Source organism: Modestobacter sp. DSM 44400 (assembly GCF_900107175.1).
Taxonomy (GTDB): domain Bacteria; phylum Actinomycetota; class Actinomycetes; order Mycobacteriales; family Geodermatophilaceae; genus Modestobacter.
Window position 1 is genome coordinate 111,194 of the sequence record NZ_FNOZ01000002.1, and the last position, 90,628, is coordinate 201,821.

The window sequence follows — 90,628 nt, forward strand, 5'->3', positions numbered from 1 at the left end:
ATCGGCCCGGAGCCGATCACCATCACGTGCTGGATGTCTGTCCGCTTCGGCATGTCAGCTCTTCTCCCCCGTCGTGTGCTCGACGACCGGCGGTGGGGAGACCGCGTGCTCGCCGGCAGGCTGGTCGTGCTCGGCGGCCATCAGGTCGACGAACCGGCCGAACAACGGGTTGGCGTCGTGCGGGCCGGCGGCGGCCTCGGGGTGGAACTGCACGCTGAACGCCGGGACGTCGAGGCAGCGCAGCCCCTCCACCACGTCGTCGTTGAGCCCGACGTGGCTGACCTCCACCCGCCCGTAGGGAGTGTCGACCGCCCGGCCCAGCGGGGCGTCGACGGCGAAGCCGTGGTTGTGGCTGGTCACCCGGACAGTGCCACTGACCCGGTCGAGCACGGGCTGGTTGAGCCCGCGGTGCCCGAAGCGCAGCTTGTAGGTGCCCAGGCCCAGCGCCCGGCCGAGGATCTGGTTGCCGAAGCAGATGCCGAACAGCGGACGGCGGGCGTCCAGCACCCCGCGGACCGCCTCGACCGCGTAGTCGGCCACCGCCGGGTCGCCGGGGCCGTTGGACAGGAAGACGCCGTCCGGGCCGTGCTCGAGCAGGTCCGCCGCGGTCGCGGTGGCCGGCAGCACGTGCGTCTCGACGCCGAGCTCGGCGAGGTACCGCGGAGTGGCGGTCTTGATGCCCAGGTCCAGGGCGGCGATGATGAACCGCTTCTGCCCCACCGCCGGCACCACGTAGGCCTCGCTGGTGCTGACCTCCGGCGCGAGGTCGGCACCGGTCATGCTCGCGCTGTCGGTCACCCGGGCCAGCAGCTCGTCGGGATCGGTCAGCTCGCTGCTGATGCCGACCCGCATCGAGCCGCGGTCGCGCAGGTGCCGGGTCAGCGCCCGGGTGTCGATGCCGCTGATGCCCACGACGCCCTGGGCGACCAGCTCGTCGTCCAGGGTGCCGGTGGCCCGCCAGTTCGCGGCGCGGCGGGCGGGGTCGCGGACGACGAAGCCGGCCACCCACATCCGGCGGCTCTCGTCGTCCTCGCCGTTGACGCCGGTGTTGCCGACGTGCGGGGCGGTCATGACGACGACCTGACGGTGGTAGCTGGGGTCGGTCAGCGTCTCCTGGTAGCCGGTCATACCGGTGGCGAACACCGCCTCGCCGACCGTCGTCCCGATCGCGCCGTAGGCCTCGCCGCGGAACGTGCGCCCGTCCTCGAGGACCAGGATCGCGGTCATCGGGTCGCCTTGCCGTCGAGCACAGTCGGTGCACCTCTCAGGAACGTGTGGACCACCCGGCCGGGCAGCTCCCGCCCGGCGTAGGGGCTGTTGCGGCTCCGGCTGGCCAGCGCGGCCGGGTCGACGGTGCCCCGGAACGCCGGGTCGACCAGCACGAGGTTGGCCGGCTCGCCGGGGGCCAGCGGCCGGCCCTGCGCATGGAGACCCAGGCCCTCCAGCCGGCCGATCGCGGCAGGCCGCACCGACATCCGGTCGGCCAGCCCACGCCAGTCGAGCAGGCCTGTCTCGACCATGGTGTCGACGACGACCGAGAGCGCCTGCTCCAGCCCGATCATCCCGGGCCGGGCCATTGCCCACTCGCACTCCTTGTCCTCCATCGCGTGCGGGGCGTGGTCGGTGGCGACGGCGTCGATCGTGCCGTCGGCCAGCCCGGCGCGGAGGGCCTGGACGTCGGCGTCCGTGCGCAGCGGCGGGTTGACCTTGAACACCGGGTCGTAGCCCTCGGCGCACTCGTCGGTGAGCAGCAGGTGGTGCGGGGTGACCTCGGCGGTGACCTGTACCCCGCGGAACTTGGCCCACCGCAGGATGTCCACGGAGCCGGCGGTGGAGACGTGGCAGACGTGCAGGCGGGCCCCGACGTGGCCGGCCAGCAGCACGTCGCGGGCGATGATGGCCTCCTCGGCGGCGGCCGGCCAGCCGGTCAGGCCCAGCCGGGCCGAGCGGTCGCCCTCGTGCATCTGGGCGCCGGCGGTCAGCCGTGGCTCCTCGGCGTGCTGGGCGACGACGCCGTCCAGCGCCTTGACGTACTCCAGGGCGCGACGCATCAGCGCGGGGTCGGCGACGCAGTGCCCGTCGTCGGAGAAGACCCGGACCCGGGCGGCGGAGTCGGCCATCGCGCCGAGCTCGGCCAGCTGGGTGCCGGCCAGCCCCACGGTGACGGCCCCGACCGGAACGACGTCGACCAATCCGGCCTCCTGGCCAAGCCGCCAGACCTGCTCGACGACGCCGGCGGTGTCGGCGACCGGGTCGGTGTTGGCCATCGCGTGCACCGCGGTGAAGCCGCCGAGCGCCGCTGCCCGGCTGCCGGTCTGCACGGTCTCGGCGTCCTCCCGGCCCGGCTCGCGCAGGTGGGTGTGCAGGTCGACCAGGCCGGGCAGGGCGACCAGGCCGGTCGCATCGACGACCTCGGCGCCGGGCACCGACAGGTCCTCGCCGATCGAGGCGATAATGCTGTCGCGCAGCACGATGTCGACGGTGTCCTCGCCGTAGGGACGCGCGCCCTTGATCAGGTATGTGGTCATTCGGGTGCGCCTCCGAGCAGCAGGTAGAGAACGGCCATCCGGACCGAGACGCCGTTGCCGACCTGCTCGACGATGGTGGAGCGCACCGAGTCGGCGACCTCGGCGGCGATCTCCATGCCGCGGTTCATCGGGCCGGGGTGCATGACGATCGCGTCGTCGGGCAGCAGCGCCATCCGGCGGGCGTCCAGGCCGTAGCGGCGGCTGTACTCGCGGGCGCTGGGGAAGAACGAGGCGTTCATCCGCTCGGCCTGGACCCGCAGCATCATGATCACGTCGGCGTTGGGCAGGACGGCGTCCAGGTCGTAGCTGACCGACACCGGCCAGCTGCCCACGCCCACCGGCAGCAGGGTCGGTGGGGCGACCACGGTGACCTCGGCACCGAGGGTGTGCAGCAGCCAGACGTTGGAGCGGGCCACCCGGCTGTGCAGCACGTCGCCGGTCAGCACCACCCGGACGCCGTCGAGCCGGCCCAGCCGCTGCCGGATCGTGTAGGCGTCCAGCAACGCCTGGGTGGGGTGCTCGTGGGTGCCGTCGCCGGCGTTGACGACCGAGCCGCGGACCCAGTGCGCCAGCCGGTGCGGCGCCCCGGAAGCGGGGTGCCGGACGACGATCGCGTCGCTGCCCATCGCCTCCAAGGTCAGCGCGGTGTCCTTGAGGCTCTCTCCCTTGGAGACGCTGCTGCCCTTGGCGGAGAAGTTGATGACGTCGGCGCTCAATCGCTTGGCGGCCAGCTCGAAGGAGATCCGGGTACGGGTGGAGTCCTCGTAGAAGAGGTTGACCACGGTGCGGCCGCGCAGCGTCGGCAGCTTCTTGACCTCGCGGCCGGCCAGCGCCGACTCGATCTGGGCGGCGGTGTCCAGCATCAGCGTGGCGTCGGCGCGGTCGAGGTCGGCGGCCTCCAGCAGGTGGCGCTTCACGCGGCCACCCCCTCGGAGACGACGACCTCGTCGACCCCGTCGACCTCCGAGAGCCGCACCTTCACCTGCTGCGTGCGGGACGTCGGGACGTTCTTGCCGACGTAGTCGGCGCGGATCGGCAGCTCCCGATGGCCACGGTCGACCAGCACCGCCAGCTGCACCGCCCGCGGGCGGCCCAGGTCGCGCAGCGCGTCCAGCGCGGCCCGCACGGAGCGGCCGGAGAAGAGCACGTCGTCGACGAGCACCACCAGCCGGCCGTCCAGGCCGGCGGCCGGCAGCCAGGTGTCCTCCAGCGCGCGGACGCCGCGCAGTCGCAGGTCGTCGCGGTAGAGGGTGATGTCCACGGTGCCGACGTCCACGGCGGTGCCGGTGAAGGCCTCGATGCGGGCGGCGAGCCGGCGGGCCAGCGGGGCGCCGCGGGTGGGGATGCCGATCAGGACCAGGTCGCGCAGGGCGCCGTCGGCGGCGCCCGGCGAAGCGGCGGCTGCCCGCTCGATGAGCTGATGGGCGACGCGGTCGACCACTCGGGCGACGTCGTCGGCGGTCATCAGCACGCCGGGGGCGGCCTCGGACGTTGGCGAGGGCACGGCCATTCAGGCCTCCTTCCCCGCCTCACGGGACGGGTCGTTAAAGGAGAGGGAGCGCTGACGACCGTACTGCACGGCCTCCGGGGGGCCCGGCGCAGCCGGGTAATGGGGGGGCCGACAGTGACCTCTGACCCGATCGGATGCCCCGGCTGTCGCTCGGGGCCGTCTCCGCGTACTCTCTGTCACCAGCGAGTCCCCCTTCCGACGACAGTCAGTGAGCAGAGGTCATGAGCACCGACTACTCCCGGGCGCTGGGCGCCCGACTCCGGGCCATCCGCAACCAGCAGGGGCTGTCCCTCCAGGGGGTCGAGGACAAGTCCCACGGCCGCTGGAAGGCCGTCGTCGTGGGCTCCTACGAGCGTGGCGACCGCGCGGTGACCGTGCAGCGGCTGTCCGAGCTCGCAGTGTTCTACGGCGTACCGGTGTCCGAGCTGCTGCCCGACCCGCGGCCGAGTTCCGCGGTCACCAAGAGCACGAAGATCGTGCTGAACCTGGAGTCGCTGGGCTCGCTGCCCGCCGACGAGGCCGGCCCGCTGGCCCGCTACGCCTCGACGATCCAGGCGCAGCGCCACGACTACAACGGCAAGGTGCTGTCCATCCGCGCCGAGGACCTCAAGTCGCTGGCGATCATCTACGACATGAGCCCCGACGAGCTGACCACCCGGCTGATCGAGTGGGGTGTGCTCTCCCCCGGCGCCGACGGCGTGGGATACGCCACCGAGGACGACGAGCCGCTCGACTGGGAGCGCCGCCGCAACTCGCGCTGAAGCTGACTGCTGAACGCCTGCAGCCCACTCCGATGATCGGAGTGGGCCGTGGGCGTTCAGCGGTGCATGGCGCCGGCTACGTGGGGATCTCGGCCTTGACGATCCCGCCGAGCACGCCGTTGACGTAGGCCGGCGAGTCGTCGGTGGACAGGCTCTTGGCCAGCTCCACCGCCTCGTCGATCACCACCGCGTCGGGGACGTCATCGACCCAGAGCAGCTCGAACACCGCCATCCGAAGCACGGCGCGGTCGACGTCGGGCAGCCGGTCCAGCGACCAGCCGGAGGCATGCTTCTCGATCAGCTCGTCGATCCGGGCGGCGTGCTCGACGACGCCCTCGACCAGCCGGACGGCGTGCTCGGGGACAGGCGGGTTGCCGTCGGCGATCCGGTCGCGCAGAACGGCGAGCGGGTCGCTGCCGCGCAGGTCGGCCTCGTAGAGGACGTCGACCGCACGCTTGCGGGCCTTGGTACGGGCGGCCACGGCTGAGTCAGCTGACCCGGCCGAGATAGCGGCCGTCGCGGGTGTCGACCTTGAGCTTCTCGCCGGTGGTGATGAACAGCGGGACCTGGATCTCCGCCCCGGTCTCCAGCGTCGCGGGCTTCGTGCCACCGGTGGAGCGGTCGCCCTGCAGGCCCGGGTCGGTGTGCTGCACCAGCAGCTCCATGGTCACCGGGAGCTCCACGTACAGCGGCGTGCTCTCGTGCACGGCCACGATGACCTCGGTGTTCTCCAGCAGATAGTCCGCCCCGCCGCCGAGGGTCGCCGCGGTCACCGGGATCTGGTCGAAGGTGTCGCCGTCCATGAAGACGTAGTCGGCGCCGTCCTGGTACAGGTAGGTCATCGAGCGCTTGTCCACGTTGGCCGTCTCGACCTTGAGGCCGGCGTTGAACGTCCGGTCGACGACCTTGCCGGAAAGCACGTTCTTGAGCGTGGTGCGCACGAACGCGCCGCCCTTGCCCGGCTTCACGTGCTGGAAGTCGGTCACGGTCCACAGCTGGCCGTCCAGGTTCAGGACGGTGCCGTTCTTGAGGTCGTTGGTGGTAGCCATCTAGAGGACCAGCAGTTCCTTGCTCGTGAGGGTCAACAACTCGGGCTCGCCGTCCGTGATGATCAGGGTGTCCTCGATCCGAACACCGCCGTGGCCGGGCAGGTAGACGCCCGGCTCCACGGTGACGGCCATGCCGGCAGCCAGCCTACCTGCGCCCAGCGCCGAGATGCCCGGAGCCTCGTGGATCTCCAGGCCAACGCCGTGCCCGAGACCGTGGGGAAAGTGGTCGCCGTGGCCGGCGGCGACGATGACGTCGCGGGAGGCGGCGTCCACCGCGGTGACCTCGGCACCCACCGCCAGCGCCGCCCGGCCGGCCGCCTGCGAGGCAGCGACCAGCGCGTAGACCTCGTGCTGCCACTCCGCGGCGTGCCCGAGCACCACGGTGCGGGTCATGTCGGAGTGGTAGCCCTCGACGGTGGCGCCGAAGTCGAGCTTGAGGAAGTCGCCGTCGCGCAGCACCGTGGCATCGGGGCGGTGGTGTGGGATCGCCGAGTTGGCGCCGGTGGCCACGATGGTCTCGAAGGACGGCGCCTCGGCGCCCAGGGTGAGCATCCGGGCGTCCAGCTCGCGACCGACCTCGAGCTCGGTGCGGCCCGGGCGCAGCGCCCCGTCGGCGGCCAGCTCGGCCAGCGCCCGGTCGGCGACCGCGCAGGCCCGGCGGAGCGCCTCGACCTCACCGTCGTCCTTGACGGCGCGCAGCGCCTCGACGGCCCGGCGGATGCTCGCAAGCTCCGGCACGCTGCCGCCGTCAGCGGCGTCGGCGAGCACCCGCTCCAGGCCGTGCAGCCCGTCGACGGTGACGTCGTGGGACTCGAAGCCGAGCCGGCCGGTGCTGAGGTGGGCCGCCCGGGCGGCCAGCGCGGACACCGTCGCCCGGTCCACCAGCAGTTCGAGGTCCGGCACCTGGACGCCGGCCTGGGTCGTGTAGCGGCCGTCGAGGCCGAAGACGTCGTCGCCGTCGGCGCGCAGTAGCAGGGCGCCGTTGGAGCCGGTGAACCCGGTCAGGTACCGCACGTTGAGCAGGTTGGTGACCAGGACGGCGTCCAGCCCGGCCTCGGCGGTGGTCGCGCGCAGCCGGTCGCGTCGTTCAGCCGTGCGGGTCATCGCTTCTGCGCCAGCCACTGCAGCGCCAGCACGTAGCCCTGCACCCCGAGCCCGGCGATCACCCCGTCGGCGACCCGCGAGACGTAGGAGAAGTGCCGGAACTCCTCGCGGGCGTGGATGTTGGTGAGGTGCACCTCCACCAGCGGTGCGGTCAGCCCGGCCAGCGCGTCGTGCAGCACCACGGAGGTGTGCGACCAGCCGCCCGGGTTGATCACCACCGGGTCGCCGGCGTCGGCAGCGTCGAACACCCAACCGAGCAGCTCGGCCTCCGAGTCGGTCTGCCGCACCTGCACCGCGACATCCAGCTCCGCGGCCGCGGCCTCGATGAGCTGCACCAGCTCGGCGTAGGTCGTCCTCCCGTACTTCTCCGGCTCGCGCTTGCCGAGGCGGCCGAGGTTTGCGCCGTTGAGCACCTGGATCGTCATGCGGACTCCGGTTCAGAGACGGCCGCCCAGGCGGCATCGAGCCAGGCCTGGTCGGGGTCGGTCAGGATGCCGGGCCGGCCCAGCCCGTCGAGGACGACGAAGCGGAGTGACGCACCGCGGGCCTTCTTGTCCATCCGCATCACCGACTGCAACCGGTGCCAGTCGCCGCGGTAGCTGGTCGGCAGCCCCATCGCGGCGATCAGCCGGCGGTGCCGGTCTGCGTCGGTGCTGGACAGCCGGCCGGCCTGCACGGCGAGCTCGGCGGCGAAAACCAGCCCGACGGCGACCGCCTCCCCGTGCCGCCAGCCGAAGTCCTCGACCCGCTCGACGGCGTGGGCGAGGGTGTGGCCGTAGTTCAGGAACTCCCGCCGTCCGGTGTCGTAGAGGTCGTCGGCGACCGCGTCGGCCTTGACCTGCACCGCCCGGCCGATCAGCTCCGCGGTGTCCCGGCGGCCGGTGGGGTCTGCCTCCAGCAGGTCCAGGACCTGCGCGTCGGCGATGAACCCGCACTTGACCACCTCGGCCAGCCCGGAGCGGAACTCCGCCTCGGGCAGCGCGTCCAACGCGTCGGTGTCGGCGAGCACGGCGGCCGGCGGGTGGAAGGCCCCGACCAGGTTCTTGCCGGCGGCGGTGTTGATGCCGGTCTTCCCGCCGACGGCGGCGTCGACCATGCCGAGCAGGCTGGTCGGCACCTGGACGACGCGGACGCCGCGCAGCCAGGTGGCGGCGAGGAAGCCGGCCAGGTCGGTGACCGCTCCCCCGCCGAGCCCGACGACGGCGTCGGAGCGGGTCAGCCCGAGCCGGCCGAACTCCTCCCAGGCGCCGATCGCCACCTCGGCGGACTTGGCTGCCTCCCCGTCGGGCACGACGACGGCCTCGGCGGCCACCCCGGCCTGCTGCAGCGTCTCCACCGCGGCGCCGGCCGCGGCAGCCAGTGGCGGCGCGTGCACCACGACCGCGCGGGGGGTGCCGGCGAGGACGAGCCCGAGCTCGACCTGCACACCGGGGCCGATGACGACCTCGTAGGGCTGGTTTCCGGCGACGGTCACCCGCTGCACGCCGGGGGTCACGAGCCGGCTCCGCGCCCGGCCGAGGCCTGCAGGGCGGCGAGCACCTCGGCGACGACGTCCTCGGCCGGCCGGTTGCCGGTGGCCACGGTCAGCGTGGCCACCTCGCCGTACAGCGGGGCGCGGGTCTCCAGCATGATGCGCAGCATCGCCCGCGGGTTGAGGCCGAGGATCGGGCGGTCCCGGGACAGACCCACCCGGTGCGCGGCCGAGGGCAGGTCGACGTCCAGCCACACGACCGTCCCGCCGGCCCGACCGTGGGCCACCAGCAGCCTCCGGGTGTCCTCGTTGCTGACGGCACCGCCCCCGAGGGCCAGGACACCGTCGTGCTCGGCCATCGCCCGGGCCACGGCCGCCGCCTCCAGGGCGCGGAAGTGCGGTTCGCCGCGCTGGACGAACAGGTCGGCGACGCTGCTGCCGGCGGTGGCCTCGACGTCGTGGTCGGTGTCCCGGAAGGGCACGCCGAGGGCATCGGCGACCGCCGTCCCGACCGTCGTCTTGCCCGACGCCGGCGGCCCGACCAAGACCAGCACGGGGCCGTAGCCGGCGTTCACCGGTACGTCAGCCCGTCGAGGTAGCTGGCCACGTTGCGGCGGGTCTCGGCCACCGAGTCACCGCCGAACTTCTCCAGCACCGCGTCTGCCAGCACCAGGGCGACCATCGCCTCCATCACCACGCTGCCGCGCGGCACGGCGCAGGCGTCGCTGCGCTGGTTGATCGCCACGGCGGCCTCACCCGTGGCGGTGTCGATGGTGGCCAGGGCCCGCGGCACGGTGCTGATCGGCTTCATCGCCGCCCGTACGCGCAACACCTCACCGTTGGTCATCCCACCCTCGATGCCGCCGGCCCGGTCGGTCAGCCGCTGGACGCGCCCGTCAGCCAGCCGGATCTCGTCGTGGGCCACCGAGCCCCGCCGGCGGGAGGTCTCCAGCCCGTCACCGACCTCGACGGCCTTGACCGACTGGACACCCATCAGCGCACCGGCCAGCCGCGAGTCCAGCCGGCGGTCCCAGTGCACATGGCTGCCCAGACCCGGCGGCAGGCCGTGCACGACGACCTCGATGACGCCACCGAGGGTGTCGCCGGACTTCCGGGCGTCATCGATCTCGGCGACCATCCGACCGCTGGCGCCCGGATCGGCGCAGCGCACCGGGTCCCCGTCGATGAGCGGGTTGTCCTCCGGGCCGGGCAGCACGCCGTCGGGGACGGTCACCGGGCCGATGGCCACGACGTGGCTGACGACCCGCGCGCCGAGCACCTGGTGCAGGAAGGCCTGCGCCACGGTGCCCAGCGCCACGCGGGCGGCGGTCTCCCGGGCGCTGGCGCGCTCGAGCACCGGCCGGGCGTCGTCGAAGCCGTACTTCTGCATCCCCGCCAGGTCGGCGTGCCCCGGGCGCGGCCGGGTCAACGGGACGTTGCGGGCCTGGCCGGCGAGCACCTCGGCATCCACCGGATCGGCCGACATCACCGTCGACCACTTGGGCCACTCGGTGTTGCCGATCCCGATGGCGATGGGGCCGCCCTGGGTGCGCCCGTGCCGGACGCCGCCGCTGACGGTCACCGCGTCGGTCTCGAAGCTCATCCGGGCGCCCCGGCCGTGGCCCAGCCGCCGCCGGGCGAGCTGGACGTCGAGGTCGGCGGTCTGCACTTCCACGCCGGCGGGCAGGCCCTCCAGGATTGCGGTGAGCTGCTGGCCGTGCGACTCGCCTGCGGTCAGCCAGCGCAACATGCCGGTGATTCTGCCAGTAGCAGAACCCCCTTCCTCCCCACCCCTCGCAAGTTCGGGGCGGGCCCCGGGAACCGGGCCGCTCGGTCAGGCACCCGGGAGCGGCCCGGCCAACGCGAGCGCGACGTACGCCCCGGCCAGTAGCGGGGGTCCGAACGGGACGGCGGTCCGCCAGCCGGCCCGGCCGACCGTCATCAGCAGCACCGAGCCGAGGGCGCCGAGCAGGAAGCCGACGAAGACCCCGGCCATAAGCACGCCCCACCCGGCCCAGCCCAGGACCAGGCCGAGCAGGCCGAGCAGTTTCACGTCCCCGAGGCCGAAGCCGCCCGGGCTTCCCAGCCGGGCGCCCGCGGCGGCGGCGAGGGCGACCAGGGCGGCGACGACGGCCCGCAGCAGGGCCGGCCCCGAGTCGGTGACTACGGCGTCGACAAGCAGCACGGCGGCGCAGACGGCGACCGCCGGGTAGGTGACCCGGTCGGGCAGCCGATGCACCGCTCCGTCGACGCCGGTCAGGACCACCGCCGCACCGCCGAACCAGGCCAGGGCGATGGCGGCCGGTCGGGGTCCGGCGAGCGCCGGACCGGCACCCAGCGCCGCGGCCGAGGCGAGGGAGGTGAGGACCGCCCGGGCTGCCGAGGGTCGGGCGGCGGGCTGTCGGGTCGCCAGCCGGACGGTCGTGGCCGCCAGCCAGGGGCCGAGCAGCAGACCCGCCAGTGCGGCCGGCAGCACCCAGCCCAGCCAGCTCCCGGGCACGTCGCGGCCGGGTCAGCCGTCGAGGGCGGCCCGCATCGCCGCGATCGGCGCGGGGTGCCCGGTGATCAGCTCTACCTGGAGCGTCGCCTGCCAGAACAGCACCTCGAGGCCGCTGATCGCCGTCCCGCCCGCGGCCTCCACCTGCTGCGCCAGCGGGGTGGGCCATCCGGCGTAGAGGACGTCGAGCACGGTCTGCCCGGGCCGCCAGTCCAGCGCGGCCACGGCCGGCTGTCCCTGGACCGGGACGGTGCTGACGACCACCGGCGCGTCCACGGGGCCGGCGTCGTCGAGTCGACGGACGGTCGCCGGCACGTCCAGGACGTCCAGCACCCGCATCAGGTCCGCGGCGCGGGCCGGTTCGCGGACGTGCACGTCGACGTGCCGAGCACCCAGCGACGCCAGCGCGGCGACCGCGGCGGCCGCCGTGCCACCGGCGCCCAGGACGGCGGCGTACTCGACCCGCTCGACGCCCCCCAGCTGCAGCGCCATGCCCACGCCGGTGACGTCGGTGTTCTCCGCCCGCCAGCCGGTCGACGTGCGTACCAGTGTGTTGGCCGCGCCCAGCAGGAGCGGCAGCGGGTCGACCTCGTCGGCGACCCGGACCGCAGCCTGCTTGCACGGCATCGTCACCGAGAAGCCGCGCCACTCCGGGCCGAGCCCGGCCAGGAGGTCCGGCAGGTCCGCAGGCCCGACGTCGAGCGCGTCATAGGTCCAGTCCTGCAGACCCAGCGCGGCGTAGGCCGCCCGGTGCATCAGCGGCGACAGGGAGTGGCTGACCGGGCGGCCGAGGACCGCGGCCCTCATCCGTTGGGGTGGTCGCGCAACCACTGCTGGAAGAGCGCCACGTTCTGGGCGTGCTCGTCGGCGGTCACCGAGAACCGGGTGTCGCCCGTGTCCGGGTCGACGACGACGAAGAACAACCAGTCGCCCGGGGTCGGCGAGAGCACCGCCTCCAGCGCCTGCTCCCCCGGGCTGCTGATCGCACCCGGCGGCAGTCCGTCGTTGGCGTAGGTGTTGTACGGCGAGGGATTGGCCCGGTCCTCGATGCTGGTGGTGACCCCGGCCTTGCCGTTGGCGTAGTTCACCGTGGTGTCCAGCTGCAGCCGCATGCCGTCTGCCAGCCGGTTCTCCAGCACCCGGGCGACCTTGCCCATGTCCTCGACCGACCCGGACTCGGCCTGCACGATGCTGGCCTTGGTGAGCACGGTCAGCCGCTGATCGACCGGGATCTGCAGCTCGTCCAGCGCCTGGACGGCGCGTGCGACCATCGGCTTGAGGACGTCGATCGCCGCGGTGCCGGGCTCGACGTCGTAGGTGGCTGGGAACAGGAAGCCCTCGATCAAGCCGTTGGCGTAGGGGGGCAGGCCCAGGTCGGCGGTGTCCATGGCGGCCGCCTGAAGTTCGGGCAGCGGGATGCCGGTGGTGTCGGCCAGCCGCTGGAGCGTCTGGGCGACCGTCAGCCCCTCGGGCACGGTCACCCGGGACAGCTGGCGGGTGGCGGGGTCCAACAGCAGGTCGAGCGCCGAGGCGCCGGACATCTGCTCGGCCATCCGGTAGACGCCCGGCTGGATGCCCGTCGCCTGCGGGTGGGCCTTGGCGGCGTCGAGGAACGGCTCGCTGGAGGCGATGACATCGGCCTCGACCAGGGTGCCGGCAATGGCGCGCAGGCTGTCGCCGTCGCTGATCAGGATGTCCACGCTGCCCGAGCCTGCGCCGCTGTAGTCCTCGGCGGCGGGGTTGATCGCCCGCAGCAGCGCCTGGCCGCCGAAGACGACCCCGGCCACGACCGCGGCCAGCACCAGCAGCGACAGCACCGCGGCCACCGGACGGCTCCGCTTGCGTCCCCGGCCGTCGCGGCCCCCACGGCCACCACCACCGCGGCCCCGGCCGCCGCCGGACCCGCCGTCGTGGTGGTCGTCGAAGTGGTCGTCGTCGAGGTAGTCGTCGGCGGCGATGACCTCGAGCCCCCCGGTCTCGTCGAAGACAGGGTGGCCGTCGTCGTGCAGGTCGGCAGCGTGCTCGTCGTCGTGGACCGGATGCCCGTCGGGCTCGTCGGCCGGCAGGTGGTGCCGGGAGTACACCGCGGTGACCAGCCCGTGGGCGGCCGCCAGCTCGTCGTTCCGGTGACCGACGAGGAGGTCGCCGGAGGGCAGCTCGGCCTCGCGCAGGTCATCGTCCCGGCCGGCCGACGCACGGTCTGCGGCGCGGCGTCCACCCAGCCGGGGGCGGGAGGCGCCGGAGGAGCGGCCGGGCTGGGTCTCGGCGTCGGCGTGCCCGTCGAGGTGCGCCGGCGCGGCAGCCGGCTCATCGAGGAGGGGCCGGCCGGAAGGCACGCGCGGGAAGATCGCCGGCATGGCGGCGGTGCGGGGTGCGGGGGCGACGGAGCGCCGGGCCGGAACGGCCGGGACGCCGGCGTCGGTCTCCAGGGCGGAGCGCCGGCCGCGGAGGGTGCCGCCCTTCAGCCCCTCGTCGGGGCGCTGGCCGGCGCGCGGCTCGGCGACCACGGTCGTGCCGGCGCCGGCCCACGCGGCCAGCAGCTCGGCGGCCGACCGGCCCGCGCCCGTGCCGGACTCGGGGCTGGCGTGCCGGCCGGAGCGCGGCTCGATGGGGCGGCTCACAAGTGGCGCCCACCGGAGGCGCGAACTGTGTCGAGGTGCGTCTGCAGGATGACCACGGCAGCCGCCTGGTCGATCACCGACCGCTGCCGACGACTGGGAATGCCGCCTGCGCGCAGGTGACTGGCTGCGGTCACGGTGGAGAGCCTTTCGTCGACGAGGTGCACCGGGACGTCCCCGATGCGGCTGGTCAGTGACAAAGCGTAGGTGCTGGCATCTTGTGCCGACGCGCCCGACGCACCGGACAGGTGCCTTGGCAACCCCACAACAACCCCGACCACATCATGTGTCACAACCAGCTCAGCCAGCCGGTCGAGATCGCTCTCGTCCTTGGCCCGGCGAAGGGTCTCCAGCGGGCTGGCGAGCATGCCCGTGGGGTCGGACATGGCGACGCCGACGCGCACCGTGCCCACGTCGATCCCCAGCCAGCGTCCCCGGCGGGGACCTTCGCCGGGACCATCGTGCCCCGGGCCGGCGTATTGTGCACCCCCAGCGATGGGCCCTGCTGCCCGGGTGGGGCCGCCCGGCACCACCGGCGGATGACCGCTGAGGTCCAGCCGGCCGGCCTCGTCCCGCGCCGGCGCGGACGGTGCCGGCAGCGGGACGGGCACCCGCTCGGTGTGGTGCTTGCCCCCGCCGGCGTCCGCCCCGCCGAGCCGCTCGCTCACAGCCAGGTCACGGCCTCTCGTCGCTGACGCTCGTCGGACCGGGGTGCGCCGTCCATGCGTGACCTCGCACGCTCGGTCACGTCCTCGCCGCGACGACGGCCTGCTCGGCGGCCGCCAACGCCGCGGGGATCCCCTCGGAATCCGTGCCACCGCCCTGTGCTACGTCGGGCTTGCCGCCACCGCGACCGCCCACCGGGACCGCCGCGGCACGCAGCAGGTCGTTGGCCGACAGCCCGGCCTGCTGGGCCGCGGGGTTGACCGTGGCGACCAGCGCCACCTTGCCCTCGGCCGCCGACGCCAACACGACCGCGGCCGGGCGCTCGCCGAGCCGCCCCCGGACGTCGAGGGCGAGACCGCGCAGGTCGCCGCCGGTCAGCCCGTCCGGCGACCCGGTGACCAGCGCGATGCCGCCGACGTCGCGGGCCGCGCCGGCCAGGTCCCCGGCCGCGGCCAGGGTCTGCTGGCCGCGCAGGTCGGCCAGCTCACGATCGGCGTCGCGCAGCCGGCCGAGGATGCCGGCGACCCGCTCGACGATCCCGTCCTGCGGGGTCTTGAGCAGGTCGGCGAGCTGGCGGACCAGGTCGCGCTCGCGCGCCAGGTAGCGGAAACCCTCCAGGCCGACGGCGGCCTCGACCCGGCGCGAGCCGGAACCGACCGAGCTCTCCGCGGTCAGCGCCAGGGTGCCGATCTGCGCGCTGCCGCGCACGTGGGTGCCACCGCAGAGCTCGCGCGACCACTCGCCGCCGATCTCGACGACGCGGACCTGCTCGCCGTAGGTCTCGCCGAACAGCGCGATGGCGCCGAACTCGCGGGCCTCGGGCAGCGTCATGGTCAGCGCCCGCACCCCGTGGTCGGCGCGGACTGCGGCGTTGGCGACGTCCTCGATGTCGGTGCGCTGCTGCTGCGACAGCGCCCCCTGCCAGGCGAAGTCCAGCCGCAGGTACCCGGGCCGGTTGTAGGAGCCGGACTGCAGCGCCTGCGGGCCGAGGACCTGGCGCAGTGCGGCGTGCACGACGTGCGTGCCCGAGTGCGCCTGGCAGGCGGACAGCCGCCACTCGTGGTCGACCTGGGCGACCAGTTCGGTGCCGGCCCGCAGCTCTCCTTCCAGCACCCGCACCTGGTGGGCGACCAGGCCCTTGACCGGGCGCTGCACGTCGAGAACCTCGGCGCGGCCGCCGTCCCAGGTCAGCTCGCCGGCGTCGGCGACCTGACCGCCGGACTCGGCGTAGAACGGCGTGCGGTCCAGCACCAGCCGGGTGATCTCCCCCGGGCCGACCACCGGCTCGCCGTCCCCGTCCTCGCCCTCGTCGACGACGCCGAGGACCCGGGAGTCGGTGCGCAGGGTGTCGTAGGCCCGCCAGTCGGTCGGCCCGAACTCCGACAGCAGCCGGCGATAGGCCAGCACGTCGACCGAGCCGGTGCGCTTGGCGCGGGCGTCGGCCCGGGCCCGTTCCCGCTGCTCGGTCATCAGCGCGCGGAAGCCCGCCTCGTCGACGCTGACGCCCTGCTCGGCGGCCATCTCGAGGGTGACGTCGATCGGGAAGCCGTAGGTGTCGTGCAGCGAGAAGGCCTGCGCACCCGACAGCGCCGGGGCGGCGCCGGGTTCGCTGGCCGCCACCGCGCCGACCGCGGACTCCGCCTGCGCCACCGCGGTGTCGAACAGCGCCGTCCCGGCGGTGAGGGTGCGCCGGAACGCCTCCTCCTCGGCGTAGGCGATCCCGGAAATCCGGGCGAAGTCGGTGGCCAGCTCCGGATAACTGCCGCTCATCGCGTCCCGGGAGACCGGCAACAGCTCGGGGAGGCTGGCGTCCTCCACGCCCAGGAGCTTCATCGACCGCACGGCGCGGCGCAGCAGCCGGCGCAGCACGTAACCGGCGCCCTCGTTGCCCGGGGTGACCTCGTCGCCGATCAGCATCAGGCCGCTGCGCACGTGGTCGGCGACCACCCGCAGCCGGACGTCGGCCTCGTGGTCGGCGCCGTAGCGGATGCCGGCCAGCTCCGCCGCGCGGTGCAGCACCGGGGCGACCTGATCGATCTCGTACAGGTTGTCGACGCCCTGCAGCAGGTAGGCCACCCGCTCCAGGCCCATGCCGGTGTCGATGTTCTTCTTCGGCAGGTCGCCGAGGATCGGGTAGTCCTTGCCCTCCCCCGGGCCCCGCTCGTACTGCATGAAGACCAGGTTCCAGATCTCCAGGAACCGGTCGCCCCCCTCGTCGACGGCCGGGCCGCCGTCCGGGCCGAACTCCCGGCCCCGGTCGAAGAAGATCTCCGAGCACGGGCCGGCCGGGCCGGGCGCGCCGGTGTCCCAATAGTTCGAGCCCTTGCCCAGCCGCTGGATGCGCTCCTTCGGCAGCCCGGCGATCCGGTGCCAGGCGTCGGCGGCCTCCTCGTCATCGAGGTAGACGGTGACCCAGATCCGGTCGGGGTCGAAGCCCAGCCCACCGTCGGCGACCGGGTTGGTGATCAGCTCCCAGGCGTACTGGACGGCCTCGGCTTTGAAGTAGTCGCCGAAGGAGAAGTTGCCGTTCATCTGGAAGAACGTGCCGTGCCGGGTCGTCTTGCCCACCTCCTCGATGTCGAGGGTGCGCACACACTTCTGCACGCTGGTGGCCCGCGGGTAGGGGGCGGGCTCCCGACCGGTCAGGTACGGGATGAACGGCACCATCCCGGCGACGGTGAACAGCAGCGACGGGTCCGGGGACACCAGCGAGGCGCTGGGGACGACGGTGTGGCCACGGGACTCGAAGTGGTCCAGGAAACGGCGGCGGATCTCAGCGGTCTGCATCAGGCTCGGTCTCGACTCAGGCGGGCGCTGCGGCAGGCTGGCGGGTGTCGGGTCCTGCCCGCGGCGCGGGGTGGGTGGTCGGGCTCAGCTGTCCGCTGCGTGGGCACCGCGGCGGCCGGGCAGGGCGGCTGCCTCCGAGCGGGTGGGCAGGGGGGCATCCAGGCCGGTGCCGGCGCGCAGCTCGCCCTCCCGCGCGGACGCGGCAGCGCGGACGTCGGCTCCGAAGTCGCCGATCGCGTCGGCCAGGTCGCGCAGGCCGTCGGCCAGCTGGCCGGCGATCCCCTGCGGGGTGAGCTTCTCGACGGCACGGCTCAGCTTGCGGACGACGAGCACCCCGATGGTGATGCCCATGGCCAGCCAGAACAGGCGGCGCATCAGCGGGCCCGCCGGTTCTCGCGACGGGCCCGGCGATCGGCGTTGGCGTTGGCGTTGGCGTCGGCCACGGCCTGACCCTCCCGCTTCTTCTTCGCGGCGCTGCGCACGCCGTAGCTGAAGGCGGCGACCTTGATCAGCGGGCTGCCCACGGTGGCGGCGACCACGGAGGTCAGCGCGGCGACGTTGCTGGAGACGTTGGCGGCGTTGCCGGTGATGTCGTCGACGCGCTCCAGGTTGGAGTTCACGTGGGTGACCGTTGTAGACGCCTGGGACAGGATCGGCTGGGTCTGCTCACGCACCTGACGGACGGTCAGGGTCGTCTCGTCGAGGGTGCGCCCCAGCTTGAGCAGCGGAACGGCGAGCAGCACCACCAGTACCGCCAAGGCGATGGCTGCGATCAGCCCGGCCCACTCTCCTGCGGACACGCGTGTGCTCCTCTGCTTCGACTTGCGGCGTTCGACTGCTCCGGCAGGGGCCCCGCCGGTGAGGCAACACTAGCGGCGGGGGCCGACGGTCGTCGTCCGCGATGCCCGCCGCGCTGCCCCCGGGTCAGCGACGGCGGCGCACGATCGCCCGCAGCTTGACCAGCCGCGCGGCGAGCTGGCCCTCGACGCCGCGGTTGGTGGGCCGGTAGTAGTCCCGGCCGACGAGGGCGTCCGGGGGGTACTGCTGGGGCAGCACCCCGTCCGGATGGTCGTGCGGATAGGCATACGTGGTGCCGTGGCCCAGCTTCTTGGACCCGGCGTAGTGGGCGTCGCGCAGCCCCGGCGGAACGGGGCCGGCCAGACCGGCGTGCACGTCGGCGATCGCCTCGTTGATGCCGGTGTAGGCGGCGTTCGACTTCGGCGCCGTGGCCAGGTGGACGACGGCCTGGGCCAGCGGAATGCGGCCCTCGGGCATGCCGATGAAGGCGACGGCGTCGGCGGCGGCGACCGCGGTGAGCAGCGCCGTCGGGTCGGCCATGCCGATGTCCTCGCTGGCCGAGATGACCAGCCGGCGGGCGATGAACCGGGCATCCTCCCCCGCCTCCACCATCCGGGCCAGGTAGTGCAGCGCCGCGTCGACGTCGCTGCCGCGGATGGACTTGATCAGCGCGCTGGCCACGTCGTAGTGCTGGTCGCCCTGCCGGTCGTAGCGGACCGCGGCCTGGGCCACCGCCGTCTCCAGGGTGGCCAGGTCCAGCACCGTGCTCCCCGCAGCCCGGGCGGCCCCGGCGCCGGACTCGAGCGCGGTCAAGGCCTTACGGGCGTCGCCGCCGGCCACCCGGAGCAGGTGCTCCTCGGCCTCTCCGGTGAGCGTCACGGCGCCGTCCAGGCCCCGGTCGCTGGTCAGTGCGCGGCGCAGCACCGCCCGCACGTCGTCGTCGCTCAGTGGTTGCAGCGCCAGTACCAGGCTCCGCGACAGCAGCGGGCTGACGACGGAGAAGAACGGGTTCTCGGTGGTGGCGGCGATGAGGCTGACGATCCGGTCCTCGACCGCGGACAGCAGCGAGTCCTGCTGGGTCTTGGAGAACCGGTGCACCTCGTCGATGAACAGCACGGTGCGGCGGCCGGCGGAGGTGAGCTCGCGCTTGGCGGTGGCGATGACCGCGCGCACCTCCTTGACCCCGGCATCGAGCGCGGAGAGCTGCACGAAGGACCGCTTGGTGGCCAGCGAGATGACGTGGGCGAGGGTCGTCTTCCCGGTGCCGGGCGGGCCGTAGAGCACCAGCGACATCGGCTCGTCGGCCTCGACCAGCCGGCGCAGCGGGGCGCGGGGACCGAGCAGGTGCTGCTGGCCGACGACCTCGTCGAGGGACCGGGGGCGCATGCGTACCGCCAGCGGCGCGCCCGGGTCGACCGACGGCGCCGCCGGGTCGCCCTCCGGGGACCCGTCGAACAGGGTGGTCCCTTCCGCCGTCACGGTTGCGACGCTACCCGCGGGGCACGACGGTCCCGTCATCGTCCGACCACCCGGAGGTACCCCGTGCAGCAGCGCACCATCGGCAACGACACCGTCGGCCGGATCGAGGTGGGCGCGGTCGGGCTCGGCGCCATGCCGCTGTCGTCGAAGGAGGACCGACCCTCCCCCGACGACGCGGTCGCCGTCGTGCACGCCGCGCTGGACGCCGGGGTCACCCTGATCGACACCGCCGACGCCTACGCCCACTCGGAGGTCGAGTTCGGGCACAACGAGTCGATCGTCGCCCGGGCGCTGGCGTCCTACGGCGGGAACACCTCCGGCGTGCTGGTGGCCACCAAGGGCGGGCACACCCGCTCCGGGAAGGACTGGGGCCTCGACGGGACGGCGGACTACCTGCGCCGGGCCTGCGAGGGGTCGCTGCGCCGGCTCGGGGTACAGGCGATCGGGCTCTACCAGTTCCACCGCCCCGACCCGGCGACGCCGTGGGACGAGTCGATGGGCGCGCTGCGGTCGCTGGTCGACGCCGGCCTCATCCGGATGGCCGGCATCTCCAACGCCGACGTCGGCCAAATCGACGCGGCCCGGGCCATCGTGGGCGACGCGCTGGTGAGCGTGCAGAACGAGTTCTCGCCCAGCTTCCGGTCCTCGGCCGGGGAGTTGGCGCACTGTGCGCAGCACGGGCTGGCGTTCCTGCCGTGGAGCCCGTTCGGCGGCATCCCGGCCGCCAAGTCGCTGGACGCCACCGCTGCCGGGTTCGCCGCCGTGGCCGCGGAGCTGGGGGTGTCGGTGTACCGGGTGACGGTCGCCTGGCACCTGGCCCAGGCCGACGTCGTCCTGCCCATCCCGGGAGCCTCGCGGCCGCAGTCGATCGAGGACTCCGCGCGCGGGGCCGACCTGCAGCTCACGCCAGACCAGCTGAGCCGGCTGAACGCCGCCTGAGACGCCCTTCTGGCGTTGATCATCGGCGGGTGGCTGCCCTCGCCGGCGTGTCCGGGAGCCAGCCGCCGATGATCAACTCGGGTGAGGGTGGGCTGGCGCGTCGTCCACAGTCACCGCCCTGTCCACAGATGTGCCGGAGCCGTCGTCCCGGGCCCCGGCTGGCCACACCGTGGCGAGATGGCACCACCCCAGCTGTTCACTACAGCCACTGCACGATCGGTCGGCCTGAGCCGGGGTCAACTCCGCGGGCCCGGCTTCCTCCGGCTGGCCCACGACCTCGTCGTCCGGCTGGACGACGCGATCGACACCACCGAGCGCCTGCGACTGCTCGCCACCGTCCTGCCTGTCGATGCGGCGTTCAGCCACGCCACTGCGGCGTCGCTGCTCGGCGCGCCGGTCGACGCGCCTCCTCGTGCGCACGTCGTCCTGACCCCACGACGGGTGCTGCCCCAGCGGGGCGAGCTGGTCGTCCACGAGCGTCAGCTGGCTACCGCGGACATCGTCGGCCACCGAGGGCTGCAGGTGACCTCCGGGCCGCAGACATTCCTGGACGTCTCGTCGACGGTGCCACCCGAGGAGTTGGTCGCCATCGGGGACGCCCTGATGCGGGGCGGCCACCTGGACTGCGAGCGGCTTGCCGAGCGGCTGGGACGAGCTGACAGGGTTCGCGGTGTGGTGCGTGCACGCGCTTGCGCGCCGCTGCTGAGCCCGCTGGCGCAGTCGCGCCCGGAGAGCCTCCTGCGCTACTGGCTGACCGCGAGCGACCTGCCCGTACCCGAGCTCCAGGTGCCCGTCACGGACAGACGGGGCCGGATCGTGGCCCACGGCGATCTCGGATACAGCCGCTGGAATGTCTTGCTCGAGTACGAGGGGCGGCAGCACGCCGACCCCGAGCAGTTCGACCGGGACGTCGACCGCTACTCGCTGATGGCTGCCGGCGGCTGGTTGGTGCTGCGCTTCGCCCGGCGCCACCTGGGTGGGCCGTCGCCGGTGGTCGACCGGACGCTCGCGGCGCTGATCAGCCGAGGGTGGCGCCCCGGCCAGGGTTGATCATCGGCGACTGGCGGCCCGACACGCCGTCAGGCGCAGCCACCCGCCGATGATCAACTGCAGGGAGCGCGGTCAGGCGATGGGATCCGTCGGCCCCGGGGCCCCCGGCTCGCCGGGCAGCGGCTTGGCCTCGGGCACGACGTCGATGCCGGCCTCCTTGCGCTGCGCCGCGGAGATCGGCGTCGGCGCACCGGTCAGCGGGTCGTAGCCCGCCCCGGTCTTGGGGAAGGCGATGACCTCGCGGATCGACTCCACCCCGGCGAGCAGCGCGGTGAGCCGATCCCAGCCGATCGCGGCACCGGCGTGCGGCGGCGGGCCGTAGGCGAAGGCCTCCAGGAAGAACCCGAACCGCTCCCGGGCCTCCTCCCGCGACATGCCCAGCGTCTCGAACACCCGCTCCTGCAGGTCCGCGTCGTGGATGCGGACCGAGCCGCTCATCAGCTCGTTGCCGTTGACGACGAGGTCGTAGGCGTCCGACAGCGCCGCGCCCCTGTCCTCGGTGAACGTCTCCCGCCACTCCGGGGTCGGCGAGGTGAAGGGGTGGTGCATGAAGGTCCAGTCGCCGTCCTCGGTCTCCTCGAACATCGGGAAGTCCACGACGAACAGGAACGACCAGGAGCCGGCGGGGATCAACTCCAGCCGCTTGGCCACCTCGTTGCGCGCGGCGCCCAGCAGTTCCTGCGAGGGACGGCGGGCGCCCGCGGCGAAGAACACGCAGTCCCCCGGCTGCGCACCGACGGCCTCGACCAGGCCGGCCCGCTCGGACTCGGAGATGTTCTTGGCCACCGGGCCGCCGAGGGTGCCGTCTTCGGCAATGGTCACGTAGGCCAGGCCCTTGGCCCCGCGCGAGCGCGCCCAGTCCTGCCAGGCATCGAAGGCCCGCCGCGGCTGCGACCCGCCGTCGGGCATCACGATCGCGCCGACGTAGGGCGACTGGAACACCCGGAAAGGCGTCTCGACGAAGTAGGACGTCAGCTCGGTCAGCTCGAGGCCGAACCGCAGGTCGGGCTTGTCAGAGCCGAACCGGTCCATCGCCTCGCGGTAGGTCATCCGCGGGACCTTCGGCACGTCGTAGGAGGCCAGCTCCCGCCACAGCTCCCGGACGACGTCCTCGGCGACGGCGAGCACGTCATCCCGGTCGACGAAGCTCATCTCGAAGTCCAGCTGGGTGAACTCCGGCTGCCGGTCGGCGCGGAAGTCCTCGTCCCGGAAGCAGCGGGCGATCTGGTAATACCGCTCCAGCCCGCCGATCATCAGCAGCTGCTTGAACAGCTGCGGCGACTGCGGCAGGGCGTACCAGTGCCCGGGCTGCAGACGCACCGGGACGACGAAGTCCCGGGCGCCCTCGGGCGTTGAGCGGGTCAGGTTCGGGGTCTCCACCTCGGTGAACCCGTGCCGGGCCATCACCCCGCGGGCCACCCGGTTGATCTCCGAGCGCACCCGCAGCACCGACGCCGGGCCCTGGCGGCGCAGGTCGAGGTAGCGGTAGGTGTACCGGACGTCGTCCCCGGCGGCCTGGGCCGTCTCGATCGGGAAGGGCAGCGGCGCCGAGGCCGACAACACCTGCAGCGTCGAGGCCACGACCTCGATCTCCCCGGTCGGCAGCTCCGGGTTCTCGTTGCCGGCCGGACGGCGCTGCACCTCGCCGGTCACGAGCACGCAGTACTCGTTGCGCAGTGCGTGCGCCTCCTCCTCCCGGACGACGACCTGGGCGTAGCCGGAGGCGTCGCGCAGGTCGAGGAAGACGACCCCGCCGTGGTCGCGCCGGCGGGCGACCCAGCCGGCGAGGGTGACCGTGGAACCGGCGTCGGTCGCGCGCAGCGTGCCGGCGTCGTGGGTGCGGAGCAAGGGAGTGCCTTTCGGAGAGGGGCAGCGGAGGAGGTCACCAGCGGTCGTGCACGTGGGCGCGGATGCGCTCGTCGTACACCCGCTCGAGGTCGGCGAGCTGGCCGGCGGTGAGGGACGGGATGCTGGCGGCGGCCACGTTGCCCAGCGCCTGCTCGACGTTCCGCGCGCCGGGGATGACCGTGGTGACGCCGGGCTGGTCGATCACCCAGCGGAGCGCGAAGGCCGCCGTGGTCACGTCGGGGCCGGCGATCTCGGCCACCTCCTGGGCTGCGGCGACGCCGACCTCGAACGGCACCCCGGCGAAGGTCTCGCCCACGTCGAACGCCTCGCCGTTGCGGTTGAAGCTGCGGTGATCGTCGGCGGCGAAGGTGGTGTCGGTGGAGTACTTCCCCGACAGCAGGCCACTGGCCAGCGGCACCCGGGCCAGGATGCCGACCTCGGCCCGCTGAGCGGCTGGCAGAAGTTCTTCCAGCGGCTTGCGCCGGAAGACGTTGAGGATCACCTGGATGGACTGCACGCCAGGGTGCTGCAGCGCGGTCAGGCCCTCGGCGACGGTCTCCACCGAGACGCCGTAGGCCGCGATCGCGTGCTCCTCGACGAGCGCGTCGAGGGTCTCGTAGACCCGCTCGTCGGAGTAGACGGCCGGCGGCGGGCAGTGCAGCTGCACCAGGTCCAGGGTGCCGACGCCGAGGTTGCGGCGGGACCGGTCGATCCAGGCCCGCAGGTTCTCGGGGGTGTACTGCTCGGCGGTGAACGGGTCGGCGCGGCGGCCGGCCTTGGTGGCCACGAAGGGGCGCTCCCCGCGGGCGGCCAGCGCCTTGCGGATCCGCTCCTCGGAGCGGCCGTCGCCGTAGACATCGGCGGTGTCCAGCAGGGTGACACCGGCGTCCAGGGCGGCGTCGAGCACGGCGCCGGCGGTGTCCTCGGACACGTCGCCCCAGTCGCCGCCCAGCTGCCAGGTGCCCAGGCCGACCACCGATACGTCGGCACCGGTCCGGCCCAGCGGCCGGGTCTCCAGGGTGGTGCTCGAGTCCACGCCATCGCTCATGCTCACGGTGCAGCCGTCCGTTCGACTCCGTACTCGTTCCGCTCCTCGGTCGCTGTCGCTCCCTGCGATGCTCGCTCGCACGTCATCTTCACCGAGTCACCGTCGCACGTACCTGGTCGAACAGCTCGCCCAGGGGGACGGCGGTCTGCTCCTGCGTGCGCAGGTCCTTGAGCTGGGCCACGCCCTCGGCGAGGTCCCGGTCCCCCAGGACGACGGCGTGCGTCGCGCCGGAGCGGTCGGCGGCCTTCATCGCGCCTTTGAGCCCGCGGTCGCCGTAAACGGTGTCGGCCGAAATGCCGGCCTGCCGCAGCTGCCCGACCAGCCGGACGGCGAGCTTCTTGGCCTCGGCACCCAGCGGGACGACGAACGCCTGCACCCCCGCGTAGGCCGCCACATCGAGCCCCTCGGCCTGCACGGCGAGCAGCGTGCGGTCCACGCCGACCGCGTATCCGATGCCGGACACGTCAGGGCCGCCGAGCGCCGCGGACAGCCCGTCGTAGCGCCCGCCGCCACCGATCGCGGACTGCGCGCCGAGACCGGAGTGGACGACCTCGAACGTCGTCTTCGTGTAGTAGTCCAGGCCGCGCACCAGCTTGGGTGCCTCGGTCCACGTCACGCCCAGGTCGCTCAGGTGCTCCCGCACGGCGTCGTAGTGGGCCTGGGTGGAGTCCGAGAGGTGGTCGACCATCAGCGGGGCGTCGTCCAGTTGCGCCTGCACCTCGGGCCGCTTGTCGTCCAGCACGCGCAGCGGGTTGATCTCCGCCCGGCGCCGGGTGTCCTCGTCCAGGTCCAGCTTCGCCAGGAAGTCGACCAACAGCTCCCGGTACTGCGGGCGGCAGGTCGCGTCGCCGAGCGAGGTCAGCAGCAGCTCGAAGTCGGTGAGCCCGAGGTCGCGGAACCCCTGCACCGCCAGCGCCACCACCTCGGCGTCCAGCGCCGGGTCGTCGATGCCGAAGGCCTCGCAGTCGACCTGGGTGAAGTGCCGGTACCGGCCGGCCTGCGGACGTTCGTAGCGGAACGCCGACCCGACGCTCCACAGCTTCACCGGCAGCGCGCCACCGTAGAGGCGGTGCTCGATGAAAGCCCGCATCAGCCCGGCAGTGAGCTCCGGGCGCAGCGTGAGCGACCGGCCACCACGGTCGTCGAACGTGTACATCTCCTTGGAGACGACGTCGGTGGACTCCCCCACCCCGCGGGCGAACACGGCGGTGTCCTCGAACACCGGCGTCTCCACGTAGCCGTACCCGGCCCGGCGCAGCGGCGCGGTCAGCGTGTCGCGGACGGCGAGGAACTGCGCCGACGCGGGCGGCAGCGTGTCGAAGGTGCCCTTGGGTGCCTGCAGGTCAGCACTCACAGCCCGCGCCCCTTCGGCGCGGCGGCCGCCTCGGCCAGATAGGGGTTGGTCGCCCGCTCGCGGCCGATGGTGGTCGCTGCGCCGTGGCCGGGCAACACCACCGTCTCGTCGGCCATCGGCAGGACGACGTCGCGCAGCGAGGCGAGCATCGACTCCCAGGACCCGCCGGGCAGGTCGACCCGGCCCACGGACCCGGCGAACAGCACGTCGCCGGCCAGCAGTGCGGGCGCCTCACCGGCGTCGAAGGAGAACACGACCGAGCCCTCCGTGTGCCCTGGGGCGTGCCGGACGGTCAGGTCGACGCCGGCCAGCGAGAGGGTCGCCCCGTCGGCCAGCGGCAGCACGTCGGCCGGGTCGGGCAGCGCCACCTGGCCGACCAGCGGCGCGAGGGCCGGACCGTGCCAGCGCATCGGGTCCGACAGCATGCCGCCGTCGGCGGGGTGCAGGTAGGCGGGGATGTCGTAGCCGTCGCAGACCGGCAGCACGGAGAACGTGTGGTCGAGGTGCCCGTGGGTGAGCACGACGGCGACCGGCTTGAGCTTCGCGTCGGCCAGCATCCGGGCGAGCGGTTCGACGGCGTCCATGCCAGGGTCGACCACGACGCACTCGGCGTTCGGCCCGGAGGCGACGGCGTAGCAGTTGGTGCCGAACGCGCCGGCGGGGAACGAGCGGATGAGCACCCGTGCAGGTTACGCGGGGACGATCACCAGCTGGCGTCGCTGCCAGGGAGCCGACAGGTGCCCCACCTAGACTCCCTCCTCGAGACCGCCGGGTGTGTGGCCAGAGCCGGGAGGTGCGGCCGCCCCCGAGAGAGCGCCAATGCCCGAGGAGCCGAGAAGAGTGCCGACCAACAAGCAGCGCCGTGAGGCGGCCCAGCGACGTCTGCAGCGCCAGCTCGAACGGCGTGGGGAGCTCGCCCGCAAGCGCCGGCGCAACCTGCTGGCCGGGGTGGCGGTGATCGCCGTCCTGGTCGTCGTGGGTGCGGCCTTCCTCATCACCAACGTGATCGGCGGCAACGACGACGCCGCGGCCAGCGGCTCGACCGCGGCCAGCAGTTCGACCGCGGCCAGCAACAGCGCCGCGGCCACCACCGCCGCCGCCGCGGCGACGAACGCCGACGGCACCGTGGCCTGCGACTACCAGCCGGACACCTCCGGCAACACCAACCTCAAGGACGTCGGCACGCCGCCGAACCCGGCAGCGACGCTGACCCAGGGCACCAGCACGCTGCTGATGAGCACCGGCCAGGGCGACCTGACCCTGACCCTGGACCGGGCGAAGGCCCCGTGCGCGGCGGCCAGCTTCACCTACCTGGCCCAACAGGGCTTCTTCGACGGCAGCCCCTGCCACCGCGAGGTCAACCAGGACACCTTCGGTGTGCTGCAGTGCGGTGACCCGAGCGGCACCGGCTCCGGCGGCCCGAGCTACAAGTACGCCGAGGAGGTCAGCGCCACCACGACCTACCCGCGCGGCACCATCGCCATGGCCAAGACCAACCAGCCGAACACCACCGGCAGCCAGTTCTTCCTCTGCTTCGTTGACACGAACCTGCCGCCGCAGTACACCGTCGTCGGGACCGTCGACGAGGCCGGCCTGGGCGTCCTGGACGAGATTGCCGCTGCGGGCAACAACGGGGTCAACGGCGCCGGCGACGGCGCGCCGAACGTGCCGGTGACGATCACGAAGATGACCGTCCTCCAGTGACCCCGCGCGGGGCGGTGGGTGGCCCTCGCGGCGCCCACCGCCCTGGCGCTCGCCGGTTGCACGTCGCTGGTCGAGGGGCAGGCGACGCCGGCTCCGGTGACGCTGGCCGGCACACTGGTGGCCGACCGGTGGGGCAGCTGTACAGCACAACCGCCGTCGACTACTCCGAGACCCCACCGGTCGGCGGGCAGCGCGACCCGGTGTGGGCCGACTGCACCGGCACCGTCTACGCCGCGCTCATCCGGCCGGAGAACGCCGTCCACTCGCTGGAGCACGGCGTCCGTGTGGATCACCTGCGACCCGGCGATGGCCATGGTCGCCGACGTCCGGGAGCTCACCGACTGGTCGCCGGCCGGCCCGGCCTGATGCTCTCGCCCTACCAGGGCCAGGGGGCGGCGATCTCGCTCCAGGCGTGGGACCACCAGCTCAGGGTGCGCAGCGCCGCCGACCCGAAGCTGGCGCAGTTCGCCTACCTGCTGGCCTTCAACCCCGACTCGACACCGGAGCCGGGCGCGACCTGCGAGAGCCCAGGCTTCCTGCTGGGCCCACCGCCAGTGGACTGAAGAAGAACTCCTCCCGGGTCCCTCGCAGCCCGGGGACGCCAAGGAGAAGCCGGTGAACTAGGCGGTGACCCGCTCGACGTCGAACACCCCGTCCACGTTCCGCACGGTCTGCAGCACCGCCCCCAGGTGCGCTGGGTCGGCGAGCTCGAAGGTGAAGCGGCTGATCGCCACCCGGTCGCGGCTGGTCTGCACCGACGCGGACAGGATGTTGACTCGCTCGTCGGCCAGCGCCTTGGTGACGTCGGACAGCAGCCGGTGCCGGTCCAGCGCCTCGACCTGGATGGCCACCAGGAACACCGCGCCCGGCTGCGATGCCCACTCGACCTCGACCAGCCGTTCGGGCGTGCGCTGCAGGTCCGCGGCGTTGGTGCAGTCGGTGCGGTGCACGCTGACCCCGCCGCCCCGGGTGACGAACCCCAGCACGTCGTCGCCGGGCACCGGGGTGCAGCACTTGGCGAGCTTGGCCCACACGTCGGTCATGCCGTGCACGACGATGCCCGGGTCGCCGCTGGCGCTGCGGACGACGGTGCGCTTGGTGGGGATCGCCGTCTCGGCGATGTCCTCGGCCGCACCCTCGGCGCCGCCCAGGGCGGTGAGCAGCTTCTCCACCAGCGAGGCGGCCGAGACCTGGTGCTCGCCCACCGCGGCGTACAGGGCGCTCACGTCCGGGTAGTGCAGGTCGGCGGCCAGCGTGGCCAGGGCCTCGCCGCCGAGCAGTCGCTGCAGCGGGAGCCCGGCCTTGCGCATCGCCTTGGTCAGCGCGTCCTTGCCGTCCTCGACGGCGTCCTCGCGGCGCTCCTTGGTGAACCACTGCCGGATCTTGGTGCGCGCCCGGGAGGACCCGACGAAGGACAGCCAGTCCTTGGAGGGCCCGGCCGTGGGCGAGCGGGAGGTGAATATCTCGACCACGTCGCCGTTGGACAGCTTGCTCTCCAGCGAGACCAGGCTGCCGTTGACGCGGGCGCCGATGCAGCGGTGGCCGACCTCGGTGTGCACTGCGTAGGCGAAGTCGACCGAGGTGGACTCTCCCGGCAGGCTGATCACGTCGCCCTTGGGCGTGAAGACGAAGACCTCCTGCGGACCGAGGTCGTAGCGCAACGTCTCCAGGAACTCGCCGGGCTCCTGCGCCTCGCGCTGCCAGTCCAGCAACTGCCGCAGCCACAGCATGTCGTCGCCGGCCGGGGACGGCGTCGGCGGAGCACCCGCTGCGCGTGCCTTCTCCTTGTACTTCCAGTGCGCCGCGATGCCGTACTCGGCGGTGCGGTGCATCTCGTGGGTACGGATCTGCAGCTCGACGGGCTTGCCCTGCGGGCCGATCACCGTGGTGTGCAGCGACTGGTACATGTTGAACTTCGGCATGGCCACGAAGTCCTTGAAGCGGCCGGGCACCGGCTGCCAGTGCGCGTGCATGATGCCCAGCGCCGCGTAGACGTCGCGCACCGACTCGACCAGCACGCGAATCCCGACCAGGTCCCAGATGTCGGTGAAGTCGCGGCCGCGGACGATCATCTTCTGGTAGATCGAGTAGTAGTGCTTGGGCCGGCCGGTGACGACGGCTTCGATCTTGGCCGCCTTGAGCTGCTCGGTGACCGCTGAGGCGACCTCGGTCAGGTAGGTGTCCCGCGAGGGGGCGCGCTCGGCGACCAGCCGGACGATCTCGTCGTAACGCTTGGGGTACAGCGTGGCGAACGCGAGGTCCTCAAGCTCCCATTTGATGGTGTTCATGCCCAGCCGGTGGGCCAGCGGGGCGAGGATCTCCAGCGTCTCGCGCGCCTTCTTCTCCTGCTTCTCCGGCGGGAGGAAGCGCAGCGTGCGCATGTTGTGCAGCCGGTCGGCCAGCTTGATGACCAGCACCCGGGGGTCGCGGGCCATCGCCACGATCATCTTGCGGATCGTCTCGGCCTGGGCCGCGTCGCCGTACTTGACCTTGTCGATCTTGGTGACGCCGTCGACCAGATAGGCGACCTCGGAACCGAAGTCGGCGGTGATCGACTCCAGCGTCGCGCCGGTGTCCTCCACCGTGTCGTGCAGCAGCGCCGCCACCAGCGTGGTGGTGTCCATGCCCAGCCCGGCCAGCACGGTGGCCACGGCCAGCGGGTGGGTGATGTAGGGGTCGCCGCTCTTGCGCTTCTGGTCGGCGTGCGCGGCCTCGGCGACGTCGTAGGCACGTTGCAGCAGGACCAGGTCGGCCTTGGGGTGACTCTGCCGATGCAGCGCCGCCAGCGGCTCGAGCACCGGCCGGATGTCGGTGGAGCGCTGCCCGGCCACGATGCGGCGGGCCAGCCGGTCGCGCACCCGGCGTCGGGGGGCGGCGTCCCGGTCGCCACTGCCGACGGGCTCGGGCGCTACGTCGTCGGGACGGCGGACGGCGGGCCGCTCGGGCAGTGCGGCCCGGGCTGCGACGGCGGCGTCCGCATCGACGGCGGGCGCGCCCGACGTGGACGGAACGGCGACGTCCGAGGCCACGGCTGCTCCTGCGCTGTTGAGGAGGATGGGACCCTCCCCATGCTAGCCGGGTCTCAGCGCAGCCCGCCGCAGGTGGTCACCAGGGGTGGTGGGTCGCTCAGGTGGCCCAGAGGGCGTGTACCGGGTGGGGCGCGATCCGTTGCCGGCCGCCGAGGGCGACCAGCTCGACGACCACGGAGAGGCCGGTGACGATCCCGCCCAGCTGTTCGACGAGCGCGATGGCGGCCTGCAGCGTGCCGCCGGTGGCCAGCACATCGTCGACCAGCAGCACCCGCTGCCCCGGCCGGATCGAGTCGGTGTGCAGCTCGAGTGTGGCGGTGCCGTACTCCAGCGCGTACTCCGCCGACACCCGCTCCCGGGGCAGTTTGCCGGCCTTGCGCACCGGGACGACGCCGGTGCCGGCGGCCAGCGCCACGGCGGCGGCCAGCAGGAAGCCCCGCGCCTCCACGCCGGCGACGACGTCGAAGCCCAGCCCGCCGGACCGACCGTCGGCGCCGCTGATCGCCGCTGCCCGCGGGTCGACGACGGCCGGCTCGGCCAGCCCGTCGACGACCCGGCGGAAGGCGTGACCGTCGGCGAACACCGGGGTCAGGTCACGGAAGACGACCCCGGCCTCGGGAAAGTCCGGAACGTCGACGGTGAGCGAGGCGATCAGCTCGTCGACCGGCATGCCCCCCGGTTCAGCGGCGGCGGAGGTCACCGGCGCTTCTTGCCCGGCCCACGCCCACCGGGCCGCTGCGGCCGCTGTCCCGGGCGCGGCGACGTCGTCCCGCCGGCCGTCGGACGGGTGGGCCGCACGGAATCCGGGGACTCGACCGGCACGTCCACGTCGGGACGCGACGGCAGGTCCGCCGGCCGCTCGACAACCGCGACGGCGGTGGCGCCGGTCGACCCGCCCGCGCCGCGGGCCCGACGGGCCGAGGCGACGGGTGCGTCGGCCCGCGCGGAGACGCCCTGGCGCGCCTCGGCCGACCGGCGGGCCAGCACGCGCTTGCGCAGCGCCTGCTGCTCGGGGTCGCGCTCCTTGAGAGAGACCAGCACCGGCGTCGCCAGGAAGATCGAGCTGTAGGCACCCGCGGCCAGACCGACGAAGAGCACCAGCGCGAGGTCCTTGAGGGTTCCCACGCCCAGCAGGCCGGCGCCGACGAACAGCAGCCCGGCGACCGGGAGCAGCGCGATCACCGAGGTGTTGATCGAGCGCATGAGGGTCTGGTTGACCGCGAGGTTCGCCGCCTCACCATAGGTCATCCGCGCACTCTTGGTCAGGTCCTTGGTGTTCTCGTCGACCTTGTCGAAGACGACGACGGTGTCGTAGAGGGAGAAGCCCAGGATGGTCAGCAGGCCGATCACCGTGGACGGCGAGACCTCGAAGCCGACCAGCGCGTAGATGCCGGCGGTGATCAGGAGGTCGTGCAGCAGCGCGACGATCGCCGCGATGGCCATCTTGGGCTGGAAGCGGATGGCCAGGAAGAGCATGACCGCGACCAGGAAGACGACCAGGGCGATCAGCGCCTGGTCGGTGACGTCACGGCCCCAGTCGGCGCTCACCGACTGCGGGCTGACCTCGCTGGGGTCGACCCCGGCGGTGTCGGCGACCGCGGCGACGACGGCGTTCTCGCTGTCGTTGTCCAGCTCCGAGGTGCGCAGCAGCACGGAGCTGCCGCCGACGACCTGCGCGCTGGCCACCTCGGCCCCGGCGTCCTCGGCCGCGGTGCGGATGTCGGCCAGCTGAGAGCTGGAGGCCGGCACCCGGATGCTGTTGCCGCCGGCGAAGTCGATGCCGAAGTTGAACCCGCGGAACAGCATGGAGGCCAGGCACAGCAGCACCACCACGGCGGTGACCCGGTACCAGAACGTCCGCCGTCCGACGACGTCCAGGCCCGCCTCGCCGTTGTAGAGGCGGTGGGCCAGCGAGGACCGGGCCGGCCGGGGCGCGGGCTCCCCCTCGGTCGGCAGACCGGCATCGGCGAGCGCGGTGTCGTCGGCCGAGGCGGCTGCGTCCTCGCGGACGGTGCCCTCGACGACGCTCTCGTCGGCGGTGTCCTCCACCGGGGGGCGAGGCGTGCCGGTCATCGGGTGCTCCTGTCACTGCTCGTGCTGCCGGCGCCGACGAGCTCCTTGGCGGGGGAGCCGGTCGGGCGGCGGGCGGCGTGGTCGACCTGACCGAGGCCGGAGAACCGATTGCTGCCGAAGCCCTTGACCCGGCTGAGGACGGCGAGCAGCGGGTGGGTGAAGAGGAAGACGACGACCAGGTCCAGCACCGTCGACATGCCCAGGGTGAACGCGAAGCCCTTCACGTCGCCGATGGCCAGCACGTAGAGGATCGCGGCGGCCAGGAAGCTGACCGCGTCGGCGGACAGGATCGTCCGGCGGGCGCGCACCCACGCCCGCGGGGTGGCGCTGCGCAGCGTGCGGCCCTCCCGCACCTCGTCCTTGAGCCGTTCGAAGTAGACGACGAAGGAGTCGGCGGTGATGCCGATCGACACGATGAACCCGGCGATGCCGGCCAGGCTCAGCGCGAAGCCGATCTCCCGGCCCAGCAGCACCAGCGTCGCGTAGACGACCGCCGCGGACAGCAGCAGGCTGGCGATCATCACCAGGCCGAGCAGTCGGTAGTAGAACAGCGCGTACACGAAGACCAGCACGATGCCCAGGCCGCCGGCGATCAGTCCGGCGCGCAGCTGCTCGCTGCCCAGTTCGGTGGAGACCGACTGCGCGTTGGCCTGGCTGAAGGTCAGCGGGAGCGCGCCGTACTTGAGCTGGTTGGCCAGGTCCGTGGCCGAGGTCTGGTCGAAGCTGCCGGTGATCTGGGTGCTGCCGCCGTTGATGGCGCCGTTGATGTTCGGCGCGGAGACCACCCGGTTGTCCAGGGTGATGGCGACCTGGTTGCCCACGTTGGCCGCGGTGTAGGTGGCCCAGGTGGCCGACCCGGAGCTGTTGAAGTCCAGGTTGACGACCCACTCGCCGGTGGTCGCCATCGTGCCGGCCGAGGCGTCGGTGACAGCGGTGCCCTCGATGACGGCCGGCCCGAGCAGGTACTTGACGGTGCCGTCGGTGGAGCAGGCGGCCACGTAGTCAGCGGAACGGTCCACCGCACCGGGGGCTGCCGCATCGTTGCTGCTGCACGTCAGCGTGGCGAACTCGGCCGTCGCCTGGTCCTGGGTCACGCCCGGCCGGTTCGGGTCCGGCGCCGTGGTGTCCGTCGCGGCGGTGTCACCGGCAGGAGCGGTGGTGGGCGTCGCGGCATCCGTCGGCGTCGCGGCGTCCGTCGGCGTCGCGGCGTCCGTCGGCGTCGCGGCGTCCGTCGGGGTGGCGCCGTCCGTCGGCGTCGCGCTGCCGTCGGTCGGCGTGGCCGATCCGGTCGCGGCCGGGGCGGCGGCCGCGGCCTGCAGCACCGGACGGAACCGCAGTTGCGCCGTGGCACCCAGCTCGCGGGCCCGCTCCCCGTTGTCGCCGGGGACGGAGATGACGATGTTGCTGTCGCCCTCGGTGACCACCTCGGCCTCGGCGACGCCGAGGCCGTTCACCCGCTGCTCGATGATCTGGCGCGCCAGCTCGAGGTCCGCGCGGTCGGGGGCCTGGCCGCCGGGAGTGCGCGCGGTCAGCGTGACCGTCGTACCGCCCTGTAGGTCGAGGCCCAGCTGCGGGGTGCGCCGGTCACCGGTGAAGAAGATCAGGGCGTACATCACCACGATGATCAGCGCGAAGACGCCGAAGTACCGGCGTGCGGGGAGTTGACGGGCAGCCATGACGGATGTCCCGGGTCAGCGGGTGCGGTCGGTGGGGTCGCCGTCGCCGTCGACGTACCCGGTCGCACCGGTCGAGCCGCCCAGGGCGCCGGGGGTGTCGTCGGGAGCGACGACGTCCGGACCGGCGGGACGGCGGATCTCCATGATCGCCGGACGGGCGAAGGTGGCCACGACGCCCGGGGAGATCTCGATGTCGACGGTGCCGTCGCCGAGGGCGGCGACGGTGCCGTGCATGCCACTGGTGAGCATCACCGGCGTGCCGATGGTGAGGGACTCCTGCATGGCCACCGCCTTGGCCTGCATGCGCTTGCGCTGCCGCGCGGGCAGCACGATGAGCACGACGAGTGCGATGGCGAGCAGGAAGAACGGGAAGAGCTGTTCCACGACTGGTGAGCCTCTCTACCGCGGCAGCATCGCGCGGTCGGTGCGGCCCGGGTGTCGGGCCGCTCGGGTGCATCGGCGCCGGCGCACTCCTGCGCATGGAGCGACCCCGGGGCGTGACGCGACCCGGGACGCAGCTCCAGTTGCGCGCCAGCGGAGGTGAGTCTAGGCGTCGAACAGTGTCTGTGACGAAGGCCCGGGGGCCGGCGGGTCGGCTGTGCCCCCACTGAGGGGGAGGCCGCCGCGCGGTACCGCGTGCCCCAGGTGGCGGAAGGCGGCCTCGGTCGCGACCCGCCCGCGCGGGGTCCGGGCCAGCAGCCCGGCCCGCACGAGAAACGGCTCGCACACCTCCTCGACGGTGTGCGACTCCTCCCCCACCGCCACGGCCAGCGTCGCCACGCCGACCGGACCGCCGCCGAACCGGCTGACCAGCGCCTCGAGGACGGCGCGGTCGAGCCGGTCCAGGCCCAGGTCGTCGACGTCGTAGAGAGCCAGCGCGGCCTGGGCCACCTCCCGGGTGACCCGGCCGTCGGCCCGCACCTCGGCGTAGTCGCGAACCCGGCGCAGCAGCCGGTTGGCGATCCGGGGGGTGCCCCGCGACCGGCAGGCGATCTCGGCCGACCCGTCGTCGGTGAGCTCCACGCCGAGCAGGCCGGCGCTGCGGGTGAGCACCCGCTGCAGGTCGGCCGGCTCGTAGAACTCCATCTGGCCGACGAAGCCGAACCGGTCGCGCAACGGCCCGGTGAGCAGCCCGGCCCGGGTGGTGGCGCCGACAAGGGTGAAGGGGTTGATCTCCAGCGGGATGGCCGTGGCACCGGGGCCCTTGCCGACGACGACGTCGACCCGGAAGTCCTCCATCGCCATGTAGAGCAGTTCCTCGGCCGGCCGGGCGATGCGGTGGATCTCGTCGATGAAGAGCACGTCGCCGTGGCTGAGGTTGGACAGCATCGCCGCCAGGTCGCCGGATCGCTCGATCGCCGGACCCGACGTGATCTTGACGCCGGTACCGAGCTCCGAGCCGATGATGAGTGCCAGGCTGGTCTTGCCCAGGCCGGGCGGCCCGGACAGCAGCACGTGGTCCGGCGGCCGGCCGCGCCGCTTCGCACCCTCCAGCACCAGATCCAGCTGGCGGGCCACCTTGGGCTGGCCGATGAACTCCGACAGCGAGTGCGGGCGCAGCGCCGACTCGACGACCCGCTCCTCGTCGCCGACCTGAGCCGACACCGCGTCCTCCCGGCCGGGACCCGGTGCGGGGACGTCGCTCTCGCCGAAGGCACCCAGCAGCGGCCGGTCGAACGGGCTGCCCATCACGGCCTGCCCAGCAGCTGCAGCGCCTGCCGGAGCAGAACGGCGACGTCGACGCGGCCGGTGGCGGCCTGCTGCTCCTCGGCGACCGAGTCCAAGGTGGTGAGCACCGGGTCGGCCTCCCGGTTGCTCCAGCCCAGCTGCAGCAGCGCTGCGGCGAGCTGGTCGCGCCACGGCGCGACCGCGGTGATCGGCCCGAGGCCCGCGGGCAGCGCCGTCCCGCCGTCCAGGGACGTGTCGCTCGTGGTCACGCCCAGCCGGTCGCGCAGCTCCAGGACCAACCGCTCGGCGCCCTTCTTGCCGATCCCGGGCACCTGCATGAGCGCCTTGAGATCGCCCATCGACACCGCACGGCGGACCTCCCGGGGCGGGTGGATGGCCAGCACCGCTTGCGCCAGCCGCGGGCCCACGCCGTTGGCGGTCTGCAGCAGCTCGAACAGCTGGCGCTCGTCGTCGTCGGCGAAGCCGTAGAGAGTCAGGGAGTCCTCGCGCACCACCAGGCTGGTGGCCAGCCGCGCCTGCTCCCCCACCTGCAGTCGGGCGATGGTGCCGGGGGTGCACTGCACCGACAGGCCGATGCCGCCGACCTCGACCACGGCGCCGTCGGGGGCCACGGCGGCGACCCGGCCGCTGATACTGGCGATCACCGCGACACGCCCGTCCAGCGCGGCAGCGTGGTGGACCGCACGGGCGCACCGATGCCGCCGGCGAGTGCGGCGATCCGCAGCCGATCCTGGGCCGGGCCGCGCCACACGTGGCAGACGGCCAGCGCGAGGGCGTCGGCGGCATCCGCGGGCTTGGGCGGGGTGGCGAGGCCCAGGACGCGGGTCACCATCAGGGTGACCTGGTCCTTGTCGGCCCGGCCGCTGCCGGAGATGGCGGCCTTGACCTCGCTGGGGGTGTGCCAGGCGACGGGCAGGTCGGCCTGCGCGGCGGCGAGGGCGGCGACCCCGGCGGCCTGGGCGGTGCCCATCGCCGTCCCCTTGTTGTTCTGGGAGAAGACCCGCTCGATCGCGACGGCGGCCGGCCGGTGCGCGCGGATCAGCGCGGTCACGGCGGTGTGCACCTCCAGCAGGCGGAGCTCGAGGTCCAGCTCCGGTGAGGTCCGGACGACGCCCACCCCCAGCGCCGTCGGCCGGGCACCCGGACGCCCCTCGACCACACCCCAGCCGCACCGGGTGAGACCGGGGTCGATGCCCAGCACCCGCATGGTGCCTCCTCCATCGGACGAACACGTGTTCGAGCCACGCTAACCGGCCGCCACGACCGGATGCGCGTTGCGACACGCCCGCACAGGAGTCTGCCGTCTCCGCGGTCAGCGCACCCCGATGGCGATGACCGGGGTGGCTGCGGGGTCCAGCCAGCGCAGCAGGATCTGCAGGCTCCCCCGGTCGACCGCCACGCAGCCGGCGGTCGGGGCGCCGTTGGCGATGTGCAGGAAGTACGCCGATCAGGCACCCGGCGTCCCGCCGCGGTTGTAGTCGATGACCACCGCGTGGTCGTAGACCGGGCCGGCGGCGTACAGGTCCTCCCCCGCCGCCTCGGAGCAGGGACAGGTGCCGGGCAGGCACTGCGCGTAGGAGTTGTAGAGCTCACTGGCCGGGTCCGCGACCCACCAGTCGTCGCCGTCGACCACCCGGTAGGGCAGCGCGGTGCCCGGGTCGGCGGCGTGTGTCGCATGACCACCCCCGCGATCGCGGCCGCGTCCGGTGCCCGGCCGCTGGCAGGCTGGGCAGCAGGGCCGGGGCAACCGAGGGACCTCGAGCGTGTCCCGGTGCCCGTGGGACGAGTGGTACGACTGAGGCGCGGAGCGGCGATCGGCCGCCCGCGACCGTCAGGCGTCGAGCACACCGGACGCCTTCCGGCCCCGGTCCGCTCGCTGGCGCTCGCTCAGCAGATCGGTCGCTCGCTGGTGCTCGCTGGTGCTCACTGCGATGCTCACTCCCTGTCGGCCCCCGGGATGCTCCCGGCACCGTCAGGCGTCGATCTTCTCCATGATTTCGTCGGACACGTCGTAGTTCGCGTACACGTTCTGCACGTCGTCGCAGTCCTCGAGGGCGTCGATGAGCCGGAAGACCTTGCCCGCGGACTCCTCGTCCAGCTCCACCTGCACGCTGGGCACGAACCCGGCCTCGGCCGAGTCGTAGTCGATGCCGGCCTCCTGCAGCGCGGTGCGGACGGCGACCAGATCGCCCGGCTCGCACACCACCTCGAAGGTGTCCCCGAGGTCGCGCACCTCCTCGGCACCGGCGTCGAGCACGGCCATCAGCACGTCGTCCTCGGTGGTGCCGGCCGCCGGGACCTCGACGACGCCCTTGCGGGAGAACAGGTAGGACACCGAGCCCGGGTCGGCCATGTTCCCGCCGTTGCGGGTCATCGCCGTGCGGACCTCCATGGCCGACCGGTTCTTGTTGTCGGTGAGGCACTCGATGAGGACGGCGACCCCGGCGGGGGCGTACCCCTCGTAGGTGATGTTCTGCCAGTCGACCCCGCCGGCCTCCAGGCCAGCGCCGCGCTTGACCGCCCGGTCGATGTTGTCATTGGGCACCGAGGCCTTCTTCGCCCGCGTGACCGCGTCGAAGAGGGTCGGGTTGCCATTGATGTCCCCGCCGCCCGTGCGCGCCGCGACCTCGATGTTCTTGATCAGCTTGGCGAAGAGCTTGCCGCGCTTGGCGTCGATCCCGGCCTTCTTGTGCTTGGTCGTCGCCCACTTGGAATGGCCGCTCACGAGTCCTCCTCGCTGACGCTCGTCGGCCCCCTTCGGGCTGCCGCTGTGCTCGTTGGTGAGCTCGCACGCTCGCTCACTGCCGCTTACCTCCCTCATCGACGGCGCCTGCGTCGGCGCCGTCTGTACCTACGTTCTGGGACCGGGCAGCCCGCACCAGGTCCACGAACAGTGCGTGCACCCGGGTGTCCCCGGTGAGCTCCGGGTGGAAGCTGGTGGCCACCAGCCTCCCCTGCCGGACCGCGACGATCTTACCGTCGGCCGGCCCGCCGACGACCCGGCCGAGCACCTCGACGTCCGGGCCGGCCTGCTCCACCCACGGCGCACGGATGAAGACCGCGTGCAGCGGGCCGCCGGTCACCCCGGCGACGGCCACGTCGGCCTCGAAGGAGTCGACCTGCCGGCCGAAGGCGTTGCGCCGGACGGTCACGTCCAGCCCGCCCACGGTCTGCTGATCGTCCGGCGCGTCGAGGAGGCGGTCGGCCAGCAGGATCATCCCGGCGCAGGAGCCGTACACCGGCAGCCCGCCGCGCACAGCGGCCCGCAATGGCTCGAGCAGCCCGAACCGGTCGGCCAGCTTCCCCATGGTCGTCGACTCCCCGCCCGGGACGACGAGGCCGTCGACGGCCGCGAGCTCCTCGGGGCGGCGCACCGTCACCGCCTCGGCGCCCTCACCGCGCAGCACGGCGACGTGCTCGCGTACGTCGCCCTGCAACGCGAGCACCCCGATCACCGGGGCGGTCCTGGTGGGGCAGCTCACCAGCCGCGCGTCGCGTAGCGCTCGCTGTCGGGCAGGGTGCTCACGTTGATGCCGACCATCGGCTCGCCGAGGCCGCGGGAGACCTTGGCGACCACGTCGGCGTCGTCGTGGAACGTGGTGGCCTGCACGATCGCGGCCGCACGCAGCGCCGGGTCACCGGACTTGAAGATGCCCGAGCCGACGAACACGCCCTCGGCGCCCAGCTGCATCATCATCGCCGCGTCGGCCGGGGTGGCGATGCCGCCGGCGGTGAACAGCACGACCGGCAGCTTGCCCAGCCGGGCGACCTCGCGGACCAGGTCGATCGGGGCCCGCAGCTCCTTGGCCGCCACGAACAGCTCGGTCTCGTCCAGGGTGGCCAGCCGGCGGATGCCGGCCCGGATGCTGCGCATGTGCCGGGTGGCCTCCACGACGTTGCCAGTGCCGGCCTCGCCCTTGGAGCGGATCATCGCCGCACCCTCGGAGATGCGCCGCAGCGCCTCACCCAGATCGGTGGCCCCGCAGACGAACGGCACGGTGAACTCGCTCTTGGCGATGTGGTGTGCCTCGTCGGCGGGGGTCAGCACCTCGGACTCGTCGATGTAGTCGACCCCGAGGGCCTGCAGCACCTGCGCCTCGACGAAGTGGCCGATGCGCGCCTTGGCCATGACCGGGATCGAGACCGCGCTGATGATGCCGTCGATCATGTCCGGGTCGCTCATCCGGGCGATGCCGCCCTGGGCGCGGATGTCGGCGGGCACTCGCTCCAGCGCCATGACGGCCACCGCGCCGGCGTCCTCGGCGATCTTCGCCTGCTCCGGGGTGACGACGTCCATGATGACGCCGCCCTTGAGCTGCTCGGCCATGCCGCGCTTGACGAGCTCGGTGCCGGTACTGGGGGTGTCGGGGTGCAGTGCCACGGTTTGCTGCCTCACGGGGAGAGTCGATTGCGGTCGGTCAATCGTACGGCCGGTCAGCCGGCCGGCCGGCCATCGCCCGCGTGCGCACCCACCACGGCGTCCTGACCGTCGTCGATGTCGAAGTAGCGCGGCCACGGGCGGCGCGCGTGCAGCCGCAGCAGCCGGGACAGCCGGCGACGGCGCAGCGCGCGGGTGTCCCGGACCGCGTCGTTGTAGAACCGCCGCGCCAGCCCCACCCGAACGTCGGCGTCCTCGGCCCCGGACGGGAGCATCGCGTTCGGTACCCGGCGCAACTCCCGGCCCAGCGCGTTCTCCGCCGCCTCCCGGTCGCCGGCGGCCGGCGAGCGGGCACCGGCGGCGGCCGCGGCCAGGTCGTCGGCGGCAGGGCGGCCCAACTCGGCGGCACAGGTGGCGGCGATCGCGACGGCCAGTTCGGCCCGGCGCAGCAGGGCCGCGTCGAGCACGACCCAGGCGCGCCGGACCCGGCCGGCCAGCCGGCGCAGTCGGGTCAGCGTCCAGGCGGTCCAGCCCAGCGAGAACATCAGCAGGACACCGGCCGTCAGCAGCAGCCAGGATCCGGTGGTCACGGAAGACAAGGTTAGCGGCGTACCCGGCGGCGGAAGGGCCCCGACGTCGCGTCGTCCCGCTGGGCCGACGGGGTCGGGCCCAGCAGCGCGCCGTTCTCGTCGGTGCTGGCAGTGACCGCTCCCCCGCCGGGCAGGGCCACGGTTTCGTAGACGGCGAGGATCCGCCGGGCGACCACCGACCAGTCGTAGCCGGCGGCGACGCGGGCGCCGACGGCGGACAGCCCGGCGCGCCGGTCCGGGTCGGCCAGCAGCGCCGACAGCCCCGTCGCGAGGTCGGCGGGGTCGCCCCGACGCACCAGCAGCCCGGCGGCGCCGTCCTCCAGGACCCGGGTGAAGGCGTCCAGGTCGCTGGCCACCACCGGCGCCCCGGCGGCCATGGCCTCGACCAGCACCACGCCGAAGCTCTCGCCCATCAGGTTCGGAGCGCAGTAGACGTCGACCGACCGCAGGAAGGCGGTCTTGTCGGCCTCGGTGAGCTCGCCGAGCAGGGTGACGTGCGGGCGCAGGTCCTCCCCCACCAGTGCCTCGAGTTCGTCGGGGTCGCCCCGTCCGGCGACCAGCAGCTGGACGGTGGGATGGTCGGCGACGACGGACCGCATCGCATCCAGCAGCACCGGCAGGCCCTTGCGTGGCTCGTCGTAGCGCCCCAGGAAGCCGATGGTGGGCGCCTGCGCGCCGCGGCGGTGGCCGGGCAGGGAGGGGCCGGTCGCGAAGGCCGGCACGTGCACGCCGTTGGGGATGACGACCGCGTCGCCGCCGAGGTGCTCGACCTGGACCCGGCGGGCGAAGTCGGAGACCGCGATCCGCCCGTTGATGCGCTCCAGCCACGGTCTTGCCCAGGGGCCGAGGGCGGCGAGCACCTTCGACCGGGTGGTGGCCGCGTGGAAGGTCGCCACGATCGGTCCGCGGGCGATCATGCACACCAGCAGCGAGAGCGATACCGACGCCGGCTCGTGCACGTGGACGACGTCGAAGTGCCCCTCGCGCAGCCAGCGGCGGGCCCGGGCGGCGGAGACCAGGCCGAACTGCACCCCGGCCATCGACCCGTTGTAGGGCACCGGCACCGCCCGTCCGGAGAAGGTGACGTGTTCCGGCAGGAACTCCTCGCGCTCGGCCGGGGTGAGCACCTCGACGTGGTGATCCATGCCGCGCAGCGTCTCGGCCAGGTCGCGCACGTGGTACTGGACGCCGCCGGGGACGTCCCACCGGTAGGGGCAGACCAGTCCGATCCTCATCGTGGGCCGATGCGCATCAGGCGCCGTCGCCACGCGCCGGGCCGGGGCCCACGTCGGCCCAGATCCCGCCCAGCACGTGCCAGTCCTCGGGCCGGGTGGCGATGCTGGCGGCAAACGCGTCGGCGACCTGCTGCATCCCACCGGTCACCCGGTCCCGCAGCCGTCCCGGGCCGGCGACGTCCACCGGCGGGTGGACGACGAACCGCCAGCCGGCGCCGTCGAACTGGCACACCGCCGGCAGCAGCACCGCACCGGTCTGCGCAGCCAGCAGGGCGGGGCCGCCGGGCATCGTGGTCGGCCGGCCGAACAGCTGCACCGGCACCCCGCCGCTGGACAGGTCGCGGTCGACGAGCAGGCAGGTCGTGCCGCCGCCGGACAGCCACTCGCGCAGCACGACCGAGCAGGGCCGTTCCCCACCGGTCAGTGGGACGACCCGCATCCCCAGGCCCTCCCGGTACTCCAGGAAACGCCGGTAGAGGGACTCGGGCTGCAGCCGCTCGGCCACGGTCACGAACGGCCCGCCCAGCCAGTCGATGAGCCAGACCCCGGCGACGTCCCAGTTCCCGCTGTGCGGCAGGGCCAGCACCATGCCCCGCCCGGCCGCACGGGCCGCCTCCAGGTGCTCCCGCCCGGACAGCGAGCACTCTGCCACCAGCCGCGCCGGGTCCATGGTGGGCAGCCGGAAGGCCTCCTGCCAGTACCGGGCGTAGGAGCGCATCGCCCGTCGGGTGAGGGCGTCCAGAGCGTCGCCGTCCAGGCGCCCGCCGGTGGCCACCGCGAGGTTCGCCCGCAGTTGCCGGACGCCGCGACCGCCCTGCCGGGCGGCCAGTCCGCCACCGGCGGCGAAGGCGCCGCGGGCCACCGGCTCGGGCAGCAGCTTCACCGCGCCCCACCCGGCCGCGTACCCGGCGTCGGCGAGCCGCTCCTGCAGGTCGCCGGCCCGGCTCATGGCGCCGACGGCCCCGAGGGGGCCGGTGTCTCCGGCAGGCGCCGACCGGCGGAACCGCGGCGCACGGCGACGACGCGCTGCGCGACGGTCACGGTGCTGCCGGCCAGCAGCAGCCACAGCGCCACGTGCAGCGCGTAGGGGATGCCCAGGCCGGTGAACCCGGTACCGACCAGGACAAGGATCAGCCGCTCGGTCCGCTCGACGACCCCGACGTCGGCCGTGAGGCCCACGCCCTCGGCGCGGGCCTTCACGTAGGAAGTCAGCACGCCGAGCACCAGGCACAGCAGGGCCAGCAACACGATCAGCCGGTTGTCACCGGCCCCGGAGAACCACCAGGCCAGGGCGGCGAAGATAGCCGCGTCGGCGGCCCGGTCACCGGTGGAGTCCAGGACCGCGCCATACAGCGAGCCGCCGCCGCGGGCGCGGGCCAGCGCTCCGTCGAGCATGTCCAGCAGCACGAAGACGGTGACGGCGAAGGCGCCCCAGAACAACCATCCGTTGCCGATGAGGAACACCGCGGAGGCGACCGCTCCCAGGGTGCCGGTAAGGGTCACCGCGTCCGCGGTCACCCCGGCGCGAAGCAGCCCGGCCACCACCGGCGCCCAGAAGCGGCCGACGGCAGGGCGGAGGTTGACGCCGAGCACTCAGGCCTCCCGCGGGGCGGCCGCGAGTCCGGCCCAGGCGGCGGCCAGCAGGTCCCGGGTCTCGGCCAGCACCTGCGGCAGCACCCGGGTGAGCCCGACGACCGGCATGAAGTTGGTGTCCCCGCCCCAGCGGGGAACGGTGTGCTGGTGCAGGTGGTCGGCGATGCCGGCACCGGCGACCGAGCCCTGGTTCATCCCGATGTTGAACCCGTGCGCGCCGCTGATCGTGCGGACCGCCCGCATCGCGGTCTGGGTGAAGGCGCCCAGCTCGGCGACCTCCGCGACGGTCAGATCCGTGTAGTCGGGCACGTGCCGGTACGGGACCACCATCAGGTGCCCGGCGTTGTACGGGTACAGGTTCAGGACGGCGAACACCGACTCCCCGCGGGCAACGATGAGCCCGTCCTCGTCGCTCATCGCTGGGATGAGGCAGAACGGGCAGTCGTGGTCGCCGGTCGGCTTGCCGGCACCGCGGATGTAGGCCATCCGGTAGGGCGTCCACAGGTGCTCGAAGACCGAGGTCGGCCCGTTCTCGTCGGCCGAGACCGCGACCTGGTGCAGCTGTGGCGACTCCTCGCTCATCCGGCCACCAGCGGGGTGTCGCCCGGGCCCTCGGCCGGCTCGGCGGTCGGGTCGGCGTTGTACCGGGCGGCCACCCATGCGACGACCTGCTCCACGGCATCGTCGACCGGCACGCCGTTGCGCTGCGAGCCGTCGCGGTATCGGAAGGAGACCGCGCCGGCCTCGGCGTCGGTGGCCCCGGCGATGAGCACGAAGGGCACCTTCTGCTTGCTGGCGGTGCGGATCTTCTTCTGCATCCGGTCGTCGGAGTCGTCGATCTCCACCCGGATGCCGCGCCGGCGCAGCTGCTGGGCGACGTCGGTCAGGTAGGGCACCTGCTCGTCGGTGATCGGGATGCCGACGACCTGCACCGGGGCGAGCCAGGCCGGGAAGGCGCCGGCGTAGTGCTCGGTGAGCACGCCGAAGAACCGCTCGATCGACCCGAACTTGGCCGAATGGATCATCACCGGCTGCTTGCGGGTGCCGTCGGCCGCGCTGTACTCCAGCCCGAATCGCGCCGGCTGGTTGAAGTCGTACTGGATGGTCGACATCTGCCAGGTGCGGCCGATCGCGTCCCGGGCCTGGACGGAGATCTTCGGGCCGTAGTAGGCGGCCCCGCCCGGGTCGGGCACCAGCTCCAGGCCGGTCTCCCGCGACGCCTCCTCCAGCACCGCCGTGGCCAACGCCCACTCCTCGTCGGACCCGATGAACTTGTCCGAGTCGCCGCGGGTGGACAGCTCCAGGTAGTAGTCGTCGAGGCCGAAGTCCCGCAGCAGGCCGAGCACGAAGGCCAGCAGGTGCCGGACCTCGCCCGGCGCCTGCTCGGGGGTGACGTAGCTGTGCGAGTCGTCCTGGGTCAGCCCGCGCACCCGGGTGAGGCCGTGGACGACGCCGGACTTCTCGTACCGGTAGACCGAGCCGAACTCGAAGAACCGCAGCGGGAGCTCGCGGTAGGACCGTCCACGCGACCGGAAGATCAGGTTGTGCATCGGGCAGTTCATGGCCTTGAGGAAGTACTCGCTGTTCTCCAGCTCCATGGCTGGGAACATCGTGTCCTCGTAGTACGGCAGGTGTCCGGAGGTCTCGAACAGCCCGCGCTTGCTGATGTGCGGGGTGCCGACGTAGTCGAAGCCCTCCTCGAGGTGCCGGCGACGGACGTAGTCCTCCATCTCCCGCTTGACCACCCCGCCCTTGGGGTGGAAGACCGCCAGACCGGAGCCGATCTCGTCGGGAAAGCTGAACAGGTCCAGCTCCGCCCCCAGCCGGCGGTGGTCGCGCCGCTCGGCCTCGGCCAGCTGCTCCAGGTACGCCTTCTGCGCGTCCTTGCTCTCCCAGGCGGTGCCGTAGACCCGCTGCAGCTGCGGGTTCTTCTCACTCCCCCGCCAGTAGGCGGCCGCGCTCCGGGTCAGTGCGAAGGCCGGGATGTTCGACGTCCGCGGCAGGTGCGGGCCGCGGCACAGGTCGGTCCAGAGTCGGTCCCCGGTGCGCGGGTCGAGGTTGTCGTACATGGTCAGGCCACCGGACCCGACCTCGACGTCGGCACCCTCACCGGCCTCCCCGGCGCTGGACTTCAGCCCGATCAGCTCCAGCTTGTACGGCTCGTGCGCCAGCTCTGTGCGCGCCTCGTCGTCGTCGATCTCCCGACGGGCGAAGTTCTGCCCCTGCTTGGCGATGGCCTGCATGCGCTTCTCCAGCGCCTGCAGGTCCTCGGGGGTGAAGGGCCGCTCGGGGTCGAAGTCGTAGTAGAAGCCGTTCTCCACCGGCGGGCCGATGCCCAGCCGGGTGCCCGGAAAGAGGTCCTGTACCGCTTGGGCCAGCACGTGCGCGGTCGAGTGCCGGATCACCGCGCGGCCCTCGTCGCTGGCGGCCACCACCGGCTCGACCTCGGCGTCGGCGTCCGGGGTCCAGGCCAGGTCCTTCAGGTCACCGGTGACCAGCTCCCGGACGACGACGGCGCCGTCGGGCCCCTTGAGCGGCACACCGGCGTCCTTGAGCGCCTGCTGGGCCGTCGTCCCGGCCGGCACCCGGATCGGGGCGGCGGCAAGGGGCGAGGGCGCGCTGGACACAAGGAGCTCCTGACATTCGGGGCGGTCGGACGACCGGCCGGAGCCGGTGAGGGAAAGGGTAGTGCCCGGACGCGGCGGTCAGTCCGCGATCGCGGCGAGCAGCACCGGGTCGCCGGCGGCGACCCGGCCGGGGACGCGCACCTCGGCGTAGACGCCCAGACAGTGCTTCGGCGTCCGGACGACGTCCAGCACGACCTCGCCGACCTGGACCCGGCGGCCGACCCAGGTCCGCTCGTCGACGCCGGCGGGCAGGTCCAACAGCAGGTTGGCGCGCGGGTCCTCCGCCGAACAGCCCTCGGGCACCTCGCCCTCGGCGGCCCGGTCGATCGCCTGCCGCGACACCAGGTGCACCGCGGCGGCATCGACCTGCCGGCCGGCGGCGGCGGCCATCCAAACCGGTCGGCCGAGCACGGCGGCGAGGGTGACCGCGTCCGCCTCGGCGTCCCCGGTGGCCACGACCTCCCGCAGCTGCGGAGTCGTCTTGACCGTGACCCGCTCGCCGGTGGTGGCGTCCACGACCGAGTAGGCGCGGTCGCCGGCGAGACCGGCCGGGCCGACCTCGACGGCGTCCTGGGTGCGGCCGGCGAGGGACTTGACCGGGTATACCGAGATCTGCCGCACGGTGCCGACGGGCTGGGCCTGGGGACTCGTCACGCCCGGCGAGGCTACGCGCGGCGGCGGCCCGGCCCGGCGGCGGAGCCGGGATCGCCGGCCGGCGTCGAGCGGCGCAGCCGGCGCAGCTGGGCGTCCAGGTAGGGGCGGGCCCGGCGCTGCCCTCCCCGGCACGCGATGGCGGCGGCCAGCGACTCCAGCGCCCTGGTCAGCCGGGACTCGTCGGGTATCCAGCCCCGGCCGCGGCACTCGGCCAACCACTGGACCGGGCCGGTGTGCCCCCGGGCGGCGTTGCAGCGGCGACAGGCGGCGACCTCGTTCTCCGGCCACGAGGGGCCGCCCTTGACCCGGGGCACCACGTGCTCGGTCGTCGGGGCGACCAGTCCGGTCAGCTCCCGACCGCACCAGATACAGGTCGGGCCGTCCCGTTCGACGGCCAGGGTCAGCCGCGCCGCCCGGTCGGGGGCGCGCTGGCCCCGCGCCGGCTCGTCGGCCGGAACGGCGCGGGGACGGGACATCGCCGTCCATGATGCGCCGGTCCGCCCAGGCTCCGCACACGCGGAAGGCCCCCGACCGCTGGGGATCGGGGGCCTTCCGGGAGTGGGCGATACTGGGATCGAACCAGTGACCTCTTCGGTGTGAACGAAGCGCTCTACCGCTGAGCCAATCGCCCGTGCCGTGGATGAGTCTGCCAGACGCTCAGCGCCACAGCGGCACCCACCCCGGCACCCAATGCGGCGCGCCCAGCACGCGCAGTGTCAGTACGAGCACGCCGTAGACGAACGCCGCAGTCAGCAGGGTCACGCCCAGGCGCACGACCACCGACTGGCGGCCCAGCCACTGGGTCCAGCCCTCGACGCGCTGGCGGGTGTACTGGAGGAGGCGCTCGGCCCAGGCGAACTCGGTGGCGAGCAGGAACAGCCCCGCGATGACGGTCAGCCAGCCGGGACCGGGCAGCGGGATGGTGACGATGCCGAACGCAACCACCAGGCCGCCGACCGCCCCGACACCCACCCGGTAGGCGGTGTCCAGCGGACGGTGGGCGGCCAGCCGGCGGCGCCAGCGCGCCTCGGCCACCCGTTCCCGCAGACTGTGGGACTCCTCGGCGTCGTAGCGCGCCCGGCGGGCGTTCTCGGGCTCCGCCGGCACTGGACGCGCGGAACCAGGCGCCGGGAGGAACTCCCCCGGCGCCGTGACTGTGTCCTGGTCGCTCAGCTGGCCACCTCCCCCCTCGCGACGACGTCCGTCGGGTATGACGGAGCCTGCCGACCGGGCTCGATGCTGATGGCATAGCTGGCGTAGTCGTCCAGCCCGGTCGGCGTGGAGCCTACGGTCCGCAGCTGCCTCTCCGGAGAGACCACGTCGAAAGTCCCGAGGGCTTCCGGGACACCGTTGCGCATCCCCCACACGACGTAGGTGGTGTCCTGCGTGTCGTTGACCGGTAGTCCGGCGGCGACGACCTGGACCTCGTCGGGGCGGGCCACGACGGTGGCCACCGCACGACCCTGGTCGGTGAGCGGCGCGATCGTCGCCCGGCCGGAGGTGAGCAACGCGTCGAGCATCTCCGACTGCTCGGCCGCGGTCGCCCGGATGGCGTCCCGGTCGCCGGCCAGGACCACGTTCCAGGCACCCAGCGCCAGGACGGCGGCGACGGCCGCTGCGACCAGCGCGTGCGGCACGATCCGCCGCCACGCCGGCCGGGGGTCAGGAACCCGTGTCGAGCGGGGCGGGTGGAGCTCGTCGAAGACAGCCGGGCGCACCCCGCCGGCGGGGTGCCGGGCAGCAGCTCGCTCGACCGGGCGGACGGGAGACACCTCCCGCCGGGGCAGCTCGGGCGACACGGCAGCGGACGGCAGCTGCTCGGTTTTCTCGACCGCGGCCCGCAGCCGGTCACGCAGCCCCTCCGACGGCTCCGCCAGCGGCAAGTCCGCGGCCAGCGCGGCCATCACGTCGTGGGTCTCGGCGACCGTGCGGGCACACCGGTCGCAGCGGGCGAGGTGCGCGGCGAAGGCATCCTCGTCCTCGGGCTCGAGGGCATGCAGTGCCCAGCCCACGGCCAGCTCGTCGAAGGCCTCGTGGTCGTCGTGCCTCCGCGTGTGGCCGGTCATCGCGCGCCCCCGTCCCCGAAGGATGCGCCACCGGGAACCGCGGTGCCCAGGCTGTCCTTCAGCCGTCGCATGCCCGCCAGCATCCTCGTCTTCACCGTGCCCAACGGGGTGCCGGTCAACGCGGCCACCTCCCGTTGGGTGTAGCCGCCGTAGTAGGCCAGGGTCAGCGCCTCACGCTGGGCCTCTGGCAGCGCCCCGAGGGCGGCCCGGACGCGGTCGGCGACGATGCCCGCCCACGCCTGGTCCTCGACGTCGTCGCCCTGGATCGGTGCGGTGAGCGCCAGGTCGTCCTCCGCGCGGACCTGGCGGCGCCGGTGCGATTCCTCGCGGCGGACGGCGTCGACGGCCTTGTGGTGCACCAGGGTCAACAGCCAGGTGGAGACGCTGCCCCGGGCGCCGTCGAAGCCGGCCGGGTTGCGCCAGACGGTGAGGAAGACGTCCTGCAGCACGTCCTCGGCGAGTGAGTCGTCGGCGAGCACGCGTCGGGCGAGCGCGAAGGCGGGACGGCGGAACCGCTCGTACAGGTCGTCGATGGCGCCGCGGTCACCCGCTGCCACACGCCGGAGCAGCTCCGCGTCGGCAGCGCTGTCCTCCTCCGGACGCCGGGCTGGTCGGCTCACGAGTCCCATGGTCACACGGGGTCTTCGCAGAACCCAGCCCCAGCGGTTCAGCGCGCCCGGCAGACCCCATCCATGGGACGCAATGGTGCGCGTGTGACCGGTGGGACGAGAAGTCCGCGACACGCCGGAGGGGGAGTCACTTCCGCACCCCTGCGTCGTTGCAGGGGGCATGGCGTGCTCTCCGAGGTCGGGCTGTACCGCTCGCACCACCCTCCACCTGGTCGGCCCCCAGTCCTGGACTGCGGTCCCGGCCGCCCTGGTCTACGAGTCAGCCGACCCCTACGCCGTCCGGGTCATGTTCGGCGACGCCGGCGAGGACGTCGTGGCGGCCGACGCCGACCCGGACGACGAGGGGGTGGAGTGGCTGCTCAGCCGTGAGCTGCTGCGCGCCGGCCTGTCCTTCCCGGCCGGCGACGGCGACGTGCGCATCTGGCCGGCCCGGGCCGCGCTCGACGTGCTCTTCCTGCAGCTGCGAGCCCCGTCGGGCGAGGCGCTGTTCGAGCTGTCAGCCGCGGTGGTGGGTGACTTCCTACGGGAGACCGAACTCCTGGTCCCGGCCGGACAGGAGAGCGGCCTGCTGCAGGTGGACGACGAGCTCTCGGCACTCCTGCAGGGCGGCTCGGACAACCCCACCGCCCCCTGAGGCCTCGGGATCATTCCTGGACGGGGCACTGACCTGCGAAGACGGCCACCGGAGGGTGGTCGGAACCCCCCGGGTCCGGCGGTCAGAACGGGGTCGGTTAGAGTTCAACACGCACTGCGGACGTGGCTCAGTTGGTAGAGCATCACCTTGCCAAGGTGAGGGTCGCGGGTTCGAATCCCGTCGTCCGCTCGGAATCCCGGGCGCTGGTCGCGAGACCGGCGCCCGTGTGCGGTGGAGTGGCCGAGAGGCGAGGCAACGGCCTGCAAAGCCGTCTACACGGGTTCAAATCCCGTCTCCACCTCGTCCTCCTCGGAGCACGAGCGCGGAGGTGGGGCCGACTGTGAAGTCGGGACGGGCGATTGGCGCAGCGGTAGCGCGCTTCCCTGACACGGAAGAGGTCACTGGTTCGATCCCAGTATCGCCCACAACACGACGAGGACCCCGGGACCGGAGACGGGCACCTGGGGTCCTTTCGTGTTCCCGGGCGCGCTCCCAGCCCCACCCCCGGTCAGCCCCCGACCGCGGGCCCCACGTGCTCGGCCCAGAACCGGTCGACCTGTGCGGCGAGCTCATCTCGGCCGTCGTCGTTGTGCAGGACGACGTCGGCGACGGCGGCCCGCTCCTCGTCGGAGGCCTGGCTGGCGATCCGCGCCCGGGCGTCGTCCGCATCGAGGCCGCGGCCGACCAGCCGGCGCACCCGCTCCTCACCGTCGGTCTGCACGACCAGCACCAGGTCGTAGGAGCCCGCCTGCCCTGTCTCCACGAGCAGGGGGACGTCCTGGACCACGACGGCCTCCCGCGGGGCCGCAGCGAGCGCCTCAGCAGCCCGGGCGCGCACCAACGGGTGGACGATGGCGTCGAGCCGGGCTCGGGCAGCCGGGTCGCTGAAGACCACCGCGGCCAGCGCCGGGCGGTCCAGCGAACCGTTGGCGGCCAGCACCTGCTCACCGAATTCGGCGACGACCGCGGCGAGGCCCGGAGTGCCGGGCGCCACGACGTCCCGGGCGATCCGGTCGGCGTCGACCACCAGCGCACCGCGCTCGGTCAGCAGCGCCGCGACCGTGCTCTTGCCCGATCCGATCCCCCCGGTGAGCCCGATCCTCAGCACGGACGCACTCCGCTGGCCACTGGGGTCGCCACCGCGCCGCGGTAGGTCTCAGCCCGGTCACGGCCGCGTGTCGCCCGGCGCGTCGGTCCAGTCACAGCTGTCACACGACTTACCTTTCGTCCCGGTGGACTTCCCCCGCCACAGCAGAGAGGTGCAACGATCATGTCCGCATCAGGGCTCGCCGGTCCAGCGTCGGTCACCGACGGTCAGCGTCGCGGTCGGCATCGAATGGACCGACCCTCGGGCGTGCGCTGTGCCGACCTGCCGGCGGTGCGCGAGCGGCTGCAGCCCAGCCGCCGAGGGCTCGCGGCCCTGTTCCACGCTCTGTTCCCCACCGTGACCGGCGGTCGGCACACCTGGGACTTCCTCGCCAACGCCGGCGGCCGTCCCCGTACCGCGTTCGCGATCATCCTCAGCCTCTGACGTCCGGGGCAGCGCGGCTGCCCCGGACCCGCCTGCCGCACCCCGGCGCCCCGTCGGCCAGCCACTGGCCGGCGGGGCGGTCGTCGTCCCGTAGCGGTTTCGACGTCGACGCAAGCTGCTCCACCCCCACCAACGACAGTGCGCCGCCCACCGCGAACGGTGGACGGCGCACTGTCAGGTGCTGCTCAGCAGAGCTGCGAGGTCATTCGCCGCCGGCGAGCTTGGCGCGTAGCGCGGCCAGCGCCTCGTCCGAGGCGAGGGTGCCACCGGTCGACGGCGCGTCCGGGGTGGCCTCCGGCTCGCTGGAGTAGCTGCCACCGGCCGCAGCCTCGGCGTCGGCCTCCTTGGCCGCCGCGATCTGCTTCTGGTGCGCCTCGAAGCGGGTCTGGGCCTCGGCGTACTGCCGCTCCCACTCCTCGCGCGCGGTGTCGAAGCCCTCGCGCCACTCGCCCGTGTCGGAGTCGAAGCCCTCCGGGTAGACGTAGTTGCCCTGCTCGTCGTAGGCCGCGGCCATGCCGTAGGCGGCCGGGTCGAACTGCTCGTCGTCGCCGACCGTGCCCTCGTTGGCCTGCTTGAGGGACAGCGAGATCCGGCGGCGGTCCAGGTCGATGTCGATGACCTTGACCAGGATCTCGTCGCCGACCTGCACGACCTGCTCGGGGATCTCCACGTGGCGCTCGGCCAGCTCGGAGATGTGCACCAAGCCCTCGATGCCCTCGTCGACGCGCACGAACGCACCGAAGGGAACCAGCTTGGTGACCTTGCCGGGGACGACCTGCCCGATCTGGTGCGTGCGGGCGAACTGACGCCACGGATCCTCCTGCGTCGCCTTCAGCGACAGGGAGACCCGCTCACGGTCCAGGTCGACGTCGAGGACCTCGACGGTGACCTCCTGGCCCACCTCGACGACCTCGGACGGGTGGTCGATGTGCTTCCAGGACAGCTCGGAGACGTGCACCAGGCCGTCGACGCCACCCAGGTCCACGAAGGCACCGAAGTTGACGATCGAGGAGACGACGCCGGTGCGGACCTGGCCCTTGGCGAGCTTGTTGAGGAACTCGCTGCGGACCTCGGACTGGGTCTGCTCCAGCCACTGGCGGCGGGACAGGACCACGTTGTTGCGGTTCTTGTCCAGCTCGATGATCTTCGCCTCGAGCTCACGGCCCACGTAGGGCTGCAGGTCGCGGACGCGTCGCATCTCGACCAGCGACGCGGGGAGGAACCCGCGCAGGCCGATGTCGAGGATCAGGCCGCCCTTGACGACCTCGATGACCGTACCGACGACGACCTCGTCGGCCTCCTTCTTGGCCTCGATCGTGCCCCAGGCGCGCTCGTACTGTGCGCGCTTCTTGGACAGGATCAGACGCCCTTCCTTGTCCTCCTTCTGGAGAACCAGGGCTTCCACCTCGTCGCCGACCTTGACGACCTCGGTGGGGTCGACGTCGTGCTTGATGGACAGCTCACGCGAGGGAATGACGCCCTCGGTCTTGTAGCCGATGTCCAGCAGCACCTCGTCCCGGTCGACCTTGACGATGATGCCTTCGACGATGTCGCCATCGTTGAAGTACTTGATCGTCTGGTCGATCGCGGCGAGGAAGTCCTCGGCGGTGCCGATGTCGTTCACCGCGATCTGGGGGGTGCTGTCAGGACGGACCTGGGTGGAGGTCATGTGGTCGAGTGCTCCGGACGGGGGGTGCGCAGGGACAGGACAGGGTCCACGACCGGGCCGGCCGTGGGGAGGTGCACGGGAGAGGCGGCGAGAGACGTCCTCCGCGGGTTCAGTGCGGAGGACAGCACCACAGACCTCTGGCGCACTCACTATGGTACGGACGTCAGGGGGCTCCGGTCCACCTGGGTCGGCAGTGGGCCTCCGGACGTGCCGCCGTGTCACCATCGGCCGCCATGACCCTGTCACCCCGCCCCGCGACGGACCCTCCGGCGATCTCCTCCCCCGGGCTACCACTGGCCCCCGACGGCTACCCGGCGGCCGGCGGGGTGGCCCGGCGGGCGACGGGCCAGGCGGCGTCCGCACGGGCGAACCGGGAGTGGTGGGACGCGGCGGCGCCCGCCTACCTGTCCGAGCACGGCAGCGACCTGGGCGACGTGGACTTCCTGTGGTGCCCCGAGGGGCTGCGCGAGGCCGACGCGCACCTACTGGGGGACGTCGCCGGCCGGCGGGTGCTGGAGATCGGCTGCGGCTCGGCGCCCTGCGCGCGGTGGCTGGCCCGGGCCGGAGCGGACGTGCTCGCACTCGACGTTTCCGGCGGCATGCTGGCCCGCGCCGCGGAGCTGAACCGGTCCACCGGGATCGCGGTTCCTCTCCTGCAGGCCGACGCCGGTGCCCTGCCACTGGCCGACGCCGCCGTCGACGTGGCGTGCTCGGCCTTCGGCGGGCTGCCCTTCGTCGCCGACGCGCAGGCGGCGCTGACCGAGGTGCGGCGGGTGCTGCGTCCGGGCGGCCGGTTCGTCGCCTCGGTGAACCACCCGATGCGCTGGCCGATGCCGGACTCCCCCGACCCCGACGACCTGCAGGTGACCTCGTCCTACTTCGACCGCCGGCCCTACGTGGAGACCGACGGGGCGGGCCGAACGGTGTACGTCGAGCACCACCGCACGATCGGCGACTGGGTGCGCGCCATCGTCGGGGCTGGCTTCGTGCTCGCCGACCTGCTGGAGCCGGAGTGGACGAAGGGGCGCACCCAGACGTGGGGCCAGTGGTCACCCGAGCGCGGCGCACTGATGCCGGGCACGCTGGTCCTGGTCTGCAACAAGCCGTCGGCCTGAGCAGCGTGCCGGACCGAGGACTGCCAGGCTTGGCCAGGTGCTGACCGTCGGGGTGGTGGCGTCGCGGACGTAGAGCGCGCCGCGACCTTCTGGCGCCGTGCTCGGACACCAGGTGCGGCGGGACGGCATCGGTGGGTGGAAGACGGTGCTGGTGCCCCCCGCACGGCGGCGCGGGCACCAAGATCGCACTGCAGCGGCACGAGACGACGCCCCAGGAGCATCCACGTCTGCACCTGGACCTGCACGTGGTGGACGCGGCCGAGCAGGAGTTCCGGACGGCGCGCCTGATCGCCCTCGGCGCCGAGCGCGTCGACTGGGACAGCTACCCGGACGACCCGGACCTCGTCGTCCTCGCAGACCCCGACGGCAATCGTTTCTGCATCGTCGACCTCAGCCACGGCTGAGCGCTACGGCTCCGCGACGGTCGGAAACGGCACCCGGCCGGGTGGACCGGTCGCGGGGGCCGGAGGCTCCCCGACCGGGACACGGGCAGCGGCTCCGCGCAACCGGGGGCCACGTGGCCGCGGTGCGATCCGTGAGGATCGCAATGCGCTCAGTGCGCGGCGTCGTCCCAGCTGGCGCCGAACCCGACGGAGACCTCGAGCGCCACCGACAGCTGCGCCGCCCCGGCCATCTCCCGGCGTACGAGCGCCTCCAGCTGCTCCCGCTCCCCCGGTGCCACCTCGAGCACGAGTTCGTCGTGCACCTGCAGGAGCATCCGCGAGTTCAGCCCCTCGGCGGCGATCGCCTTCTCCACGTTGAGCATGGCCACCTTGATGACGTCGGCTGCGGAGCCCTGGATGGGGGCGTTGAGCGCCATCCGCTCGGCCATCTCCCGGCGCTGCCGGTTGTCGCTGGTCAGGTCGGGCAGGTAGCGCCGCCGGCCCAGCGTCGTCTCGGTGTAGCCGCACTGCCGGGCGTCCTCGACCACGCCGTCGAGGTAGTCGCGGGTCCCGCCGAAGCGCTCGAAGTAGGCGTGCATCTGCCCGCGCGCCTCTTCCGGGGTGATCCGCAGCTGCTGGGCCAGACCGTAGGCGGACAGCCCGTAGGCCAGCCCGTAGCTCATCGCCTTGATCCGGCGGCGCATCTCCGGGTCGACCTGCTCGATGGGGATGCCGAAGGCCCGGGAGGCGACGAAGGAGTGCAGGTCCTCCCCCGAGGTGAAGGCCTCGATCAGCCCGGCGTCCTCGGACAGGTGCGCCATGATCCGCATCTCGATCTGGCTGTAGTCGGCGGTCATCAGCGACTCGTGGCCCGAGCCGACCACGAACGCCTGCCGGATCCGGCGCCCCTCGGCGGACCGGATCGGGATGTTCTGCAGGTTCGGGTCGGTCGAGGACAGCCGGCCGGTGGCCGCGATCGTCTGCTGGAACGTGGTGTGGATGCGCCCGGCGTCGTCGACCATCGGGATCAGGCCGTCGATGACGGTGCGCAGCCGCGTCACGTCGCGGTGCCGGAGCAGGTGCTCGAGGAACGGGTGGCCTGTCGAGGCCAGCAGGGCGGTCAGCGCGTCGGCGTCGGTGGTGTAGCCGGTCTTGTTCTTCTTCGTCTTCGGCAGGCCCAGCTCGTCGAACAGCACCGCCTGCAGCTGTTTGGGCGAGCCGAGGTTGATCTCCTTACCGATCACCGAGTAGCACTCCTGCGCGGCGTCGGCGACGCCGGCGGCGAACTCCTTCTGCAGCTCGTGCAGGAAGTCCAGGTCCGCGGCGATGCCCCGTCCCTCCATCGCGGCCAGCACGTGGGTCAGCGGCAGCTCGATCTCGCCGAGCAGGTGGTCACCACCGCGCTGGCCGAGCACCTGCTCGAGGGCGTCGGACAGGTCGTTGACCGCCACGGCCTTGAGGACGTCGGCGTGCCGTGCCTCGGCAGCGACGTCGTCCTCGCTGGGGCCCAGGCCGTCCAGGGTGAGCTGGGCCTCGGGTGCGGCGTCGTCCTTGAGCTCGCGCTTGAGGTAGCGCACCGCGAGGTCGCCCAGGTCGAAGGACCGCTGGCCCGGCATCGCCAGGTACGCGGCCAGCGCGGTGTCGCTGACCACGCCGGCAAGCTCCCAGCCGCGGGCGGCGACGGCCAGCAGCGGGCCCTTGACGTCATGCACCACCTTGGCGGCGTGCGGGTCGGCCAGCCAGGCGGCCAGCGCCTGCTCGTCCGCGGCGTCCAGGGCAGGGCCGAGGTCGACGAAGGTGGCGTGGTCGTTGGCCGCGGCCAGCGCCAGGCCGGTCAGCTCACCGGTGCCGCGGCCCCAGGTGCCGCGGAACACCACGCCGGTGTGCCCGGTGCGGGCGTGTGCGGCCAGCCAGTCGGCCAGGCCGCCGGCCGCGACGTCGTCCTGGGCCACGTCGAAGCCACCCTCGACCTCGGGTTCGGCGCTGGTGAGCGTGGCGAACAGCCGGTCCCGCAGCACCCGGAACTGCAGGTTGTCGAAGAGGGTGTGCACCTCGTTGCGGTCCCAGGCCTGGACGGCGAGCTGCGTGGGCTCCAATGGCAGCGGGACGGCGCGGTCGAGCTCGGTGAGCCGGCGGTTCTGCAGCACCGAGGACAGGTGCTCGCGCAGCTTCTCCCCGACCTTGCCCTTGACGGTGTCGACCTGGTCGACCAGCGCGTCCAGCGAGCCGTACTCCCGGACCCACTTGGCGGCGGTCTTCTCCCCCACGCTCGGGATGCTCGGCAGGTTGTCGCTGGGGTCGCCCCGCAGCGCCGCGAAGTCGGGGTACTGGGCGGGGGTCAACCCGTACTTGGTCTCCACCTCCTCGGGCGTGAACCGGGTGAGGTCGGAGACGCCCTTGCGCGGATAGAGCACCGTGACGTGCGGGTTGACCAGCTGCAGCGCATCGCGGTCACCGGTGCATATCAGCACGTCCATGCCGGCCTCGACGGCCTGCACGGTCAGGGTGGCGATGACGTCGTCGGCCTCGTAGCCCTCGGCGGTGAGCACCGGCACGTGCAGGGCGGCCAGCACCTCCTGGATGAGGCTGACCTGGCCGCGGAAGTCGGTCGGGCTCTCGGACCGGTTGGCCTTGTACTCGGCGTAGATCTCGCTGCGGAACGTCTTGCGCCCGACGTCGAAGGCGACGGCCAGGTGCGTGGGCTGCTCGTCGCGCAGCACGTTGATCAGCATCGAGGTGAAGCCGTACACCGCGTTGGTGGGCTGCCCGGTCGTCGTGGAGAAGTTCTCCACGGGGAGGGCGAAGAAGGCGCGGTAGGCCAGCGAGTGGCCGTCGAGCAACAGCAACCGCGGCCGCGGGCCGGCGGGGACGGCCGCCGGGTCGGCGGCAGGTTCGACCGCGGTGGCGGGGACGGGGGCGGGGGTGCTGACCGGAGCTGACATCACCGGCGATCCTAGGTGCGGGCACCGACGAACCCGGTGGCTACCGTGCCGTCCGTGACCGAGCTCGCGAGGTCACGCGAAGACACAGCACCCTGGGCGCGTGCCCGACGAGCGCGAGCGAGAAGGACACGTGACCAGCACCCGACCGGACTGGCTGCCGGCCGACGCGTTGAGCCCACTGGACGACAAGCTCGGCATCCGGATCACCGACTTCGATGCCGACCGGTTGGTCGCGACCATGCCCGTCGCCGGCAACGAACAGCCCTTCGGCCCGCTGCACGGCGGCGCGACCTGCGCGCTGGTCGAGACCATCGGCTCCTGGGCGGCGATGCTGCACGCCGGACCGGGGGGGTTCGGTCGTGGGCATCGAGCTGAACGCCAGCTACCTGCGCGCCGCGACCACCGGGGTGGTCACCGCGGTGTGCACCCCCGCCCGCCGGGGCCGGACGCTGGCCGCCTTCCACGTGGAGGTCAGCGACGAGCAGGGCCGGGCCACCGCCACCGCCCGGCCGACCTGCATGCTGCGCCGCGCCCGCTGAACCGGAGCCTGCCGGTCGTCGGGCCGGAGGTCGCCGGGCTGAAGGTCGCCGGGCTGGACTGCGCGCCGCCCCTGGCGGCGCGCCGGGACCGTCCGTCGTCGCCGGTTCACACCGGCGTGTCGCAGATGGGTCACGGTGTGTTCTTCACGGCCCGCTGTCGTCGGCACCGTGGGTTACTGTCCCGGCTCAACCAACGGCTGGGAGGTCGAGTGACCCACGCGCCACACCGTGCCCGTCGGCATGGTCGACGCACCACGACCGGGCAGCTGCTCGCGGCTGACCGGCCGGCTCCCGGCCGGTCGGGCCGCCGGCGCACCGGTCGGCGTCCGCTCGTCCTCAGCCTGCTCCTCGCCGCCTTCGCCATCGCCCTGGCCACCCTCGTCCCCGGCGTCGCCAACGCCGCTGGGGAGTCGGTCACCGGAACGCTGCAGACCAGCCGCAGCGGTCCGATCGAGGGCGTCCAGGTGACGGTGGAGACCGCCGCCGGCGCCGAGGTCGACTCGGCCGAGACCGACGCGGACGGACGCTTCGCCATCGACGTCCCGGGCCCCGGTGAGTACACCGTCACACTCAATGCCGGCGACCTGCCCGACGCCGTCCAGCTCGGGACCAACGGTGACACGGTCACCGTGACGGTCGGCCCGGGCCGGACCCAGCCGGTGCTCTTCGGCCTGGTCGACGGCAGCGCCAACTCCGGTGGCGGCACCATTCGAGCGGTCCAGCTGCTCGTCGACGGACTGCGGTTCGGGTTGCTGATAGCGATCTCCGCGGTCGGCCTGTCGTTGATCTTCGGCACCACCGGCCTGGTGAACTTCGCGCACGGCGAGCTGGTCACCATCGGCGCCATCATCGCGTGGTACGTCAACGTCCGCCTCGGAGTTCCGCTGATCCCGGCCGCGATCATCGCCATGGTCGGCGGAGGAGTGGTCGGTGCGCTCAACGAGCTGGGCATCTGGCGGCCGCTGCGTCGCCGCGGCACCGGCCTGGTCGCCGCGCTGGTCGTGTCCATCGGCCTCTCGCTGGTACTGCGGTACGGCATTCAGATCGTCTACGGCGGGTCGTCCAACCCTTACGGCGACTACCAGAGCCAGCGGGCGGTCTCCTACGGGGTCTTCACGATGACCAACCGGTCGCTGGCCTCGATCATCATCTCGATCGTCGTGCTGCTGCTGGTCGCACTCATGCTGCAGCGGACCAGGATCGGCAAGGCGATGCGCGCGGTGTCGGACAACCGGGACCTGGCCGCCTCTTCGGGCATCGACGTCAACCGGGTCATCCTGTTCGTCTGGGTGATGGGCGGGGCGCTGGCCACCCTGGGCGGCGTCCTGCTCGGCCTGTCGGACCAGGTGCAGTGGGACATGGGATTCCGGCTGCTCCTGCTGATGTTCGCCGGGGTCACCCTGGGCGGTCTCGGCACCGCCTATGGGGCCCTGGTCGGCAGCGTCATCGTCGGTGTGTTCGTCCAGATGTCGACGCTCGTCATTCCGGACGACATGAAGTACGTCGGAGGGCTGTTCCTCTTGATCGTCATCCTCGTCATCCGCCCCCAGGGGATCCTGGGCAGCCGGGCCCGGATCGGCTGACCGCGATGTCGGACCTCCTCAACGCGTTCGCGATCGCCGGAAAGGCGTTCTTCGGTTTCCAGGCGATCTTCTTCGCACTCCTCGCCGTCGGCCTCAACGTCCACTTCGGCTACACGGGCCTGCTGAACTTCGGGCAGATCGCCTTCGCCATGGTGGGCGGGTTCGGCATCGCCATCTCGGTGAGCCAGTGGGGATTGCCGTTCTGGGTCGGCGTGCTGGTCGGCATCCTGGCCGCCGTCGTCCTGGCCCTGCTGCTGGGCCTGCCCACGCTGCGGCTGCGCGCCGACTACCTGGCGATCGTCACTATCGCCATGTCCGAGGGACTGCGCCTGGTCTTCCGGTCGGTGTCGGCAACGCCGGTCACCGGCGGCACCCGTGGGCTGTCGGCGTTCAACGGCGACTTCATCGCACTGGCACCCTGGGACACCCAGCACCGCTACCACATCCTGGGCACGACGTGGAGCGGCGGAGAGCTGTGGGTGGCGCTGGTCGGCTGGGTGCTGGTGACGCTGTTCAGCCTGCTCGTCTGGCAGCTCATGCGCAGTCCCTGGGGCCGGGTGGTCAAGGCCATCCGGGAGGACGAGGACGCGGTCCGCGCGCTGGGCAAGAACGTCTACGCCTACAAGATGCAGGCGCTGGTGCTGGGTGGAGTGATCGGCGCCTTCGGAGGCATGGTCTACGCGGTCAACACCGGCTCGGCCATCCCGGACCAGTACCAGAGCGCCAACACCTTCCTGGCCTACGCCGCACTCATCCTCGGCGGAGCCGCCCGGGTGCTCGGCCCGGTCATCGGATCGATGATCCTGCTGTTCATCCTCCAGTTCGCCGACACCGGTCTGCGAGCGATGATCTCCAACGGCGTGATCCCGTCGGAACTGCTGTCCTCGACCGACGTGGCGCAGATCCGCTTCGTCCTCGTCGGGATCGGGCTCATGCTGTTGCTGGTCTTCCGGCCCCAGGGGATCTTCGGTGACCGACGAGAGGTGATGCTCGATGCCCGCTGAGCCCGCGGCCCATGGCGCGCACGCGGCACGGCCCGACGAACCGCCCGCCGGCTCCGCACCGGCTTCCGCCGGTACGGAGAAAGCCGCTCCGCGGCGGCTGGCGCAGGCAGCCCTGCGCGACCTTCCCTGGGAGATCGGGGTCGCCAAGCCCGACCCGACGGTCGTCGTCGACGGGGTCACCCGCACCTTCGGTGGTCTGACCGCCGTGTCGGTCGACCACCTGGAGATCCAGCGCGGCGGCATCACCGGGCTGATCGGGCCCAACGGCGCCGGCAAGACCACGTTGTTCAACCTGCTCACCGGTTTCGACCAGCCCGACACCGGCACCTGGTCGTTCGACGGCCGGTCACTGGGCAAGCTGTCGCCGCACCAGGTGGCCCGGCTCGGGGTCGTGCGCACCTTCCAGCTCACCAAGGCGCTGTCCCGGCTCACCGTGCTGCAGAACATGCTGCTGGGCGCTCAGGGACAGCGGGGCGAGAGCTTCCTGCGCGCACTGGTCCCCGGTACCTGGCGACGCCAGGAGACCGAGAACACCGAGAAGGCGATGGAGCTGCTACAGCGCTTCAAGCTGGATGCCAAGTCGGACGACTTCGCCGGCATTCTCTCCGGTGGTCAGCGCAAGCTGCTGGAGATGGCCCGGGCCCTGATGAGCGACCCGCAGGTCGTCATGCTCGACGAGCCGATGGCCGGGGTCAACCCTGCGCTGACGCAGAGCCTGCTCGGGCACGTCAAGGACCTCCGTGAGGAGGGCATGACGGTGATCTTCGTCGAGCACGACATGGACGTCGTGCGCGACATCAGCGACTGGGTCGTGGTCATGGCCGCCGGCCGGATCATCGCCGAGGGGCCGCCGGAATCGATCAGCCAGAACAAGGCGGTCGTCGACGCCTATCTCGGCGCCCACCACGACGCGCCGCTGACGGTCGACGACGAGGACCGGGTGCTCGCCGAGGCCGAGGCCTCGATCGCCCGCGAGGGCCACCCGGACCAGGGCGTCATCAGCTCCGACCGACCCCATCCGAGAAGGACGGACCGATGAGCACTCTGGACGACCCGGCCAGCGAAGACCCCATGTTCCAGCGGGACTCCGGGCAGGGTCCGGCGACGGAAGGCGGCCCGGCAGAGCCGGCCGCCGAGCTCTCCCCCGCCGAGAAGGCAGCCACCCGCCAGGAGCACGTCCGCCTCGCCGAGGGCGCGCTGGTGCGTGCCGATGACCTGGTCGCCGGCTACGTGCCCGGGGTCGACATCCTGCGCGGATGTGACTTCTACCTGCAGGACGGCGAGCTGGTCGGGATCATCGGCCCCAATGGGGCCGGCAAGTCCACCCTGCTCAAGGCGCTGTTCGGGCTCATCCCGGTGCGCTCCGGTGCGGTGACGCTGCGCGGGGAGGACATCACCTCTGCGCCGGCGCACCGACTGGTCTCTCTGGGCGTCGGGTACGTGCCGCAGAACAACAACGTGTTCCCCTCCCTCACCATCGAGGAGAACATGCAGATGGGGGTCTACCTGCGGCCCAAGACGTTCAAGGAGCGCTTCGACTACGTCATCGACCTCTTCCCGCTGTTGGGGGAACGCCGCAAGGGTAAGGCCGGGTCGCTCTCCGGCGGCGAGCGGCAGATGGTGGCGATGGGTCGGGCCCTGATGATGGAGCCGTCGGTGCTGCTCCTCGACGAGCCGTCCGCGGGCCTGTCGCCGGCCTATCAGGACGAGGTGTTCATCCGTTGCCGCCGGATCAACGCCACAGGGGTCTCGATCATCATGGTGGAGCAGAACGCCCGCCGGTGCCTGCAGATCTGCGACCGGGGTTATGTGCTCGACCAGGGCCGCAACGCTTACACCGACACCGGCCGGTCGCTCATGAACGACCCGAAGGTCATCGAGCTCTATCTGGGCACGCTGGCGAAGGCGCAGTAACCCGGTTCGCCCGGCGCAACGACACCGCGGCCCGGCCTCCCCGACGGGGAGACCGGGCCGCGGTGTCGGAACGGGTCTGCTCAGGCAGGATCTCAGCGCATCAGCGCTGGGGGCCGACTCCCTGTGCGTTGAGGCTCTGGATGATCCGCGAGGACTCCTCGAAACCGATGACCACGATGGCGTCCGGGTTGAACTGGGCCATCTGCTGCACCTCGGAGTCGAAGTTGGCCGCCTGCGGGTCGTAGATCACGGTCTTCACCGACTCCTCGGGCAGACCGTCGGCGACCAGGTTGTTCTTGAGGTTCTCGGCCAGCCCGGTGCCGTAGGGGTCGTTGAGCGCCAGGATCCCGACGGTGTTGTTGCCGTCCTGCTCGATGAGGTCGGCCAGTGCCCGGGCCTGCAGGACGTCCGGGGGCGCGGTGCGGAAGTACAGCCCCTTGTCGTCGTAGGTCGTGAACTGGTCGGAGGTGTTTGCCGGGGAGAACTCCAGGACACCGGCGCCGGTGATCTTGTTGATCACGGTCAGGCTCACCCCGGAGGACGCCGCACCGATGATCGCGTTCACCCCCTGCTGCAGCTCACGGTCGACCGTCTGGCTGGCGGTGTCGGTGGAGGCGTCGCCGGAGTCACCCTCGACCAGCTGCACCGGGTTGCCCAGCACTCCACCGGCGGCGTTGATGTCCTGGATGGCCAGCTGGGACCCGGCGACCTCGGGTGGGCCGAGGAAGGCCAGGTTGCCGGTCAGCGGCAGCAGCGTCCCGATCACCAACGGCGCGCCCGTCGTCCCGGGGGCGGCCGGCGCCGGACCCTCGTTGCTGGCCGCGTTCGCCTCGTCCCCGGCGATGACGAACTCGGTCTTCGAGTCGTCGATCGTGTTGTCCATGCCGAACTGCTCGATGCCGAAGCTCGCCTGCGCCGGCTCGCCCGGCTCCGAGAAGCTCAGCGGACCGCTGACGCCGTCGTAGTCCGGGTTCCCCCCGTTCGCGATGATCTTCATGCAATCGGCGAAGCTCGTGCAGGTCTCGCCGCCGAAGGTCACGCCATTGACGTAAGGCCCGAAGACGGTGGCCTGGTTGCTGCCGGCCAGCTGAGCGGCGAGTGCCGTCGTGACGATCGCGTCGTACGTCTCACCGGCGTAGTTGAAGTCCTTCAACTCGGGGTTGATCGTCTTCAGGCGGTCCTTGAAGTCGCCCGACAGGTCGGTGAGCGGCAGCGTGCCCTTCATGCCGGCGAGCGAGCCCTGCTGGTCGAAGTCCTCGCCGAGCGCGTTGCCCATGTTCCCGTCGACGCCGTAGACGTTGACCTGCTTCTCAGCGCTCGCGTCGCTGCTGCTGCTGCTGCCGGCGTCGCTGCCCGAGTCGCTGCCGCCGCAGGCGGTCAGCGCGAGCAGGGCGGTCCCGGAGACTGCGACCGCGCGGGCGAAGGTGCCATTGCGCATAAAGTGACTCCCAGTGTGGATTGCGTAGCCACCAGCCACCGGCAGACAACACCGCCGGTCGGGTGGCCGATCAGTGCCAGGAACCTAACCGTTGGGTCGAAGGCCCGGCCCACCCTCGGGTGCACCGTGATGAGGTCGTGACCAACGCGAACCCACCTCCGGTGCAGGAGCGGAACGGCTACGTCGTGCTGACAAGCACAGGGAAGTTGGCCTTCGGCCCCCTCCGACGGATGGCTCCGCGATTCGTCGGCGGGCCTCTGCCTACGAGTCGGCGGTCTGGGTGTCCAGGATCGCCTGGGCCAGTGCCTTCATCGACGTCCGCTCGTTCATCGCGGTGCGCTGGATCCAGCGGAACGCCTCGGCCTCGGTCATGCCCCGCTCGCTCATCAGCCGGCCCTTGGCCTGTTCGACGACCTTGCGGGCATCCAGGCGCTCCTTGAGGTCGCCGACCTCCGCGTCCAGCGCGGTCATCTCCAGGAACCGGCCGCGGGCCACCTCGATGGCGGGCACCAGGTCGTTCTTGGAGAACGGCTTGACCAGGTAGGCCATCGCCCCGGCGTCGCGGGCCCGCTCGACCAGCTCACGCTGGCTGAAGGCGGTCAGCACGATCACCGGCGCGATGCGCGCGGCGGCGATCTGCTCGGCGGCGGAGATGCCGTCGAGGACCGGCATCTGGACGTCGAGGATGACGAGGTCCGGGCGCAGCGCCGTCGCCTGCTCGACGGCGGCCTGACCGTCGCCGACCTCGGCCACGACGACGTACCCCTCCTCCTCCAGCATCTCCTTGAGGTCGAGGCGGATGAGAGCCTCGTCTTCGGCGATGAGAACACGGATCGGCTCGCTGCTCACGGGGCAGAGCCTAGCGACTGAAGGGCGCGGCCCACCTGCCGATAGTCTGACCGGCGAGCCCCCGTACCCCAATCGGCAGAGGGAGCGGATTCAAAACCCGCGCAGTGTGCGTTCGAGTCGCACCGGGGGCACGACGACATCGCGATCCTGCGGACCGCACCGCGGCCAGGTGTCGTCCCCCGGTCACGCGGAGCCGCTGCGTCGCGGCTGCGCGGGACCCTCCGGGCCCCACTCGCCACGACAGGACCTGGCAGTCAATACGGTGGCCTCGTGACCGGCCACATGACCCCCGACCAGTTCCGGCAGCACGGCCACGAGGTCGTCGACTGGATCGCCGACTACTGGGCCCGGGTCGGGACCCTCCCCGTCCGCTCCCAGGTCTCCCCCGGCGACGTCCGCGCCGCACTGCCGCCCGAGGCCCCGGAGCAGGGCGAGCCGTTCTCCGCCGTCCTGGCCGACCTGGACCGGGTCGTGCTGCCCGGGGTGACCCACTGGCAGCACCCGGGCTTCTTCGGCTACTTCCCGGCCAACACCTCCGGCCCGTCGGTGCTCGGCGACCTGGTCTCCGCCGGCCTCGGCGTGCAGGGCATGTCCTGGGTCACCAGCCCGGCGGCGACCGAGCTCGAGCAGCACGTGCTGGACTGGTTCGCCAACCTGCTCGGCCTGCCCGCGGCGTTCCGATCCACGGGCACCGGCGGCGGCGTCGTCCAGGACTCGAGCTCCGGGGCGAACCTGGTGGCACTCCTCGCGGCGCTGCACCGGGCCAGCCGCGGAGCGACGGTGCGCGGCGGCGTCCGCCCGGACGAGTACACGGTGTACGTCTCCGCCGAGACCCACTCCTCGATGGAGAAGGCGGTGCGGATCGCCGGCCTGGGCAGCGACGCGGTGCGCATCGTCGAGGTGGACGGCGACCTGGCCATGCGCCCGAGCGCGCTCGCCGCCCGGCTGGAGCGCGACGTCGACCGCGGTTTCGTTCCGGTGCTGGTGTGCGCCACGGTCGGGACGACGTCGACCACGGCCGTGGACCCGCTGGCCGAGCTCGGACCCATCTGCCAGCGGTACGGCGTGTGGCTGCACGTGGACGCTGCCTACGCCGGGGTGAGCGCCGTCGTCCCGGAGCTTCGGCCGCTACAGGGGGGCGTGGAGTGGGCGGACAGCTACACCACCGACGCCCACAAGTGGCTGCTCACCGGGTTCGACGCCACGCTCTTCTGGGTCGCGGACCGGGCCGCGCTCACCGGGGCCCTGGCCATCCTGCCCGAGTACCTGCGCAACTCAGCCACCGATGCCGGTGCAGTGGTCGACTACCGCGACTGGCAGATCGAGCTCGGCCGCCGCTTCCGCGCGCTGAAGCTGTGGTTCGTCGTCCGCTGGTACGGCGCCGAGGGGCTGCGCGAGCACGTCCGCAGCGGTGTCGCGCTGGCCCAGGAGCTGGCCGGCTGGGCCGCGGCCGACGACCGGTTCGACGTCGTCACCCCGCACCCGCTGTCACTGGTCTGCCTGAAGCCCCGCTGGGCCACGGAGGTGGACGCCGACGTCGCCACGATGACCCTGCTCGAGCGGCTCAACGACGGCGGTGAGGTCTTCCTCACCCACACGACGGTCGGCGGCTCGACGGTCCTGCGAGTCGCGGTGGGCACGCCCACGACCACCCGCGAGCACGTGGCGCGGCTCTGGACTCTGCTGCGCGAGGCGCACGACTGGCTGGCCAACGACTTCGCCGAGCAGCTGGTGGAGCGCAAGGCCGCCGAGCAGGCCGCACAGGCGGCCGCGGAAGCGAAGGCCGAGGAAGCGGAGGCGGCCAAGGCAGCGAAAGCGGCCGCAGCCGAGGCTGCCGCGGCGGTCGCCCTGGTGGCCGAAGCCGAGGCCACCGAGGAAGCCGCCGCGGAGGACGTCGTCGCCGAGGACCCGACGGGCGCCGGGCCCCGGCAGGCCGAGCCCGGCGACGAGCCCACGGCCGACGAAGCGGCCGGGTCCGCAGCTGCCGAGGAGCCGGAGCGCTCAGTCGCCGAGTGATCGGAGGAGCCCCTCCTGGGCCGTCGTCGCCACGTGCGTGCCGTCGGCGGCCCACACCTGGCCGAAGCACAGCGCCCGCCCACTGGCCGCCGCCGGGCTGTCGGTCTCGTAGAGGAACCACTCGTCGGCCCGAACCGGCCGGTGGAACCACACCGTGTGGTCCAGGCTGGCGCCCACCGTGCCCCCGCCCCAGCCGCCGCCCATCCGGGCCAGCCCGGCCGAGAGCAACGTCAGGTCGCTGACGAATGTGAGCGCCGCGGCGTGCACGGCGTCGTCGTCGGGCAGCCGGCCGGCGACCCGGAACCAGCCGCGCGAGGAGGTGTCCGGCGGCACCCGCGGCTCGGGGTCGAAGGGGTCGGACAGGTACCGCTGCTCGACCACCCGCCGCATCACCCGCATGCCGTTGCTGGCCCCGGGGTGCGCGGCGACGACTTCGCCCAGGCCGGGCAGCCCCTCCGGGCCGGGCACGTCGGGCATCGGCAGGGAGTGCTCGACGACGGCGCGCTCGCCGGCATGGAAGTCCGCGGTCAGTGCGAAGATCGCGACGTCCTCCCCCAGGCGGGTCTGGTGCGCCAGCACCCGCCGGGTGCTGAACGACCGCCCCTCCCGGATCCGCTCCACCTGGTAGCGGATCTCCTCGTGCGGGTCACCGGGGCGCAGGAAGTAGGAGTGCAGCGAGTGCACCGCCCGCTCCAGTGTCACGGTCGCGCTGGCCGCGGTGAGGGCCTGCGCGGCGACCTGCCCGCCGAAGATCCGCTGTTGCGGCGTCGTGGGCGTGGTCCCGACGAACAGGTCCGGCGCTCGCTCCTCCAGTTCCAGGACGTTCAGCAGCTCCGCGGCCGGGGACCCGGGGAACCCTCGTGAGCTCGCAGGCCCGCTCACGCGTCGGTGCCCACCTCGTGGACCCGCACCAGGTTGGTCGAGCCGGCCGTGTTGGGCGGGCTGCCGGCGACGACGACGACCCGGTCGCCCTCCTTGAGCCGCCCGATGGAAAGCAGCGAGAAGTCGACCTGCCGGACCATGTCGTCGGTGTGCGTCACCTCGGGGACGATGAAGGTCTCCACGCCCCAGGACAGCGCCAGCCGGCTGCGCACCCGGGCGTCGGTGGTGAACGCCAGGATCGGCAGCCGGGTGTGCAGCGAGGCCAGCCGCTGGGCGGTGGTCCCGGTCGAGGTGAACGCGGCCAGTGCGGCGACGCTCTCCATCTGCTCGCCGATCTCCTTGGCCGCCCGGACGATCGCCCCGGAGCGCGAGCGGGAGGCCCGCTTGATCTCGGGAACACGGACCTCGTCGGACTCGACGGCGTCGATGATCCGCTCCATGGTGCGCACCGCCGCGATCGGGAACTTCCCGACCGAGGTCTCCCCCGACAGCATGACCGCGTCCGCGCCGTCCAGGACGGCGTTGGCCACGTCGGAGGCCTCGGCCCGGGTGGGCCGGGAGGCCTCGATCATCGACTCGAGCATCTGGGTGGCCACGATGACGGGCTTGTTGCGCTCGCGGGCGGCCTGCACGGCCCGCTTCTGCACCAGCGGCACCTGCTCCAGCGGCAACTCCACCCCGAGATCGCCACGGGCGACCATGATCCCGTCGAAGGCCTCCACGATGGCCTCCAGGTTCTCCACCGCCTCGGGCTTCTCCAGCTTGGCGATGACCGGGACCTCGACGTCCTCCTGGCGCATGATCTCCCGCACCAGGCCGGCGTCGCGGGGGTGCCGGACGAACGAGAGCGCCACGAAGTCGACCGACAGCGACAGCGCGAAGCGCAGGTCCGCGGCGTCCTTCTCCGACAGGGCCGGCACGCTGACGGCGACGCCGGGCAGCGAGAGCCCCTTGTTGTTGGACACCTGACCGCCCTCGAGCACCAGGCACCAGACGTTCGGGCCCTCGACGTCGACGACGGTCAGCGCCAGCTTGCCGTCGTCGACCAGCAGCCGGTCACCGACGCGGACGTCGTTGGCGAGGTCCTTGTAGGTCGTGGACACCCGCTCGGCCGTGCCCTCGACGTCCTCGACGGTGACGCACACCCGGCTGCCGGTGGCCCAGGTGACCGGCCCGTCAGCGAACGTGCCGAGCCGGATTTTGGGGCCCTGGAGGTCGGCCAGCACGGCCACAGCCCGACCGACCTTGTCCGAGGCCTCACGAACCATGCGGTAGGCGGCCTCGTGGTCGGCATGCTTTCCGTGGCTGAAGTTGAGCCGGGCGACGTCCATCCCGGACTCGACCAGGGCGGTGATCTGCTCCAGAGAGCCGGTCGCCGGCCCCAACGTGCATACGATCTTGGCGCGGCGAGACATGGGGATGAACCTATCGGGTGCGGCTCAGCGCAGCGGCACGGCTGTGGGCGTCACCGGCCGGGGCAGCATCGAGTTGCCGGTCAGCCAGTTGTCGACCGCGCCGGCCGCGGCACGCCCCTCCGAGATCGCCCACACGATGAGCGACTGGCCACGCCCCATGTCGCCGCTCACGAAGACGCCGGGCACGGTGGTCATGAACTCCGCGTCGCGGACGACGTTGCCGCGCCCGTCGACCTCGGTCCCCAGCCCGTCGACCAGACCCTCGCGCTGCGCGCCGGTGAAGCCCATGGCCAGCAGCACCAGGTCGGCCGGCAGCTCGCGGTCGGTGCCCTCGACCTTCTGGAACCGCCCGTCGACCATCTCCACGTCGTGCACCAGCAGCGCCCGGACGTTGCCGTCCTCGTCGCCGAGGAAGCGTTCGGTGTTGATCGAGTACAGGCGCTCGCCGCCCTCCTCGTGGGCACTGGAGACCCGCAGGATCATCGGATAGGTCGGCCACGGATTGCGCTCACCGCGCGTGTCCGGCGGCACCGGCATGATCTCCAGCTGCGCGACCGAGGCCGCGCCCTGCCGGTGCGAGGTGCCCAGGCAGTCCGCGCCGGTGTCGCCGCCGCCGATGATCACCACGTGCTTGCCCGCCGCGCTGATCGGGGGATCGTCGAGCTGGCCGAGGGCCTGCAGGTTGCCGTAGGGCAGGAACTCCATGGCCAGGTGGACGCCGCCCAGCTCCCGGCCGGGGACGGTGAGGTCCCGGCCGACGGTCGCGCCGCCGGCGAGGACGACGGCGTCAAAGCCGCCGCGCAGCTGCTCGACCGACAGGTCGTCGGGCCCGGAGCCACCGACCTCGACACCGGAAACGAACCGGGTGCCCTCGGCGCGCATCTGGTCCAGGCGTCGGTCCAGGTAGCGCTTCTCCATCTTGAACTCGGGGATGCCGTAGCGGAGCAGCCCGCCGATGGCATCGGCGCGCTCGTAGACGGTCACCTCGTGCCCGGCCCGGGTCAGCTGCTGGGCAGCGGCCAGCCCGGCCGGCCCGGAGCCGACGACGGAGACCTTCTTGCCGGTGAGCTCCTGGGGCGGCTGCGGGGTGACCCAGCCGTTGGCGAATGCCTGGTCGATGATCTCGAACTCGATCTGCTTGATGGTGACCGGCGCGTCCTGCAGGTTCAGCACGCAGGCGCCCTCGCACGGCGCCGGGCACAGTTTCCCGGTGAACTCGGGGAAGTTGTTGGTCGCGTGCAGCCGCTCGATGGCCTCCCGCCAGTCGTCGCGGCGCGCCAGGTCGTTCCACTCGGGGATCAGGTTGCCCAGCGGGCAGCCGTGGTGGCAGAACGGGATCCCGCAGTCCATGCAGCGGGCCGCCTGCTCCCGCACCGCGGCGACCGGGAAGACGGCGTCCTCGCCGTTCTCGCGGTCGAGGTAGACGTCCTTCCAGTCCAGCAGCCGCAGATCTACCGGCCGCCGCGGCGGCATCTGGCGGTCGTACTTCAAGAATCCGGTGGAGTCAGCCACGGAAGGCCTCCTTCATGTGCGGAGCGGGACGGGGCACGACCGTGCGCTCAGCCACGTGCGGCCTCCATCACAGCTCGGTCGACGTCGTAACCCGCGGCTTCGGCGGCACGCCGGGCCTCCATCGCGCGGCGGTAGTCACGCGGCATGATCACGCTGAACCGCTCGGACCACCGGCCCCAGTCGGCCAGCAGCGCACCGGCCACCGTGGACCCGGTCTCCGCGGCGTACCGGCTGAGCACGCCGCGAAGCCACGACGAGGACTCCGCGTCCAGCGCCTCGATGTCGACCATCTCGCTGTTGACCCGATGTCGGGCCAGGTCCAGCACGTAGCCGATGCCCCCGGACATGCCGGCGGCGATGTTGCGCCCGGTCGGGCCGAGGATGACCGCGGACCCGCCGGTCATGTACTCCAGCGCGTGGTCGCCGACTCCCTCGACGACGGCCAGCGCACCGGAGTTGCGCACGCAGAACCGCTCGCCGACCCGGCCGCGGAGGAACACCTCGCCGGCGGTCGCGCCGTAGCCGATGACGTTGCCGGCGATGACGGCGTCCTCGGCGGCGAAGGTGGCCTCCAGCGCCGGGCGGACGACGATCCGGCCGCCGGACAGGCCCTTGCCGACGTAGTCGTTGGCGTCGCCGAGCAGCGTCATGGTGATGCCGCGCGGCAGGAACGCACCGAAGGACTGCCCCGCCGACCCCTCGAAGGTCAGGTCGATAGTGCCGTCGGGCAGGCCCTCGCCACCGAAGCGCCGGGTGACCATCGAGCCCAGCATCGTGCCCACGGTGCGGTTCACGTTGCGCACCGGCAGCTGCAGGCTAACCGGCCGGGCGTCGAGCAGCGCGCCCTCGCAGAGCTGGATCAGCGTCTGGTCGAGGGCGACGTCCAGGCCGTGGTCCTGCGCCCGGACCCGGTGACGCGGCGCACCCTCGGGCAGCTCCGGGACGACCAGCAGCTTGGACAGGTCCAGCCCCCGGGCCTTCCAGTGGTCGACCGCGGTGCGGGTCCCCAGCATCTCGGCGTGCCCGACGGCCTCCTCGATCGATCGGAAGCCCAGCTCGGCGAGGTAGCCGCGCACCTGCTCGGCGAGGAACTCGAAGAAGGTGACCACGAACTCCGGCCGGCCGGTGAACCGTTTGCGCAGCTCGGGGTTCTGCGTGGCCACCCCGACCGGGCAGGTGTCCAGGTGGCAGACGCGCATCATGATGCAGCCGCTGACCACCAGCGGTGCGGTGGCGAAGCCGAACTCCTCGGCGCCGAGCAGCGCGGCGACGACGACGTCCCGGCCGGTCTTGAGCTGCCCGTCGACCTGCACCGTGATCTGGTCCCGCAGGCCGTTGGCCAGCAGCGTCTGCTGCGTCTCGGCCAGGCCGAGCTCCCACGGGGAGCCGGCGTGCTTGAGCGAGGTCAGCGGTGCCGCCCCCGTGCCGCCGTCGTGCCCGGAGATCAGGACGACGTCGGCATGGGCCTTGCTGACCCCGGCCGCGACCGTGCCGACGCCGACCTCGGCGACCAGCTTGACGTTGATCCGCGCCTCGTCGTTGGCGTTCTTGAGGTCGTGGATGAGCTGCTTGAGGTCCTCGATCGAGTAGATGTCGTGGTGCGGCGGCGGGCTGATCAGCCCGACGCCCGGGGTGGAGTGCCGGGTGCGGGCCACCCACGGGTACACCTTGCCGCCGGGCAGCTGGCCGCCCTCCCCGGGCTTCGCGCCCTGCGCCATCTTGATCTGGATGTCATCGGCGTTGACCAGGTACTCGCTGGTGACACCGAACCGGCCGCTGGCCACCTGCTTGATCGACGAGCGCCGCAGGTCGCCGTTCTCGTCCCGGACGAAGCGGTCGGGGTCCTCCCCGCCCTCCCCGGTGTTCGACTTGCCGCCCAGCCGGTTCATCGCGATGGCGAGGGTCTCGTGCGCCTCCTGGGAGATCGAGCCGTAGCTCATCGCCCCGGTCTGGAAGCGCTTGACGATCTCGCTGATCGATTCCACCTCCTCCAGCGGCACCGGCGGCCGCGCCCCGGTCCTGAGGGTGAACAGCCCGCGCAGCGTCGCGGCGTCCGCGGAGAGCGCGTCGACGGTGTCGGTGTAGCGCTGGAAGACGTCGAACTGCCGGGATCGGGTGGCGTGCTGGAGCAGGAACACCGTCTCCGGGTTGAACAGGTGCACCTCCCCCTCGCGGCGCCACTGGTACTCCCCGCCGGTCTCCAGCCGGCGGTGCGCCCGCTCGGTCGGGTTGTCCGGGTAGGCCCGGCGATGGCGCATGGCAACCTCCTCGGCGAGGACGTCGATGCCGACGCCGCCCATCGGGGCCGAGGTGCCGGTGAAGTACTCGTCGACGAGGTCCTGGGACAGCCCGACGGCCTCGAAGATCTGCGCCATCGTGTACGAGCCGACGGTGCTGATGCCCATCTTGCTCATGACCTTCAGGACGCCCTTGCCCAGCGCCTTGACCATGTTCCGCACGGCCTGGGCCGGCTGGACGCCGGTGAGCGAGCCGTCGCGGATGAGGTCCTCGATGGACTCGAAGGCCAGGTAGGGGTTGACCGCGGCCGCGCCGTAGCCGAGCAGCAGCGCGACGTGGTGCACCTCGCGGCAGTCGCCGGACTCGACTACCAGACCGACCTCCATCCGGGTGCGCTCACGCACCAGGTGGTGGTGGACGGCGGCGGTCATGAGCAGCGAGGGGATCGGCGCGCGCTTCTCGTCGCAGTCCCGGTCGGACAGCACGATGACGCGGGCGCCGGCCGCGATGGCCTTGCTGACCTTGGTCCGCAGCTCCTCGAGTGCCCGGGTCAGTGCGGCGCCCCCGCCGGTCACGTCGAAGTGGCCGGTGATCCGGACGGCGGCGAAGCCGGGCAGGTCGCCGTCGTCGTCGATGTGCAGGATCTTGGCGAGCTCGTCGTTGTCGATGACCGGATAGGGCAGGAAGACCTGGCGACAGGACGCCGCGGTCGCCTGCAGCAGGTTCTGCTCAGGTCCGAAGGTGCGCCCCAGGCTGGTCACCAGCTCCTCGCGGATGGCGTCCAGCGGCGGGTTGGTCACCTGGGCGAACAGCTGCCCAAAGTAGTCGTAGAGCTGCCGCGACCGGTCCGACAGGGCCGCCACCGGGGTGTCGGTACCCATCGAACCGATCGGCTCGGCCCCGGACGACGCCATCGGGGTGAGCAGGATGCGCAGCTCCTCCTCGGTGTAGCCGAACAGCTGCTGCCGGCGGACGACGGATTCGTGGCTGGGCCGCGCGCGCCGCCGCTCGGGCAGGGTCGGGAGGTGCACCAGCCCGGCGTGCAGCCAGTCGTCGTAGGGGAGCTCGGCGGCCAGCGACCCCTTGACCTCCTCGTCGGAGACGATCCGACCCGCCGCGGTGTCGACCAGGAACATTCGGCCCGGCTGCAGCCGACCCTTGGCGACGACGTCGCCGGCCGGGATCTCCAGCACGCCGGTCTCGCTGGCCAGCACCACCATGTCGTCCTTGGTCCGCCACCAGCGGCCCGGGCGCAGCCCGTTGCGGTCCAGGACGGCACCGATCAGCGAGCCGTCGGTGAACGCGACACAGGCCGGGCCGTCCCAGGGCTCCATGATCGAGGAGTGGTACCGGTAGAAGGACCGCCGGGCGGCGTCCATCTCCTCGTGGTTCTCCCACGCCTCCGGGATCATCATCAGCACCGCGTGCGGCAGGGACCGGCCGGACAGGTGCAGCAGCTCCAGCACCTCGTCGAAGGTCGCCGAGTCGCTGAAGTCGCTGGCGGTGACCGGGAAGATCCGCTCCAGTCCGAGCTCGCTGGCTAGGCCGGCGGGGCCGTCGAAGAGCTCGGTGTGCAGCTGGGCCTCGCGGGCGCGCATCCGGTTGCGGTTGCCCTTGATGGTGTTGATCTCGCCGTTGTGAGCGATGAACCGGAACGGGTGTGCCAGCGGCCAGCTCGGGAAGGTGTTGGTGGAGAAACGGCTGTGCACCAGCGCGATCGCCGACTCGTAGCGCTCGTCGCGCAGGTCGGGGAAGAACGCGGGCAGCTGGTCGGTGGTCAGCATGCCCTTGTAGGTCACCGTCCGGGAGGACAGCGAGGCGATGTAGCAGTTGCTCCCGGCGTCCCGGGCGGCGCGCTCGGTCCGCTTGCGCAGCACGAAGGCGCGCCGCTCCAGCCGGGTCACCCCGTGGTGGGCGGCGTTGCCGCCGAAGGCGGCGGCGTCGGCGCGGGCGCCGATGGTCTCGGCGACGAACAGCTGGGCGAAGTGCGGCATGACCGCGCGGGCGGTGGGGCCGAGGTCGGCGCCGTCGGGGTCGACGGGGAGCTCGCGCCAGCCCAGGACCGCGAGGCCCTCCTCGGCGGCGAGCCGGGCGACGGCGTCGACCACGCCGGTGCGCTCGGTGTCGTCGGTCGGCAGGAAGGCGATGCCAACGGCGTACTCGCCCATCGGCGGCAGGTCGAAGCCGACGCTGGCGCGCAAAAGCCCGTCGGGGACCTGGGTGAGGATGCCCGCGCCGTCACCGGAGTTCGGCTCGGAGCCCGCGGCACCCCGATGGTCCAGGTTGTGCAGCGCGGTCAGGCCGGCAGCCACGATGGCCCGCGAGCGCCGGCCCCGGGCGTCGGCGACGAAGGCCACGCCACAGGCGTCGTGCTCGTTGGCGGGGTCGTACAGGCCCGAGGCCGCGGGGAACGCCGAGAAGGAAGGCATCCGCGCAGGCAGCCCCGGCCGGTCGGAGGGCGCTGGGTTCTCCGGCGCGCAGGCGGGGGAAGAGAGGTCAGGCATGTCACTCCCGTCGTCGGCTGGCCGCGGCGTCCGCTCGCCGGCCCCGCGTCGGGGGCTGAGAGGGCCGCTGGTGCGGGGGGCGTGCGCCCCGCCGGGTGGTCGAAGTGGTGCAGGGTGTTCGGGACCGATTCTCAGGACCGGATGAGGTCCGACGGGTCGGGCAACGCGCGGCCGGCGGCACGTCCGTCCCGGCCTGATTCCGATTCCGCGCCCCGCGCGAGCGGGTGGCCGCGGGGCTGGTCGTGCGCGGGGCGTCACTGGCCCGGTCCGATGTCGCCGGCCGGCCCAGGATCACTGGTCGGCCGCGATGAGCGTACACAGACCGCCACCTCCGCGACATGTCCACGTGGTGTCGCGCGCGTCTCGCTCAGTGGACTCGCGGCCCCTCCCCCGGTGCTCCCGGATCGGTGTTCAGTCCGCCGGACGGGACCGGCGAGCTGGGTCACCGGCGTCCTCACCGGCCGAGGTCCCCGGTGACGTGTCGTCCAGGGCGGGAGTGGCGTCCAGGGCGGGAGTGGCGTCCGGAGCGGGAGTGGCGTCCGGAGCGGGAGTGGTGGCTGGCGCCGCCCCCGGCGTCCCCGTCCGGGCCGCCGCCGCACCGCGGGTGATCACCTCGCGGGGCCGCCCGCGCTGCCAGAACAGGGCGGCGACGGCGGCCAGGCCGACCACGATCGAGGTGAACACGTTCAGCCGCAGCCCCAGGAAGTGCTCGGCGGTGTCGATGCGCAGCATTTCGATCCACACCCGGCCGGCGCAGTAGGCGGCGACGTAGAGGGCGAAGGCCCGGCCGTGGGACAGCCGGAAGCGGCGGTCGGCCCAGACCACCAGCGCCGCGACCCCGAGGTCCCACAGCAGCTCGTAGAGGAAGGTGGGGTGGAAGGTGCCCAGCACCAGGGCGACGCCGTTCTCGTCGGTCAGCGCCCGCCCGGCCGAGGCGTCCCACCGGTGCACGGTCAGTGCCCACGGCAGGTCGGTGGCCCGGCCGTAGAGCTCGTTGTTGAACCAGTTGCCCAGCCGGCCGACCGCCTGGGCGACGACGATGCCGGGAGCGATGGCATCGGCGTAGGCCGGCAGCGGGATGCCCCGGCGCCGGCAGGCGATCCAGGCCCCCACCGCCCCCAGCGCGATGGCGCCCCAGATGCCCAGGCCGCCCTCCCAGATGGCGAAGGCCCGCAGCGGGTCACCGTTCTCGCCGAAGTAGGGCTCCGGCGTGGTGATCACGTGGTAGATGCGGCCGCCCACGATGCCGAAGGGCACCGCCCAGACGGCGATGTCCAGCACATCGCCGGGGGCGCCCCCGCGGGCCAGCCAGCGCCGCTCACCGATCCAGCAGGCCAGCACGATGCCCGCGATGATGCACAACGCGTAGGCGCGCACCGGGAAGGGCCCGAGGTCCCAGACGCCCTGCGTGGGGCTGGGGATCGCGGCGAGGACCATCATGCCCGCACCCCCGGCCGGCGGACGCCCTCGGCCAGCTCGGCGGAGAGAGCACGCGCACCCTCGGCGCCCTGGCCCTCCAGCATCCGCCGCACGTAGGCCGAGCCGACGATGACCCCGTCGGCAAAGGAGGCCACCTCAGCGGCCTGGTCGGCGTTGGAGACGCCCAGGCCGACGCAGATGGGCAGGTCGCCGGAGACCAGGCGGGTGCGGGCCACCAGCTCGCCCGCGGCCGCGCCGACGACCGCTCGGGTTCCGGTCACGCCCATGGTGGAGGCGGCGTACACGAAGCCGCGGCAGGCGGCGACGGTGGCGGCCAGCCGGGCGTCGGTGGAGGACGGGGCGACCAGGAAGACCCGGTCCAGCCCGGTGCGGTCGGTGGCCGCGAGCCAGGGGGCGGCCTCGTCGGGGATCAGGTCGGGGGTGATGACCCCCGCCCCCCCGGCGGCGGCCAGGTCGTCGGCGAACTGGTCGACCCCGTAGCGCTCGATCGGGTTCCAGTAGCTCATCACCAGCGGCACGGCGCCGGCAGCGGCCACGGCCGCCACCGCCGGCAGGACGTCGGGCAGACCGCGCCCGGCCCGGACCGCGACGTCCATCGCCTCCTGGATGACCGGCCCCTCCATCCCGGGGTCGGAGTACGGCACGCCGACCTCGATGATGTCGGCGCCACCCTCGACCGCGGCCACCATCGCCTCGATCGAGGCGTCGACGTCGGGATAGCCGACCGGCAGGTAGGCGATCAGGGCCGCGCGCCCCTCGGCGCGGGCGGCGAAGATCCGGTCCTGGAGTGCGCTCATGCCTGCTCCTCCGCGTCCTGGCCGGCCACGGCCTCGCCGCTGGTGACCGCGCCCTCGGTGGGCTGCTGGTCGGTGTCCAGCCCCGGGCCGGGGTCGGCGCCCCGGCCGGCCTCGACGGCGCGGTCGTCGGCGTCGGTGGGTGCAGGGTGCCCACCGAGGCCGAACCAGGCGCTCGCCGTCTCGACGTCCTTGTCGCCGCGGCCGGAGAGGTTGACCAGCAGCAGGGCGTCCGGCCCCAGCTCCCGGCCCACCTTCATCGCCCCGGCCAGGGCGTGCGCGGACTCGATGGCCGGGATGATGCCCTCGGTGCGGCACAGCAGTGCGAAGGCCTCCATGGCCTCGGCATCGGTGACCGGCCGGTACTCCGCGCGGCCCAGATCGTGCAGGTAGGAGTGCTCCGGGCCGACGCCGGGGTAGTCCAGGCCGGCGGAGATCGAGTGCGACTCGATGGTCTGACCGTTGTCGTCCTGCAGCAGGTAGGAGCGGGCGCCGTGCAGCACGCCGGGGTCGCCGCCGGTGATCGTGGCCGCGTGCCGACCGGTCTCCACACCGTCGCCACCGGCCTCCAGGCCGACGAGCCGGACGCCGTTGTCGGGCACGAAGGCGGTGAAGATGCCGATCGCGTTGGAGCCGCCGCCGACGCAGGCCAGCACGACATCGGGGAGCCGGTCGCAGCGCTCGAGCACCTGTTCGCGGGCCTCGTCGCCGATCACCCGCTGGAAGTCCCGGACCATCGCCGGGAACGGGTGCGGGCCGGCGACCGTGCCGAACACGTAGTTGGTGGTCTCCACGTTGGTCACCCAGTCGCGGAACGCCTCGTTGATGGCGTCCTTCAGGGTGCGGGAGCCGGTGGTCACCGGGATGACCTCGGCACCCAACAGCCGCATTCGGGCGACGTTGAGCGCCTGGCGGCGGGTGTCCTCCTCGCCCATGTAGACGGTGCAGGACAACCCCATCAGCGCCGCGGCGGTCGCGGTCGCCACCCCGTGCTGCCCGGCGCCGGTCTCGGCGATGACCCGCGGCTTGCCGATCCGCTTGGTCAGCAGCGCCTGGCCTAGCACGTTGTTGATCTTGTGCGAGCCGGTGTGGTTAAGATCCTCACGCTTGAGCAGCACCCGGGCGCCGCCACAGTGCTCGGCGAACTTCGGGACGTCGGTGAGCGGGCTGGGCCGGCCGGTGTAGTCGCGCTGCAGGCGGGCGAACTCCGCAAGGAAGGCCGGGTCGACCCGCATGGCCTCGTAGGCAGCGGTCAACTCGTCGAGGGCCGCGATCAGCGCCTCAGGCACGAACCGGCCGCCGTAGGGGCCGAAGTGCCCGGTCGCGTCCGGCCACTCCGGACGCACCGGCAGGTCTCGAACGCCGACAGAGCCGTCAGTTGCCGGAGGGTGCAGAGCGGTCACGCCCTCCAGTGTGGCGCTCCCTCCGACAATTCCTGCGCGCGGGTCGCGCGGCGGGTCAGCGCGTCGGGCGCGGGGTGGCCGGGTGGGACCCGGCAGTGACGAGGTCGGCGACCGCCTGGCGCGGGTCGCCGGCGGTGACCAGCCCCTCGCCCACCAGCACGGCGTCGGCTCCCGCGCCGGCGTAGCTGATCAGGTCGTGCGGGCCCCGGACGCCGGACTCGGCGACCTTGACCACATCGGTGGGCAGGCCGGGCGCGATCCGCTCGAAGGTCGACCGATCGACGTCCAGGGTGGTCAGGTCGCGGGCGTTGACCCCGACGATGACGGCCCCGGCGGAGAGCGCGCGGTCGGCCTCCTCCTCGGTGTGCACCTCGACCAGGGCGTTCATTCCGAGGGACTCGACCCGCTCGAGCAGCCCGGTCAGGGCGTTCTGCTCCAGCGCGGCGACGATGAGCAGCACGAGGTCGGCGCCGTGCGCCCGGGCCTCGTGCACCTGGTAGCTGCTGACCACGAAGTCCTTGCACAGCACCGGTACCTCGACCGCGGCGCGGACGGCGGCCAGGTCGGCGTGCGAGCCGCCGAACCGGCGGCCCTCGGTGAGGACGCTGATGACCCGGGCTCCCCCGGCGGCGTACTGCCCGGCCAGCGAGGCGGGGTCGGCGATGTCGGCGAGCGGGCCCCTGGAGGGACTGCGGCGCTTGACCTCGGCGATGACACCGACGCCGGGGGCGCGCAGAGCGGCCAGCGCGTCGAGCGCGGGACGGGCGTCGGCGGCCACGGCCTGCACCTCGGCCAGCGGGGTGGCGGACTGCCGGGCGGCGACGTCCTCGCGGACGCCGACAAGGATGTCATCGAGGACGCTCATGAGCTCCACTCGCTGCTCGTCACAGGCGGTACCGACTCGAGAACGAACCCCACATGATGTGTCACCGGCACGTCCCCTCACCAGTCGGATCGGTTCTGATCACCTTAGAGAGGCGTCCATGGCCCCCGGTCCGGGGGCTCGGCGCGGTCCCGGCCGGCCCGGGGGTCACACTGTCGGGTCCTCTCCCCGGTCGAGCGCCTTCCAGGCCGCCTGGTGCCGGTCCTCGGGGCTCTCCGGCCGGGCCGGCCGGGCAGCCGCGCCCGGACCTCCAGCCGCCGCCGGAGTGCCCGCCGGCACCGCGCCGGTCCGCTCGTAGCGCCGCCCCATCCCCGGCCACCGCTGCCCGCGCAGCACCACCAGCGCGCCAGCCAGCACCGCGAGCACGCCGGCGACCAGCGTGAGCACCGGACCGGTGGCGACCACGGAGGTGCTCACCCGGGCATCGGTCAGCCCGACCACGTCGGACACGTCGGCGGTAGCGGCGTCCAGGCCGCCGGTCAGCGCTCGCAGGCCCGCCCAGGCGAGTACCCCACCGGCGGCGGCCACGACCAACCCGACCGCCGACCGGCCCAGCCCCCGGACCGCGATGACGGCGACCGCGGCGGCCAGCAGCAGCAGGCCGCATGCCGGCACCAGCGCCGCGGCCTGGCTGCCGGTGAGCACGTCGGTGGCCGGCGGCAGCGGCGGCTGGCGGGTGATGGTGACCTCCAGCCACCGCTGGGACGCCGCGGACAGCGCCAGCGCCCCGGCGGCCGCGCAACCAAGGACTACGGCGGTGAGCTCCCGCCGCGGCCGGGTGCCCGCGTCGGGGCCGCTCACCGCAGCTCCCGCAGCCCTTCCGCGGTGGCGATCGCCGAAAGCACGGCCCGCGCCTTGTGCCGGGTCTCGGCCTCCTCCGTCGCCGGGTCGCTGTCGGCCACGATGCCTGCCCCGGCCTGCACGTAGGCGCGGCCGGCGTGCAGCACCGCGGTGCGGATGGCGATCGCCATGTCCAGGTCGCCGCTCGCGTCGAGGTAGCCCACGGTGCCGGCGTACAGCGCCCGCCGGGTCGGCTCCAGGGACTCGATGACCTCCATCGCCCGCGGCTTCGGCGCGCCGGAGACAGTGCCGGCCGGGAAGGTGGCGTCGAAGACGTCCAGGGCATCGCGGTCGGGCAGCAGCCGCCCGCCCACGGTGGACACCAGGTGCATGACGTGGCTGTAGCGCTCCACCCGCATGAAGTCCGCGACCTCCACGGTGCCCGGCACGCTCACCCGCCCAAGGTCGTTGCGGGCCAGGTCGACCAGCATCACGTGCTCGGCCCGCTCCTTGGGGTCGGCGAGGAGTTGCTCGGCCAGCCGGATGTCGTCCTCCAGCGTCGCGCCGCGCGGCCGCGTACCGGCCGGCGGGTGGACGACGGCCCGGTCGCCGGTGACGGTGACCAGCGCCTCGGGCGAGGAACCGACCACGTCGAAGGGCGACTCGCGGCCGGCGAAGCGCAGCAGGTACATGTACGGCGAGGGGTTGGTGGCCCGCAACACCCGGTAGAGGTCGAGCGCCTCGACGGCGGTGCGCAGCTCGAAGCGCTGGCTGAGCACGGTCTGGAAGACGTCGCCGGCCCGCACGTGCTCGCGGATCCGCTCGACCCCGGCCTCGTAGACCCCAGGCCCCATGTTGCTCTCGACCGGCGGAGCATCGGCGGTGCAGACCGTCGCCACTCCCGGCGGCACCGCCTTGGTCAGGTCGGCCGCCATCGCGTCGAGCCGGGTCACGGCGTCGTCGTAGCCGCCCGGCGTCCGCCCGACCACGTTGGCGATGAGCAGCACGGTGCCGTCGGTGTGGTCGAGCACCGCCAGGTCGGTGACCAGCATGAGCGCGAGCTCGGGCATGCCGAGGTCATCGGTGCTGGTCTCCGGCAGCCGTTCCAGCCGGCGGACGACGTCGTAGCCCAGGTAGCCGACCAGCCCGCCGGTCAGCGGGGGAAGACCCTCGGTGCGCGGGGAACGCAGCCGCCGGGACAGCGTGCGGACGGCGGCCAGCGGGTCGGCGGGCAGGTCGTCGGTCAGCCCGGGGAGCGGGTCGCCGAGCCACTGCGTCGTCCCGTCGCGCTCGGAGAGCACCCCGGCGCTGCGCACGCCGACGAAGCTGTACCGGGACCACTGCTTGCCCTGTTCGGCGGACTCCAGCAGCACGGTGCCGGGGCGGTTGCCGGCGAGCTTGCGGTAGATCCCGACGGCGGTCTCGCTGTCGGCGAGCAGCCGCCGGGTGACCGGCACGACCGGAGCAGCGCTGCCCGTAGAGGCGAGAGCGGCGAACTCCTCCCGGGTCGGGGAGGTCGTCCCGAGGCTCAAGCTCATGAGTCCTCCTCGCTGGCGCTCGTCGGCCGGCTTCGCCCTGGCGTTGTGCTCATGGATGAGCTCGCAAGCTCGCTCATGGCCGCTCCCCCGTCGTCGCGGGTAGCGGCCGGTGGAAGCAGCTGCGCTCGCCGGTGTGGCAGGCCGGGCCTTCCTGGTCGACGAGCAGCAGCAGCGCGTCGCCGTCGCAGTCGAGCCGGACGTCGCGCACCCACTGGCGGTGCCCGGAAGTCTCGCCCTTGACCCAGTACTCGCCGCGGCTGCGCGACCAGTAGGTCGCCCGGCCGGTGGTCAGGGTGCGGTGCAGCGCCTCGTCGTCCATCCAGGCGACCATCAGCACCTCGCCGGTGTCGTGCTGCTGGACGACGGCGGCGACCAGGCCGGCGGCGTCGCGGCGGAGGAGGTCGGCGACGGCCGGGTCGAGGGAGGTGGCGGGGGCGGACATGCCCCGATCGTCCCACCCGGCAGGTCAGCTCCCGGCCGGTGCCCGTCCCCCGGGACCGGCCGCGGGCCGTGCGGCGGCCCGGCGGGCCCCGCCCTCCCGCGCCCAGGTCCGGGCCGACGGTGTGAACGTCAGCCCGGCGGCGACGGCGGCCAGCGCGCCGAAGACCAGCGGTAGCAGCACGGCCTGCCCGTACAGCCCGGCGGGCGCGACGTCGCCGAGGACGGCGGACCACCGCACGGCCAGCAGCAACTCGGCGACCGCGGCGGCCAGCAGCACGGTGCGCCGCCCGCCGAGGACCAGGACCCGCCGGCCACGAGCGCGGCGACCACCGCGAGCTGGACGAACGGCGTCCAGCCGGTCAGGCCGCCGTCGGGCCGCCGGGCGAGGGTCAGCAGGGCGCTGTAAGCCGCGGCGTAGACGGTGCCGACCAGGGTCAGCACGGCGAGGGTGAAGCCGAGGGCCGCGGCGGCGATCGACGTCCCGGGGCGCTGCGGGCGACGTGGACCCCAGGCCGGCGGGCCCCAGGCCGGCGGGCCCCAGGCCGGCGGGCCCCAGCCGGGCGGGGGTCCGGAGGACGGCGTCGGCCAGGAGGTGGGCTGGTACGGCTGGTACGGCTGGTACGGCTGGTACGGCTGCGCGGGGTAGCTCGGCCGGCCGGCGTTCGGCGGCGTCGCGTCCCAGTCCTGCTCGGGGCGGGTCACAGCGCGGCCGCCACGGCCCGGCCGGCGGTGCGCCCGGAGAACAGGCAGCCGCCGAGGAAGGTGCCCTCCAGGGAGCGGTAGCCGTGCATCCCGCCGCCACCGAAGCCGGCGACCTCGCCGGCCGTGTACAGCCCGGGGAAGACTTTTCCTCCAGAGCGCAGGACCCGGCCGGACAGGTCGGTCTCCAGCCCACCCAGGGTCTTGCGGGTGACCACGGAGAGCCGGACGGCGATCAGCGGCCCGGCGTCGGGGTCGAGCAGCCGGTGGGGGGCGGCGACCCGGATGAGCTTGTCGCCCAGGAACGTGCGCGCCTGCCGCACGGCCATGACCTGCAGGTCCTTGGTGAAGGTGTTGGCGATCTCCCGGTCGCGGGCGACGACCTCGCGCTCGACGGTGGCCAGCTCCAGGTGCGGGGAGTCGCCGGTGACCCGGTTCATCCCGGCCACCAGCTCGGGGAGGGTGCGGGCGACGACGAAGTCCTCGCCGTGGTCCAGGAAGGCCTGCACCGGTGCGGCGGCACCCGGCTTGACCCGGGTGAGCAGGAGCTTGAGGTCCTTGTTGGTGAGGTCGGGGTTCTGCTCGGAGCCGGAGAGGGTGAACTCCTTCTCGATGATCTTCTGGGTGAGCAGGAACCAGGTGTGCTGGTGTTCCGTCGTCCCGATGTGGGCGAGGGTGCCCAGGGTGTCGAAGCCGGGGAACAGCGGGGCCGGCAGCCGGCTGCCGGTCGCGTCCAGCCACAGCGAGGAGGGTCCGGGCAGGATCCGGATGCCGTGCCGGGCCCAGACCGGGTCCCAGTTGGTGATGCCCTCGGTGTAGTGCCACATCCGATCAGGGTTGATGACCCGGCCGCCGGCGTCCTCGGTGATGCCGAGCATCCGCCCGTCGACGTGCTCGGGGACGCCGGACAACAGCCGGTCGGGCACCGGACCCAGCCGGGCCGGCCAGTTGCGGCGGACCAGGTCGTGGTTGGCGCCGATGCCGCCGGAAGTGACGACGACGGCCCGCGCCGAGTAGTCGAACGCCCCGACCTGGGTGCGGGAGCTAGCTGTGCCGCGGGCCGCGTCGCTGGGCTCGAGAACTGCCCCGCGGACGCCGGTGACCACGCCGTCGGTGACAACCAGGCCGTCGACCCGGTGCCGGTACCGGACGTCGACCAGTCCGCGGGCGGCGGCCTCGGCGACCCGGCGGAGGAAGGGGGCGAGGACCCCGGGGCCAGTGCCCCAGACGATGTGGAAGCGGGGCACGGAGTTGCCGTGTCCGGTGGCCGTGTAGCCGCCGCGTTCGGCCCAGCCGACGACCGGGAAGAAGCGGACCCCCTGCGCGCGCAGCCAGGACCGCTTCTCCCCCGCGGCGAACTGCAGGTAGGCCTCGGCCCACTGGCGGGGCCAGTGGTCCTCCTCGCGGTCGAACCCGGCGGTGCCCAGCCAGTCCTGACGGGCGAGCTCCAGGGAGTCCTTGACCCGCAGCCGGCGCTGCTCGGGGCTGTCGACGAGGAAGAGGCCGCCGAAGGACCAGTGCGCCTGACCGCCGAGTGAGGCCGCGGGCTCCTGGTCGAGCAGGAGCACGCGCTTTCCGGCGTCAGCGAGCTCGGCCGTGGCGACCAGTCCGGCCAACCCTGCCCCCACGACGATGACGTCAGCCTCGGTGCCCACGGGCCGACGCTAGCGGGCGCGGAGCCCCGACCGGCGCCCCCGACGCGCCCGCCCCCTCGAACGAGTCCACTCGCGGCAGGCTGAACGGTCGCCGGACGCTCCCGGAGAGCGTCAGCTGAGCCGGACGAGCCGGCGGGCGGCGAACCAGCGGCGGACCCGGGCAGCGCAGAGAGAACCGGCGACGCCCGGTAGCACCCAGGCGAGGAGGAGGAAGCCGCCGGTGCCGTCGCCGAACGCGCCGCTGAGGATACCGGTGATGACGGACAGCGACAGCGCGGCGGCCGGCAGGCAGGCAGAGCGCCAGCCGGGACCGGCCGAGCAGCAAAAGGAACACGCCGATGACGAGCAGGAGGGCGAGCAGCGCGGGGACGGCGACGAACAGCCATGTACCCGAAGAAGTCGACGGCCAGCGCGCTCAACAGGCGAACGGAACGGCGAGCAGCGCGGCGACGGGCGGTCGCCGGCGGACCGGCGCAGCGAGAGGAGGGTGCACGCGCGCACCGCAGGGGCTGGCGGACGGTCCCAGGGGGCCGCGTCTGCCCGACGCGCCGCCCCGGGTGCTCAGGCCGCCGGCTCGGCCTGCCGTCCCGAGGACCGCCGCCACGAGCTGTGCAGTCCGGCGTAGACCCCGGGGACGTCGACCAGTTCGTCGTGACGGCCGCGCTGCACCACCCGGCCGGCGTCGACGACGAGCACCTCGTCGGCGCGCTCGGCGGTGGACAGCCGGTGGGCGATGGTCAGCGTCGTCCGGCCGGTGGTGAGCGCGTCCAGCGCGCGGGTCAGCCGCATCTCGGTCGCCGGGTCGACGGCGCTGGTCGCCTCGTCGAGCACCAGCAGGTCGGGGTCGGCGACGTAGGCCCGGGCGACGGCCACCAGTTGGCGCTCCCCGGCCGACAGCGACTCTCCGCGCTGGCCGACCGCGGTGGCCACGCCCGCGGGCAGGCCCGCCACCCAGTCGCCGAGCCCCAGCTCGGCGAAGGCGAGGGCGACGTCCGGGTCGGTCATGCCGGGTCTTCCGTAGCGGACGTTGTCGGCAACCGAGGCGTCGAAGAGGAAACCGTCCTGGGGCACCATCACGACCCGCTCGCGCAGCGAGGCGAACGCGACGTCGGCGAGCGGCACACCGCCGATCAGGACCCGCCCCTCGGTGGGGTCCATCAACCGGGTCACCAGCTTGGCGAAAGTGGTCTTGCCCGAGCCGGTCTCCCCCACGATGGCGACCCGGGTGCGTGCGGCGACGGCCAGGTCGACGTCCTCGAGCGCCTTGCGCCCGCCGGCGGAGTAGGCGAAGCCAACATGCTCGAACCGGACGTCCAGCGGTCCGGGAGGCAGGGCGCGGGCACGCTCCGGGTCGGCGATGGCCGGATCGCGGACGTCGGGCTCGGTGTCCAGCACGTCGAGGACGCGGCGGAACCCGGCGACGGCGTTCTGCGCCTCGTTGAGCACCTCGCTGGCTGTCTGCACCGGGGCGACGAAGAGCGTGACGAGGAACAGGAAGGCGACCAGAGTGCCGGCGGAGATCTGACCGTCGATGCCGAGCAGGACGCCGACGACCACGACGGCGGCGTTGGCGAGGGCGGCGACGAACTCGCCGCTGACGTAGACGGCCGCGGTCGTCTTCTGCGCGTCGATCGAGGCCCGGTAGTGCCGGTCGATGGCACCGTCGATGCGGGCCGCCGTCCGGCCGCGGATGCCGTACGCACGCACCGTCGGGGCGCCGACGACGGACTCGGAGACGGCGCCGAGCACGTCCCCGATGCGCTCACGGACGACGCCATACACCGCGGCGAGCTTCTGCGAGAAGTACTTGACCGCCACGACGAGGGGGAGGAAGCAGACCAGGACCAGCAGGGTGAGCTGCCAGGAGTAGACGGCCATGACCACGGTCGCGACGACGAGCTGGCCGACGCTGACCAGGCCGAGCACGCCGCCCCACTGCATGAACACCGAGAGCTGGTCGACGTCGCTGGTGACCCGGGAGACCAGCGAGCCACGGCGCTGGCCCTGCTGGTGCAGCACGGAGAGGTCGTGGACGTGGCGGAAGGCGCGCACCCGGAGCCCGGCGAGCGCGGTCTCCGTCGTCCGGAAGAGGCGGACGTTCATCCGGTAGACGGCGACGCCGGTGACCAGCACGACGACGGCGCTGATGGCGATCAGCCCGCGGATCAGCGGGATGTCCGGGCCGCCGGGGGCACCGAGCCCGCGGTCGAGGGTCTGCTGGACGGCGATCGGGACGACGACCCGCCCGGCGGTGGCGATGAGCGCGAGGAGGAAGGTGAGCGGCAGGCCGGAGCGGAACTCCGGCATCATCCGCAGGCCGCGGCGGAGGGTGGCCAGCGCCCCCTCCTCGCGCGCGTCGGCGGCGAGCAGCGGTTCGCCGGTCATGCCCCCACCTCGACGGGCTCGTCGGTGCGCTCGGCGAACTCGGGCGGCTGGTAGGCCTGCACCAGCCGGGCGTAGCCGGGGACCTGGCGCAGCAGTTCGTCGTGGCTGCCGCGCGCGACGAGCCGGCCACGCTCGAGCCAGACCACCTCGTCGGCCAGGGCGATGGTGGCCTGCCGGTAAGCGACCACGACGACCGTGGCCGGCCGGTCGCTGGCGCGCAGTGCGTCGAGGATGCGGGCCTCCACGGAGGGGTCGACGGCGCTGGTGGCGTCGTCCAGGATGAGCAACCGCGGCCGCCGGACGACGGCCCGGGCCAGTGCCAGGCGCTGGCGCTGACCGCCGGAGAGCGAGGCGCCGCGTTCGCCGACCCGGGTGTCCAGGCCGTCGGGGAACTGTGCAACGAAGCTCCCGGCGGCGGCGATGCGTAGCGCCTCATGGACCTCGTCATCGCTGAACGGGGCGCCGAGGGTGACGTTGTCGCGGACGGTGTCGTCGAAGAGGAAGGTCGACTGCGGAACGAAGGCGACCTGACTGCTGACCTCGCCCTCGCGGAGCGTGCGCAGGTCGACGCCATCGAGGAGGACCTGGCCGGTGTGCGGGTCGACGAGGCGGACCAGCAGGCCCGCGAGGGTGGACTTGCCGGATCCGGTGGGGCCGACGACGGCGACGGTGCGGCCGGCCACGACGTCGAAGGTCACGCCGGAGAGGGTGGGCTGGGCATCCTCGGTGAACCGGAAGTCGACGCCCTGGATGCCGAGCCCGGCGCCGCCAGTGCCGGCCGGGGCGGCGTCCGGCCCGTGCGGGGTCTCGCCGGTGGCCTCCAGCACCGGGGTGACCCGGTCGAAGCCGGCGAGCGCCCGGGGCAGGTCGGCGAGCACCCAGCCGATGGCCCGGATGGGCAGGGCGAGCAGGGTGAACAGGTAGGCGATGGAGACCAGGTCACCGGCGTCGGTGGCGCCGGCGGCGACGCGCTCGGCGCCGACGAGCAGGACGGCGAGGGTGCCGAGGTTGGGCAGCGCCTCCATCATCGGGTCGAACAGGCCGCGGACCCGGCCGACGGCGATCAGGCCGTCGCGGAGCTCATCGGCCTTGACGGCGAAGCGCCGGGCCTCGTCGGCCTCGCGGCCCAGGGTCTTGACGACGAGGGCGGCGTCGAAGCTCTCGTGGGCGATCTCGCTGACCTCGGCGCGCAGCTGCTGGGCGTGGGCCATGCGCGGCGACATGACCTGGCTGTAGACGGCGTTGAGCACGAAGACGAGCGGGAAGACGACGAGGCCGACGATCGCGAGCAGCGGGTCGGTGAGAACCAGGACGACCACCGTGATGGCGACCATGACCAGCGCGCCGCAGGCGAAGGGCAGCGGGGAGACGAAGAACCAGCTGGACTCGACGTCGGAGTTGGCGTTGGACAGCAGCTGGCCGGTTGGGTGGCGCTGGTGCCAGGAGAGCGGCAGGCGGAGGTACTGCCCGGTGACGCGACGGCGGTAGTCGGCCATCAGCCGGTAACTCATGATCCCGGCGAAGAGCCGGCGGCCGAGGATGCCGAGGATCTTGAAGACGGCGACGACGATGATCGCCAGCGCGGCGAGGGAGAGCGCGCCGGCGGTGGTGGCGCCGTCGGCGAAGGCCGGGAGCAGGACGCGGTCGGTGATGCCGCCGATGACGTAGGCGCTGGCCACGGTCATGCCGCCGTAGAGGCTGCTGCCCAGCACGGCGAAGGTGAAGATGCGCGGCTGCTCGGAGATCGCGCGCCCGACGTGCCGGAGCCCGCGGCGGACGACGCGCTTGTCGCCGCCAGTGTGGTCGTCGGCAGTGGTCCCGGCCGGTCCCGGCTCCGCTGCGTGGTCCGGGGGCGGGACCGTGGACTTCCAGCGGCGGGGCACGCGTCTCCTCGTGTTCGTACAGGCGGTCTGCGAAGCGTACCCGCGGTCTTTACCTTGGATAAATTCTTTCCGGAAGCTTCAGCGCTCCGCGAGCAACGCCGCGTCGTGCGGGGTGGGCATAAGTCCGGCTTCTCCGGCCGAGGGCAGCCGGCGGCGCCGCGGGCTGCACGCCGATGGCTGGCACGACACGCACGTGCCCGCGCGAGTCAGCGAGCGCATCCGGTCTCCGAACTGACTCCCCACGCCAATGCCAACCACAGCGGCGACGGCTCAGAACGGCGGCGGTGGATCGTCATCGGTCCCGGGTGGTCCACGTGACCAGTGAAAGCAGCCGCTGTGAACAATCCCCCGGACCGCCCGGCAACGCCGGCTCCGATCCCCTCCCGGACGCCTTCGTGGTTGCGGACGGGCTTCGATCGACGCTGGCCGCCCCGGCTCGACCCAACGGGTGGTGGGCCTCCCACCGGATCGGCACGTCCGCAGCTGCCAACGCGTTCTCCACGTGGCCCACCCGATGTGGGCCGCGGATCGAGTGACGTGGGCGCGCGGCCCATCCCGTGTGGCCAGTGGGTGAGGTACGACGCCCGGCAGAGCCGATCCGCCCTCCCGCCCGGTTATCCGTCGCCGACCGGAAGGGCTTCGCTGTAGCCGACCCGGTAGACGAGCAGCCGCATCCCCGGCGACGGTTCGTACGAAGCCGTCTGCTGGAAGTTGCGCGCGAAGTACTGGTAGACGTCCTCCTCGTTGCCCTGGTCGTAGCTGAGGAGGAGGTAGATGTACTGGTGCCCCTGGCGAGGTTGTCCCGGGTCTCGTGGAAGTTGAGGTGGCGGTCCCCCGCCTGCACCGGCCGTGAGGTAGGTGTTGGGCGTCCGCCAAGACACCGCTTCAGACAGGGGACCGCCGTGACCAAGAAGTACCAGAACGACAAGATCGACACGCCCGTCGGCGACGGGCTCGTCGTGCCCGAGCGGGTGAGTGTGGCGATGGCCGACATCGCCGGGTCGATGCGCGAAGGCCTGCTGGCGTTGGCCGTGGGCACCGGCCTGCAGGTCATGGCGGCGCTGATGGAGTCCGACGTGACCGCGGTGGCCGGCCCGAAGGGCAAGCAT

84 protein-coding genes, 5 tRNA genes and 1 pseudogene (1 of these 90 only partly in view) are annotated in these 90,628 nt (G+C 72.8%); 21 read left to right on the forward strand and 69 right to left on the reverse strand.

Going from position 1 to position 90,628, the window contains the following annotated elements; translation table 11 throughout:
• The 5 genes in view from carB to pyrR are tightly spaced (at most 1 nt apart) and all read right to left on the reverse strand, a layout consistent with a single transcriptional unit that may run on beyond the window.
• Nucleotides 1-53, reverse strand: the 5' portion of a protein-coding gene (gene carB / locus BLW04_RS02865) for a carbamoyl-phosphate synthase large subunit (RefSeq protein ID WP_175483874.1). 3,304 nt of this gene lie to the left of the window's left edge; 53 of the gene's 3,357 nt are visible here — the first part of the coding sequence; its start codon is at nt 51-53; the stop codon falls past the left edge of the window.
• A gap of 1 nt (nt 54) precedes the next feature.
• Nucleotides 55-1,227 (reverse strand): glutamine-hydrolyzing carbamoyl-phosphate synthase small subunit, encoded by a 1,173-nt coding sequence (carA, locus tag BLW04_RS02870; RefSeq protein WP_091537118.1) that lies wholly within the window; start codon nt 1,225-1,227, stop codon nt 55-57.
• Nucleotides 1,224-2,528, reverse strand: coding sequence for a dihydroorotase (locus BLW04_RS02875; protein ID WP_091537121.1), 1,305 nt, complete (start codon nt 2,526-2,528; stop codon nt 1,224-1,226). The genes carA and BLW04_RS02875 overlap by 4 nt, the downstream gene beginning before the upstream one ends.
• The gene (locus BLW04_RS02880; protein WP_091537123.1) at nt 2,525-3,445 is read right to left on the reverse strand and encodes an aspartate carbamoyltransferase catalytic subunit; all 921 of its coding nucleotides are present in this window, start codon (nt 3,443-3,445) and stop codon (nt 2,525-2,527) included. The genes BLW04_RS02875 and BLW04_RS02880 overlap by 4 nt, the downstream gene beginning before the upstream one ends.
• Nucleotides 3,442-4,038 (reverse strand): bifunctional pyr operon transcriptional regulator/uracil phosphoribosyltransferase PyrR, encoded by a 597-nt coding sequence (gene pyrR / locus BLW04_RS02885; protein ID WP_091537126.1) that lies wholly within the window; start codon nt 4,036-4,038, stop codon nt 3,442-3,444. The genes BLW04_RS02880 and pyrR overlap by 4 nt, the downstream gene beginning before the upstream one ends.
• A gap of 221 nt (nt 4,039-4,259) precedes the next feature.
• Here pyrR and BLW04_RS02890 point away from each other — a divergent pair, with 221 nt between their 5' ends.
• A complete protein-coding gene (locus BLW04_RS02890) occupies nt 4,260-4,799 on the forward strand; it encodes a transcriptional regulator BldD (protein ID WP_091537128.1) in 540 nt (179 codons plus the stop codon).
• A 76-nt stretch (nt 4,800-4,875) separates the two neighbouring features.
• Here the strand turns inward: BLW04_RS02890 and nusB are convergent, their stop codons facing one another.
• From nusB to BLW04_RS02965, 15 genes are all read right to left on the reverse strand, one after another.
• Nucleotides 4,876-5,280, reverse strand: a complete 405-nt coding sequence (gene nusB / locus BLW04_RS02895; RefSeq protein WP_091537131.1) for a transcription antitermination factor NusB — start codon at nt 5,278-5,280, stop codon at nt 4,876-4,878.
• Between the two features lie 7 nt (nt 5,281-5,287).
• A complete protein-coding gene (gene efp / locus BLW04_RS02900; protein WP_091537134.1) occupies nt 5,288-5,848 on the reverse strand; it encodes an elongation factor P in 561 nt (186 codons plus the stop codon).
• Nucleotides 5,849-6,952: a M24 family metallopeptidase gene (locus tag BLW04_RS02905; RefSeq protein WP_091537136.1), complete on the reverse strand. Its 1,104-nt coding sequence runs from the start codon at nt 6,950-6,952 to the stop codon at nt 5,849-5,851.
• The gene (gene aroQ / locus BLW04_RS02910; protein WP_091537139.1) at nt 6,949-7,377 is read right to left on the reverse strand and encodes a type II 3-dehydroquinate dehydratase; all 429 of its coding nucleotides are present in this window, start codon (nt 7,375-7,377) and stop codon (nt 6,949-6,951) included. The genes BLW04_RS02905 and aroQ overlap by 4 nt, the downstream gene beginning before the upstream one ends.
• Nucleotides 7,374-8,447 (reverse strand): 3-dehydroquinate synthase, encoded by a 1,074-nt coding sequence (gene aroB / locus BLW04_RS02915; protein WP_254780990.1) that lies wholly within the window; start codon nt 8,445-8,447, stop codon nt 7,374-7,376. The genes aroQ and aroB overlap by 4 nt, the downstream gene beginning before the upstream one ends.
• On the reverse strand, nt 8,444-8,998 hold the full coding sequence (locus BLW04_RS02920; protein ID WP_091537142.1) for a shikimate kinase: 555 nt from the start codon (nt 8,996-8,998) through the stop codon (nt 8,444-8,446). The genes aroB and BLW04_RS02920 overlap by 4 nt, the downstream gene beginning before the upstream one ends.
• Nucleotides 8,995-10,173, reverse strand: a complete 1,179-nt coding sequence (gene aroC, locus BLW04_RS02925; RefSeq protein WP_091537145.1) for a chorismate synthase — start codon at nt 10,171-10,173, stop codon at nt 8,995-8,997. The genes BLW04_RS02920 and aroC overlap by 4 nt, the downstream gene beginning before the upstream one ends.
• 84 nt (nt 10,174-10,257) lie before the next feature.
• Nucleotides 10,258-10,923, reverse strand: a complete 666-nt coding sequence (locus tag BLW04_RS02930) for a prepilin peptidase (protein ID WP_254780992.1) — start codon at nt 10,921-10,923, stop codon at nt 10,258-10,260.
• A gap of 12 nt (nt 10,924-10,935) precedes the next feature.
• Nucleotides 10,936-11,727 (reverse strand): shikimate dehydrogenase, encoded by a 792-nt coding sequence (locus tag BLW04_RS02935; protein ID WP_091537148.1) that lies wholly within the window; start codon nt 11,725-11,727, stop codon nt 10,936-10,938.
• Nucleotides 11,724-13,541, reverse strand: coding sequence for an endolytic transglycosylase MltG (mltG, locus tag BLW04_RS02940; protein WP_175483875.1), 1,818 nt, complete (start codon nt 13,539-13,541; stop codon nt 11,724-11,726). Before mltG ends, BLW04_RS02935 begins: the two co-directional genes overlap by 4 nt.
• Nucleotides 13,538-13,951 (reverse strand): Holliday junction resolvase RuvX, encoded by a 414-nt coding sequence (ruvX, locus tag BLW04_RS02945; RefSeq protein ID WP_254780994.1) that lies wholly within the window; start codon nt 13,949-13,951, stop codon nt 13,538-13,540. Before ruvX ends, mltG begins: the two co-directional genes overlap by 4 nt.
• A 331-nt stretch (nt 13,952-14,282) precedes the next feature.
• Nucleotides 14,283-16,991: an alanine--tRNA ligase gene (gene alaS / locus BLW04_RS02950; RefSeq protein ID WP_091537150.1), complete on the reverse strand. Its 2,709-nt coding sequence runs from the start codon at nt 16,989-16,991 to the stop codon at nt 14,283-14,285.
• A gap of 84 nt (nt 16,992-17,075) precedes the next feature.
• Nucleotides 17,076-17,366, reverse strand: coding sequence for a hypothetical protein (locus BLW04_RS02955; protein WP_091537154.1), 291 nt, complete (start codon nt 17,364-17,366; stop codon nt 17,076-17,078).
• Entirely contained in the window at nt 17,366-17,791 is a 426-nt protein-coding gene (locus BLW04_RS02960) for a DUF948 domain-containing protein (RefSeq protein ID WP_091537157.1), read from the reverse strand. The genes BLW04_RS02955 and BLW04_RS02960 overlap by 1 nt, the downstream gene beginning before the upstream one ends.
• A gap of 124 nt (nt 17,792-17,915) precedes the next feature.
• Complete coding sequence (locus BLW04_RS02965; RefSeq protein ID WP_254780995.1) at nt 17,916-19,268, reverse strand: replication-associated recombination protein A; 1,353 nt, start codon at nt 19,266-19,268, stop codon at nt 17,916-17,918.
• A 63-nt stretch (nt 19,269-19,331) separates the two neighbouring features.
• On the opposite strand from BLW04_RS02965, the gene BLW04_RS02970 reads away from it, so the two are divergent.
• Both BLW04_RS02970 and BLW04_RS02975 read left to right on the forward strand, forming a co-directional pair.
• Entirely contained in the window at nt 19,332-20,207 is an 876-nt protein-coding gene (locus tag BLW04_RS02970) for an aldo/keto reductase (protein WP_091537160.1), read from the forward strand.
• 177 nt (nt 20,208-20,384) lie between these two features.
• The gene (locus tag BLW04_RS02975; RefSeq protein WP_091537163.1) at nt 20,385-21,257 is read left to right on the forward strand and encodes a hypothetical protein; all 873 of its coding nucleotides are present in this window, start codon (nt 20,385-20,387) and stop codon (nt 21,255-21,257) included.
• Between the two features lie 72 nt (nt 21,258-21,329).
• Here BLW04_RS02975 and aspS read toward each other — a convergent pair whose 3' ends face one another.
• The 4 genes from aspS to BLW04_RS02995 all read right to left on the reverse strand — a co-directional run bounded on the left by aspS (nt 21,330) and on the right by BLW04_RS02995 (nt 26,187).
• A complete protein-coding gene (aspS, locus tag BLW04_RS02980) occupies nt 21,330-23,105 on the reverse strand; it encodes an aspartate--tRNA ligase (RefSeq protein WP_091537166.1) in 1,776 nt (591 codons plus the stop codon).
• 34 nt (nt 23,106-23,139) lie between these two features.
• Nucleotides 23,140-24,153: an aldo/keto reductase gene (locus BLW04_RS02985; protein ID WP_091537168.1), complete on the reverse strand. Its 1,014-nt coding sequence runs from the start codon at nt 24,151-24,153 to the stop codon at nt 23,140-23,142.
• Between the two features lie 88 nt (nt 24,154-24,241).
• A complete protein-coding gene (gene hisS / locus BLW04_RS02990) occupies nt 24,242-25,507 on the reverse strand; it encodes a histidine--tRNA ligase (protein ID WP_091537171.1) in 1,266 nt (421 codons plus the stop codon).
• Complete coding sequence (locus tag BLW04_RS02995) at nt 25,504-26,187, reverse strand: MBL fold metallo-hydrolase (RefSeq protein WP_091537174.1); 684 nt, start codon at nt 26,185-26,187, stop codon at nt 25,504-25,506. The genes hisS and BLW04_RS02995 overlap by 4 nt, the downstream gene beginning before the upstream one ends.
• A gap of 160 nt (nt 26,188-26,347) precedes the next feature.
• Here BLW04_RS02995 and BLW04_RS03000 point away from each other — a divergent pair, with 160 nt between their 5' ends.
• Together BLW04_RS03000 and BLW04_RS03005 are read left to right on the forward strand one after the other, a co-directional pair.
• Nucleotides 26,348-27,211: a peptidylprolyl isomerase gene (locus BLW04_RS03000; RefSeq protein WP_091537177.1), complete on the forward strand. Its 864-nt coding sequence runs from the start codon at nt 26,348-26,350 to the stop codon at nt 27,209-27,211.
• A gap of 128 nt (nt 27,212-27,339) precedes the next feature.
• Complete coding sequence (locus BLW04_RS03005) at nt 27,340-27,774, forward strand: DUF3105 domain-containing protein (protein ID WP_175483876.1); 435 nt, start codon at nt 27,340-27,342, stop codon at nt 27,772-27,774.
• A 57-nt stretch (nt 27,775-27,831) separates the two neighbouring features.
• On the opposite strand, the gene BLW04_RS03010 is transcribed toward BLW04_RS03005, so the two are convergent.
• The 24 genes from BLW04_RS03010 to BLW04_RS03125 form a co-directional block, all read right to left on the reverse strand.
• A complete protein-coding gene (locus BLW04_RS03010; RefSeq protein WP_091537181.1) occupies nt 27,832-30,240 on the reverse strand; it encodes a RelA/SpoT family protein in 2,409 nt (802 codons plus the stop codon).
• Nucleotides 30,241-30,337: 97 nt separating this feature from the next.
• Nucleotides 30,338-30,910: an adenine phosphoribosyltransferase gene (locus BLW04_RS03015; RefSeq protein WP_091537350.1), complete on the reverse strand. Its 573-nt coding sequence runs from the start codon at nt 30,908-30,910 to the stop codon at nt 30,338-30,340.
• A gap of 26 nt (nt 30,911-30,936) precedes the next feature.
• Complete coding sequence (gene secF, locus BLW04_RS03020) at nt 30,937-32,313, reverse strand: protein translocase subunit SecF (protein WP_091537184.1); 1,377 nt, start codon at nt 32,311-32,313, stop codon at nt 30,937-30,939.
• Entirely contained in the window at nt 32,310-33,989 is a 1,680-nt protein-coding gene (secD, locus tag BLW04_RS03025) for a protein translocase subunit SecD (protein WP_091537186.1), read from the reverse strand. Before secD ends, secF begins: the two co-directional genes overlap by 4 nt.
• A 15-nt stretch (nt 33,990-34,004) precedes the next feature.
• Nucleotides 34,005-34,373 carry a preprotein translocase subunit YajC gene (yajC, locus tag BLW04_RS03030; protein ID WP_091537189.1) on the reverse strand — a complete coding sequence of 123 codons (369 nt, stop codon included), beginning with the start codon at nt 34,371-34,373 and terminating at the stop codon, nt 34,005-34,007.
• Nucleotides 34,374-34,535: 162 nt separating this feature from the next.
• Nucleotides 34,536-35,678 (reverse strand): Holliday junction branch migration DNA helicase RuvB, encoded by a 1,143-nt coding sequence (ruvB, locus tag BLW04_RS03035; protein ID WP_254780996.1) that lies wholly within the window; start codon nt 35,676-35,678, stop codon nt 34,536-34,538.
• Entirely contained in the window at nt 35,678-36,322 is a 645-nt protein-coding gene (gene ruvA, locus BLW04_RS03040) for a Holliday junction branch migration protein RuvA (RefSeq protein ID WP_091537191.1), read from the reverse strand. The genes ruvB and ruvA overlap by 1 nt, the downstream gene beginning before the upstream one ends.
• Nucleotides 36,319-36,885 (reverse strand): crossover junction endodeoxyribonuclease RuvC, encoded by a 567-nt coding sequence (gene ruvC / locus BLW04_RS03045; RefSeq protein ID WP_091537194.1) that lies wholly within the window; start codon nt 36,883-36,885, stop codon nt 36,319-36,321. The genes ruvA and ruvC overlap by 4 nt, the downstream gene beginning before the upstream one ends.
• A gap of 240 nt (nt 36,886-37,125) precedes the next feature.
• Nucleotides 37,126-37,425, reverse strand: coding sequence for a hypothetical protein (locus BLW04_RS25655; RefSeq protein WP_139306708.1), 300 nt, complete (start codon nt 37,423-37,425; stop codon nt 37,126-37,128).
• 225 nt (nt 37,426-37,650) lie between these two features.
• Entirely contained in the window at nt 37,651-38,403 is a 753-nt protein-coding gene (locus tag BLW04_RS03055; RefSeq protein ID WP_091537199.1) for a YebC/PmpR family DNA-binding transcriptional regulator, read from the reverse strand.
• Between the two features lie 73 nt (nt 38,404-38,476).
• Entirely contained in the window at nt 38,477-39,133 is a 657-nt protein-coding gene (pdxT, locus tag BLW04_RS03060; protein WP_217630812.1) for a pyridoxal 5'-phosphate synthase glutaminase subunit PdxT, read from the reverse strand.
• A gap of 23 nt (nt 39,134-39,156) precedes the next feature.
• Entirely contained in the window at nt 39,157-40,053 is an 897-nt protein-coding gene (gene pdxS, locus BLW04_RS03065; protein ID WP_256375457.1) for a pyridoxal 5'-phosphate synthase lyase subunit PdxS, read from the reverse strand.
• 59 nt (nt 40,054-40,112) lie between these two features.
• Nucleotides 40,113-40,646 (reverse strand): hypothetical protein, encoded by a 534-nt coding sequence (locus tag BLW04_RS03070; RefSeq protein WP_091537205.1) that lies wholly within the window; start codon nt 40,644-40,646, stop codon nt 40,113-40,115.
• Between the two features lie 11 nt (nt 40,647-40,657).
• On the reverse strand, nt 40,658-41,881 hold the full coding sequence (locus BLW04_RS03075; protein WP_091537208.1) for a glycosyltransferase family 4 protein: 1,224 nt from the start codon (nt 41,879-41,881) through the stop codon (nt 40,658-40,660).
• A gap of 16 nt (nt 41,882-41,897) precedes the next feature.
• Nucleotides 41,898-42,830, reverse strand: a complete 933-nt coding sequence (locus BLW04_RS03080; protein WP_091537211.1) for a phosphatidylinositol mannoside acyltransferase — start codon at nt 42,828-42,830, stop codon at nt 41,898-41,900.
• Complete coding sequence (gene pgsA, locus BLW04_RS03085) at nt 42,827-43,474, reverse strand: phosphatidylinositol phosphate synthase (protein ID WP_091537214.1); 648 nt, start codon at nt 43,472-43,474, stop codon at nt 42,827-42,829. Before pgsA ends, BLW04_RS03080 begins: the two co-directional genes overlap by 4 nt.
• Complete coding sequence (locus tag BLW04_RS03090; protein ID WP_217630813.1) at nt 43,475-44,056, reverse strand: HIT family protein; 582 nt, start codon at nt 44,054-44,056, stop codon at nt 43,475-43,477.
• The gene (gene thrS, locus BLW04_RS03095) at nt 44,053-46,101 is read right to left on the reverse strand and encodes a threonine--tRNA ligase (protein ID WP_091537216.1); all 2,049 of its coding nucleotides are present in this window, start codon (nt 46,099-46,101) and stop codon (nt 44,053-44,055) included. The genes BLW04_RS03090 and thrS overlap by 4 nt, the downstream gene beginning before the upstream one ends.
• Nucleotides 46,102-46,179: 78 nt before the next feature.
• The gene (locus BLW04_RS03100; protein WP_091537219.1) at nt 46,180-46,755 is read right to left on the reverse strand and encodes an MOSC N-terminal beta barrel domain-containing protein; all 576 of its coding nucleotides are present in this window, start codon (nt 46,753-46,755) and stop codon (nt 46,180-46,182) included.
• Between the two features lie 11 nt (nt 46,756-46,766).
• Nucleotides 46,767-47,231, reverse strand: a complete 465-nt coding sequence (locus BLW04_RS03105; RefSeq protein WP_091537222.1) for an HNH endonuclease — start codon at nt 47,229-47,231, stop codon at nt 46,767-46,769.
• An 83-nt stretch (nt 47,232-47,314) separates the two neighbouring features.
• Nucleotides 47,315-47,386, reverse strand: a tRNA-Val gene (locus tag BLW04_RS03110).
• A gap of 26 nt (nt 47,387-47,412) precedes the next feature.
• Nucleotides 47,413-47,862, reverse strand: coding sequence for a TIGR02611 family protein (locus tag BLW04_RS03115; protein ID WP_254780998.1), 450 nt, complete (start codon nt 47,860-47,862; stop codon nt 47,413-47,415).
• 62 nt (nt 47,863-47,924) lie between these two features.
• Nucleotides 47,925-48,821 (reverse strand): anti-sigma factor, encoded by an 897-nt coding sequence (locus BLW04_RS03120; protein WP_091537224.1) that lies wholly within the window; start codon nt 48,819-48,821, stop codon nt 47,925-47,927.
• The gene (locus tag BLW04_RS03125) at nt 48,818-49,450 is read right to left on the reverse strand and encodes a sigma-70 family RNA polymerase sigma factor (RefSeq protein WP_175483877.1); all 633 of its coding nucleotides are present in this window, start codon (nt 49,448-49,450) and stop codon (nt 48,818-48,820) included. The genes BLW04_RS03120 and BLW04_RS03125 overlap by 4 nt, the downstream gene beginning before the upstream one ends.
• A gap of 160 nt (nt 49,451-49,610) precedes the next feature.
• On the opposite strand from BLW04_RS03125, the gene BLW04_RS03130 reads away from it, so the two are divergent.
• The 4 genes from BLW04_RS03130 (at nt 49,611) to BLW04_RS03145 (ending at nt 50,509) form a co-directional block, all read left to right on the forward strand.
• Nucleotides 49,611-50,084, forward strand: a complete 474-nt coding sequence (locus BLW04_RS03130; protein WP_091537230.1) for an SsgA family sporulation/cell division regulator — start codon at nt 49,611-49,613, stop codon at nt 50,082-50,084.
• 116 nt (nt 50,085-50,200) lie between these two features.
• Nucleotides 50,201-50,273, forward strand: a tRNA-Gly gene (locus tag BLW04_RS03135).
• Nucleotides 50,274-50,314: 41 nt separating this feature from the next.
• Nucleotides 50,315-50,385, forward strand: a tRNA-Cys gene (locus BLW04_RS03140).
• A gap of 52 nt (nt 50,386-50,437) precedes the next feature.
• Nucleotides 50,438-50,509, forward strand: a tRNA-Val gene (locus BLW04_RS03145).
• An 83-nt stretch (nt 50,510-50,592) separates the two neighbouring features.
• On the opposite strand, the gene coaE is transcribed toward BLW04_RS03145, so the two are convergent.
• On the reverse strand, nt 50,593-51,192 hold the full coding sequence (coaE, locus tag BLW04_RS03150; RefSeq protein ID WP_091537232.1) for a dephospho-CoA kinase: 600 nt from the start codon (nt 51,190-51,192) through the stop codon (nt 50,593-50,595).
• 228 nt (nt 51,193-51,420) lie between these two features.
• On the opposite strand from coaE, the gene BLW04_RS03155 reads away from it, so the two are divergent.
• Entirely contained in the window at nt 51,421-51,615 is a 195-nt protein-coding gene (locus tag BLW04_RS03155; protein ID WP_254780999.1) for a hypothetical protein, read from the forward strand.
• Nucleotides 51,616-51,817: 202 nt separating this feature from the next.
• On the opposite strand, the gene rpsA is transcribed toward BLW04_RS03155, so the two are convergent.
• Nucleotides 51,818-53,284 (reverse strand): 30S ribosomal protein S1, encoded by a 1,467-nt coding sequence (rpsA, locus tag BLW04_RS03160; RefSeq protein WP_091537235.1) that lies wholly within the window; start codon nt 53,282-53,284, stop codon nt 51,818-51,820.
• 233 nt (nt 53,285-53,517) lie between these two features.
• On the opposite strand from rpsA, the gene BLW04_RS03165 reads away from it, so the two are divergent.
• Nucleotides 53,518-54,399, forward strand: a complete 882-nt coding sequence (locus tag BLW04_RS03165) for a class I SAM-dependent methyltransferase (protein ID WP_091537238.1) — start codon at nt 53,518-53,520, stop codon at nt 54,397-54,399.
• 131 nt (nt 54,400-54,530) lie between these two features.
• Complete coding sequence (locus BLW04_RS03170; protein ID WP_217630814.1) at nt 54,531-54,803, forward strand: VOC family protein; 273 nt, start codon at nt 54,531-54,533, stop codon at nt 54,801-54,803.
• Nucleotides 54,804-54,952: 149 nt separating this feature from the next.
• Here the strand turns inward: BLW04_RS03170 and polA are convergent, their stop codons facing one another.
• Nucleotides 54,953-57,724 carry a DNA polymerase I gene (gene polA / locus BLW04_RS03175; protein WP_091537358.1) on the reverse strand — a complete coding sequence of 924 codons (2,772 nt, stop codon included), beginning with the start codon at nt 57,722-57,724 and terminating at the stop codon, nt 54,953-54,955.
• A 359-nt stretch (nt 57,725-58,083) separates the two neighbouring features.
• On the opposite strand from polA, the gene BLW04_RS28005 reads away from it, so the two are divergent.
• The 5 genes from BLW04_RS28005 to BLW04_RS03200 all read left to right on the forward strand — a co-directional run bounded on the left by BLW04_RS28005 (nt 58,084) and on the right by BLW04_RS03200 (nt 62,764).
• Entirely contained in the window at nt 58,084-58,263 is a 180-nt protein-coding gene (locus BLW04_RS28005) for a PaaI family thioesterase (protein ID WP_254781001.1), read from the forward strand.
• 209 nt (nt 58,264-58,472) lie between these two features.
• Nucleotides 58,473-59,846 (forward strand): branched-chain amino acid ABC transporter permease, encoded by a 1,374-nt coding sequence (locus tag BLW04_RS03185; protein WP_217630815.1) that lies wholly within the window; start codon nt 58,473-58,475, stop codon nt 59,844-59,846.
• 5 nt (nt 59,847-59,851) lie between these two features.
• Nucleotides 59,852-60,850, forward strand: a complete 999-nt coding sequence (locus BLW04_RS03190; protein ID WP_091537241.1) for a branched-chain amino acid ABC transporter permease — start codon at nt 59,852-59,854, stop codon at nt 60,848-60,850.
• Nucleotides 60,840-61,889: an ABC transporter ATP-binding protein gene (locus tag BLW04_RS03195; protein ID WP_091537243.1), complete on the forward strand. Its 1,050-nt coding sequence runs from the start codon at nt 60,840-60,842 to the stop codon at nt 61,887-61,889. Before BLW04_RS03190 ends, BLW04_RS03195 begins: the two co-directional genes overlap by 11 nt.
• Nucleotides 61,886-62,764, forward strand: a complete 879-nt coding sequence (locus BLW04_RS03200; protein ID WP_217630816.1) for an ABC transporter ATP-binding protein — start codon at nt 61,886-61,888, stop codon at nt 62,762-62,764. Before BLW04_RS03195 ends, BLW04_RS03200 begins: the two co-directional genes overlap by 4 nt.
• Nucleotides 62,765-62,864: 100 nt before the next feature.
• Here BLW04_RS03200 and BLW04_RS03205 read toward each other — a convergent pair whose 3' ends face one another.
• Together BLW04_RS03205 and BLW04_RS03210 are read right to left on the reverse strand one after the other, a co-directional pair.
• Nucleotides 62,865-64,202: an ABC transporter substrate-binding protein gene (locus BLW04_RS03205; RefSeq protein ID WP_091537245.1), complete on the reverse strand. Its 1,338-nt coding sequence runs from the start codon at nt 64,200-64,202 to the stop codon at nt 62,865-62,867.
• Between the two features lie 261 nt (nt 64,203-64,463).
• Nucleotides 64,464-65,051: an ANTAR domain-containing response regulator gene (locus BLW04_RS03210; protein WP_091537248.1), complete on the reverse strand. Its 588-nt coding sequence runs from the start codon at nt 65,049-65,051 to the stop codon at nt 64,464-64,466.
• Nucleotides 65,052-65,108: 57 nt separating this feature from the next.
• Between BLW04_RS03210 and BLW04_RS03215 the strand changes: the two genes are divergently transcribed.
• Both BLW04_RS03215 and BLW04_RS03220 read left to right on the forward strand, forming a co-directional pair.
• Nucleotides 65,109-65,182 (forward strand) — tRNA-Leu (locus tag BLW04_RS03215).
• A gap of 139 nt (nt 65,183-65,321) precedes the next feature.
• A complete protein-coding gene (locus BLW04_RS03220; RefSeq protein WP_254781002.1) occupies nt 65,322-67,067 on the forward strand; it encodes a pyridoxal-dependent decarboxylase in 1,746 nt (581 codons plus the stop codon).
• Here BLW04_RS03220 and BLW04_RS03225 read toward each other — a convergent pair.
• From BLW04_RS03225 to BLW04_RS03280, 12 genes are all read right to left on the reverse strand, one after another.
• Complete coding sequence (locus tag BLW04_RS03225; RefSeq protein WP_091537251.1) at nt 67,053-67,949, reverse strand: acyl-CoA thioesterase; 897 nt, start codon at nt 67,947-67,949, stop codon at nt 67,053-67,055. The genes BLW04_RS03220 and BLW04_RS03225 overlap by 15 nt on opposite strands.
• The gene (gene pyk, locus BLW04_RS03230) at nt 67,946-69,364 is read right to left on the reverse strand and encodes a pyruvate kinase (protein ID WP_091537254.1); all 1,419 of its coding nucleotides are present in this window, start codon (nt 69,362-69,364) and stop codon (nt 67,946-67,948) included. The genes BLW04_RS03225 and pyk overlap by 4 nt, the downstream gene beginning before the upstream one ends.
• Nucleotides 69,365-69,388: 24 nt before the next feature.
• The gene (locus BLW04_RS03235) at nt 69,389-70,876 is read right to left on the reverse strand and encodes a glutamate synthase subunit beta (RefSeq protein WP_091537257.1); all 1,488 of its coding nucleotides are present in this window, start codon (nt 70,874-70,876) and stop codon (nt 69,389-69,391) included.
• 47 nt (nt 70,877-70,923) lie between these two features.
• Nucleotides 70,924-75,543, reverse strand: coding sequence for a glutamate synthase large subunit (gene gltB, locus BLW04_RS03240; RefSeq protein ID WP_254781004.1), 4,620 nt, complete (start codon nt 75,541-75,543; stop codon nt 70,924-70,926).
• A gap of 486 nt (nt 75,544-76,029) precedes the next feature.
• Nucleotides 76,030-77,058 carry a prolipoprotein diacylglyceryl transferase gene (gene lgt, locus BLW04_RS03245; RefSeq protein ID WP_217630817.1) on the reverse strand — a complete coding sequence of 343 codons (1,029 nt, stop codon included), beginning with the start codon at nt 77,056-77,058 and terminating at the stop codon, nt 76,030-76,032.
• Entirely contained in the window at nt 77,055-77,855 is an 801-nt protein-coding gene (trpA, locus tag BLW04_RS03250; RefSeq protein WP_091537266.1) for a tryptophan synthase subunit alpha, read from the reverse strand. The genes lgt and trpA overlap by 4 nt, the downstream gene beginning before the upstream one ends.
• Nucleotides 77,852-79,204, reverse strand: a complete 1,353-nt coding sequence (gene trpB / locus BLW04_RS03255; protein ID WP_175483887.1) for a tryptophan synthase subunit beta — start codon at nt 79,202-79,204, stop codon at nt 77,852-77,854. The genes trpA and trpB overlap by 4 nt, the downstream gene beginning before the upstream one ends.
• A 106-nt stretch (nt 79,205-79,310) precedes the next feature.
• Complete coding sequence (gene trpC / locus BLW04_RS03260) at nt 79,311-80,120, reverse strand: indole-3-glycerol phosphate synthase TrpC (protein ID WP_091537366.1); 810 nt, start codon at nt 80,118-80,120, stop codon at nt 79,311-79,313.
• Between the two features lie 165 nt (nt 80,121-80,285).
• Complete coding sequence (locus tag BLW04_RS03265) at nt 80,286-80,939, reverse strand: Trp biosynthesis-associated membrane protein (protein WP_091537271.1); 654 nt, start codon at nt 80,937-80,939, stop codon at nt 80,286-80,288.
• Nucleotides 80,936-82,456 (reverse strand): anthranilate synthase component I, encoded by a 1,521-nt coding sequence (locus BLW04_RS03270; RefSeq protein WP_091537273.1) that lies wholly within the window; start codon nt 82,454-82,456, stop codon nt 80,936-80,938. The genes BLW04_RS03265 and BLW04_RS03270 overlap by 4 nt, the downstream gene beginning before the upstream one ends.
• 73 nt (nt 82,457-82,529) lie before the next feature.
• Complete coding sequence (gene hisI, locus BLW04_RS03275; RefSeq protein ID WP_091537276.1) at nt 82,530-82,898, reverse strand: phosphoribosyl-AMP cyclohydrolase; 369 nt, start codon at nt 82,896-82,898, stop codon at nt 82,530-82,532.
• Between the two features lie 24 nt (nt 82,899-82,922).
• Entirely contained in the window at nt 82,923-83,174 is a 252-nt protein-coding gene (locus BLW04_RS03280; protein ID WP_091537279.1) for a hypothetical protein, read from the reverse strand.
• 171 nt (nt 83,175-83,345) lie between these two features.
• On the opposite strand from BLW04_RS03280, the gene BLW04_RS03285 reads away from it, so the two are divergent.
• Nucleotides 83,346-83,543 carry a hypothetical protein gene (locus tag BLW04_RS03285; RefSeq protein ID WP_139306709.1) on the forward strand — a complete coding sequence of 66 codons (198 nt, stop codon included), beginning with the start codon at nt 83,346-83,348 and terminating at the stop codon, nt 83,541-83,543.
• Between the two features lie 52 nt (nt 83,544-83,595).
• Here BLW04_RS03285 and BLW04_RS03290 read toward each other — a convergent pair whose 3' ends face one another.
• From BLW04_RS03290 to BLW04_RS26495, 4 genes are all read right to left on the reverse strand, one after another.
• A complete protein-coding gene (locus BLW04_RS03290; protein WP_091537284.1) occupies nt 83,596-85,251 on the reverse strand; it encodes an FAD-binding dehydrogenase in 1,656 nt (551 codons plus the stop codon).
• Nucleotides 85,252-85,812: 561 nt separating this feature from the next.
• Nucleotides 85,813-87,636 (reverse strand): ABC transporter ATP-binding protein, encoded by a 1,824-nt coding sequence (locus tag BLW04_RS03295; RefSeq protein WP_091537287.1) that lies wholly within the window; start codon nt 87,634-87,636, stop codon nt 85,813-85,815.
• The gene (locus tag BLW04_RS03300; RefSeq protein WP_091537290.1) at nt 87,633-89,519 is read right to left on the reverse strand and encodes an ABC transporter ATP-binding protein; all 1,887 of its coding nucleotides are present in this window, start codon (nt 89,517-89,519) and stop codon (nt 87,633-87,635) included. Before BLW04_RS03300 ends, BLW04_RS03295 begins: the two co-directional genes overlap by 4 nt.
• Nucleotides 89,520-90,133: 614 nt before the next feature.
• Nucleotides 90,134-90,400 (reverse strand): hypothetical protein, encoded by a 267-nt coding sequence (locus BLW04_RS26495; protein ID WP_091537292.1) that lies wholly within the window; start codon nt 90,398-90,400, stop codon nt 90,134-90,136.
• A gap of 21 nt (nt 90,401-90,421) precedes the next feature.
• On the opposite strand from BLW04_RS26495, the pseudogene BLW04_RS03310 reads away from it, so the two are divergent.
• Nucleotides 90,422-90,628, forward strand: a pseudogene (locus tag BLW04_RS03310) (IS256 family transposase); the annotation flags it as partial.

What these genes read in the sequence shown, in the direction of transcription:
- trpC (WP_091537366.1), bottom strand. Translation starts at nt 80,120, where the DNA reads ATGAGCGTCCTCGATGACATCCTTGTCGGCGTCCGCGAGGACGTCGCC.
- ruvB (WP_254780996.1), bottom strand. Translation starts at nt 35,678, where the DNA reads ATGGGCAGCCCGTTCGACCGGCCGCTGCTGGGTGCCTTCGGCGAGAGC.
- BLW04_RS03015 (WP_091537350.1), bottom strand. Translation starts at nt 30,910, where the DNA reads ATGCCGGTCGACGAGCTGATCGCCTCGCTCACCGTCGACGTTCCGGAC.
- rpsA (WP_091537235.1), bottom strand. Translation starts at nt 53,284, where the DNA reads ATGACCTCCACCCAGGTCCGTCCTGACAGCACCCCCCAGATCGCGGTG.
- BLW04_RS03205 (WP_091537245.1), bottom strand. Translation starts at nt 64,202, where the DNA reads ATGCGCAATGGCACCTTCGCCCGCGCGGTCGCAGTCTCCGGGACCGCC.
- carA (WP_091537118.1), bottom strand. Translation starts at nt 1,227, where the DNA reads ATGACCGCGATCCTGGTCCTCGAGGACGGGCGCACGTTCCGCGGCGAG.
- BLW04_RS02875 (WP_091537121.1), bottom strand. Translation starts at nt 2,528, where the DNA reads ATGACCACATACCTGATCAAGGGCGCGCGTCCCTACGGCGAGGACACC.
- BLW04_RS02975 (WP_091537163.1), top strand. Translation starts at nt 20,385, where the DNA reads ATGGCACCACCCCAGCTGTTCACTACAGCCACTGCACGATCGGTCGGC.
- hisI (WP_091537276.1), bottom strand. Translation starts at nt 82,898, where the DNA reads ATGTCCGCCCCCGCCACCTCCCTCGACCCGGCCGTCGCCGACCTCCTC.
- pyk (WP_091537254.1), bottom strand. Translation starts at nt 69,364, where the DNA reads ATGTCTCGCCGCGCCAAGATCGTATGCACGTTGGGGCCGGCGACCGGC.
- ruvC (WP_091537194.1), bottom strand. Translation starts at nt 36,885, where the DNA reads ATGCGGGTGCTGGGCATCGACCCCGGTCTCACCCGGTGCGGCTGGGGT.
- BLW04_RS02955 (WP_091537154.1), bottom strand. Translation starts at nt 17,366, where the DNA reads ATGCGCCGCCTGTTCTGGCTGGCCATGGGCATCACCATCGGGGTGCTC.
- BLW04_RS03295 (WP_091537287.1), bottom strand. Translation starts at nt 87,636, where the DNA reads ATGACCGGCGAACCGCTGCTCGCCGCCGACGCGCGCGAGGAGGGGGCG.
- BLW04_RS03155 (WP_254780999.1), top strand. Translation starts at nt 51,421, where the DNA reads ATGGACCGACCCTCGGGCGTGCGCTGTGCCGACCTGCCGGCGGTGCGC.
- BLW04_RS03075 (WP_091537208.1), bottom strand. Translation starts at nt 41,881, where the DNA reads ATGAGGATCGGACTGGTCTGCCCCTACCGGTGGGACGTCCCCGGCGGC.
- BLW04_RS03120 (WP_091537224.1), bottom strand. Translation starts at nt 48,821, where the DNA reads ATGACCGGCCACACGCGGAGGCACGACGACCACGAGGCCTTCGACGAG.
- aroQ (WP_091537139.1), bottom strand. Translation starts at nt 7,377, where the DNA reads ATGACGATCCAGGTGCTCAACGGCGCAAACCTCGGCCGCCTCGGCAAG.
- BLW04_RS02905 (WP_091537136.1), bottom strand. Translation starts at nt 6,952, where the DNA reads ATGACCCGCACGGCTGAACGACGCGACCGGCTGCGCGCGACCACCGCC.
- BLW04_RS02985 (WP_091537168.1), bottom strand. Translation starts at nt 24,153, where the DNA reads ATGAGCGATGGCGTGGACTCGAGCACCACCCTGGAGACCCGGCCGCTG.
- BLW04_RS03090 (WP_217630813.1), bottom strand. Translation starts at nt 44,056, where the DNA reads ATGAGCGAGGAGTCGCCACAGCTGCACCAGGTCGCGGTCTCGGCCGAC.
- secF (WP_091537184.1), bottom strand. Translation starts at nt 32,313, where the DNA reads ATGACCGGCACGCCTCGCCCCCCGGTGGAGGACACCGCCGACGAGAGC.
- lgt (WP_217630817.1), bottom strand. Translation starts at nt 77,058, where the DNA reads ATGATGGTCCTCGCCGCGATCCCCAGCCCCACGCAGGGCGTCTGGGAC.
- BLW04_RS03200 (WP_217630816.1), top strand. Translation starts at nt 61,886, where the DNA reads ATGAGCACTCTGGACGACCCGGCCAGCGAAGACCCCATGTTCCAGCGG.
- BLW04_RS02890 (WP_091537128.1), top strand. Translation starts at nt 4,260, where the DNA reads ATGAGCACCGACTACTCCCGGGCGCTGGGCGCCCGACTCCGGGCCATC.
- alaS (WP_091537150.1), bottom strand. Translation starts at nt 16,991, where the DNA reads ATGCAGACCGCTGAGATCCGCCGCCGTTTCCTGGACCACTTCGAGTCC.
- aroC (WP_091537145.1), bottom strand. Translation starts at nt 10,173, where the DNA reads ATGTTGCGCTGGCTGACCGCAGGCGAGTCGCACGGCCAGCAGCTCACC.
- BLW04_RS03105 (WP_091537222.1), bottom strand. Translation starts at nt 47,231, where the DNA reads ATGTCCCGTCCCCGCGCCGTTCCGGCCGACGAGCCGGCGCGGGGCCAG.
- efp (WP_091537134.1), bottom strand. Translation starts at nt 5,848, where the DNA reads ATGGCTACCACCAACGACCTCAAGAACGGCACCGTCCTGAACCTGGAC.
- BLW04_RS03125 (WP_175483877.1), bottom strand. Translation starts at nt 49,450, where the DNA reads ATGGGACTCGTGAGCCGACCAGCCCGGCGTCCGGAGGAGGACAGCGCT.
- BLW04_RS03190 (WP_091537241.1), top strand. Translation starts at nt 59,852, where the DNA reads ATGTCGGACCTCCTCAACGCGTTCGCGATCGCCGGAAAGGCGTTCTTC.
- trpA (WP_091537266.1), bottom strand. Translation starts at nt 77,855, where the DNA reads ATGAGCGCACTCCAGGACCGGATCTTCGCCGCCCGCGCCGAGGGGCGC.
- BLW04_RS03080 (WP_091537211.1), bottom strand. Translation starts at nt 42,830, where the DNA reads ATGAGCCGGGCCGGCGACCTGCAGGAGCGGCTCGCCGACGCCGGGTAC.
- polA (WP_091537358.1), bottom strand. Translation starts at nt 57,724, where the DNA reads ATGTCAGCTCCGGTCAGCACCCCCGCCCCCGTCCCCGCCACCGCGGTC.
- gltB (WP_254781004.1), bottom strand. Translation starts at nt 75,543, where the DNA reads ATGCCTTCCTTCTCGGCGTTCCCCGCGGCCTCGGGCCTGTACGACCCC.
- BLW04_RS03270 (WP_091537273.1), bottom strand. Translation starts at nt 82,456, where the DNA reads ATGAGCTTGAGCCTCGGGACGACCTCCCCGACCCGGGAGGAGTTCGCC.
- BLW04_RS03165 (WP_091537238.1), top strand. Translation starts at nt 53,518, where the DNA reads ATGACCCTGTCACCCCGCCCCGCGACGGACCCTCCGGCGATCTCCTCC.
- BLW04_RS02935 (WP_091537148.1), bottom strand. Translation starts at nt 11,727, where the DNA reads ATGAGGGCCGCGGTCCTCGGCCGCCCGGTCAGCCACTCCCTGTCGCCG.
- pyrR (WP_091537126.1), bottom strand. Translation starts at nt 4,038, where the DNA reads ATGGCCGTGCCCTCGCCAACGTCCGAGGCCGCCCCCGGCGTGCTGATG.
- secD (WP_091537186.1), bottom strand. Translation starts at nt 33,989, where the DNA reads ATGGCTGCCCGTCAACTCCCCGCACGCCGGTACTTCGGCGTCTTCGCG.
- BLW04_RS03130 (WP_091537230.1), top strand. Translation starts at nt 49,611, where the DNA reads ATGGCGTGCTCTCCGAGGTCGGGCTGTACCGCTCGCACCACCCTCCAC.
- BLW04_RS03195 (WP_091537243.1), top strand. Translation starts at nt 60,840, where the DNA reads ATGCCCGCTGAGCCCGCGGCCCATGGCGCGCACGCGGCACGGCCCGAC.